This is a genomic window from Micromonospora sp. NPDC005194 (assembly GCF_040608335.1).
Lineage (GTDB): Bacteria > Actinomycetota > Actinomycetes > Mycobacteriales > Micromonosporaceae > Micromonospora.
In genome coordinates, this window is sequence record NZ_JBEXIA010000033.1 from 1 (window position 1) to 81,225 (window position 81,225).

Genomic DNA, 81,225 nt, shown 5'->3' on the forward strand with positions numbered 1-81,225 from the left:
CCGGCGGCTCCCCCCCGCGGGGGGGGGGGGCCGCCCCCCCCGCCGACGACCGGTCAGATCTTGGCGACCTGGTTGAAGTTGAGCTCCACCGGGGTCTCCCGGCCGAAGATCGACACCAGCACCTTGAGCTTCTGCTGGTCGGCGTTGATCTCGCTGATCGTGGCCGGCAGCGACGCGAACGCGCCGTCCGTGACGGTGACCGAGTCACCGACCTCGAAGTCGAGGACCTTGATCTCCGGCTTGGCCTTCTTCTGCTCGGTCTCGACGGCCGGCGCCAGCCACTTCAGCACCTCGTCGAGGGAGAGCGGCGCCGGCCGGTCGGCCCGGTCGGTCGCGCCCACGAAACCGGTCACGCCCGGGGTGTTGCGGACACACGAGTAGGACTCGGCGGTCAACTCCATCCGGACGAGGATGTAGCCCGGGAAGACCTTGGCCTGGATCTGCGAACGCTTACCGTTCTTGACCTCGATCTCTTCCCGGGTCGGCACCTCGACCTGGTAGATGAAGTCCTCCATGTCGAGGCTCGTGATCCGGGTCTCGAGGTTGGTCTTCACCTTGTTCTCGTAACCGGCGTACGAGTGCACCACGTACCAGTCACCCGGGGCGTAGCGCAGCTTCTGCCGCAGCTCGGCGACCGGGTCGTACTCCTCGTCCGGCGCAGGCTCGGTGGTGGGGAACTCCGGCTCGCTGGCGGCCTCAACCGACTCGTCACCAGCCGCCGTCGCGACCGTGGACTGCTCGTCCACCGGTCCGGCGGTCTCGTCGTACTCAGGCACGCTCGCTCACTTCCGTCACTATCGGCTGGAGACAGCCGGTCAGTCCGAGTTGCCGAAGACGAACAACACGACCTTGGCGAAGCCGTAGTCCAGCACGCCCACGATCGTCAGCATCACCGCGACGAACGTGACCACCACGGCGGTGTACGTCAGCAACTCCTTGCGGGTCGGCCAGATGACCTTACGCAGTTCGGCAACGACCTCGCGGAAAAACCGGGCGATGCGGCCGAACACGCCCACCCGACCGGTTTCCGACCGCGTGGTCGGCCGGCTGTCCGCCGATTCAGCCCGGGCGCGGGACCGCGTCGCGGTGCCTCCCCGGGAGACCGGCTCGTCCGCGCCGGAGGCGTCGTCGTCGGCTACGTCGTCGACGATCTCGTCGTCCAGACGATCGTCGCCGGCGTCCTCGCCGCGCCGCTTGTTGTCGGCCACTTCGCCCTCCGTCGCGGAATCTCGGGTCGCACGCCGGGCGGCGTGCGCGGCGCTGGTCACGCCGGCCGGGCCAAACCGTCCCGCGACGGGCCGCGGCCGGTGGATCAACCGGGGGCCCCGAATGCCTCGGAACCACCCCGCCGATGCCACCACCACGGGCCGGACGCCGCCTTGTCGGCGGCGCGACCCACGGGAACGGTCAGGCCTGAGGCGCAGGGGTGACAGGACTTGAACCTGCAGCCTGCGGTTTTGGAGACCGCTGCTCTGCCAATTGAGCTACACCCCTGTGCGGCAACACTCGCCCCACGCGGTCACAGACGACCGTGCAGGGGTCACTTGCCCCACGGCGGACCAGTGTACGGGTAGGCACCCGACTTTCCCAACCGGTCTCCCCGCCACGCGTGGCGGACCCGATTCAGCGCGCGGTCCGGATGGTCGCCCGGGCCTGTGAGAGCACCTTCTCCCCCAGGCAGGTCGCGGTCACATCGAGCCGGGTGAGGCCGTCCTCGGTCACCTCACGGACCCGCGCGGTCACCTCGATCTCGGTCCCCTGGTCGTCGTCCGGGACCACCACCGGCCGGGTGAACCGCACCCCGTACTCGACCACCGCGTCGGGCGCCCCGGCCCACTCGGCGACCGCCCGACCGACCAGGGCCATCGTGAACATGCCGTGCGCGATCACCCCGGGAAGCCCCACCTTCGTGGCGACCCGGTCGCTCCAGTGGATCGGGTTGAAGTCACCCGAGGCGCCGGCGTAGCGGACCAGGTCCGCCCGGGTCACCCGGAACGTCTTGGCTGGCAGCTCCATCTCAGCCCTCCCCGCGGATCACGTACCGGGCCCAGACGGCGACCACCGGTTCCCCGGCGACGGTGCTCACGTCGGTGCGGGTGGTCAGGAAGCCGTGCCCGCCCCGGCTGCTGACGTCCTCGATGGTGTTGGTGCAGACCAGCTCGTCGCCCGCGACCACCGGCCGGGTGTACGCGAACCGCTGATCGCCGTGCACCAGCCGGCTGTAGTCCACACCCAGGGCCGGGTCCTCGATGATCTGGCGGCTCGCCGCCATGGTGACGATCACCGGGAAGGTCGGCGGGGCGACCACGTCCGGGTGGCCCAGCGCCTGCGCCGCCACCGGGTCGTGGTGAGCCGCGTCGGTGGCGCCGATGGCCGTGGCGAACTCACGGATCTTTTCTCGGCCCACCTGGTAGGGGGCGGTCGGCGGATACGTCCGTCCGACGAAGGAAGGGTCCAGAGACATGCCGCGAACCTACACGGGAAGCACAATCGCCGATCTGGTCGGCAGGCAGCGGCTGAGCCGCGCCGTACCGGTCAGATCGGCGATTGGAAAGGCTTCGGCAATGGCCGGCGTGTGCCGGCCAGAGATCAGCGGGTCTCGCGGTGAACCGTGTGCCGGCCGTCGCGCGGGCAGAACTTCTTCAGCTCGATGCGGTCGGGGTCGTTCCGGCGGTTCTTGCGCGTGATGTAGTTGCGCTCCTTGCACTCCACACACGCCAAAGTGATCTTCGGCCGGACATCGGTAGCCTTCGCCACGGCGGAGTGCCTTCCTCGCTAACGGAAACAACTACGACGCGTCAGCCTAGACGCTGACTGCGCGGACATGCAAAGTGGGCGCCAGTGGCGCCCATCTCCACGACCACCGGGAACGAGCCCGGAAGACGAGAGTAGCGGTGGCCGGACTTGAACCGGCGACACAGCGATTATGAGCCGCTTGCTCTGCCATCTGAGCTACACCGCCGCGGTGGGTCCAGCTGAACCCTCGAGCCCCCTTACGGAATCGAACCGTAGACCTTCTCCTTACCATGGAGACGCTCTGCCGACTGAGCTAAGGGGGCCTGCGCGATCTCCCCGTGGGGCGCGCAGAAGTAAGAGTACACGGCCCGGCTCGACAGGTGAAATCGGATCCCCGGTGATCGTCTACGCCCAGCTCAGGGAACGACACGCAGCCGCGGAAGCTCCCCGCCGGAGATCGTTTCGGGGTCGACCTGAGCGCCGAACCAGGCCGCCAACCGTTCGTACGGCAGCGGTCGACTGAACAGGAAGCCCTGGCCGATCTCGCACCCGATGTCCTGAAGGAGCTCCAGGGTCAGCTCACTCTCCACACCCTCGGCGACCACGGCCAGGCCGAACTGCTGGGAGAGCGTCACCACCGCGTTGACGATCGCCAGGTCCCCCGGATCGGTCGCCATGCCCTGCACGAAGGACCGGTCCACCTTCACCTCGTGCACCGGCAGCCGGCGCAGGTGGGCGAGCGAGGAGTCACCGGTGCCGAAGTCGTCCACCGACAGCCGGACGCCGAGATCGCGGAGCCTGCGCAGCGTCGGGATCGGCCGGTCCGTGCCGTCCAGGACCCCCGACTCGGTGATCTCCAGGGTGAGGCGCTGCGCCGGCACGCCGTACTCGGTCAACAGCTCCTGCACCCGGTCCGGGAAGTGCTGGTCGGTGAGCGTACGGGCGGCGAGGTTCACCGCGATGGGCAGCGGCTGGTTGGCCTCGGCCCAGTCCCGGCTGCGCCGCAGACCCTCGCGGAGCACCACCTCGGTGAGCCGACTCAACTGGCCGGTGTGCGCGGCAACCGCCACGAAGTCCTCGGGAGCGACGGTGCCGTGCGTCGGGTGCTCCCACCGGGCCAGACACTCGACACCGAGCAGACGCCGGTCCCGCAAGGTCACCTTGGGCTGGAAGTAGACCTCCAGCTCGTTCTGGTCCAACGCCTGACGCAGGTCACCGGCGAGACCCAGCCGGCGCAACGACCGGGATTCCAGGCCCGGGTTGAACAACTGCACGCTGCCGGGCACCGATTTGGCGGCGTTCGCCGCCAGATCGACGCGGAGCAGCAGGGTCGCGGCATCGCTGCCATGATCCGGGTGTACGACGACCCCGACGGCGGTGTTCACGTCCAGGGTGAGCGCGTCGAAGACCATCTCGTCGCGGATCTGGTCGCGCAGCTGTTCGGCCAACTCCAGCGCGGCGTCGGCGTTCTCCAGACGCAGGGTCACCAGGAACTCGTCCCCACCGACGCGACCCACCAGGGCCGACGACGGCGCGCTGGCCCGCAGCCGGTTGGCGACCTCGACGAGCACCTTGTCCCCGGCGGCGTGGCCGAGGGACTCGTTGACCTGGCGCAATCCGTCGACGTCGAAGAGCAGCAACGCCACCACCTCACCCGGCGCGCCAACCTTGACCGACTCGTCCAGCGCTGCGGTGATGCGCCGCCGGTTGGGCAGCCGCGTCAGGGTGTCGTGGTAGGCGTCGTGCCGCAGGCGGTCGACAAGTCGCGAATTTTCGAGCGCCACAGAGGCGTGGGCGGCCACCGTCTCGAATACCGAGATATCGCGTTGGGTGAAGTACAGCGGGTCGGCGAGCCGGTTGGTGACCTCGAGTGTCCCAATCACCACACCACCTGAGCGGAGCGGAACGACCACTGTGTCCTTGACGCCCCGCTCGGCGAGGCTGGCCCTGAACTCGGGATCACTTGTCACGCCACGGCCGACAGTCACCGGGCGAGCGGTCTCCAACACCTTCTCCCGCAACGCCGACGGAGTCAGGGACAGATCCAGCAGGCCAGAATCCTCGACTCGCGCGGTGAGCAGAATCTCGGGGTGACGGCCCTGTGCGGGCAGCCAGAGGGTGGCGTACTCGGCCTGCATCAGCGCACGCACCCGGCCGAGCAGGGCGTCGACGAGGGTGCCGTCCTGGCCGCTGGCCGCGACCGCCATGCTCAGCTCGTACATGTCGGTGAGCGTGCGGTGCTGGCGAAAGAACTGGGTGTACGAGCGGTAGACCAGAGCGAGCCCGGCCGCCAGCGCCGCCAGGGGCACCAACGACCACCAGGACGCCTTGATCAGGATCAGGACGACCAGACCGGCGGCGACGTTGATGCCTGCGGTCAGGAGCAGTGACGGCGCCGCGCGGAGGGCTTCCCGGCCGGCCTGCCAGCCCTGCAACAGGGTGTGCACCGACATGACGGCGGTGAGACTCACCAGGAACACCACGCTGATCGCGCAGCAGAGACTCACCCACGTCGTCGGGCCGACACCCGACCTCGGCGGCAACGCCTGGAGGACGAGAGTGGCGAGCGACGTCCCGGCGGCGGCCCGCGCCACGTTGAACCACACCTTGGGCGCCGTGATCCGGTGTCGCAGTTGGGTGACCAGGGACGCGAGCGTGTAGATGACGACGACCGTCAGCGGCGGCAGGAAGTAGAGCGCCAAGACGAGCGGCAACTCGGTAAGCGTCATGGCCACCGACTGCCGGCGGGCGACCAGCACCAGCAGCGGCAGACCCGCGGCGATCATCGCCGCGAGAAGGAGCGCTGCCCAGTGCCAGTCGCCGAACGGCCGGTCGGAGACCAGACCGGTGAGGGTTGCGCAGGCGACAGCCAGAAGGATCAGCGGAGCGGTGATGATCCAGGCGTCTTCCGACGACCTGCGCCTCGACTGGTCCCGCGCGATCATTCCGCTCCCTGGCGGTGTGGCGTGTCCCTTGACAAGCGGTGGCCCGTCGGACAGGGGTCGTCAGACCCAGACGACGTCCGTGAGGTGCAAATCGGCGGGTACACCGTGGTTGGCGATGACCATGGTGGCGACGGCGGCAAGGATGAGGAGCGAGCCATACAGCCGGCCCAACCTACGACCAGACATAAGATTGCTCCTGTCGGAAGGTCTCGTGGGGTAGTGGAGGTTCCACGATCGTGCCACAGCACGGGCAACCAGAGAAGTGGTGGCCGCCCGACTGGCACCACCGTCTGTTACTTCCCGCCGTTCGGCCCACCGCCCTCGTCGCACTGGGCCAGATCACGAGCTTGCGAGACAGTTCACCGCTGCGCGCAGTGCTGAAAACGACCTTCAACGCAATCCGGGTCCACCTATAAGCACTCGACACATCCGGTTCGAACGTTACGCTCAGTAACATCGGCCTGTGCGACCCGAACGCGCGCCTTAAGTCCGGCCATCGACCACCATACCGGCTCCGCGCCATCTCGCCAGTACCTCGTCGGGTTCATTTCACATGGACGACGCCTCCTGCCGCCGCTCGACCATGAACAGCATAGATGCAGTTCACCTGGGCAATCCCATCGACCCTCAAAGATGCAAGTTGCGTGCGCCATCAGGCGTACGGGCGCTCAAGCCGGCGTCGCGGTGTCCTACCGCAGCAGTCTGAACGGGGCCCACATTTCGGCCTCCGGCACCTCGTGGGCCGTGAAGTACCCGCCTTGTTCCAGTGGGCCCAGGATGGAGAGGCCCCTCGACGTAGCTGCGTGGCGGGACCCGTCGCCATGGCGATGGGGAGCACGTCCGGCAGTTGGGCCCAACCCTGTGGCAGCCGAGCAGGAGCAGAGCCTCCTTTGGGGCACCCCGGGTGCTCTACCCGGAGATGCACCTTGGGCATGGTGAGCCAACCAATGTGCTGGCCCGGGCAACCCCAACCCCAGCAGCCCGAGCCGGTTCGTCAGCAACATCGCAGCCACGACGCCGGTCGGCGGCGAGGCACCAGGAGGGTGACACGAGCCCTGTGCAGAGCCGGTCGTGCACATCAAGAGACAACGGCCTTCGGTTGCAGGCCGATCCGGGCCGGCATCCGTCAGGAAATCGCCTCCGGTTCCCGGAGCACGAGCATCCGCAGCAGACCTCACAGCGACATGATCAACATACCCACAACCAGTCGGTAACGGCTGGACGCGGCCGGACAAACGACAACGGCCCCCGATCAGCATCTCTGCTGGTCAGGGGCCGTGTCTGCACCTGGTGGCGGGTAGAGGATTCGAACCTCTGTAGCTTTCGCGACGGATTTACAGGGCGTCCGTGATCTTGCACCGGTCAGCGCCTCTAACCTGCTCCTTCTCACCGCCGCAGCGACCCCGACCGATCAGCCGCCCACCATGTGCCCACGCCCACAGCAACGGCGCCAGGACGACGCCCGGTGTCAGGCTGCTCTCCAGTCGTCGGTCGCGCAGCCGACCTCGAAGCTCCACCAGCCCTCCGCCTCGCCCCGTTGCAGGCTCGCCTTGATCGCGGGGAGATCTGCGCTCGCCGGCAGGGTGAAAGCAACAAGAGGGAGTTCCTTGCTGAACGTCTCGCCGCCGATGCCGAAGGGCGCCAGGCGGTCGTAGACAGCTTGGGCGCTTGGTCCGAGGGGGCCACGGGGGTTCGGCAGGACCCTTACCGTGCAGTTGCCCGACGCCTCGACCCGCCCGGTTGTCCAGCGAAGTCCGTCCGGACTCACGGTGAAGCGCACCAGGTCACCCTCGGCAACGCCGTCTTGAAGGAACGGAGCGTTGCAAATGCGAGCCGTGTCCGGGCCCGCAGCGACAGCCCACAGGCCCTCGGTGTCGTAGGGAAGCCACCCTTCCCGCGGCACGAACTTGAACCAGATCTTGATGAAGTGGTCTCCGGCAGGTGGGTCGCGGTCCGGTGCGGGTGAAAACATGCCGGCATCATTCCCTGTCAGGGCGAGTGCTCCCACCGAAGACCACCGCCGGACGACCTCGGTCGGGAAAACGCCGGGCACATCCGCTCGGCGGGCCGGTATCTCGGAGACAGCGCCGGCTCGGCAGCGGACCATGTACCGATGCACAGCGAGGATGCTCTGACCCGCCTCCAGGACGCCGCCGTCTTCTGGAGCGTCGGTTCTGGCACCGCGGCCCAGGTGATCGAAGCCGCCTGCGACTGCCTCACTGCGGGTATAGACAGCCCCACTCTCCGGATCCTCGCCGGCATCTCGCCGGTAAAGGGCGAGGAAAATGACGAACTGCGGCGTTGGCTCGAAGGCGCACTGTCGGAACTTTCTCTGACTTACTACGGCGAGGGAGGCCGAGAGAGCGAGGAGGAAGCCCTCCGAGTCATGGCCCGGCGACTGCTCGCACAGACCATCACGCCTCGCGATCTCACCTCTTGGGCATACCGATTCATCTCCTACGACGGCACTCCCCTGGCAGCCGAGCTGATCGCCTTGGACAACGCCTACGACCTCGTAGACGCGGTTCACGACTGGCAACGGCACACCAGCACCGAAACCAAGAAGATCGACGCGGACGTCGTCGGCGAAGCTGGGCGCCTTCTCGGCGACGCGACGACCGCCGATAAGGACTGAAGCGCGGGCGCTCATCCGAGCGCATCGCCGATCTTGTCGTTCATGGTGTCGTCTCCGCCGTCGATGCAGTTGGCGTAGACCCGGAGCAGGACCGCGACCCCGTGGCCCAGGCGCCGGGCGACCTCGGTCGGCGGGACGCCGGCATTCAGCCAGAGCGAGGCCGCCGCGTGCCGCAGGTCGTAGGGCCGGCGCACGAGCGGCGAGGCCACCTGCGATTCGGTCAGCGCCTTCTCGCGGGAGAGCTTCCACCACCGGTCATAGACCGACTCAGAGAGCGGCCCACCGTGCAGGCCCCGGAAGAACCGACCATCCGGGCCATCCCGTGGTTGTCGACGTGCGTGCACAGCAGCTCGACGAGCCGGGGCGGGATCGGAACCGTACGAGTCTCGGCCCTCCCCCGGTGCTTGAGTCCGCGCCGCTCGTGGGAGCCGCCATCGTCGGTCCAGTGCGACCCGGCGCGCGGCGAGGTGCCGGCGAGCACCAGGCGGCCCCAGCGATGTTCGATCTTCTCGTGCTCGCAGGACCGGGAAGGCTTGACCGCAGCCAGGTCGTCGAAGTCGGCCCCGCAGTCGGCGCACCGGCCGGCAAGGTCGCAGTCCTCCCGCCGTAAGTCAGCGGCTTCCGATGGACGCATCCCCGCGTAGTAGAGACAGCCGAAGAACGCAGTGACCTTGTCGGCGCGTTTGCCGAGAGATTTCACCGCCTCCAGCAGCGTGGCGACCTGGGCCGGGTTCGCCACCACCCGCCGGTCGATGGACTGTGCTACCTCGGGGGCGGTCCACTGGACCCGGTCGACCGGGTTGGAGTCGATCAGCTCCAGCTCGACCGCGTACCCGAGGACGTTGTAGAAGGTGGCCCGCTTCCGCTGGACGGTGGAGGCAGCCGCGGGCTTGCCGTCGAGGCGTACGCAGAGGCTGTCGAGGACTCGACGGACCATTGCGGGTGAGTCCAGTTCGACGACCGGGAGGGACGCCGTTTCCAACCAGGCCAGCGCCGCTGCGTGTTCGGGCGGGATCTCGTCGGACCAGCGGCGCGGGTTGAGGCCGTAGAGGTACAGCGCCTCACGGAGCAGGGCGTCAGTCGGTCGGCCCCGCTTGGCCGGGCGGGTCAGGGTCACCGTGATCGAGGTCAACGCCTCGACGATCGAGCGCCGGGTCTTGGCCGCCGCGCGAGGCCACTTCATTTCGACGTACGCGCGGCTGTGTGCGTACCAGGTGGTGGGGTTCTTGGTTCTGGCCTCGGAGACCGGGCGGCCGGTGGCCCGGTCGAAGGGCTCCCCCGCGTTGGCCGCCTGGACCAGCTCGGCGCGGAACGAGTGCGCCAGCGCCTTGGTACGGAACATGTCCTCGAAGCGCTGGCCGCTCACCGCCCAGCGGACCCGCCACGGCCGAGCCTTCCGGTCGACGCGCTTACCGATCTCCCAGATCTGGACCTCGTAGCTCTTCACGCGGCGTCCTGCTCCAGGTCACCGAGCCACCGACCGAGCGCCGACCGGCGGACCCGAAGCTGCCCGTTCGGGAGCTTGATCACGCGTGGTCCCTTGCCGGTCTGCCGCCAGTAGAACCAAGTCGAGCGCGGTACGCGCAGCTCGGCGAGCACTTCCGGCACGGTCAACAACTCCTCGTTCACTGCGTCTCCTCCCCGTCGTGCTGTGCGCTGTGCTGAGTTGCCGAAAGATCTGGGGACCCCTGCGCGGCCCGGTCTTTGGCGGCGAGCAGTTCGGATCGCCAGCGGGCGCGTTCGCTGATCGACCGCATGAGCCGGTGGGTCATCGGGCCGACGTCAGGGTCGTCGGGTCGGGCGAGTTCCCAGGCGTGCCGAACCCGTTCGGTGGTTGCGCCCTGGTCGTCGACGAGCTGCGTGCCGTCGGTGGTGACGCCGAGCAGTGCCCGGACCCAGGCCCGCGCGTCGTGCTTGTGGTCGGCGAGGGTCTTGCCGGACCAGTCGCGGGAGATGAGGATTCGCCGGCCGCCGATGCCGAGGGTGTCGCGTTGGTGGACCTTGCCCTTGCAGCGGCCGGGCTTGAGCTTGGCGTGTGCCTTCTTGGGCTGGACGCCGTACAGCAGCCAGTTGGCGCACCGGTCGGTGCAGGGCGTGAGCTGGAGTTGCTGCCAGAGCCGGTCGAGGTGCTTGCGTTGCCGGTCGGTGGTTGCCTTGTGGCAGTCGCCCGTGTGCTTGGTGATGTACTTCGTGACGTACCGGATGGTCCGTTCGGCGTCCTCGGTGCCGGGCATGACGCCGCGGGCGTCGACCTGGGCGCCGAAGCGAACGACGTGCACCGGGTCCGCGTCCCGGTCGTCGTCGATGGCGTCGAGGGCTTCCGTCCAGGTGGTCAGCGGCTCGCGGGTGTCCGGGTCAACCCATGCCGCCGCCTGCTCGTCCCAGATCGGGCGCCGGTCGAGGGTGTAGCGCTGGGCGTCGACCGAGGGCCACCACACCTGGTGATAGGTGGCCGCCGCCACGGTGCGGAGCACGTCGCGAGGGATGGTGCCCCGGATGGCGAAGTGCGCGTGTGGGGCGAGGCGGCGTTGCGGCTCGACGCAGCCGGCGTACTGGACGTTCCAGCCCTCGCAGCGTCGGAGGTTCTGCCAAAACCGCTCGAGCAGTCGGGGGAAGTGCACGGCGTCCCAGGCGGCGCGGCGGTAGTCGTACCTGGCCGGGTTGACCGGAGTGCCGTCGGGGCGGACCGGGCCGTACGAGTCGAGGGTGAGCGTGAGCCACATCGACGGTTGGTAGGTGGAGCCGTCCGGGGCGGTGTAGGTCTTGCCGACGGTGCGGCGCTCAACTTTGCGCCGGGGCAGTTCGGGGGCGTCCTGGCGCCGCTTGGTGGAGCGCTTGCGCCGTGGGCCGGGCTCGTCGTCTTGGTCGTCGTCGGTGGCGTGGGGTGGTCCGACGCGCCCGCGCAGGCCCTCAGCGGCGATGGCTTCCTCAACCTCGCGGATCGCCTCGTCGAGGTCGGTCACCTGGTCCCACTGCGCGCCGCGTACGGCCTCGTCGCGGGAGAACTCCAGGTGCGCGCGGAACAGGATCAGGGACTTCTGCGCCTCGGCGGCGGGTTCCGGGCCGGGTAGCGGTTCGTCGTCGCGGTGCCAGCCCTCGCGGATCTGGGCTTGCCGTAGCCGGCGGTTCTTCTTGGCGCAGGGCGGGCACTTGTCCTCGCGGGTCGCGCCGCAGGGCAGGTCGATGACCTCGGTCAGGCCGGTGTCGAGGTCGGTGCGGCGCATGGCGAGCGGACGGACGCAGACTCCGTACTCGATGGCGATGTCCTTGAGCACGTCGATCGAGCGGGGCAGCGCCATGCGGGCCGCCCGCGACCCCGGCCGAGGAGCAACCGGGGCCGGGGCGGGTTCGAGGCCGGGCAGGGTCGGAGCCGTCATCGGCCCACCCCCACCGCGAGTCGAATGCGGTAGTCCCGGGTGCCGACCCGCCGGTACTGTCCGGGCTCACCAAGAATCCGAACGGCGAGGTCGACATGAACAGCGATGACGGTACGACGGTGCTGTGGCGCCCAACCGGGCCGAAAGAGCTGGATCTCGTCCGCGAGTCCGGATGGCGGGCGTGGCCGCCGCGCCTGCCGGATCAGCCGATCTTCTACCCGGTCCTGAACGAGGACTACGCGGTGATGATCGCCCGGGACTGGAACGTGCCCGCGTCCGGCGTCGGCTACGTCACCCGCTTCCGGGTGGAGTCGGAGTTCCTGAGCCGGTACCCGGTTCGCCAGGCCGGCGGTAAGACCATTCTGGAGCTGTGGGTGCCCGCCGAGGAGCTGGACGAGTTCAACACTCACATCGTTGGGCTGATTGAGGTGGTGCACGAGTTTCGGTAGGCGCCGGCCGGCGGCGAGGGCGGCCGTCATCGGATGATCCCGACGACCTGGGGCCGGCCGGACTGGACGACAGCGACCCGAGGCAGCACCGCGGCTGATGCCGGCGGCATCACCGGAGCGGGCGGCGCGGGTTCGGCCGGCTGCGGCTCGTCGTACCAATCGTCCTGCGGCTGATCGGGCTCCGATGCCGGCGGGGTGGCAGGTTCGCTGGATAGGACGACCTTGACCAGGGCGAGGAAGGCCAGCGATGGCACCGCCGCGACGATCCAGCCCCAGACGGATGGTTCGGCTTCGGTGACCTGGGCGGCGAGGGAGAGCAGCGCGAACGCGATCAGGAGGACGCCGACCAGGCCGACGGGTCGGCCATCTTGGCGACGGGCGCGGATCTCCAGGCCGAGGTAAATGGCCATCAGCTCGACCGCTACGGCGTTGGCCCAGCCGATCCAGTCGGGCTGGCCGTGGGCGACGGTCAGGTCGTGAACGTGGGTGAAGGCGGCGGCACCGGCCATGATCCCGATGGCGAGCAGGATCAGCACCCGGATGCCCGACTCGGCGCGGTGGCGGATCATTCGAAGTCGCCTTCTGGGATGCGAATGGTCACGGTGATGCGGATGCGCTGCCCGTCGAGGTCACTGCGGCGGCGGACCATGTACGCCAGGCCGTGCAGGGCGGCGGCGAGCCGGAGCGGGGAGCCGTTCAGGTCGATGTGCAGCGGCTTGAGGCGGTGGGTGCCGAGGAAGAAGCTCTTGAGGGACATCGGTTACCTCCGGGCCGGGGCGACGCGGGTACGGATGTGCTCGGGTGGCTCGCCGAGGGAAGCCACCGCTTCGGAGAGGCAGCGCCATAGCGCCCACGCCTCGTCGGGAGTCAGGTACATGCGGCGCCGACCGCCGCCCACGGCGAGATAGACCGGGTACGGGTCGGGCCGGGCGGGATCGACGCGCACCGACACAGCCGTACTGGTGGCACCGTCGGTGCCGGGAGCACGCAGCCGGTAGAAGGTCGGGGCGGTCACCGCGGCTCACCCCCATCGGTGTCCCGGTCGAGGAAGTTCAGCAGCGAGTCGGGCAGCAGTGGTCCGCGACGCTGCCGGGGCAGAGGCGGGCGGGCCGGTTCGGTGGCGGTTTCCCGGCCGACCTGGGCGAGGATGTCCGCCGCGTCGGCCGGGGCCGGGTACTCGGCGGCCAGCTCTCGAATGTGGCCGTCGGAGATGTAGGAGAAGCGGACCCGGGCCGGCTCCGGGGTGCCGTCGAGGATCACGTAGCCGACGCCCTTGGCCCAGCGCGGCATCTGGTCGGCGAGGGCACCCCGGTTGCGGGCACCGTCACCCAACACGAGATCGACCTGAGCCGCCTCGGTCAGGCCGAGCGCGATCCGTGTCGGGAACAGATCCCGGAACGGCAGCACCTCCTTGCGGGGGTCCTGCAACGCGGCCACCACCAGGACACCGACCCCGGCGCCCTGAGACAGCAGCAACCCGAGCGAGCCAGCGATGCGCCTACGCAGGTCGACATCCTGGAGGTACGCGGTCAGTGCCGCCATCTCGTCGATGACGACCACGACCAGGGGGTCAGCCAGGGTCGGAGTATGCACCCGCACCGCGCCGGCAAGCCGGGTCTGCCGTTCGCGCATCACCGTCACGGCCTCGTCGAGCAGGTCGGCCATGGCCTCGAATGACTTGCAGGCGAACCGGGCGAACAGCGGCCGCCCCATGGCGAATTCCATGCCGCCCTTGGGGTCGATCACCCAGAGCCGGACCAGCCCGGAGGAGATCCCGCCGGCCAGGACGCGGACCAGCGACCACAGCACCGAGCCCTTCCCGGAGCGGGTGGCGCCGCCGATCAGCACGTGGGTGGCGAGCAGGTGCAGGCACCAGTGCCGCAGGTCTTCCCGTCGAGCCAGCGGCAGCGCGGTGAAGTCGGGCACCGACGGGACGTCGAACGGGTCGACCAGAGTGCGCAGCGCATCGGTACGGACCACCACCAGGTAGACCACCGACGGGCGGTCCCGGAACCGCAGCCGGTCCACCGCGCCGAGGACCAGCGCCCAGTAGCCCGACCGGGTCGGCGGCTCATCGGGGCGCTCGGAGTAGACCCGGGCGTGCCGCCGGCCGAAGGCGTACGCCAGGTTCGCCGTTGCCTTTTGGAACTCCTCCGGTGTCTGGCCGCGGACCATGCGGATGGTCAGCACGTCGAGCGCCTGGTCCGAGCGGACCCGCAGCAGCTCCGGCAGGACCGTGCGATGGTCATACACCTTGGCCAGCCCGCAGAGGGTCATCGCTTCACGCCAGGCCCTCCGGTAGACGAAGAGCTGCCGGAATCGACCGAGGATCGGGCCGGCGCACCAGGTCCACCAGGACGATTCGTGCCGCCACCGCCACAGCGCCGAGACGGCAGCGGCCAGGACTACGGGCACGATCACGCCGGAGCGGCCGAACTCGCGGTAGAGGCTCACCCCGGCCACGACCAGGCCGACAGCGACCGGGTGGCGAAGGCACCACCACAGGCCCCGCCACATCCACCGCAGCACTAGGCCGACCGCGATCAGCCAAACCGGCAGCTCCAGCCGGCGCGGCCGGATCACCATCAGATCCCCGGCGGTGGTCATCACAACCTCGCCGCGCGGCCGGCGCATCATCGGGCACCCGCCACTGTGGGCCGCCGCAGGACGGCAGGCATACGCTTGGACATGTCACTACCTCTCTCGACAGAGCAGGGGAAAGAGACAGAGGGCGGGGCTGCCGTCCGCCAAGACCTGACAGCCCCGCCCCCACCAAATGCGGCTACTGCGCCGCCTTCGTCGCCACGCCCGCCGGGGCGCGCATCCCGGTCGCCCGCAGCGAGTACGCCATCCGGTTGTTATTGGTCACGTACGGCGTGGCCGTCATGCCCTCGAACTCCACCGCCTCGAACGGGGCACCCGTCGGCGGCACCGGCTGGTAGTCGGCCGAGATCTTCACCGTCGTCTCCCGGGACCGCTTCCCCAGCTCCGGATCCAGGTCCATCACCCGGACCTGCCACACCCGCTGGCCGGTCAGCTTGTCCTTCGCCGGGCTACGCCGGCCGGTCTTCTCGTCGTAGTCCTCGACCTCGCCCAGGGACTCGGGCACCAACGCGCACCCCGCCGGGAACACGTCCTCACACCGCACCGCGAACCTCGTACCGCCGCGCAGAGCCATCGCTCAACCTCCAACTTGTTAACTTGTCTGCCAAGCTAGCCTTCAAGGTAGACGGCACTTGGCAGACAAGTCAACAACCTTGCCCGAGGCAAGCTGAGAGCTTTGCTGTCGCCGGAGCCGCAGCCATCTGCGCAAGCCGTTAGGCCTGGCGTGGTAGTGGAAGCGAAGCCCCTAGGGAAGCCTGCAAACATGTTTGCAAACCAGCACTGCAGCTGATCCACCCGTGCCGGCGTTCGTATCGGCGGTTCCTACTGCAGATGCCGGAGCGATGTAGCTACAACACGGATGACGTTGTAAGGTGTAGCAGCACTTCTAAATTACTTAGATTAGAAGTTGAGAAGCGTTGAACGTTCAACGCGTTGACACTCAACTGCAGACGTGTTGGTCAAGATTCGACGATCCTGCACCAACACAGGAAACGGACCCCCACCCGTGCCCCGGACAGAGCGAAGGGTGGAGGCCCGTAGGAGGGTCGGCTCGCCTAATTGGCGGGCCGACCAGCCCCCCCGCCTCTGAGCCAATCCATGATCAACCACGTCAAGGTAGGTGCGATGAGCTTGAAGTACCAGCTCAAACGCTCTATCTCAGGCCGAGGATGCCAGGCACGACTCTTCGGGGCTCTGACTCTCAGCTTCCGCGACTCCGAGCCCTTTTTGGCGTTGGCCATACTTCACCTTCCTTATGCGGGCATGAGTGCGCCGCCCTCAACACTGGTGGTTGAAGGCGGGTCACCGGTTGTGCGCGCACGGTCGGTTGAGTTTGACCTCGCCGAGATCATAGGCACATCGCTAGGGCCAATTGCAAGCGGAGTCTGACGGATTCCGATGGACCGAAAACAATTGCAGGCATTCGCACAATAAGGACCGCGTCCTTGCTTGACCTCGATTGCGATTCAATGTAGCGCCTCCACGGTCGAGCAGTCAGTGACGCAGGAAGCGTCAAAGCTGACCCGCTGGGTATGAGCGCAGCCATGACGCACAAGCAGGCGGGTCAGGCTGTCGATCAAGAGCACTCGCGTCCGGCGGGTGTGGACGACAAGACGGTCGAGGCTCTGGGTGAGTTGAGCAAGGCTCTCGAGACGATCCACCGGGTACGAGGCCACCTGTACTCGGCGCACCAACTAGTGGGCGGGGCAGATCTCACCCTTGACCAAGTGGTGAAGCTGCTCCGCGAGGCCGGGCACGACGAGCTGGCTGACCGGGTCGAGCACGAGCTGTTGGGGCGCAACGTGCTGCCCGGTCGGTGGACGTTCCAGATCGTGGAGGAGTTCGACGACGGCTACTACGCCGCGTTCCAGGAGATCGAGCGGGAGGCGCGGGAGAAGCTGGCCGGCGGCCGGCGGCACATTTTCGAGGCGGAGATGAAGGAGCGGCGGCGTACCCACGGGATGCCGGGGCACGAGGCTACGCCGTAGCGCTGCCGCCGAAGCCGTTCGGGATCATCGAGGCCAGGGCGTTGGCTCGGGCCTCGATGATCCTCATTCGTCCCCGGTACTCGGCCGGTTCCCGATGCGCGGCCTGGCTGGTGACCTGGCCGGGCCACTTACGGTAGAGAAGGCCGTACTCCCGGGTGAAGTAGCCCGGGGTGACCGCATTGGCGGCGAGCAGGAGGCCGGTGTCCTCGGAGGCGGGCAGGGCCATCCAGCCGCCCAGGGCGAAGACGAGATCTCGCCGCAGGCACAGGGTCGCCGGGTGCACCGATGCGCGGTAGTCGTTGGCCTTCCAGAACGACAGGACCGAACCGCGGTCGATGACGCCGCCAGCCGGGTCCTTATCCCATCCGGCGGTCGACCCGTCGGGCAGCAGGTCGAGTACCCGCGAGGTGGTCCAGCCGATCTGCGGGTGCGCGTCGAACGCGGCGATGTCGCGGGCGAGCGCGCCGGGGGTCAACTGGTCGTCGGCGTCCAGGACCTTGATGAGTTGACCGGAGACTCGGGAAAGAGCGAGGGTACGGGCAACACCAGGCCCACCGGGACGGCCGGTGCCCAGACTGATCCGGGGATCGTCAGGCAGCGCGTCGACCAGGGCGCCGGTCTGCCCGTCCTCCTGGACCAGCCACTCCCAGTCCCAGCCGGCCAGCATCTCCTGCTTGGCCAACGACTCGTAGGCGCCAGCCAGGTGCTCGATGCTGGGCGCGTGGACCGGGGTGATGACCGAGACGAGCTGCGTCAAGTTTTCCACCGCTGGAGTTTGTGGGAGTAGACAAGCTCGGTGCGGTCGCCGGGCATCACCACGTCGGCGACCTCGACGACACGACCGGTGGTGTCGGTCGAGGTCTTCCGCACGGTGAGCACGGAGACCCCAGGGTCGATGTCTAGCAGTTCGGCCTCATCGGGCGACGGCGGGCGAGCGCGAATCTCGTCGTCGATCCGGTCCAACTCGATGCCGAGCGTGTAGAGCTGGTGCTGCGTGCCGCCCGGCCACGGCTCCTTGCCAGCATCAAGCAGGTCGGGGTTCGCGGCCACCAGGTCGTACGGCAGGTAGGAGTACGACACGGTCAACGGGGCGTTCTCGTGCCGCGAGGACGTCCAGTAGACCCGGCGCAGCAGCGACGTACCCGGCTCGACCTGTAGGGCCGCCGCCATCTCCGCATCCGCCTCGACCCGGGAGTATTCGGCGTGGAACTTCAGGTCGTCGACGGTCAGGCCGGTGTCGTGCTCGGTGGCGCCAGTCTTCAGCCGCTCGTCCTCGTCGAGCAGGACGCGATCCTTCTCCCACTGGTACCGCTCGGTGTTGCGACGGCGTACCCGTTGGCGGGGTGCCCGCACGTAGGTGCCGCGACCCTGCTCCGCGCGGACCAGGCCCCATTCCCGGAGCTGCCGGATGGCGTTGCGGACGCTCGTGCGCGACAGGCCCGAGGTGTCGGCCAACTCGGTCTCGCTGGGCATCAGGGTGCCGGGGGCTAGCTCACCGCTCACGATCTTCGCCCGCAACTCCTCCGCGAGTTGCAGGTAGCGAGGGCGCCAGTCCCGGCCTTGCACACCGGTCACCGTACCCCCTAGACGTTCCAACGTCTGCCAGGTGGTCCCGCCGGCGGGCCGCTCAGGAACCGGCGGTACGGCTACCGCTGCTCGCGGCGGCCGCGCGGGGGGCAGGCCAGGAGTACGAGGAACGGCTGAGCTACGACGGGTGTTGGCGTTCACTGCGTGTCTCCGGCCCGCTCGCCGCCATCTGCCGGTGTCAGCATCTCCAGCTGGGCGTAGACCAGCTCGTCAATGAGCCGGTCTACCTGCGCGGGCGACAGGAGTACGGTCTGCGTCGCGCCGTATCGGGTCGCGTCGAGCTTCACGGCCAGGTCCCGGCGGGCGAACCGGTCGACGACCAGTTGGACGGTGACCCAGCCGGTCCGCTCCCGTCCGATGGTGGTGAGAAGCCCACGGTGCATGGGATCGTTCGGTCCACAGCCTCGACACCAGACCGGGCACACGACCGGGGCGATCGACGGCTGCGGCGAGCCCTCTGGGATGTCAGCACCCTTACTCATCGCCGGTCCCCTGTTGCCCGGTGGCCTGTGCAAGCGATCCGCGAAGTTGCTCGACCAGTTGGGCTGCCTGCGGCACGGACAGCTCGGCCCAGGCGTTCCCGGCCCGGCACGACACGTGGACACCGATCATGGGACCGCCCAAAGCCTCACTGCTAATGAGGTACGTGACGACGAGCCCGCCCGCTCTACTGTCGCCGGCCCGCTGGATTGGGCCGCGATGACGGCGGGCCATATGCGTCATCACCGGCGGTACTAGGTAGCCGCAGCGATCCGGGGCACACAGTCCGGGTGGCTGGTGACGGCAGGCGGCTTGTTCGTACGACTCATCGCGGCCACCTCCCGCCGTTGCCTCGGTAAAGCTGGGCTCCTGTCATCAAGGGCGCGTACCGGAGCGCAGGCAGTTCGCGGGTGACACCCCTCGACCACCGCAGCGAGGAGGTCGTGGGAGCCGCGAGGGGACTCGACGGGACGTTGCCGCTGGCATACCGGGCAGATGCGCGCCTCCGAGACCACCAGAACGAGAACCAACGGTGTCGACGATGGCAGCCGGACATCGCACCTCCACAGGTAGACGGGGACCGGTGGCCAGCCACGGGGGAATGCGGCCGGCCACCGGCCCGGATGAAGGCACGGCGCACCCTCCGACGCCGGACGGGTCGGGTATCGCCGAGCCAACTTGTACGCGCGACTTACCGCAACCGGTCCGACAGGACGCCGCGCATCAGGTGCGACCAAGGCTGGCGCGTGACCACCCCTGACACGAGTCGTCAGCCCAGCCGCACGTCAGGAAACGTATCTACAAGTGGACGAGTTGTCTAGTCGTCGAAACGGGTCACTCGGTTGACACTTGGTAAGACAAGTGCCAGGTACGGTGAGCAGGTGCCCACCCCGCACTACGGACTACCCCGCTACCGCGTCATCGCCGAGGAGCTACGCGGGCGCATCCGAAGTAGAGCTATCGACCAACTTATGCCTACAGAGACAGTACTAATGCAGGAGTTCAGCGCGAGCAGAGGGACCGTTAGGCAGGCATTGGCAGTGCTTCGCGAAGAGGGATTAATAGCAACCGCTCCCGGCCGCGGAAGCTACGTGCGTGAGGCGCACAACGAGTCCCACGTTCGAAAACGTGAGGATGAAGTCTTCGCACCTTCCGACTTAGCCGAGCTTTTCGGGCTACCGCAGGGTGCGCGCTTGCGCGTGAACGAAACCATCGTTCTAAGGGCTGGGGCGGCCCATACCGTTACCCGGGTCTATCGGAGGCTTAGCGACCAGGGACCTTGCTGAACGCTCCCGCCTTGACGCTCGACATGGTTTGCGCCGTAGCGAGGATCGATGAGGCGGGTTAGAATAGCCGCCTCCCCCATGAGGACCGAGGTGAAACAAGGCTATGGCAGGCGAGCCCTTGCGTCGCGTCGAACGTGTCGTTACCAACTACGACTTAACCTGGTTGTTGGATCTACACAAAAACGAGCAGCTCAACCTTGATCCGTCGTATCAGCGAAAGAGTGTGTGGACACCTAAAGACCGCCGATTCTTTATGGATACGGTCTTTCGGAACTACCCCTCGCCGGCACTGTTCCTGCATAAGACTATTGACGACGAGACCGGCCGTACGACTTACCATGTCGTGGACGGTAAGCAGAGAATCAGCACCATTCTACTATTCGTTCAAGATAAGTTCGGCCTGTCGGAGGATTTCGGTGACGAGCGCTTAAATGGGAAGAGATGGCGAGATCTGAAGGATCCAGCGATCAGGCGCCTCTTATGGAACTACCGGGTCACTGTCGAAGAGTTGGACGAAGCCAGCATCTTAGACATCAACGATGTCTTCTCTCGGCTGAATAAGAATGCTAGCAAACTGACGCCCCAAGAACTCCGTCATGCTCGGTTTGACGGCTGGCTTATAAACTTCCTCGAAGTAGAGGTGTCGACTCCCTTCTGGACGAGGGCGAAGGTCCGAACTCGGGCCAAGGAAAGGCGCATGTCAGACGTTCAGAACCTTTCCGAGCTGGCCGCCGTGACTATCCGCGGGGACATCGGCGGGTTCAGCCAGGATGACTTGGATCAACTCTACGCCCAGTACGATGCGCCCGAAAACGAGGAAACGGAGTTCGACACGGAACGTTTCGAAGGTGAGTTTGCAAGAGTTCGAGACCTGCTAGAGGCTCTCGAGAATCACTCGGCCATCATCTCAACCTCAGCTCAACCCTTCTACAATCTCTACACCCTTTGGGCGGCACTGCATCGAAATCCGATCACGATGGAGCAGGTGCCAGACTTCGCACACCGATATCGCGATTTTATGGCATCGGTGCGAGCGTCTGAGGTGGAAGAGGCCTTACCTGACTCTTCACTCCTCGACGAGTCACCAGCGGACAACCATGTAGCGCGGTACAAGTCAGGAACCATCGGAGCTACGACTGAGGCACCAAAGCGTAGGGATCGCCAGACAGCCCTCGAAGCTGCCCTTTTTCCCCGAGTCTGAGCGCCTCCGATGAAGATCGATCAACACATCAGAGATGCCTATCGTAGACAGCGCGTGGTAGCCAGCCGCTTGAAAAACGAGGTCGACAAAGACATCGGCAGCCGCAAACAACCGACTTGGCATTACGAAAGCCGCATTAAGACCGAGCAGAGCTTCGCACTTAAGGTCGAGTGCGGTCGGCCTGGAAACCCCAACGCCCTAGAGGATTTCTTTGGGTGCGTCGTCGTAGTGCCGAATTACCTTACGATCGCCGATGCAGTAGAGATGATTCATTCTCTATATGGGAGCCCTCTGTACACTCGCCCTGCATCCCGTGATTCAACGACGAAAGGTCCGTCTGAATTCCGCTATGACGATCTACGCCTGTATTTGGAGTATCGAGATCAAGGATACGGGCCTCCAACCGGCATTGCGGGCACGTTATTCGAGGTTCAGGTAAGAACCTTCCTTCAGCATGCATGGACCATTGCAACGCACGACGTAATCTACAAGTCCGATGACGTGAGTTGGCGGCGGGAAAGAGTCGCCTACCAGGCGAAGGCCGCCTTAGAGCAAGCTGAGGTAACCATCGCTAGTATGGCGGATCTGGAGCGGAGCCCAGCACTCCCAGGCGATCACAAGGACTTCCGGAATACGAACGCAGTGATCTCCCTCCTGAAAGAGCATTGGAGTCCCGAGCAGCTACCTACCGATGTTCGCCGGCTTGCAACCGGCATACTTGAGCTACTTAAGAAGCTCAATCTCGGCAGCGAGGAGGCGTTCCGCGCACTTCTCGAGGCGGGGAGAGAAACATACGGCGGGCTACATAACCTCGACTGGTCGCCCTACCGCGCCGTGGTTCAGTACCTGGCCGAGCAACATAAGACCGATTTTAGAAGATACGTCTCTAAGCGCGGCAGAGATCCGATCTTCCTCTATGGCCCAGTACTGGAGGTGCTAGGGCTAGATGTCGAAGGGGCAGCGCGGGCCCTCGTTCTTCCCACTCAAACGACTCCTACCTCCGCAGCCGACTCAGGGCAGCCTGCTCACGCAGAGATCCCCGACTGACTCCTGATACGGCCCAGAGAAACGCACGCTATAACGCCGCAGGCGAATAGGCCTACTTGGCTGCGCGCCACGCATTCCCACCGCCTCGCCACCCGGATTGCCTGCCCCCTGAAGTAGGGCCTTCCAGAACAACTAGGACTGCGGTCATCGTGAGGGCCGTCCTCAACGGCTCGCTCACTCGTAGTCGGAGCTGATCTCGTACCAGGCAAGCTCTCGCGTCGGTTCATCTAGATACCAGGCGAAGGTCCCCGCGGCGAGGTCCTTGAGACGTTTCCGCGCGACGTCATCGTTACGTGAAACAAACGCCGACAGGAACCGACAATCCGCAACAGGTATCCGCTGCTGCGCTGCCCATGCCAGTAGCGCAGCTTTACGATCCCCCGTCACTGGGCCGTCCGATGCAACCGCCTCAACGATCCAGAATGTTGGAGGTTCGCAGCCGATATCGACTATCACCGCATCTGGCAACAAGGTTCTTTGATCGATCGTTAGGCCAAGGCCGGCAAGCATTGCAGCATCAGCCAGGAGGATCTTCGTGCCCGGTTCGGAGATGGTAAGAACCACCGGATCGGAGAGACGAGCAGGCATCCAGCTTTCCACAACGCCTTGCAAGATCAATGAAGACTCTCCCGGCGCGAGTTCTCGCGTCTTCCCGTCAGGCAGGTGGACGACAACAACATGGTCGCGCCGCTCACGAACCTGCGCTGTGAGGATGCGGAGTCGGGCGCCGGGCCCCATATGAGCCTCCCGCCACTCCTCGATTGCGTTGACTAGGTCGTCGCCCTCTAAATCGGGCGAGAAGAGATCCGCGAAGGATGACGTGAGGGCCCACCGGCCGGTGCTTGCCGTCGTGGCGACGCTTGGGTTAGCGCGAATCGCGCCGTGATCCATCCAGTAAGGGAAGGTCTCGTCACGGAGTGTCTCGCGAGAGTTGTCGGCATACCAAGGCTGCGGATCCACTCCCCATAAACCCAACACTCCAAGAACCGCTTTCCTGCCACGTTTGGCCGCAGTTCGCCAGGCCTCACGCTGGTCATCTTCCTGACGCAGGTATGCCCCGTCATTCATCCACAGGCAGGTTGTCGGGCGAGCAAGATACATACCTTGCTCGAAGGGCGCACCGTCTTCGATGACCGCATCAACGTAGATCATCGAAGCGACTGCAGTAGCCGCTAGCGGATTCGCAAGAACAGAATCGAACGCCGCTCTTGGGAAGATCATTTGTAAGCGTGCCTGGCACTCGCTACGGGCCAGAAGGGGCCTGAAGGTCACCGCTAATCACCGGCCGGTACGCTGCTGCAACAAGTCGCTCCAGTTCAACATCGGTAGCTTCCTCCCATTGGTGGAGCTGTGGACGACCGGGAAGCGGCAATGACTCCAACTCGTAGGCGCTCACCGCAACCGACCCGGAGAGGCACCGCATCACACGATCGAGTGTCGGGGTGGAGAGAACCCGGGCCAAGGTCCGCCTACTTATCAATGGGTCATCGACATTGGGCCGGAGCACATTAACGTGATTCTCAACGACCACGCAACCACCGTAACGATCCAGATCCTCTCGACCCAGGCTGACCAGAACCAACCGCCGAGCCTGCTCTGGGGCCGTGGTTCGTTGTACCAGAATCGCTGGTTGCTTCAGGAGCAGGACTGCTTCATCCGTCGGCTCCGTTAGCGACAAGTAGCGAAGGGAATCACGGACCCCGTCTTGATGAAGCTTGCCTCCATCGATATCCGCTGCCCATATGACGTGCGCTCGACCACTTCCGGGCACTGGTCCAAGGCTATGCTTCCGACGATTCCAGACAAGCGGGCCCGTTGAAGCCTTCCAACCTGCGGCCCCCAAACTTAAGGGCATGTCGATAGCTGCCGCCGCAACAGGCGCATCGTCCGACCTTCGAGGAAGCAACCAAGGCCCTTCCCCCCGCGGAGCCTTTACCCTCGCTACCGGGCTTACGCGCCCATTGATGCTGAACAGCGCGGTATGGCGTGGCTTTCGACGCGTGAAGACGGCTAAACAGGTCTCTTGGAGGACCCCCGCGAAAACGTCCCCACGCTCTACGACGAATGCCGCCTCTCGAAGTGGTGCTTTACTGGAGAACGCGGCGCGGAGGTTGCGAAAGTACAGGCCTGACGTGAATGACGTTGGCACTAGCGCCGCAAGGACCCCCACATCATCCAGCGCATCAAGTGCTGCCGCCATGAACAGACCGTAGAGATTTGCGTGTCCGTACAAGACGTGCGCGAACCTTGCCCGGTCCTCTGGCGTGAGTTTCACTCTGCCGTAGGGCGGGTTCATGATGAGTGCACGTACCGGCTGCCCAGACAGGCTTAGCCCGTCACCGACGCGGGCAAGGCTCGGAAGCGGTCGGCGGCGACGGGGCGGTATCGCAGCGAGCAGCGGAAGCATCTCGGCAGCTAACACGACGTTGGCCAACCACACGGCTGCGGGATCGGTATCGATGCCCTCAATGACGTTGGGGACTCCCGCCATTGCGATCTGAGGGTCTGAGCGATTCAGAGCTGCAAGGTGCTCTCTCAGCGGCGGCAAGAGCAAGGCACCAGCGCCGCATGCGGGATCGCGAACTAACCCTGGAAGAGGTCGTGCTGGCACCCGGTGCCCTAGGGCACGTCGAGTCATATCCCAGAGGTTCGTCGCTAGGGCTGGCGGGGTGTAGTGGCGGCCATGTCGGGCGCGAACCCCCGATGAGAGCGCAGCAACGTACGCGCTACCAAGCCCCTCAGGCGAGAGTGACGGCGTCACACAGGCATCAGGCTCAACTAACTGGAGTGAGGGCGGGGAGGGCAAGTCGAGTGCGTAATCGATTGACTGCCACGGCTCGTGCAAACCGACGGCCGCGACCCGAGTTCTCCACCAGCCGGGCACCGCAGCCAGGACTTGCAGTGCTGCAAGTGGCAGGTCAGCGGCCGGATCGGGCCCCCCAACCTCATCCCGGGATCCGCGAGGGCCAAGGTCTCTGGCCATCAGCCCGAGCGTCACGGCCCTCCTCCCACAAGCACTGGCGCGAGCCTACCCGCCGGAGGCACGCAGGGAAAGATCACATACTGCATCATCCCCGCGCCGAGCGTTGCACAGGGGGCGTCATTCAGCCCGCAAACACGCACAGGCACCGAGCAGCAGAGGCCCGTTCAGCCTGGTGGCGAGGGGATGGCAATGGTCCTCGCCCAGGTTGTCGTCCGACACAGCAACATTCAGCGGGGAGGGCATGAACGGCCCAAGCCCCGGTAGCGGAATGTGATCCGACAGCCGAACTACTGCCGATTTGCTCTGTTCTGGATCAAGGCGCCGCGCTCCGCGCGGCGCGGGCGGTGAGCCGGCCGGCGGCAAGCCGCCCCGGCCGCCTCCGGCGCCGGGGCGGAGAGCCACCGACGGCCGCCGGACCGCCGCCCCCCGAACTCCACTGATCCAGGCGCAGCACGACCACGGCTAGGCGGGCACGGAAGCCGGCTGGTCGACCTGATCGAGGGCCAGGGCTTCCGACTGCCGCGCCAGTCCAACCCCGGGACTGGCTTGCCCCTGGCCTACCTCCGCAGCCAGGTAGGCCCACGGCAGCCTCAACCGGTCGCTCCAGGCGCGGTGCGCACCGGGCCGGAACTCCCCGGAGCACGAGCGTTCGCAGCCCCCAGAGGAGCCCTGAGAGGCAAGATCGACCTGCCCACCATCTGCCCACAACTAGTCGTCAACGGCTGGACTCAGCCGGACTTGGCTAGATCAACGACAAAGACCCCTGATCAGCATCTCTGCTGGTCAGGGGCCGTGTCTGCACCTGGTGGCGGGTAGAGGATTCGAACCTCTGTAGCTTTCGCGACGGATTTACAGTCCGCTCCCATTGGCCGCTCGGGCAACCCGCCAGGGCACCCCACCGCGTCGTAACGCGGCGGCGGAAGCAAGGATAGCGGCTCGCCCCGGGACCGACGCAACCGGGTACGGTCAGAGGGTCGTGCCGCTGGTCGGCGGCCGACGGCACGCCCAGACCGCCGGACAGCAGGAGCAGAAGCATGCCAGCGAACCCGTCATTCGACATCGTGAGCAAGGTCGACCGCCAGGAGGTCGACAACGCCCTTCGCCAGGCGGAGAAGGAGCTCGCGACGCGGTTCGACTTCCGCGGCACGGGCGCGGAGATCTCCTGGTCGGGCGAGGAGGCGATCGGCCTCCAGGCGGAGACCGAGGAGCGCGTCCGGGCCGCGCTGGACGTGTTCAAGGAGAAGCTGGTCAAGCGGAACATCTCGCTGAAGTCGCTGGACGCCGGTGAGGCACGCCCGTCCGGCAAGGTGTTCAAGATCGACTGCAAGGTGATCCAGGGCATCGAGACGGACAAGGCCAAGGCGATCAGCAAGAAGATCCGCGACGAGGGCCCCAAGGGCGTTCAGGCGCAGATCCAGGGCGACCAGTTGCGCGTCACCGGCAAGAAGCGGGACGACCTGCAGGCGGTCATCTCGCTGCTCAAGGGCGAGGACTTCGGCGTCGCCCTCCAGTTCACCAACTACCGCTAGCGGCACGAGCAGCCGGGCCGGCACCCGCAGGCGTGGAGTGCCGGCGCCACGGTTGCCGAGCGGTTCACCCCACGCTGTACCAGTGCGTGGTCTCGCCCGGGATGGGCGTCAGCCGCACCCGTGCGCCGCCCGGGTCGTCGAACATGCGCACCCCGTCTCCGAGCAGCACCGGAGCGAAGAAGATCAGGATCTCGTCGAGCAGGCCAGCCCGGACGCACTGCCGGGCGATGTCGGCGCCGAGGACGTTCACGTATGTGTCGCCGGCCGCCGCCTTGGCCTGCTCGACAGCGCTGTGCAGGTCGCCGACGAACGTGATGCCGTCCGGGGGCTCGGCCGGCGGCTGGTGGGTCAGCACGAACACCGGTCCGTGGTACCGGCCGCCGAACGCGCCTTCCTTCTCGGTCCCTCGGTTGGGGTCGTCGCCGCCGAAGGTGCGGTTGCCGGCCAGGATCGCGCCGACGTTGGCCAGGACGCGGTCCGCGGTCGGGTTGTCGATCGTGAGGTGTTCGGTCAGCCAGGACATATCCCCGTCGGGGCCTGCGATGTAGCCGTCGAGCGACGCGGTCGCGGAGTAGAGCAGCTTGGCCATGGTTCCCCCCTCGTCGATGCCCATTCTGATGGACGCCGCACGGCGGCAGAAGCCATCGGGGGCACGTCCACTGAGGTCGACTCGGGTTTCTGGATGTCGGGGCGTCCTCGTCAACGGGACACCGCGACTTGCAGGAACCCGAGTCGATCAAGGCGCGGGGCCTGGCCGGACCGAGCCGGCCGGTGAGGGATCAGACGGGGACGGGCTCTTCGGCGCGTACCGCCGAGGCTTCTGCCCGGGCGATGGGCCCGGCGGGCAGCGCGGCGACCGCGGCCCCGACGGCCACCGCCACCCCGGCGAAGACGAAGGCCCACGGCACGCCCCCGGCGTGATCCACGATCAGGCCGGCCACCGAGCCGCCGGCGGCGCTCGCCGCCACGGCCACCGTGACCACCCAGGTGTACGCCTCGTTCAGCATGCCGGCCGGGGCGATCCGGCCGACCAGGGTGTTCTCCAGGGTCAGCGCCGGCGCGATGGTGGCCCCACCGACGATCAGCGCCACGCCCAGCGCCAGTGGCGTGGGCATCACCGCGAACACCACGAAGGTGCCGGCCAGCGCGGCGAGCAGCAGGGCGAACTGGCGGGTCATGTTCGGCGCGGGCCGACGGACGCCGAACCAGAAGCCGCCGATCGCGCTGCCGACTCCCCAGACCGCCAGCAACAGCCCGGCCAGGCTCTCCGGATCGTCGGTGGTGGCGTTGCCGGCGTACGCCGGAACGATCACACCGGCGGCGCCGAAGGCGATGCCCAGCCCGGCCACGCAGACCAGCAGGGCCGGGAAGCCGCCGACCCGCAGCGGGCCGAGCCCACGGGCGTGGTGTTCGCGCGGGTGCGGACGCCATCCGCGCATCACGCGACCGAGGGCGACGGCGGTGGTGCCCACCAGGGTGACGACCGCTGCCCCGATGAGCGCGGCGGCCGCGTCGGCGACCAGCACGAAGCCGGCCACGAGCAGCGGGCCGAGCACGAACACGATCTCGAACAGTGAGGTCTCCGCGGCCAGGGCGGTGTTGCGCAGGGTGTACCGGCCGGAGGCGGGGCTGGTCAGCTCGTTCCAGGCGCCGCGGATGGCGGCGGTGAGCGGCGGGTACGTCGCACCGGCGACGCCGGCCGTCAGGTAGATGGCGGCGAGGGCGTCGTCGCCCGAACGGCTGGCCAGCAGCAGTCCGATGAGCGCCAGCGGGTGGGCCACGGCGGTGACGAGCAGCACCGGGCTCGGGCCGACCCGGTCGGCGATCCGCCCGGCCACCGGGCTGAGCGCGGCGCCGGCGACGGCGTAGATGCCGCCGGCAACGGCGGCCAGCGCGTACCGGCCGGTCACCTGCTCGACCACCAGCAGTAGCGCCAGCGGCGTCATGCCGATTCCGAGTCGCCCGATGATGCCGGTGACCAGCAGGATCGGCGCACCGGGGATCCGCCAGACACCCAGGTACTGACGCAGCGCGGCCACCGTGAACCTCCGAGCATGTAATGAGCGTGAGCGGTTATGACCCTAACGCCGCCGGTCGGGCGGGCAGTACCGGATATCGGCCCCGACACAGCACTCCGCCCGCACCCGAGGCGAGCGGGTGCGGGCGGAGTGCAGAAAAGATCAGCGCTGGAACTGCACGGGCCCGGAGTTGGCGGCCATCCGCTCCAGCCGGGCGACCCGGTCCTCCATCTTGGGGTGGGTGGAGAAGAGCGCGGCCACCGCGCCACCGGAGAACGGGTTGGCGATCATCAGGTGGGCGGTGCTGGTGAGCGTGCCCTGGGCGGGCAGCGGGCGTTGCCGGGCCACGGCGTCGATCTTGCGCAGGGCGCTGGCCAGGGCCAGCGGGTCCCGGCTCAGCTCGGCGCCCGACTGGTCGGCCTGGAACTCACGGCTGCGGCTGATCGCCAACTGGATCACCGTGGCCGCGATCGGGCCGAGGATCAGGGTCAGCAGCAGGACTGCCGGGTTGGGCGAATCCTCGTCGTCCCCACCGCCCAGCGGGATGAACCAGGCGATGTTGGCCAGGAAGGTGATGATGCCGGCCAGACCGGCCGCCACGCTGGAGATCAGGATGTCCCGGTTGTAGACGTGGGACAGCTCGTGCCCGATCACACCCCGCAGCTCCCGGTAATCCAGGATCTCGGTGATGCCCTGGGTCACGCAGACCGCCGCGTGCTGCGGGTTACGCCCGGTGGCGAACGCGTTGGGCTGAGCGGTCGGGCTGACGTACAGGCGCGGCATGGGCTGCCGGGCTTCGGTCGCGAGTTCGCGCACCATCCGGTACAGCTCGGGGAACTGCGCCTCGCTGACCGGTTGCGCCCGCATCGAGCGCAGCGCGAGCTTGTCGGAGTAGAAGTAGGAAATGCCGTTCATGACCAGTGAGATGAGGACGGCGATGACCAGGCCGCCACTGCCGCCGAACCAGTAGCCCACCGCGAGGATCAGGGCGGTGAGCAGACCGAGCAGCGCGGCGGTCTTCAGACGGTTGTGGTGCACGATCTCTCCTTCGGTGCACGGATCGCCGGGATCCGCTGACCGGTTCAACAACCCGGTACCCGTCAACCATCCGTCTCAACGCTGAGAACTCACTGAGATTGGAGTCGCAGGTCAGCGGGCGGCCAGATCCAGCACCAGCTGCGGGGCGAAGCCCAGCACCACGGCGGCCACCGTGGCCACCGCCAGCACCGCCGCCACCACACCCCCCAGCGGTACGGCCGGCGCCGCGGCACCCGATGTCGCCGTCGGCGCCCACAGCGCGGCCGTGACCCGCAGGTAGTACGCCAATCCGATCACCGCGTTCAGCGCCACCACCAACGCCAGCCAGGCCGCGCCGCCGTCCAGCAGCGACCGGACCACCGTCACCTTCGCGAACAGCCCGGCCAGGCCCGGCGGCAGCCCGGCCAGACCCACAAGCGCGAGACCGAGCGCCGCGCCCCGCCACGGGTGCCGGCGGGCCGCCCCGCGCAGGTCGTCAAGCGTGCCGCCGTCCGCACCCACCGGGCGCAGCGCGGTCACCCCGGCGAACGCAGCTAGCTCCAACACCACGAAGAAGACGGCGTACGCCACCGCGGCGGCGTACGCGGCGGACCGCGCCTCGCCCGTGCGGCCGGCGGCCAGCGCCAACGCACCCAGCGGGGCCAGGATGTAGCCGGCCTGCGCCACCGAGGACCAGGCGAGCAGCCGGACGGTACGCCGCTGGCGCAGCGCCACCAGGTTGCCGACGGTCATCGTGAGCACCGCCAGCAGGGCGAGCACCGGGCCGGTCTGGTCCGCCGGCAGCGCCCGCTGCACCACGGCCAGCAACGCGACGAGGCCACCCAGCTTCGACGCCGTCGACAGGTAGGCGGCCACCGGCAGCGGAGCGCCGTCGTAGGTGGCCGGCGCCCAGGCGTGGAACGGCACCGCCGCCACCTTGAAGGCCAGCCCGAGCAGCAGCAGCGCCACGGCGGCGGTGGTCAGCGGCAGGTCGCGCAGCTCCGACCGCTCGGCCAGCAGGGCACCGAGCCGGTCCAGGTGCAGCGACCCGGTCACCGCGTACAGCAGCGCGGCGCCGAGCAGGGTGATCGTGGTGGCCACCACGCTCACGACGAAGAACGTCACCGCCGCCTCGGCGCTGGCCAGGCTGCCCCGGCGCAGGCCGACCAGCACGTACAGCGGCAGGGTCAGCGTCTCCAGGGCCACGATCAGGGTGATCAGGTCGCCGGCCGCGCCGAGCACCACACCGCCGGTCATCGAGCAGGCGAGCAGGAAGGCGTACTCCCCCACCGGTGACCGCCCGGCCCGCAGCGCCGGCACCGACAGCCCGAGCACAGCCAGGGTGAGCAGCGCCACCACCGCGGCGACCAGGGCCGCCCGCCCGCCGAAGACCCAGGAGCAGTCGGCGCCGACGCAGAACGTCCGCCGCTCGCCGCCCGCACCGACCACGGCGGCGCCGACGGCGGTGCCGAGCGCGCCGAGCGCGGCCACCGCGACCGTGGCCCGAGGCCGCGCCAGGACAAGATCGATGATCAGCACGAGTACGGCGGTGCCGGCCGCCAGGTACGCCGGCAGCAACGCCACGCTGTCCACGCTCTGCACGGCGCTCATCCGGGCCTGCCTTCGTTCGCGTCCACCCGCTGCGCCGCGCTCATCGGGAGACCACCCCGATCAGGGCGTCGACGGGCGCCTCGGCGACGCCGAGGACCAGCGCCGGGACCAGGCCGATGGCCAGCGCGAGCAGCACCAGCGGCGCCCACGCGGTCAGCTCCGCGCCGGCCAGACCGGAGCCGACCCGGCCCACCGCGGGGCTCGGCCGGCCGTGGGTGACCTGGCGCAACAACCGCAGGAAGTACGCGGCCGTGAGCGCGCCACCGACCGCCGCCAGCACCCCGAGGGTGATCCACAGCGGGCCGCCCACCTGGATCGCCGCGACCACCGCGAACGCCTCCCCCCAGAAGCCGGCCAGCCCGGGCAGGCCGAGCGACGCGATCGCCGCGAACGCCAGCAGACCCGCCAGCCGGGGCGCGGTCTCCCGCAGCCCGGACAACTCGGCGAGCGCACCCGTGCCGGTACGGTCCTTCACGGCGCCCGCGAGGAAGAACAGCAGGCCGGTGATCACGCCGTGCGCGACGTTGCCGATCAGGGCCGCCTGGATGCCGGTGGCGGTCAGCGTGGCGACGCCCAGGAGGACGAAGCCCATGTGCCCCACGCTGGAGTACGCGATGAGCCGCTTCACCTCAGCCTGGGCCAGGCAGACCAGCGAACCGACCAGGATCGCGGCGACCGCCAGCACGCCGAGCACCGGCGCGGCCCAGCGGGCGCCCTCGGGCGCCACCCCGACCGCCACTCGGATCAGCCCGTACGTGCCCATCTTGAGCAGCACGCCCGCCAGCACGACGCTGCCCACCGTCGGGGCCTGCGTGTGCGCGTCGGGCAGCCAGGAGTGCAGCGGCCAGAGTGGACTCTTCACCGCGAACGCGAGCGCGAGCAACGTGAACGCGGCCAACTGGGTGCCCCGGGACAGCCCGCCCCCACCGGTCAACGCGACCACGTCGGCGGTGCCCGCCGCGGCGACCACGACGTACACGCCGACCAGCAGCAGCACCGACCCGAAGAGGGTGTAGAGCGCGAACTTGCGGGCCGCCCGCCGCCGGTCCGCGCCACCCCAGCCGGCGATGATCGCGTACATCGGCAGCAGGACGACCTCGAAGAAAAGGAAGAACAGCACCAGGTCCAGGGCGAGGAACGTGCCGAGGATGCCCACCTCGACCACCAGCAGCAGGGCCACCAACGCCCGGCCGCTGCCGCCGTCCGGCACCCGCCACACCGTGTACGCGCAGCAGAGCAGGGTGAGCAGCGCGGTCAGCACCACCAGCGGCCAGGAGATGCCGTCGACGCCGAGGTGGAAGCGCAGATCCAGGCCGGGCACCCAGGGCAGGTCCACCTGGTGCCAGGGGCGCACCGCAGGCGTACCGGCCGACCAGGCGAACCACCCCCGCCCACCGAACACCAGCGGTACGGCGGCCAGCAGGGTCAGCGCCGCCGCGACCGTCCCGACGATCCGTGCGGCCCGGTCCCGTGGAGTCGCCGCCACCGCGACCGCGCCCACTGCCGGCACCACCAGCACGGCGACAAGCAGAACCTGCCCAAGCGTCATCGGATCGCCTCTGTTCGCGACTGCGGGGCTCGCAAACCCGGCTCACTCCTCGCGCTCACCGGATCGCTCCCAGCATGGCGGCGGCCAGGCCGATCAGCAGGGCGCCGGCCAGCACACCAGCGGCGGCCCGGGGCAGCGCCGCCCGGTGCAGCGCGGCGAGCCCGGCGCCCAGGCCGGAGGCAGCCCGGCCGCTGCCCTCGACGGCCCCGTCGACCACCACCTCGTCGCCGCTGCGCGCGAGGCGGGCCAGCGCCCGGACGGGGCGTACGACAAGGGCGTGCTGGACGTCGTCGAGCCGGAACGCGCGGGCGAAGACCGGCCGCAGCGGACCCAGCGCGGTCGCCGGGTCGGCGGCCCGGTCCCGCTGCCAGCGCACCCACACCAACCCCGCGCCGACCGCCAGCAGAGCCAGCGGCAGCAGCAGCGCCGGCCCGACGTGGACCAGGCCGTCCTCCGCACCGGCGACCGGCACGGTGGCGAACCGCAGCCGGTCGGCGAACGCGCCCACGAACCCGGCCAGGCCGAGCAGCGCGGCCGGCACGGCCAACAGCAGTACCGGCCACCGCAGCACCGCCGGAGGATCGTGCGGCGCGACCAGCGGCAGCCGGGGCTCGCCGAAGAAGGCCCGCAGCAGCAGCCGGCCCGCGTACCAGGCGGTGATCGCCACACCGAGCAACCCGGCCAGCCAGACCAGCCAACCCACCCACGACGGCGCCGGCCCGGTGCCCTCCAGCGCGGCCGACTCGGCGACCGTCAACACGCCGTCCTTGCTCCAGAAGCCGGCCAGCGGCGGCACACCGGCGAGGGCCCCGAGGCCGATCACGGTGCACCAGAACGTCACCGGCATGCTGCGGCGCAGACCACCCATCTCCGACATCAGCGTGGTGCCCACGGCGTGGATCACCGCGCCGGCGGCGAGGAACAGCAGCGCCTTGAACGCGGCGTGGGTGAGCAGGTGGAACAGCGCCGCCGACGGTGAGCCGACGGCCAGCGCGCCGGTCATGTAGCCGAGCTGGGACACGGTCGACCAGGCCAGCACCCGCTTGATGTCGTCCTGGGCGGTGGCGGCGAGCGCCCCGAGCAGCAGGGTGATCGCGCCGAGCACCCCGAGCACGGTCAACGTGACCGGAGCGGCCGTGAACAGCGGGTAGAGGCGGGTCACCGCGTACACCCCGGCGGCCACCATCGTCGCGGCGTGGATCAGCGCGGAGATCGGCGTCGGGCCGGCCATCGCGTCCGGCAGCCAGGTGTGCAGCGGGAACTGCGCGCTCTTGCCGGCCACCCCGGCCAGCAGCAACAGGCCGGCGGCGGTCAGCGTCACGCCGGAGTGGTCGTGCGCGAGCACGTCGGCGATCCGGAAGCTGCCCGTCGACACGCCGAGCAGCACGATGCCGAGCAGGAAGCCGACATCACCGACCCGGGTCACCAGGAACGCCTTCATCGCGGCGGCCGGTGCGCCCGCGAGCCGGCGGTCGTGGGCGATGAGCAGGTACGAGCAGAGGCCCATCACCTCCCAGCCGACCAGCAGCATGATCAGATCGCCGGAGACCACCACCAGCAGCATCGCACCGGTGAAGAGGCTGATCTGGGCGGCGTACGGCGGGTAGCGGTGGTCGACGTCGACGTCGTCGTGGGGGCCGCGCCGCAGATAGCCGATCGAGTAGACCTGCACGGCCAGGGCCACCGCGGTGACCGCGACGGCGACCAGCGCGGCGGCGCCGTCCAGGCGTACGCCGAGGGTCACCCTCAGCCCGCCGATGTCGACCCAGGTCGTCGACGTCTGGGTCGGACCGTCGACCGCCACCAGCAGGGCGACGGCCAACGCCAGCGCGCCGACCGCGCCGGCCACGCCGATCGTCACGGCGGCCGTCCGGGCCCGGTCACCCCCGGCCGCTCCGCCCGGGTGACGCGGGGCCGGCGGCAGCAGCAGACCGAGCAGGCCGGCGACCAGCGGTACGGCGGGCAGCACCGCCCCGAGCAGCCCGGTCACCGACCCGCCTCCGCGTTCTGGCCGACGGCCCGCGCGGGCACCGGCGGCTCGGTCAACGCCACGTCATCAACCGCCACGGTGGCCCGCAGGCGATAGAGCTGAAGGACGATCGCCAGCCCCACCCCGATCTCCGCGGCGGCGAGCACGATGACGAACAGCGCGAAGACCTGACCGGAGTGCGGCAGCGCCGCGCGGACGGTGGTGTCCGCTGTGACGAGGACGAGGTTCACCGCGTTGAGCATCAACTCGACCGCCATCAGCACCAGCACGGCGTTGCGTCGGCGCAGCACGCCGTACACGCCGAGGCCGAACAGCAACGCGGCGGTGACGTACGGGATGACGGGCCTCACCGGCGCCCCCCGGAGGCCATGCTCCTCGCCGGCGCCTCGGCGTCGTCGCGCCGGCCGATGTCGGGCCGGGACAGCACCACCGCGCCCACCAGGGCGGACAGCAGCAGGACGGAGAGCACCTCGAACGGCAGCACCCAGGAGGTGAAGATCTGCTCGCCCAGCCGCTCGGCCGTGCCCGCGCCGGGCATCGTGACGGTGCTCCAGCGGTACGCGTCGACCAGCAGGACGCTCAGCCCCAGGCCGGCGCCGCCGCCGATCAGCGCGGCGGGCCAGCCGGGCCGGTCCAGATCGTCGGAGGCCCCGATCGGGGCCCGCGTCAGCATCACCGCGAACAACAGCAGCACCACCACCGCGCCCACATAGATCAGCACCTGCACCCAGGCGACCAGCTCGGCGCCGAGCACCAGATAGTCGCCGGCCAACGCGCCCAGGCAGACCACCAGGTAGAGCCCGGCCCGGACCAGGTGCTTCGTGGTCACCACCAGCACGCCGGCGCCCACCGCGACCGCGCCCAGGGCGAGCAGCAGCAGATCCGCGCCGGTCACCGGGCCGCCCTTCCGCCGGGTCGGGCCGCGCCTGGCCGCGTCACAACGCGGCCCGTCACGACGTGTGCCGTCAGGACCTGTGCCGTCACGACGCGGGCGGTCACGACGCGGGACCCGGGTCGGCGTCGGGACGTACCGCCGGTGGGACCGAACGCGCGGCCTTGCGGGCCGCCGCGGTCTCCTCCTTGGCCGGCTCGCCGTTCGGGTCGTGCGCCGGCGGCGGTGGAACCGTGGCCATCCACTGACCGAGGTGGTCCTTGTCGTGCAGCAGGTCCTTGATGTCGTACTCGGCGTACTCGAACTCCGGAGACCAGTAGAGCGCGTCGAACGGGCAGACCTCGATGCAGATGCCGCAGTACATGCAGAGCGAGAAGTCGATGTCGAACTTGTCCAGCACGTTGCGCTGGCGGGGGCGGGCGGCGCCGGGCACCGCCACCTCCTCCTTGTGGGAGTCGATGTAGATGCACCAGTCCGGGCACTCGCGGGCGCAGAGCATGCAGACCGTGCAGTTCTCCTCCGACAGCGCGATCACTCCGCGCGAGCGCGGCGGCAGCTCGGGGGCGACGTCCGGGTACTGCTGCGTGGTCGAGCGGCTGGTCATCGTCTTGAGGGTGACCGCCAGCCCCTTGACCAGGCCCGCGCCGGGCAGGCCGCGCTCGGTGGCGCCGCCCGCCGGGTCGCCGTGCTCGCTGGGGTCGGTCATGTGGACCATCCTGCCCTGTGGCCCCGGCGCGCGCGACCACCACCCACAGGTCCACGGCGGTACGGTCGTCGCGGGGCGAACGACGCACCGGAAAGGACCCGCTCATGACCGCCGCGCTGCAGAGCGACTACCCGCCCGAGAGCGGATGGACGACTGACGATCTGGATGCGCTGCCCGAGGACGGCCGCCGCCGGGAACTGCTCGATGGAATGCTGCTGATGTCCCCCTCCCCCACCCGCACCCACCAGACCATCGCCGGCAGACTGATGGCCGCGCTCGACGAGGACTGCCCCGACGGCTACGACGTGACGCAGGCGGTCGAGGTGCGGATCAACCGCACCCGATCGTTCATCCCCGACGTGCTGATCACCACGGCCGCCGCGGCGGCGCGCGAGCCGTCGAGGTACGAGCCGCACGAGGTGGTCGTCGCCATCGAGATCGTCTCGCCGAACACCCGCTCGATCGACCGGGTGCTGAAGCCGGCGCTGTACGCCCAGGCCGACATCCCCTTCTACTGGCGGATCGAGACCGAGGGTGGCGGGTTGGAGGTCGTGACCTACCGGATCGACGCCGTGAACGAGGTCTACACCGAGACCGGGCGGTGGACGAAGTTCGTCGACACCGGCGAGCCCTTCCCGATCAACCTGTCGATCAGCCGGATCACGCCCCGGGTCCGCTGACGACGGTCGGCGGGAGCATCTCGACGCCGAGCTGTTGGAGGAGCTGGAACAGTTCGTTGCAGCTCCACACCTCGACGATCCGGCCGGCCGTGTCGAAGCGCAGGAACGTCGCCCCGGAGTAGCTGACCACCTGGCCGGTCGGCGGCACCGGCCCGAACTGCCCCAGCTGGGTGCCGGCCGCCCGCCAGTGCACAGCCACCCGCTCACCGGCGGCGACCACGTCGACGATCTTGTAACGCAGGTCCGGGAAGGCCGCTCGGCGCTCGCGGTGCCAGGCCAGCGTCGCCTCCGGCCCGGTGCCGCCCAGCCCGGGGCACTCCTCGGCGATCAACTCGTGGGCCGACTCCTCCCGGCGGGCGTTCCACACGTCGGCGATGAAGCGCCGGGCCGCCACCTCCACATCCGTCATGCCGGCAGGGTAGCCGGCCAGCTACCGGTGAGCGGGGGCCACAGGTGTTTGGCTCGCCCTTTGCTCTGCTTCAACGGACGCAACACTCTCGGCCATCGAATGTTGCCGTGAGTGAAGCAGAGCAAAGGGCGTGGGGGTGGTGGGGCCGTCCGCGGGCGAAGCTCGGCGTCTGGCCCGCAGGCCAGGTTCGCCGCGCCGCCCCGGCCCGCCGCGAATCGGCGAAGATGGGGTGGAGACGGCAACCGGACCGGGAGGTAGGAGCGACGTGGCGGAGACAGGCGGGAAGTACGTCGAGCCGGGTGGCGAGTTCACCCGGGACCAGCGGTACATCGCCACCCGGATCACCGCGGACGGGCGGGACGGCTACCCGGTCGAGCCGGGCCGGTACCGGCTGGTGGTCAGCCGAGCCTGCCCGTGGGCCAACCGCCTGATCATCGTGCGACGGCTGCTCGGCCTGGAGGACGCCATCTCGATGGCGGTGGCCGGCCCGACCCACGACGCTCGGAGCTGGACCTTCGACCTCGACCCGGGTGGGCGGGACCCGGTGCTCGGCATCGAGCGCCTCCAGGAGGCGTTCTTTGCGCGCTTCCCCGACTACGAGCGCGGCATCACCGTGCCGGCGATGGTGGACGTGCCGACCGGGCAGGTGGTGACCAACCACTACGCGCAGATGAGCCTGGACCTGTCCACCGAGTGGAGGGCGTACCACCGAGAGGGCGCCCCTCAGCTCTACCCCGAGCACCTGCGGGAGCAGATCGACGAGGTCAACAGTGTGGTGTTCCGCGACGTCAACAACGGCGTCTACCGGTGCGGCTTCGCGGGCAGCCAGGAGGCGTACGACAAGGCGTACCACCGCCTGTTCGACCGGCTGGACTGGTTGACCGAGCGGCTGACCGACCAGCGGTACCTGGTGGGCGACACCATCACCGAGGCCGACGTACGGCTGTTCACCACGCTGGTCCGCTTCGACCCGGTCTACCACGGCCACTTCAAGTGCAACCGGCAGAAGCTGAGCGAGATGCCGGTGCTGTGGGCGTACGCCCGGGACCTGTTCCAGACCCCCGGGTTCGGCGACACCATCGACTTCGACCACATCAAGCGGCACTACTACCAGGTGCACCGCGACATCAACCCGACCGGAATCGTGCCGCTCGGCCCCGACCTGTCCAACTGGGTCACCCCGCACGGCCGGGAAGCTCTGGGTGGCCGCCCCTTCGGCGACGGCACCCCACCCCCGCCCCCGGCCGAGCCCGTAGACCCGGCCCACACCCCGCTGCGCTGACCCACACCCCTCCCGGCGGGGGCGGGAGGGGGCGGGGTTAGAGGGCGACGCGGACCGCTGCGGTGAGGACCAACTGCGCCAGGGAGGCGGGCACGAGGACCAGCCAGCAGAGGCGTTGCAGCTGGTCCTCGCGCAGCCGGGGGTAGGACACCCGCAGCCAGATGATCACGAAGGCCACGGCGAAGACCTTGAGCAGGGTCCACAGCCAGCCCAGGTGCTCGTCGGCGAACGGGCCCTGCCAGCCACCGAGGAACAGCACCGTGGTCAGCGCGGCGATCACCACGATGCCGACGTACTCGGCGAGCAGGAAGAACGCGAACCGCAGCCCCGTGTACTCAGTCATGTAACCGAAGACCAGCTCCGAGTCGGCCACCGGCATGTCGAATGGCGGCCGGCGGATCTCGGCCAGCCCGGCGACGAAGAAGATGATCATCGCGGGCGCCTGCCAGAGCAGCCACCACGGCTGCCACGCCTCGACGATGCCGGACAGGCTCAGCGTGCCGGCCGCCATCGCCACCGAGGCGGCGGCCAGCACCAGCGGCAGCTCGTAGCCGAGCAACTGGGCGGCCCCGCGCAGCCCGCCGAGCAGGCTGTACTTGTTGGCCGACGCCCACGCCGACATGAGCACCGCCACCACCCCGACGCCGACCACGGCCAGCACGAAGAACAGGCCGATGTCCAACGGTTGCCCGACCAGGTCGTTCGGGCCGAGCGGAATGACCAGCAGCACCAGCAGGTACGGCACCAGGGCCACCGCAGGCGCCAGCCGGAACACCGCCCGGTCCGCCTCGCGCGGGGTGATGTCCTCCTTCTGCACGAACTTGACGCCGTCCGCCAGGAGTTGCGCCCAACCGTGGAAGCCACCCGCGTACATCGGGCCGAGGCGGCCCTGCATGTGCGCCATCACCTTGTGCTCGGCCTGGCCGACGAGCAGCGGCAGGGTGAGGAACGCGACGAGCACGCCGCCCACCCGGAGCACCAGCTCCACCCAGAGCGGCATCAGGCCGTACCCCCGTCGTGGTCGGTCCGGTCGTCACGGCCCGGCGGGTCCGCGACCGCCTCGCCGCCCGACGCGGCCGGACCCGCGCCGGACACCGGCTGATCGGCCGGGCCTGCGCCGGACACCGGCTGGTCGGACGGGCCTGCGCCGGGCGCGGGCTGGTCGGCCGGTGCCGGGTCGTCGGCGGGGCCGGCGGCCCGGGGAGTACGCGCCGGACGGGTCCCCGGCGCCGGCCGTGCGGGTCGCTCGCCAGCTGGTCGGGCCGGGGTGCCGCCGCGTGGACCCTCCCCCACGCCACCCGCGCCGGCCGGAGTCGGCGTCGTTCCCCACTCGCCCGGAGCGGGCACGCCCGGCGGGCGGATCGGTCGACGGCCACCGCCGGCCTCCGACTCGCCCGGCTCCTTCGCGCCCGGCCAGGGCTTCGCCACGCGGGAGGCGAGCACGAACTCCTTGCGCAGCGGGTGGCCCTCGAACTCCGGGGGCAGCAGCAGCGGTCGCAGCTCCCCGTGGCCGTCGAAGTCGATGCCGAACATCTCGTGGGTCTCCCGCTCGTGCCAGGCGGCACCCGGGTAGACGTCGACCACCGAGGCCACCGAGGGCGCGTCGCGGGGCACCCGGGTACGCAGCAGCACGCCGTGTCGCAACCGCGTCGACCAGAGGTGCGCCACCACGTCGAAGCCCTCGGCCAACTCGTCGACGGCGGAGAGCCAGTCGAAGAAGTCGCAGGCCAGCTCGCTGTCGTCGCGGGCCGCGCGGACGGCGGCCGACCAACTCGTCGGGGGTACGTCGACGGTGGCCCGGGCGAACCGCTGCCCGCCGGAGACCGACGGGGTCGCCTCGACCGGCGCGAGCAGCGCGACCAGCCGAGCGCCGACCTCTTCCTCAGTCATGCCGCTGATCCTAGGGCGTCGGCCGGGTGCCGACCCGGCCCGCGGTCCACGACCGATCCCCGGTGATCTGCCCGCTTTACCGGGCAGCGGGCCAGTCGGCGGGGAAAGATGAGGGCGTGCGCGCTGTCACTGTGAAACCCGGGGTCGCCAACTCGCTGAGCCTCGCCGAGGATCAGCCGGAGCCGGCGCCCGAGGAAGGCGCGGTCCTGGTCGAGGCACTGGCCGTGGGAATCTGCGGCACCGACCACGAGATCATCGCCGGGGAGTACGGCGAGGCGCCGCCGGGCGCGGACCGCCTGGTCATCGGGCACGAGTCGCTGGGCCGGGTGCTGGAGGACCCGAGCGGCGCCCTGCAACCCGGCGACCTGGTGGCCGGCATCGTCCGGCATCCCGACCCGGTGCCCTGTCCCAACTGCGCGGTCGGCGAGTGGGACATGTGCCGCAACGGTCAGTTCACCGAGCACGGCATCAAGGCGCTACCCGGGTTCGCCCGGGACCGCTGGCGGATCGAGCCCCAGTTCGCGGTCAAGCTGGATCCGGCGCTGGCCCAGGTCGGCGTGCTGTTGGAGCCGACCAGCGTGGTGGCCAAGGCGTGGGACCACATCGAGCGGATCGGCCACCGGGCCGAGTGGCAGCCGCACACGGTCCTGGTGACCGGCGCCGGGCCGATCGGGCTGCTGGCCGCGCTGCTCGGCACCCAGCGCGGGCTCACCGTCCACGTTTTGGACCGGGCCACCGACGGCCCCAAGCCGGAACTGGTCGCCGGGCTCGGCGCCACCTACCACGCGGTGCCGGTCAACGACCTGCCCTTCGAGCCGGACGTGGTGATCGAGTGCACCGGCGCGCCCACGGTCGTCCTCGACGTCATGTGCAAGGCGGCGCCGACCGGCATCGTCTGCCTGGCCGGGGTGTCCAGCGGCGGCCGGAGCATCGACTTCGACGCCGGGGCCCTCAACCGGGCGCTGGTGCTGGAGAACAACGTGGTGTTCGGCTCGGTGAACGCCAACCGGCGACACTGGACCATGGCCGCACAGGCACTCACCCGCGCCGACCAGGTCTGGCTCTCCTCACTGATCACCAGACGGGTCCCGGTGAACAGGTACGCCGACGCGTACACCTCCGGGCCGGACGACATCAAGGTGGTGCTGGAGTTCGCCTCCTGACCGGCGGCCCGGCGACGTCAGATGCCGGGTAGCCGGCCGTTGCGGAACAGGTCCACGAAGAGCTGGTGATCCTGGCGGGCACGCACCCCGTACGCGTGCGCGAAGTCCACCAGGTGGGTGACGAAGCCCGACTCGTCGGTGTCCACGGCGGCGACGATCGCCTCCTCGGTGGAGTAGTCCACCAGGTCGTGACTGGACTCGTCGTCGGCGACCGAGTGCATCCGGGCCACCGCCCGGCCAAGGTCGGCAAGCACCCCGGTCAGCTCGTCCGGCTCGTTGACGTCGGACCAGTCCAGGTCGGCCGCGTACGGGGAGACCTCGGCGACGAGCTGACCGGCGCCGTCCAGCTCGGTGAAGCCCAGCCACGGGTCGGCGTGCGCCTGCAACGCCCGCTGCGACTCGGCGGTCCGGTGACCCTGGTGCTGGAAGTAGCCGCGTACCGAGTCGTCGGTCGAGTAGCGGGCCACCGCCGGGACCTGCGCCTGCTTCATGTAGATCACGACGTCGTTCTCCAGCGCCTGCGTGTGCCCCTCCAGCAGCAGGTTGTACGACGGCAGGCCGGCCGAACCGATGCCGACTCCCTTGCGCAGCACCACGTCCTTGATCCGCGTCGCCACCGGGCGCAGCCGGGCCGAGGCGGTCGGCAGAGTCCCCAGGTACTCCTCGAAGGCGGCGAGAACCCGGTCCCGGGTCTTCCCGTCGACCTCGAAGACCCCGTCTCCGATGGAGAACCGCCGCTCGTAGTTGTCGACGGTGGTCTGCTCGGCGAGCAGGTCGACCCGCGTGTTGAGGCGGGCCTGCTGGAGCACCCGACGCAGCACCCCGTCGGCGTTCTCCAGGGTGATCGAGCCGATGGCGTCGTCCCCGCCGGCGGCGATCGCCCGCAGCTCGGTCAGGTAGGAGCGGGCGAAGCCGGCCACCAGCTCACCGATCACCGTGTCGGAGAGGGCCTTGCTGTAGCCGAGCAGCGCCACGCTGGCCGCGAGCCGGCGCAGGTCCCAGGTGAACGGCCCGACGTACGCCTCGTCGAAGTCGTTGACGTTGAACACCAACTGCCCGGAGGCGTTCATGTAGGTGCCGAAGTTCTCCGCGTGCAGGTCGCCGTGGATCCACACCCGGCCGGTCCGCTCGTCGAGGAAACGGTCGTCGGCGAAGTCGCCACGCTGGTCGGCGTAGAACAGCGCGGCGCTGCCCCGGTAGAAGGCAAACGGCGACGCGGCCATCTTGCGGAACTTGCGGCGGAAGGCCGCCGGGTCGATTGCCATCGACGCGCCGAACTCCTCGGTGAGCACGTCGATGATGTGGGCGGACCGCTGGTCCACGGAATTGCTCATGAGCGCAGGTTAACCGGGCCCGACCAGCCCCCACGTCGAGCAATCGAGCGGTCCCCTCCGCACGGCGGGCCGTTCGTCAGTGTGCGGCGGGTGGGCGGACCGGCGGGGCGGTGAGGGAGTCGACGGAGCGCGGGGCGGCGGCCTCGCGGGGCGGGGCGTCCAGCGGCGCGGCGAGCAGATCCCGCTGCGGCACTCCGCCGATGCCGGACTGCTCGGCGGCGATCTTCTCCTGCAGGCGCAGGATGCCGTGCAGCAGCGCCTCTGGGCGCGGCGGGCAGCCGGGCACGTAGACGTCGACGGGGATGAGCTGGTCGACGCCCTTGGTCACCGAGTACGAGTCCCAGTAGGGGCCGCCGCAGTTGGAGCACGCGCCGAACGAGATGACGTACTTCGGCTCGGGCATCTGGTCGTAGAGCCGCTTGATGGCCGGGGCCATCTTGTCGGTCACGGTGCCGGAGACCACCATGAGATCGGCCTGCCGGGGGCCGTGGGCGAACGGAATCACACCCAGCCGGATGAAGTCGTGCCGACCCATGCTGGTGGCGATGAACTCGATCGCGCAGCAGGCCAGGCCGAAGTTGAACACCCAGAGCGAGTAGCGGCGCCCCCAGTTCAGCACGAACCGGATCGGCTCACCGAGCACTGCCGGTAGCTGCACGGACGTCCCCTCTCCTCATCCCACAGTGAATCACAGCCGCTTGTCACGGACCGGACAGGCAACCCCACCGGTTCGACCGCAACCGGCGGGCGCGGCCGAGTGTGTGACCGGTGCTGGCGAACACGCCGCCTGCGCCCACCACGGGGAGGACGAGTGCTTGTGACGAGAGAAGTACGGGTGGGCGGACCGCCCCCCGACCCGCCGGGAAGCCCCATCCCCGCGACTGCCGAACTGGCCTTCGACGACTTCTACCACGCCCACTTCCGATCGCTGGTGGTGCAGCTCACGGCGTACACCGGTGATCGTGGGCAGGCGCAGGACCTGGTTCAGGAGGCCTTCTGCCGGGCGTACACCCACTGGGGCCGGCTCGCCCGGTACGACGATCCGCTGGCCTGGGTGCGCCGGGTCGCCTGGAACCTCGGCCACAACCGCTGGCGACGGTTGCGGACCGCGCAGGCCTGGCTGCTGCGGCAACGCGAGACACACGTCGCCGAGCCGAGCCCGGACCGGGTCGCCCTCGACACCGCGCTGGCCAAGCTGCCGCCGAAGCAGCGACGGGCTGTCGTGCTGCACTACCTCGCCGACCTGACGGTCGCCGAGATCGCCGCCCAGGAACGGGTCGCCGAGGGGACCGTCAAGTCCTGGCTGCACCGGGGACGGGCGGCCCTCGCGACGCACCTGCGCGACACCAACGAGGAGGTGCGAGATGTCTGAGCAGGAGATCCTCGGCCTCGCCGACGAGTTCACCCACTACCGCCGTACCGTGCTGGCGGAGGTCGAGGTGCCCGGGCCCGCCGCCGTGCGGCGGACGGCAACCGGGCGCGGCCGTCGCCGGCTGGCCACCACCACCGCGACGGTGCTCGCGCTGTTCGGCGGGGCCGCCGTCGGGTACGCGGCGATGAGCGGCCCGGATCGCGAGCCGGGCCCGGTCGACCCCACGCCGACCATCTCCGCGTCGCCCACGCCGAGCGGCACGGCGAGCCCGACCCCCGGCCCGTCCGTCACGAGCGGCAGCCCGACCTCCACCGCCCCGAGCGGGAAGATCAGCCGGGCCCAACTGCTCGGCGCGGCGGTGACCCTGCCCGCGTGGCGAGCCGGGCGGGGATGCCCCACGTCGGGCGTCCGGCTCAGCGGTGACGACCGTGAGGGCGTCAACTGGCTGCTGGCGCTCGACCAGGGGGACGTCGACGGGGACGGCACGGTGGAGGCGGTGGCGCTGGTGCAGTGCGTGCTCGGCTCCGGCGGACCCATGCAGGTGGTCGCCTTCGACCGCGACCAGCAGGGCAAGATCGTCACACTGGGCCGGGTGGTCACGACGAGCATCGACAAGCCGCAGTGGTTGTTCGCCCTCGACGTGGTGGACGACGGCACCGTGCGGGTGCAGGTCGGCGACATCGCGCCCGGTGGTGGCTGGCCCGGTGAGTGGTCACAGCGACAGTGGCGGGGCTACCGCTTCAAGGGCGGGTCCTTCGCGCAGGTCTCCGGGCCGACGAGCTTCGGGCCGAACCCGCACGACGTCAACCTCGTGGTCAGCGCCACGAACCTCGTGCTGGCCGACGCGCCGGACGGCTCCCGGACCGGCACGATCACCGTACGCATCCGCAACGGGGGCGGCGGACCCGCCGCCTACGTGGCCCTGCGGCTCGGCCTACCGGCGGCGGTCCGCCCTGACGGGGACGGCTGGGCGGCCTGCCGCAACGACCCGGAGAAGACCCGGGATCCGCTGACCTGCGACCTGAACCAGCTCGGGGCCGGCAAGGAGGTCCGGCTCACGCTGGGCTTCCGGGTCGCCGCCGGCACCACGGTCGGCACGGGGAAGGCCGACGTGGACGGCCGCCCGATGGACGCGAGCTTCGACTTCGTGCAGGAGGTCTACGACCCGGACAACACGGTGGTGATCACCTACCGTTGAGCCGACCCGACCGGGACGGGACACGGCCGCGCTCACCGAGCGCGGCCGTGTCGGCGTGCCAACCGTCGCGTCCCTCGTGCCGACTGTCAGATTCGCGGCCGTTCGGGCCGCAACCTCGTACGCCGCACTGAAGTGTTACCGGCGCCAGGGCACCGGCCCCGGCGCCAACGGGGAGGGGCAGTGACAGCAACGATGGGAGCCCGCGCCAACGAACCACCGGCGGCGTTGACGGCCGCAGGGCTGAACGCGGCGGCGATCACCTTCGACGACTTCTACCACGCGCACTTCCGGAGCGTGACCGCCCAACTGTGCGCGTACACGGGGGATCTGGGCCACGCTCAGGATCTGGCCCAGGAGGCGTTCTGCCGGGCGCTGGCGCGCTGGGACCGCCTGGTCCGGTACGACGATCCGGTGGCCTGGGTTCGCCGGGTCGCCTGGAACCTGGCCCGCAGCCGCTGGCGTCGGCTGCGCACGGCCCGCAACCACCTTCTGCGCCAGCGGCGCACCGAGGCCGAGGTGGACGGCCCGACACCGGACCGGGTGGCCATCGACGCGGCGCTCGCGCAACTGCCCGCCAACCACCGGCGGGCCGTCATCCTGCACTACCTGGCCGACCTGTCGGTCAATCAGATCGCTCTTCAGGAAGGGGTGGCCGAGGGCACCGTCAAGTCCTGGCTGCACCGCGGCCGGGCCGCCCTTGCCGGACTGCTGGACGAGAACACCGAGGGGGTGTCCGATGTCTGATCTCGAACCGCGACTGCGCGAGCGGTTCACCGCGTACCGCACCGATGTCACCACCCGGGTCGTCGGTCCCGGTCCCGACCAGGCCCGACGCACCCTGCGTCGGCGCCGGCAGACGAGGGTGGTGGCCGTCGCCGCGGCGGCGGTCGTCCTAGTGCTGGCACCGGTCGTCGCCAACGCCGCGCTGAAAGGCGACCGCACGCCGCCGGTCCCGGCCGAGTCCGTCGACCCGACGTCCCCGCCGACGACGGCACCGCCGCCGCCCACACCGTCGGTCAGCCAGTCGCCGAATTCCACACCCACGGCCGACCCCGACGCCCCGGACGGCCGGATCAGCCGGACGCAGCTGCTCGCTGCCCGCCTGGACCTGCCGGCCTGGCCGCCGATCGTGCCGTCGACCTGCACCACGTCGAAGGTGCGGCTGGTGACAAGCTCCATCAACAACTACATTCCGCTGCTCACCGACCTGAAGGTGAGCCACGCCGACCTGGACGGGGACGGCGCCGAGGAGACTGTCGCCGCCATCTCCTGCCGGTACGGCGAGGCGTCGGCGAAGCAGGTAGTCGCCTTCGACCGGGACGACAGTGGGCGGATCGTGACGCTCGGCAGAGTCGTGCGGACCACCGACGGTGTCGAGGACATTCGCGGCCTGGAGGTCACCGCGGCCGGTGCGGTCCAGGTGCGGGTGGCCGACCTGCAACCCTGCTGCGACACCCCGTCCTACTGGCCGCAGGAACAGCTGCGCACCTACCGGTTCACGGGGGGCCGGTTCACCCAGACCGACGGTCCCACGAAGTTCGGCAAGGATCCGCGGCTCACCGACCTGCGGCTGAGCATGACCCACACGCTTGTCGACGCCCCGGGTGGCCGCAAGCTGACCACCGTCTTCACCGTGAAGAACGCGGGACCGGTCGATGCGGCACAGGTCGAGCTGCGCGGCTTCAACCTGGGTGAGCCGACGGGTGGCGACTGGTCCCGGTGCGACCCGAAGGTGGCGGCAGCAGACGACAACGACTCGTGCCTGCTGCCGGGGGTGCCGGCCGGTGAGTCGCGGCGCTACACCTTCGTGCACCTGATGCCCGACCGTTCGGGCGCCGACGCGATGACACGGGCCTTCCATGTCACGCACTTCGACGCTCAGGACCGACGGTGGCGCGATCTCAACGACAAGGACAACCGTGTGGAACTGCCCGGCGTGCTCTGAGCGGGACGTCCGGTGCCCCACCCCGATCGGGGTGGGGCACCGGCGTTCAGTCGTCCGAACCCCAGGTGGGGCGTTGCAGCAGACCGACGAACTCGACCAGCAGGCGTTCGCGCAGCGCCGGCGGGGCGGCGTCGAGCAGCGTGTTCACCAGCGCCATCCGATCCGGCAGAGGCCCCGCCGCACCTGTGTCGGCCCCGCCACCCAGGCCGAGCCCGGCGGCCAGGCCGACCACCACCTCCGGGGTCAGCGCCTCGGGGGTGAGGGCGCCAACCAGGGACGCCAACTCGGCGGGCAGCCGCACCGGGCCGGCCGCGTGGGCCGCCGCCACCGCGGCGGCGAGATCCGGGCCGAACTCCGCCACCCGGGGCGCGACCGAGGCGGTCACCGTGAGGTGCACGCTGGCCGGCAGACCGGCGTACGACAGCTGGGGCTGGGTGTGCCAACCACGCGCGGTCAGCTCGTCGACCAGGACGAACAGGTCGGGTCCATCCTCGGTGGCGGTGAAGCAGACCACTGTCGACTCCGGCTCGGCCATCAGCCGCAGACCGTCGACGGCGCGGACGGCGTCGGCCAGGCCGGCGACCGCGTCCCGGGTCACGGCGGCCAACCGCAGGTAGCCGGCGTCGCCGAGGTGCCGCAGGGTGGCGTACGCGGCGGCGATCGGCCCACCCGAGCGGGTGGACGCGATCACCGGATTGATCATGGTGTAGCCCGGCCAGTCCGCGTACGCGAAGTACTGCGGGGCGCGTCCCGCGGCGTCGCGGTGCAGCAGCACCGACACGCCCTTCGGGGCGTACGCGTACTTGTGCAGGTCGACCGAGATGGAGGTGACCCCGGGCACCGTGAAGTCGAACGCCGGCACCGGCTCGCCGAGACGACGCAGGTACGGCAGGGTCCAGCCGCCGAAGCAGGCGTCGACGTGACAGCGCACCCCGGCGTCGGCGGCCACGGCGGCGATCTCGGCCACCGGGTCCACCACCCCGTGCGCGTACGAGGGCGCGGAGCAGGCGACAAGCACCGTCTCCGGGCGGATCGCGGCGGCCATCGCGGCCGGGTCGGGGCGCAGAGTGTCCACCGAGACCGGCACCACGTCCAGCGCCACCCGCAGGTAGTGCGCCGCCTTGGCGAACGCGGCGTGGGCGCTCGCCGGCACCACGATCCGGGGTGCGGTGATCTCCGGGTGGGCGTCCCGGGCCGCCTTGACGGCGAGGATCAGCGATTCGGTGCCGCCGCTGGTGACGCTGCCGACCACGTCGGGTGCGGTCGTGCCCGGCCCGCCGCCGAGCACCCGGCCGGCAGCGCCGACGAGCGCGTTCTCCATGGCCAGCAGGGACGGGAACGCGGTCGGGTCGAGCCCGTTGACGTGCGCGCTCTCCCGGTGCGCGGCGGTGGCGAGGTCGTCGAGCCCTGGCACCGCCGGGTCGTACACGTACGCGAACAGCCGCCCGCCGTGGGTGGGCCGGTCGCCCGCGCGCAGCCGTCGAACCTCCGCCAGCGCGACGTCCGCGGCCACCCCGTCGCGGGACAGCGCCCCCGCCCCGACCGTGTTCTCGTCGATCATGGAATCGTCGTGCCCTTCTCGATGCGGCCCACCGCCGTGGTGTGCTGGCCCCGCGTGGAGGCCAGGACGGCGGGGGTCAGGGTGTAGCGGCGCAGGAGCAGGACCGGCGGGCCCAGCAGCAGGGCCGGGATGATCGTGAAGCCGAGGAGAACGCCCAGTCGCGCCGTGTCGGACTGGGCGGCAGCCGTGCCGGTGTCGGAGGAGACGTAGCCGGAGAGCTGGAGCACCAGCCCGTACATGCCCGGGCCGAGGGCCAGGCCGAGGGTCTCCCCGGCGGTCCACAGGCCGGTGAAGACGCCCGCCTGCCGGCGGCCGGTCCGCGCCGTGTCGTACGCGATGCAGTCCGGGAGCATGGCCAGCGCGAACACCTGCTGCCCGGCGTACCCGACGCCGATGACCGCGACCACCAGGTAGACGACGACCGGGGGCAGCAGCGGGGCGGCGACCAGGGCGAGCGCCCCGGCGGCGAGGATCAGCCCGGCGGCGACCAGCGCGGACCGCTTGCCCAACCGGGCGCCGACGCGGGACCAGAGCGGCATCACCAGCAGCGCCGGCCCGACGAAGCAGGCGAAGAGGAGGGTCGGCCCACTCTGCTCGTCGCGCAGGATCTGCCCGGCGAAGTAGTTGACCCCGGCGAGGATGGTCGCCACGCCGGCGGACTGCACCACGAAGCAGACCAGCAGCGCCCGGAACGGCCGGTTGGCGGCCGCCACGGCGAGCTGGGCGCGCAGTGTCGGCTCGCTGGCGCCTACCACGCCACCGGGCGCGGACCGGGTGCCGAGGAACGCGCCGAGGGCGCCGATGACGATGAGCGCCGCCACGAACAGGCCCATCCAGCGGTGCCCGGGCACGCCGTCGCCGCCGGCCCTCACGACCAGCGGGGCCACCGCGCCGGAGACCAGGATGGTCAGCGCCAGCACGGCGATCCGCCAGGTCATCAGCCGGGTGCGCTCGGCGTAGTCGTCGGTCATCTCGGCGGGCATCGCCACGTACGGCACCTGGAAGAAGGCGAACGCGGTCGCCGTGGCGAGGAAGGCGAGCGCCACGTACGCCGCGGCGGCCGGCCCGTTGCCGAACGGCGCGGCGAAGATGGCCGCGAAGAGCACGGCGAGCGCGAGACCGGCGACGAGCAGGTACGGCCGGCGTGCGCCCCAGCGCGACCGGGTGCGGTCGGAAATCCGCCCGGCGACCGGGTTGACCAGCACGTCCCATGCCTTGGGCAGCAGGACCAGCAGGGCGGCGAGCCCGGCGGCCACGCCGAGCGTGTCGGTCAGGTACGGCAGCAGCAGCAGACCGGGCACCGTGCCGAACGCGCCGGTGGCCAGCGAGCCGAGCGCGTACCCGGCGTGTACCGGGCGGGGCAGCCGACCGGCGGCGGGCAGGCTGGCCGCATCCGGGCCGGCGGCGGGCAGGCTGGCGGCGCCCGGCGGCTGGTTCATGGGGCCGAATGTTACTCACGTTATGCGGCAGGTCACATCCCCTCATCCGGCGACCAACCGGCCACCGAAATGTCCACGCCCTCGCCGCGCAACGGGACCCCCTCGGCCCGCAGCCGGGCCCGCGCCTCCCGCTCGTGACCCGGTGGAAGCCGGCCACCAGCGGTCACCACCCGGTGCCAGGGCACCGAGCCGCCGTGCCGGGCCATGATGGAACCCACCAGGCGCGCGGAGGAACGGCCCGAGCGCTCGGCCAGGGCGTCGGCGACCCCGCCGTACGACATCACCCGACCCTGCGGGATCCGCTCCACCAGGTCCAGCACCGCCTCGACGTACTCGTCAGGAGTCACAATCGGCCACCATATGGGAACGCCGCCGGGCGACGCGGGCGTGACCACGCAGAATGGGCGGGTGCGCGACGCAGTCACGGCCGCCCGACGGGTCGTCGTCAAGATCGGATCCTCCTCGTTGACCACCGCCACCGGCGGCCTGGCCGACGAGCGGGTCGACGCGCTGGTCGACACCCTGGGCCGACTCGCCGCCGAGGGACGCGAGGTCGTGCTGGTCTCGTCGGGCGCGATCGCCGCCGGCCTCGCCCCGCTCGGGCTGATCCGACGTCCGCGCGACCTGGCCACCCAGCAGGCCGCCGCCAGCGTCGGCCAGGGCCTGCTGATCGGCCGGTACGCGGCCAGCTTCGCCCGGCACGGCCGCACCGTCGGGCAGGTGCTGCTCACCGTCGACGACGTGACCCGGCGGGCGCACTACCGCAACGCGTACCGCACGCTGCGCAAACTGCTCGACCTGCACGCGGTCCCGATCGTCAACGAGAACGACACGGTGGCCACCGAGGAGATCCGGTTCGGCGACAACGACCGCCTGGCCGCCCTGGTGGCCGCGCTGGTGCACGCCGACCTGCTGGTGCTCCTCTCCGACGTGGACGCGCTCTGGACGGGCGACCCGGCCCGCCCGCAGTCGACCCGAATTCCGGAGGTCCGCAGCGACGAGGACCTCGCCGGGATCACCATCGGCGGCGCCGGCCGGTCCGGGGTCGGCACCGGCGGCATGGTGACCAAGGTCGAGGCGGCCCGGATCGCCACCGGCTTCGGCATCCCCGTGGTGCTCACCTCCGCCGACCTGGCCACGTCGGCGCTGGCCGGCGAGCCCGTCGGCACGCTGTTCCATCCGCAGCGGCAGCGCCCGACGGCCCGGCTGTTCTGGCTGGCCCACGCCACCTCGCCCCGAGGGCGGCTGCACCTGGACCCGGGCGCGGTGGCCGCCGTCGTCGGGCGGCGCAAGTCGCTGCTGCCCGCCGGCATCACCGCCGTGGACGGCACGTTCACCGCCGGCGACCCGGTGGACCTGGTCGACACCGCCGGCGCCCCGGTCGCCCGTGGCCTGGTCAACTACGACGCGGTGGAACTGCCCGGGCTGCTCGGTCGCTCCACCTCCGAACTCGCCGCGGCGCTCGGCCCGGCGTACGAACGGGAGGTCGTCCACCGCGACGACCTCGTACTGCTGTAAGCCAACCGCCCAGCTGAGGAGTAGTCGATGAGTGAGCGCCAGCGAATGAATCATCAGCTCAGGGCGTCGGTGCCTCAGGACGGCACGGAGCGAAGCGGAGTGCCGGCATGAGCGTCGTCGAGCAGGCGCGACGGGCGCGGGACGCCGCCGCCGACCTGGCCGTGGCCACCCGTACGGTCAAGGACGCCGCGCTGGTGGCGATGGCCGACGCGCTGGTGGCGCGTACCCCGGAGATCCTGACCGCGAACGAGACGGACCTGGCGGCCGGCCGGGAGGCCGGGCTGAGCGCGGCCGTGCTGGACCGGCTCGCCCTCGACGGGGGCCGGGTGGCCGGCATCGCCGACGCGCTGCGCCAGATGGCCGCGCTGCCGGACCCGGTCGGCGAGGTGGTCCGCGGCTCGACGCTGCCCAACGGCCTGGAGCTGCGCCAGATCCGGGTGCCGTTCGGGGTGGTCGGCATCATCTACGAGGCACGCCCGAACGTGACCGTGGACGCCGCCGGGATCTGCCTCAAGTCCGGCAACGCGGCGCTGCTGCGCGGGTCGTCCTCGGCCGCGCACTCCAACGCCGCGCTGGTCGCGGTGCTGCGCGACGCGATCGCCGACGCCGGCCTGCCGGCCGACGCGGTGCAGCTGCTCGACGCCAGCTCCCGCGACTCGGTCAAGGAGCTGATGCGCGCCCGAGGGCTGGTCGACGTGCTCATCCCGCGTGGCGGCGCGTCGCTGATCCGCACCGTGGTCGAGGAGTCGACGGTGCCGGTGATCGAGACCGGGGTGGGCAACTGCCACGTCTACGTCGACGCCGCCGCGGACGTGGCGAAGGCCGTCGCGGTGACGCTGAACGCCAAGACGCAGCGCCTGTCCACCTGCAACACCGCCGAGTCGCTGCTGGTGCACACGGACGTCGCCGACGCGTTCCTGCCGCCGATGCTGGCCGCGTTCGCCGAGGCCGGCGTGACCGTGCACGGCTCCCCCGAGGTGACCGCCTACTCCGCCGCCGTGGTCCAGGCGACCGAGGAGGACTTCGCCACCGAGTACCTGTCGGCCGACATCTCGGTCGCGGTGGTCGACTCGCTGGACGCGGCGGTCGCGCACATCCGCCGCTTCGGCACCGGGCACACCGAGGCGATCCTCACCGACTCGGCGAGCGCGGCCCGCGACTTCGTCGCCCGTGTCGACGCGGCGGCGGTCATGGTGAACGCCTCGACCCGGTTCACCGACGGGGGCGAGTTCGGCTTCGGGGCGGAGATCGGCATCTCGACGCAGAAGCTGCACGCCCGGGGCCCGATGGGCCTGCCCGAGCTGACCAGCACCAAGTACGTCGTCACCGGGGACGGGCACCTGCGCTAGGGCCGATGTCAGCCCGGCTGCGCGGCGGCTCCGGCCGCCGCCGGTCGGGCGGCCCGGATCGCGGACAGCGTGGCGTGCACGTCGAACTGGTGACCGTCGTCGCTCTCCCAACCCCCGTCGCTGCGCTGGGTCTCGGCGAGCCGCCGCAGGGCCCGCACCATGATCCAGTCGTGCAGGTCGATGCCGACCCGGCGCAGCGTGGCCCCCAGCCAGGCCACGTCGCCCGGCGACATCGTGGGCATCCGTTCGGCGAGCACCACCTGGATCCGCGCCGACTCCTGGAACATCTCCTGACGGTGCAGCACGGCGGCGCTCAGCCAGCCCGCCGCGAGGAACGACGGCCAACTGCCGTCCGGGCGCAACCGCGCGACGATCGACTGGGCCGCCGCCTGCACCACACCGGCGTACGCCCCGCCGACCCGGTGATCGAGCGGACCCGAGGCGCGGGCGTCCAGGCCGGCGACGGTCAGCCAGAAGCCGGCGTTGGCGGTGAGGAAGAGTTTGGCCTCCGGATCGCCGGGGCGGGCCCACTCCGGGGCCGAGCCGGTCAGCGAGAGGTCCTCGTCCCAGCCGCCGTCGGCCTGCTGCCGGGACGCCAACCAGTCCAGTGCCCGGCGGGCGGCGGGACGGCCCAGCGCGCCCAGGTCGTCCAGCTCGGCGAGGCGGAAGCAGGTGGCGTCGACCGAGGCGACCTCGCCACCCCAGCTCGCCGGCCAGCCGCCGTCCGACGACTGGCCGATCTCGGCCGTCTCCAACAGCTCCGGCGGCACCGGCGTGCCGTTGCGCAGCCAGGAGAGGCGGGCGCGTTCCACCGCGTCCCCATGCGCCACGACGAACCCGATCGCGGCTTCCAAGTCGACCACGGCGGTGACGCTACCTGCGCAGACACGATCCCGCCTCGGGGAATCGGCCAGCTGGAAATGGCTGCGTCGCTCCGGCCGGAGCGCCGTACGGAGGCACTTGCGTCGATTTACCGCCGTCGGCCGCGGTGTGTAGAACCACGCCGGGGCGGCGCCGCGTGGCGTCGCCCCGGCGGCCGGTCAGTACGCGGGCAGTGCCGGGTCGATCTGCTTGATCCAGGAGAGCACGCCGCCCTGCACGTGCACGGCGTCGCGGAACCCGGCCGCCTTGAGCGCGGCGAGCGCCTCCGCCGAGCGGACGCCGGACTTGCAGTGCAGCACGATCTGCTTGTCCTGCGGGAGCTTCGCCAGCGCCTCGCCGGAGATGATGTCGCCCTTGGGGATGAGGGTGGAGCCGGGGATCCGCACGATCTCGTACTCGGCCGGCTCCCGCACGTCGACGAGGAAGATGTCCTTGCCGGCGTCCTGCCACTCCTTCAGCTCCAGGGCGGTGATGGTCGAGTCGAGCGTCGCCTCCTGGGCCTCCTCGGAGACCGCGCCGCAGAAGTCCTCGTAGTCTTCCAGCAGGTCGGTGACGGTCGGGTTCTCGCCGCAGAGCACGCAGTTCGGGTCCTTCCGAACCTTGATCTTGCGATACTCCATCTCCAGGGCGTCGTAGACCATCAGGCGGCCGACCAGCGGCTCACCGATGCCGGTGAGCAGCTTGATGGCCTCGTTCACCTGGATCGAGCCGATCGACGCGCAGAGCACGCCGAGCACGCCTCCCTCGGCGCAGGACGGGACCATGCCGGGCGGCGGCGGCTCCGGGTAGAGGCACCGGTAGCAGGGGCCGTGCTCAGCCCAGAACACCGACGCCTGGCCGTCGAAGCGGTAGATCGAGCCCCAGACGTACGGCTTGCCGAGCAGCACCGCCGCGTCGTTGACCATGTACCGGGTGGCGAAGTTGTCGGTGCCGTCGACGATCAGGTCGTACTGGGCGAAGATCTCGCGGACGTTCTCGCGGTCCAACGCGGTGTTGTGGATCTCCACGTTGACCAGCGGGTTGATCTCGCGGATCGACGCGGCGGCGGACTCGGCCTTGGAACGGCCGACGTCGGACACGCCGTGGATGACCTGGCGCTGGAGGTTCGACTCGTCGACGGTGTCGAAGTCGATGATGCCGAGGGTGCCGACCCCCGCCGCGGCGAGGTAGAGCAGGGCGGGCGACCCGAGGCCACCGGCGCCGACACAGAGCACCCGGGCGTTCTTCAGCCGCTTCTGCCCGGCCACCCCGACGTCCGGGATGATCAGGTGGCGCGAGTAGCGGCGGATTTCGTCAACGGTCAGCTCGGCGGCGGGCTCGACGAGCGGGGGCAACGACACGGTGGACTCCCCGGGATCGGCGGTGTGAACCGCGCCATTGTTGCTCGCCCGGGCCACTCTCGGCCATGAGGGAGGACACGTGGCCCGCGATGCGGGAGGGGAATAACCGGCGGCCGGTCGCTCAGGGGACGATGTCGCCGCCGTAGCGACGGCCGTCGAGGTACGGCCAGGCGTTGGCCAGGCAGCCCTGCAACCCGTACGTCTGCTGCTGCATCACCGGTGCGGGCTCCCCCGGGCCGGGGCATGCCTCGTGCTGCTCGCCGAACTCGTGGCCGACCTCGTGGTTGATGACGTAGGTGCGGTACGTCTCCAGCGGGGCCCCGTAGTCGGGCACCGCCTCCTGCCAGCGCGCCAGGTTGATGATAACCTGGCCGGGCAGCCGGCAGGAGGTGTAGCGCTCGGTGGTCAACCCGCCCTCGGCGCACATCCGCTCGGACGTGACCGGGGTGGCGAGGTAGACGGTGAAGTCGGCGGCGTCGACGTCGGCCACCCGCTGCACCCGCAGCTCACCGGAGGCGATCCAGCTGCGCGGGTCGGCCAGCACCTCGTCCACCCGCGCGGCGAACGCGTCGGCGTCCTGACCGCTGCCCCGTTCGACCACGACCCGGTAGCGGCGCAGCGGTCCGTCCGTACCGTGCACGGATGTTCCCCCGTCGGCGACGGTGAAGCGTCCCGCGCCGACCGACGGGTAGCCGCTGGGCACCGGGTGGGCCTCCCCGCCGCCCAGGCCCATTCCGCCCTGGGTCGGGGTGGGCGGTACGTCGGCCGTCGGTTCGTCGCCCCGCGTCGCGGTCACGCCGACTGCGGTGGCGGTGGCGGCCACGAGCAGGCCGAGCAACAGGCTGCGGCGTCGGCGGCGGCGCATCCGCAGGACCGTGGGACGCGCATCCTCGTACGCGGACCGGTCGGGCGGCTCGGGCGGGCCGTAAGGGGACGACGGCGTCATGACGTCCAGCCTGCCAGATTATTCGGGCAATTCTCCGCTTTTAGCTTCTATTGCCGCAATACCCCTCATGGGGCCGGTTGTCTCAGAGAGCCGGCCCGGCGTAACGCCGACCGTCGACGTACGGCCACGGGTTGACCCGACACTCGTCGAGAAAGAGGGTCTGCTGCATCATCACCGGCGCCGGACGCCCCGCGCCCGGGCAGCGCTCGTGCCGGTGCCCGAGCTGGTGACCCACCTCGTGGTTGACCACGTACGTCCGGTAGACCGCCAGCGGCACGCCCGCCGACACGTAGTGCGGCACCGACAACCGCCACCGATCCAGATTGATGATCACCTGGCCGGGCGCGCGGCAGGAGGTGTACGGCCGCCCGCCGATCCGGATGTCCACGCCACCCTCGGCGCACATCCGGCCCGCCGTACGGGCGGTCGCCAGGTAGACGGTGAAGTCCCGGGGAGCGTCCCCCGGGACCTGCTGCAACCGCAGCCGGCCGCTGTCGACCCAACTGCCCGGCCCGGCGAGCGCCACCTGGACGGCCTGCGCGAACGCGGCGATGTCCTCGTTGCTGCCCGACTCGACCGCCACCCGGTAGCGGCGCAGCTCACCCGCCCGGCCCAGCACCGGGCCGGCGTGGTCGTCGTGGCTGAACCGGCCGGAACCCTCGGTCGGCACCGCACCGGGCAACCGCAGCACCGGCGACGGGCTCGGCGACGCGGCGGTGGCGGTGGCGGTGGCGGTCGGCGACAGATCCGCCGACGGCGGCAGCGGCCCGGCCGCCGACGGCGGCAGCGGCCCGGCCACCAGCGGCGGCCCGATCTCGTCGGCAGTCAGCCGATCCGGTGGCACCCCCGGACCCTCGGCGATCACGGTCACCGCCGCGCCGACAGCCAGCACCACCGCCACCAGCTGGGCGATCAGTGCGAGGCGACGGCGGCGGCGAGCGGACCTGAACATCCCGGTCAGCCTGCCAGATCGGACGGCCGAGCGGCCTCCTCCGTTTCGGCGAGCAGGCCGACCACCGCCCGGGCGACCAGCCGGGGAACCTCCAGCTGCGCCACGTGACCGACACCGCCGAGCATCAGCAGGCGGCTGTCCGGGATGACCCGGGCGGTCTGGGGCGCGACGCGAACGTCGACCAGCCGGTCCTGCCGGCCGCCCACCACAAGCGTCGGCGCGCGCACCGCCCCGGCGAGCCGCCACAGCGAGCCCGGCCCCGGCAGATACGCCCGCAGGAAGCTGGAGACCAGCCCCCGGAACGTCCGGACGTACGCGGCCGCGTAGTGCTCCGCCTCGTACCGGACCCGGATCTCCTCCAACGCCTCGGCCCGGCGCTGCGCACAGATGCGGCTGAGGTCGGCGACGCACGCCTCCAACACCTGCTGGGCCATCACCTCGGGCGCGAGTTGGGTGAGCCGCCGGGCGACCAGCCGTTCACCGCGCGGAATGGCCAGCACCGGCAGCATCCTGCCCTGCAACGACCGCCGGAAGTCCAGAAACGGCAGCGCCGGAGAGATCAGGGTGAGGGTGCGGACCAGGTCGGGCCGCAGCCCCGCCACCTGCACCGAGACCGCGCCACCCAGCGAGTTGCCGAACAGGTGCACCGGCCCTCGACCGGAGTGCTCGATCCACCGGATCACCAGGTCGGCGAAGGCCGGGATCGTGTAGCGCGGGCCCGGCTCGCTGCGGCCGAACCCGGGCAGGTCGATGGCCTGGCCGTCCAGCCGGTCGGCGAGCAGGCCGGCCAGGTCGGTCCAGTTCTGCGACGAGCCGCCCAGCCCGTGCACGTACAGCGCCGGCTCCGCGTCGACGGTCGTCGCCGGAGTGTCCCGCACATAGGTGACGACGCCGTCGAGGCGGACCTCCCGGCCCGGCCACGGCGGCGGCACACCGACCTCGGGGAGGAGGTGGTCCGGCCAGAGGGAGGCGCGCTTCATCCTCCCAGTCTGCCTCGGACCACTCAGGACAGCAGCGCCTCCAGCCGACGATTGACCGCCGCCAGCGTCGCCCGGACCACCGCCTGTCGCGGATCGCCGGCCACCAGGGCCGAGCCGGCGAGCTGCTCGACCCAGCCCTCGCAGACCAGCAGCACCACCACCGTGGCCACCTCGCAGTTGCCGAACGGCACCACCGCCGCGTGCTCGACGAAGCAGCGGCCACGCTCGGCGTTCTCGGCGCCGCGCAGCAACTCGTCCACGGCGGCGGCTGCGGCCACCGCGCAGAGGCGCAGCACGTAACCGTCGACCGCCGGCCCGGTCGCGTACCCGGCCGCGTTGTCGTCGCCGGCCAGCAGCCGCACCTCCACGTTGGCGTCCAGACCGAAGGTGCTGACCTGCACGTGGTCGATGACCACACGCGGCCCCGGCACGCCGCCGGTGTCCAGAGGCCGAGAGGGCGCCGACTCCGTCGTGGTCACCTGACCGCCGGAGTACGACGTACCGACCGTCGCCGGGCTGCCGGTGGCTCCGCCAGTGGGCGCGGCCGAGACCGAGCCGGGTTCCTCGACGGTGGCGCGGCCCCGGTGCGGGGCGCCCGCCCGCCGTCGACGCGCGGCGTCCGGCCCGGCCCACTGCTCCGGGCCCGCCGGCGTGGCCTCGACCCGACCGCCCGACGACCGAGCGATCGAGGGCGCCTCGGCGGTACGCGGTTCCGCGCCGGTGTCGCGCGGCTCGGCAGGCCGCGCCTCGACAGATCGCGGTTCGACGGGACGCGTCTCGGCAGCTCGTCGCTCGGCGGGGCGCGGGTCGGCGGATCGCGGCTCGGCAGCGCGACGGCGGACCGGCGGGGCTGGCGTGGTGGGCAGGCCGGGCACGTTCTGCGGGGCAGCGGCCAGCCCCATCCGTTCCTGGAGCAGCCGGGCCACCTGTCGACTCACCTCGGCCGGATCGGCACCGTCGGCCAGGTCCAGCCGGAGGCTGTGCGCGCCGGCCGGCGTACGGCGCAGGGCGGCGTCCCGAACGCCGGCCACCTCCCGTACCGCGTCCAGGATGGCGTTGACGTCGAACCCCTCGGGACGCTCCCGCAACGGAGCGGGCTCGTCGTCGCGGCGCAGGTGGGTGGCGATGCGCGCGAGTTCTGGGGTTTCGGCGGGTGGCTCCACGGCTGGCGGCTCCGGCACAACGGGCACGTCCGGTTCCGCGGGGACGCGCTGCGGCAGCACCGCCGACGTGTCGGGCCGTCGCCCGCCGTCGGCGGGCTCGACCGGCGACGCCGGGTCGGGGGCGGATCGGCGAGCCGCGTAGGGAGGGGAGGACGCGGGTGACGGCCGGTCGTGACGCCCGGGGCCGCTGGCGGCGGAGGCCGGACCGGCACTGGCCGAGGGAAGCGGGGCACCGGCGAGGGAGGGACCGGCCGCCGTCGGGGCGGCAGCAGTCGGCTCGGCGGGCGACGGCTCGGGCGGCTCGGGAGTCGCTGGTCGGAGCCGGAACGGTCCGGTCGGCCGGACCGGGCCGGTCGACTCACCCGCGTCGCTCGCCCGGGGAGAGGTCGCCGGCCGGGTAGCCGGCCAGGAGGGACGCTCGGCCGGAGCTGCCGGGATGCGGCCCTCGGACCAGTCGGGTCGCTCGGCCGCCACGGGTGTCGGCGATCCACCGGCCCACGAGGGCCGCTCGGCCACCGGACGGACGGGTGTCGCCGGTGGCGGCGCATCGGTCAACGTCGGCGGTGGGCCGGCGGGCGCCGGCGGCGGATCGACCGGCGCGGGCGGATCGACAGGTGCCGGGCCTGCCCAGGACGGGCGCGTACTCGCCGAAGTGCCGCCGGGCGTCGGATCGCCAGCCCAGGACGGGCGCGACGGCGGGACGCTGGTCGGCGTCGGGTCGGGGCCACCAGCCCAGGAGGGGCGGGGCGGCGGCGGGAGGGCCGATGCCGGGCCGGCCCAGGACGGGCGCGACGGCGGGGCGCTGGCCGGCGTCGGGTCCGAGCCGCCAGCCCAGGAGGGATGGTCAGCGGCCGGCGGGCCACTGGTCGGCTCGGCGCGAGCGGCACCGCCCGACGCAGACCCTCCGGCCCACGACGGACGCTCAACGGCCGGCGGACCACTCGTGGGGGCAGACCCCCCAGCCCAGGAGGGGCGCTCAACGGCCGGCGGACCGCTGGTGGGTGCGGGGCCGCCGGCCCGGGAGGGGCGCTCAACAGCCGGCGGGCCGCTGGTCGGGGTGGGGGCGCCGGCCCAGGAGGGGCGCTCGGCGGCGGGCGGCGCAGTGCGTGGGGGAACGGGCGGGCCGCTGGTCGGGGTGGGGTCCGTGCCGCCCGCGCGAGGCGACGGGTCGGCCGCCGCGCTGACCGGGGCCGGCGCGGCCCAGGACGGGCGGGCCGCGGGGAGCCCGCCGGTCGGCTCGGGCGTCGGCCCACCGGCCCAGGAGGGCCGCTCGGCCGGCTCGGGCCGGGAGACTTCCGGAGGCACGCTGGTCGGAATCGCGGCCGGACGTTCACCGGCCCAGGACGGGCGCGTGGGCGTGCCGCGGTCGGCGTCCGCCCCGGCCTGGGGGGCGTCCCGGGTGACGTCGTACGCGCGGGGCGGCTCGGCAGGCACCGGCTCGTACGGACGGGTCGGCTCGGCGCGCACCGGCTCGTACGGCAGGTGGGGCTCGGCGACCCAGCCCGGCGTGGACTCGTCCCGCGCCGGTCGGCCGGCCGGCTCGCCGTCCTGGCGGGACCAGGGCGGCGCCCACCCACTGCCCCAGCTCGGGCGGTTCCAATTGGGCCCGGACCAGTCCGGCTCGATGGAAGGAGACTCACCCGCTCGGTGCGTGTCTCCGGTGGGGCGCTCCGGCTCGGGGTCGTCGCCGCGCCCGGTGGCACGCCCCGACTCGGCCGACGCCTCGGCTGCGGGCGGGACCTGCCAACCGCGGGAAACGGCCGGTTGATCGTCGACGGCCGGCCGTTCGCCGGTGGGCGCGCGGAGACCGGGCGGAACCTCGAAACCCGAGGCCGCCGTGCCGACGGGCGGCACCTGGATGGCGGCCGGCGCCGTGCTGGGCAGACCGGGGTCGGCCCAGCGGACGCTGCGCGGCGCGGCAGGGTCGGTGGTGGAGTGCCGGGGTGGGCCGGTGTCGGCCTCCCCCGGCTCCGCGGCCGGCGCGGGACGCTGGGCGGGCACCACCAGCCGACCCCCGCCCACGTCGGGCCGGTCCTCGGCGGTCCGCCCGGGCGGCGCGCTCACCGGCGTCTGGCGGCCCGACGAGGCCCCACCGTTGAGGTGCGCGACGCCGTTGATCTCCGCATCGCCGTGGCGGACGCCGTTGATCTCGCTGTCGCCGCTGCTCTCGCTGTCGCTGTCGATCTCGGCCTCGTCGTGGTGGACACCGTTGGTGTGGTGGCCGTTGACCCGGGCCGGCCGCTCGGAGTCACCGGTCAGCCCGGGCAGAGGCGCGGGCAGGTCGCCGTGCCTGGTGGAGGAGGCGCGCCAACCGGACGCGGGGGGTCGCTGCCACGGTGGTGCCTGCTCCCCGGCCGCCTCGCGCTCGACAGACGGGGACCACCCGCCCGTCGAGGGCGCCCACCCGCTGCCGGAGCGGCCCGGGTCGTCGTGCTGACCCGTTCCGTCACCGTGCTCTCCCGGGGTGGCGGCTCCGGGTTGCCCTGTTTCACTCACCGCGCGCTCCTTGGTCGCCCTCGCTGAGGCTACCGTGTGGGGAGAGTGGCGATAAGTTACAGCGGCGGGCCATTTCCACGACGCGGTCGAGGGCCGCCCCGGTCTGGGGGGAAAATGCCGGCCCGTACGGAGAACTCGGAGGATCCCATGACCGCTGTGGGGAACGGCGCACAGACTGCTGGCAGGCCCACCCGCCTGCCCCGCTCCGCGCGCCGTAAGCAGCTGCTCGCGGCGGCGCAGGAGGTATTCGTCGCGCAGGGCTACCACGCCGCGGCGATGGACGACATCGCCGAGCGGGCCGGGGTTTCCAAGCCGGTGCTCTACCAACACTTCCCGGGAAAGATGGACCTCTACCTGGCCCTGCTAGACACGCACTGTGACGCCATCGTCGCTCAGGTGCACGAGGCGATGCGCGGCACCAGCGACAACAAGGAGCGGGTCAGCGCGTCGGTGCGCGCGTACTTCGACTTCGTCGATCACGAGAGCGAGGCGTTCCGCCTCGTCTTCGAGTCGGACCTGCGCAACGACCCGGCGGTGCGGCAGCGGGTGGAGCGGGTCGAGCAGGGCTGCATCGCGGCGATCACCGACACGATCATCTCGGACACCGGCGTGAGCCGGTCGCACGCCGAGTTGCTCGCCTCCGGGCTGGTCGGCGCGGCGGAGACCGCCGCGCAGTTCTGGCTGGCCGGTGGCCGGCAGGTGCCGAAGGCGGAGGCCGAGGCTCTGGTGGCGGCGTTGTCCTGGCGGGGCATCGCGAGCTTCCCGCTGCAAGGTGAGTCAGCCTGACCGCCGACCCCGTGATCGGATAGCCTTCGCAGGGCGGTTATCGCCCCAGTTGAGGAGGCACAGTGGAGGTCAAGATCGGCGTGCAGTACGCGCCGCGCGAGCTGGTTCTGGACAGCGCGCAGTCGCCGGCCGAGATCGAGCAAATCGTGACCGACGCCTTCGCCGGCAACGGCGGCACGCTCTCCCTGACCGACGAGAAGGGCCGGCGGGTCATCGTTCCGGTCGAGAAGGTCGCCTACGTCGAGATCGCCGAGGCGTCCCCCCGAGCGGTCGGTTTCACCGTTCGCTGACCGGTCCGGCCGTCGCGGCAGGTAGGCGTTTCCAGGCCACCTGCCGCGGGCCGGTTCCGCGCCCGACGGGTGGCGGTCAGTTGTTCAGTCCGGCGACCGCCATTCGCGCGGTGTGTGCGGCGGTGAGCCTCCCGAACAGCCCCGGCACGTCGACCCGGTCGCCCCGCGCGATCAGCACGGTGAGTGCGGCCCGTTCGGCGGCGACGCGGCCGGCCTGGGACAACGCCTCGCCGACCAGCCGCCGGGCCCACATGGAGAGCCGACCGGCCACCCGGGGATCGGCGGCGACGGCCAGCCGGATCTCGGCGACGGCGAACTCCGCGTACCGGGAGTCGTGCAACACGTCCAGCACCAGCGCCCGGTCGGGCTCGTCCAGCGCGTCGGCGATCTCCCGGATGAAGTCGTCGGTGATCGCGTCGCCCACGAACGCCTTGGTGACCACCTCCGCCCAGTCCCGCGGCTCGGTGGAGTCGTGGTACGCCTGCAACGGCTGCACGTACGGCGTCATCGCCTCCTCCGGCGGCACACCCAGCGCGGTGAGCCGGTCGGCGAGCCGGCGGTAGTTGCCGATCTCGGCCGCGGCCATCTGGTTCAACGCGGCACGTCGGTGCAGGTCGGGGGCGAGTCGCGCGTCACCGGCCATGCGTTCGAAGGCGAGCAGCTCACCGAAGGCGACCAGGCCCAGCAGGTCGGCGACGGCGGGACCGGGGGTGGTCGGCGCGGACACGAGCGCAGGCTACCGTGCGGGACGGGCGCCGGGTGGCCCGTGCGGGGCACGGACGAGCGCCCGAGGAAGTGTGGCGCAGGTCACATTCGATGCCCCCGCGTGCCGGCTGGCCGACCGGGAATCGGGACGTGAGCTTGCCTGTTCAGGTAGCATAGAGCAGTTGCCGTGGGCGCCGATCTGATCGAAAGCTCAGCCCGCGGCGCGCGTGCGGCCCGGTCCGGCTCGGCACTCTGCCGCCGACCGTGTGGCCCGCGTCATACCGAACGCGCCCTGAGGACGAGACGGGGCGCACCCACGAGAGGGCACCCCCACATCCACATGAGCGAGCTGACTCAAGATCTGATGGACGGCCAGGAACTGGCCCCCACCGCCCCGGTTCGACCCGAGGCTCCCACCTTCGCCGCCCTCGGCGCCCGCGAGGAGACCGTCGAGGCGCTGGCCGCGGCCGGCATCACCCGCGCGTTCGCCATCCAGGAGTACGCGATCCCGATCGCGCTGCGCGGCGTCGACCTGATCGGCCAGGCGCCCACCGGCACCGGCAAGACCCTCGGCTTCGGCGTACCGCTGCTGGAGCGGGTCTTCGCGCCGAGCGAGGGCAGCGACGGCGTCCCCCAGGCGCTGGTCGTCGTCCCCACCCGTGAGCTGGGCATCCAGGTCGCCAAGGATCTGGCCGCCGCCGGCCGGACGCGCGGCGTCCGGGTGCTGCCGATCTACGGCGGCGTGGCGTACGAGCCCCAGATCGACGCGCTGCGCAAGGGCGTCGAGATTCTGGTCGGCACCCCGGGCCGACTGATGGACCTGCAGAAGCAGAAGCACCTCCGACTGGACCGGGTGCACGCGCTCGTCCTCGACGAGGCCGACCGGATGCTCGACCTGGGCTTCCTCGACGACGTCGAGAAGATCCTAGCGATGCTTCCGGAGGACCGGCAGACGATGCTGTTCTCGGCGACCATGCCGGACCCGATCGTCACCCTGTCCCGGCGTTTCCTGCGCCAGCCGATGACGATCCACGCCGGGCACACCGCCGAGACCGGGCCGTCGCCGCAGACCCAGCAGCTGGTCTACCGCACCCACTCGATGAACAAGGTCGAGGTGGTGGCGCGCATCCTCCAGGCCGAGGGGCGCGGGCTGACCATGATCTTCACCCGCACCAAGCGGGCCGCCGACCGGGTCGCCGAGGATCTCGACTTCCGCGGGTTCGCGGTCGCCGCGGTGCACGGTGACCTCGGTCAGGGCGCCCGTGAGCGGGCGCTGCGGGCGTTCCGCGCCGGCAAGATCGACATCCTGGTCGCCACCGACGTGGCGGCCCGTGGGCTCGACGTCACCGGCGTCACCCACGTGATCAACTACGACTGCCCGGAAGACCAGGACACCTACACCCACCGGATCGGTCGTACCGGCCGGGCCGGGGCGACCGGCGTCGCGGTGACCTTCGTCGACTGGGACGACATGCCGCGCTGGCGGATCATCGACAAGACCCTCGGTCTGGAGATGCCGGAGCCGCCGGAGACGTACCACACGTCGCCGCACCTCTACACCGACCTGCACATCTCCACCGAGGTCAGCGGCACCCTGCCCACTGCCGAGCGCACCCGGGCCGGGCTGTCCGCCGAGATCGAAGAGGATCTGGGCGGGACGACCCGCTCCCGCCGGGGCGACAGCGGCGGTCGGGGCCCTCGACGCGGTGAGAGCCGCGGCGACGGCCGGGGTGAGCGCCGTGGCCGTGGCGACGGCCGCCGGGACCGCACCGACGCCGGCACGCCGGCCGCCGAGGCACCCACGGACGCCGCCGGCGACGACGCCAGCCGCACCCCGCGCCGCCGGCGTCGCCGCCGCGCTGGCGAGACGGTCGCGGGCGAGCCGACCGCGGTGATCTCGGCCGACGCGGCACCTGCCGAGCCGGCCTCCGCCGCCGCCGAGGGCGAGGCGTCGAAGCCGCGCCGCCGCCGGCGCAGCCGTGGTGGCGGTTCCGGCGCGGGTACGCCGGCCGAGGCGACCGCGGACTGACGCAGCGAGATTCACCCGACATCCCCCGCACCGCCTCAGCGCGGTACGGGGGATGTCGCCTTCCCACCCCACCTGCCGAAAATGGAACGATGCCGGAACCACTGGATGCCGCCCTGACCGAGGTTCGTGCACTGCTGCTCGACCCCGCGCTGACCCGGGCGGTCGCCGCCGGGCGCCGCCGCGGACACCGACCCACGGTCGTGCGGGCCGAGCTGCGTCCGGTGACGCTCAAGGCCGGCCCGCGGTTGCAGATCGCCACCTCCGACGGCGCGCGCCCACACACCCGCAACGTCGCCCCCGGTCCTGAGGCCGCCGTGGCGGTCGACGAACTCCTGGCCGAGCCTTTCGGCAACTGGCACGTGGAGACGGCCGACGCGACCCTCCAACTGCGGGTGACCAAGTCCGGTGAGGCGCAGGTGCACCGGGCCGCGACGACCCGACCGGCGGCGACGCCGAGTGGTAACGACCGAGCCAAGGAATACCTGCTCGATCCGGGCGACCCGATCTTCGCGGAGATCGGCGGCTCGGCGGCCAAGCGCCGCCAGGTCGACGCGTTCCTGCGCGCTCTGGCCGCGACCCTGCCCGCCGATCTGACCGGCCCGCTGCGGGTGGTCGACCTGGGCTGCGGCAACGCCTACCTGACCTTCGCCGCGTACCGCTACCTCGCCAGTCGCGGGCTCGACGTCGAGCTGATCGGCGTGGACGTCCGGGAGGACCAGCGGCGGCGCAACACCGAGTTGGCGCAGCGACTGGGCTGGGCCGACAAGGTCAGCTTCGTCGCGGGCACGATCGCCGAGGCCGTTGTCGACCCCGCCCCGGATCTGGTGCTGGCGCTGCACGCCTGCGACACCGCCACCGACGAGGCGCTGGCCCGCGCGGTGCGCTGGGAGGCCCGCTGGGTGCTCGCCGCGCCGTGCTGTCACCACGACCTGGCCAAGCAGCTACGCGCCCAGCCCACCCCGGCGCCGTACGAGCTGTTGACCCGGCAGGGCATCCTGCGCGAACGCTTCGCCGACGTGCTCACCGATGCGCTGCGCGCGGGGCTGCTGCGGGTGCACGGGTACCGGGCCGAGGTGGTGGAGTTCGTCGACTCCCAGCACACGCCCCGCAACCTGCTGATCCGAGCCCGCCGTAGCGGCACCGCCGACCCCCGACAGGCGGAGTACCGCGAACTCGTCGACCAGTGGCGGGTCACACCCCGGCTGGAGACCCTGCTCGCCGCCGACGAGCCGCCCGCCGTCTAGGAGCCCAACCGCTGGCCGGCGGTACGCGGTCACCGCCGGCCGGCCTCGGCCGTCGCCGTGGACTCGGTTTCAGCGTCGGCGGTCGCCGTTGTTGCCCCGGTCCCGGACGCCGGAGCGGTCGAAGACCGACACCCGGTCCCCGCCGTGGCGCAGGGTCGGGTGGTCGTCCTCACCGGCGCTGCTCGGGAAGGGCACCACCTTTCCCGAGCTCTCGGCATTGCCGGCGGCCGTGAACGCGTTCCAGGAGATGTCGACGAGCAGCTTCTTCGTCTCGGCGTGCCGGATGGCCGCGTTGCGTTGCAGCGCCACCCGGGCGCCCAGCACCACTGCGACCAGCGTGGTGGTGATCGCGCCGGTGGCGGCCAGCACGTGGGCGCCGGTCGCCGTGCTGGTGCGCAGCACCAGGACCAGCAACCAGATCCAGAACCCGGCGGCGAAGACGCCGGCCTTGGCGACGAAGAAGAGGCTCACCGCACCGGGCTGGTACGGCAGCGGACGGCTCGATTCGGCCATGGTGCTCCTCGGCGGTGGTCCGGGCGATCGGCGGCACGCGCGCGTGCGCCGTGCCGGGACGGGCACCGAGCTTAGTGGAAGAACGACGATGATCGCTGGGTGCCGGTACGAATACTGCCCGAGTTGGAGTCTCATCGGTGGGACAGTTTGTGCGGTCAGTCAGTGGTTTCCGGTTCCCGGCGTACTACGCTCGGGAGGCACATCTTCCCAGTGCTCGGCCGGGGGGAAAGACATACCGGAATGGGTTCCGCAGACGTGTCACCGCAGATGGCGTTCGCCCGCTTCGTCCGGCGCGCCATCGACGACGCTCGCAACGAGCGCGGATGGACCGTGACTGATCTTGCCTCGCACACGGGCGTGGGCCGTTCCACAGTGTTCCGCTGGCTCGCCGGTGACTGGCAGGATTACCCCGAGTTGGCCAAGGTACGCGGCTTCTGCGCCGCGCTGGATCTGCCGGTGGCTGCCGCGTTCCGGGCGCTCGGGCTGCCCGACGCGGGCTCGGTGCCCCGGCGCCGCAGCGATGACGGCCCGGTCGAGGCCGACGTCCGGGCCATCCTCGACCGCCTGGCCGATCCCACCGTCCCAGCCGAGGAAAAGCACCACATCCGCGACCTCCTCCGCTACCTGGCCCGCCGCCCCACCCGCCGAGCCGGCTAACCCCCCACCCCCACCCCCCACCTCCCACCCCCTCCGCGCGTCGATCATGAAGTTATTGCCGCGACACACCGACGCGAGTGGCAATAACTTCATGATCAACGGGGGGCCCCGGGGGGCGGGCGGGAGGCCGGGGGTCAGGGGACCGTCAGGGTGAACTCGGCGGTGTGGACCTTGTTGGCTACCTGGAAGTCGAGGTAGAGGCGATAGCGGCCCGGGCCCGGGGTGGTCAGCCAGAACTTCACCTGGCCGTCGGCCAGCTCCGGTTCGGGGTGCACGTGCAGGTAGCCCAGGTCGCCCTCGCGCAGCGCCACCAGGTGGCCGTACGCCCCGAGGTAGCGCTCCAGCACCGCGTCACCGTCCGCGCCGTCGATCCGGAAGGTCAGCGGCACCGTGACACCGGCCTGCGGGCTGCCCTGGTAGGCGACGCTGAACCCGTCCACCGTCGTCGAGGTCGCCGGGCCGGGCAGGGCACGCGGCTCGTACGTGCCCGGCACGACCAGGTCCACCCCGAGGGTCAACGCGCTCTGGCCGCCGTTGTCGGCGACCACCGTGAAGTCGGCGTACGCCCGCCAGACGCCGGGCTGCGCGAGGGTCACCGGCACCGTCCAGGTGCCGTCCGCCGCCATGGTCGGGTGCAGATGCTGGTAGCCCGTCAGGTCCCGACGGACCACGATGAGGTGCATCGGCTTGTCGTGCACGACGGCGAACCGGGTGACCGGGCGGCGTTGCACGTCGCGTACCTGAAAACGGAACTGCCCGGGGCGGCCGGCCGGAAACTCGGTGGCCAGGGGGACGAGCGTGTATCCGGCCGAGCTGACCGACAGACCGCCGGGGTCGGCGGCAGCGCCCTGGTCGGCGCCCGTCACGGACCCGTGGTCGTGGGCCCCGGTGCCCGGCGGGTGGGTGTGGTCGGCGGTCAGTGCCGCAGCGCTGCTGCCGCCGGTGGTGGTGGTGCCGTTCATGCGACCGAGGCCGAACCCGAGCAGCACGGCGAGCACCAGCCCGCCGACCACCAGCGCCAGCCGGACCGTGCTCCGGTCCGGCACGGTGGCGGCCTGCTCAGGCACCGCCAGCGTCCAGCACGTAGCCGGCCTCGTCGACGGCCGCCCGCACCGACTCGTCGGGCAGCGGGCTGTCGCTGGTCACCGTCGCGGTGCCGGAGGCCAGGTCGACCTGGACCTGCCGCACACCGGGCAGCGCCGACAGCTCGTCGGTGACCGCACGCACGCAGTGCGCGCAGGTCATGCCGGTCACGGCGTACGCGCGGGTGACGGGCTGCTGATCGGTCATGCGGCCACCGTACCGCCGCGCCCGGCCAGCCCTGACCGACGCCGGGGCGGCGTGGCGACCGTCGCAATCCGCGCGGCCCGGGAACTTTCCGCCCCGCAGCCGCCCACCGACCTCCGCGATCGCGAACGGCGGCTCAGCCGGCCACGGCCAGAGCGAGCGGGAGCACGTCGGGAGCACCGGCCCGCCGCAGCGCGCGGGTCACCATCGTCATCGTCCAACCCGAGTCGACCAGGTCGTCGACGAGCAGCACCGGCCCCTCCAGCGCGGCCAGCGCGTCGGCCAGGTCGGCCGGCACGGTGAAGGCGTCGTGCAGCGCGCGTACCCGCTGGGCGCTGTTGCCGCGCGGCCCGCCGGGGCCGTCCGGGCCGGTCGGGGTGACCGCGCCGAGCAGCGGCAGCCGGCCCACGGCGGCGATCCGCTCGGCCAGCGAGCCGACCAGCCGGGGCCGCCGGCGGGAGCCCACCGCGACCACGCCGACCGGGCGGCGGGGCCACGGATCGTCGCCGTGCGCCCACGCCTTCAGCACCTCGACCACCGCGCCGGCGACGTCGTCGGGCACCGGCACGTCGGGCGCCTCCGGGCCCACCAGCTCCCGCAGCCGGCCACCCCAGCCCAGGTCGGAGAGGCGCCCGACCGCACGGCCGGGCAGCGCCTGCTCCGCGGGGGCGATCCGGCCCTTCAGGGGTACGCCCACCGCGTCCAGCCCGGTCGGCCAGAGCTTCTTCGGGGCGATCTCCACGCCGGGGCGACCGAGGAAGGTCTGCGCGGCGGCGAGCGCTGCCGTCGACACGTCGGCGGCGAAGAGCGGGTCGGCGCACCTGTCGCACCGGCCGCAGTCGGTCGCGGCGGTGTCGTCGAGGCGTTCGCGTAGATACCGCATCCGGCAGTCGGACGTCGACGCGTACTCCCGCATGGCCTGTTGCTCGACGGTGCGCGCCTCGGCGACGCGGCGCAACCGGGCCTCGTCGTAGACCCAGGGCTCGCCGGTGGCGAGCCAGCCACCGCGCACCCGGCGGACCGCGCCGTCCACGTCGAGCACCTTGAGCATCAGCTCCAGGCGGGCCCGGCGCAGGTCGACGAGGGGTTCGAGGGCCTGGGTGGAGAGCGGACGGTCGGTGTGCAGGGCGGCCAGCACGGCGCGGACCTGCTGCTCCGGCGGGAACGCCAGCGAGGCGAAGTAGCGCCAGATCGCGGCGTCCTCGACACCGGGCAGCAGCAGCACCTCGGCGTGCTCGACGGCGCGGCCGGCCCGGCCGACCTGCTGGTAGTACGCGATCGGCGAGGGTGGTGCGCCGAGGTGGACGACGAAGCCCAGGTCGGGCTTGTCGAAGCCCATGCCGAGCGCGCTGGTCGCGACCAGCGCCTTGATCTTGTTGTCGAGCAGGTCCTGCTCGGCGGCCCGCCGGTCGGCGTCGTCGGTCTGCCCCGAGTACGAGGCGACCGGATAGCCCCGCGACCGCAGGAACTCGGCCGTCTCCCCCGCTGCCGCGACGGTCAGCGTGTAGACGATGCCGGACCCGGGCAGCTCGTCCAGGTGGTCGGCGAGCCAGGCCAGCCGGTGCGCCGGGCTGGGCAGGTCGAGGACGCCGAGGCGCAGCGACTCGCGGTCCAGCGTGCCGCGCAGGACGAGCGCGTCGCCCAACTGCTCGGCCACGTCCTGGGTGACCCGGGCGTTGGCGGTGGCGGTGGTGGCCAGCACGGGCGTGCGCTCGGGCAGGTTGGCGAGGAACGTGCGCAGCCGCCGGTAGTCCGGTCGGAAGTCGTGCCCCCAGTCGGAGACGCAGTGCGCCTCGTCGACCACCAGCAGCCCGGTGGTCGCGGCCAGCTTCGGCAGCACGCCGTCGCGGAAGTCCGGGTTGTTGAGCCGCTCCGGGCTGATCAGCAGCACGTCCACCGCGCCGGCCTGGATCTCGGCGGTGATCTCGTCCCACTCGTCGAGGTTCGCCGAGTTGATCGTGCGAGCCCGGATGCCGGCCCGCGCGGCGGCCTCCACCTGGTTGCGCATGAGCGCCAGCAGCGGCGACACGATGACGGTGGGGCCGGCCTGGTCGGTCTGCCCGCTGTCGCGCAGCAGGGCGGTGGCCACGAAGTAGACGGCTGATTTGCCCCAACCGGTGCGCTGCACGCAGAGCACCCGTCGCCGGTCGACGACCAACGCCTCGATGGCCCGCCACTGATCCTCGCGCAGTCGGGCGTGCTCACCGGCCAGCCGGCGCAGCACCGCCTCGGCCCGCTCCCGTACCGCCGCCCGTTCGTCGCCCATCCGGCATTTCTACCAGCTGGGGCGGACATCCCCTCCGGCCTGTTGCGGCGGAGAGCTGGTCTGCTGGGGCGGAGGGCTGGTCTGCTGCGGGTGGGCGGCGGTCTGCTGCGGGAGCACGGTCGTCGGGCCCGGCGTCGGGGCAAGGAAGACGAGGTGGTCGCGGAGGGAGTCGGTGAGCAGCAGCGGGAGCAGACAGCGAGCGGCCAGGTCCTCCATCGAACCGAACGGGCCACGCAGCCAGCGGTCCACCACCACCTGCCGGGCCTGCTCGGCGGTGATCCCGGGCAGCTCGGCGATCGTCGTCTCGGGGACCGCGTTGACGTCCACCAGGCCCCCGTCGTCGAAGGTACGGGGCAGGTCGGGCCGGCCGATGCGCAACTCATGCCGCGCCGCCGGGTAGTGGTACAGCAGGTAGCGGGCCTGCTCACGGCGGACCCGGCGCTCGTCGGCGACCGCCCCGGCCGGCGCCGCGCCCCGGCCGGTGATCGCTGACCAGATCGCACCGTTGAGCAGGAGCGTGTGCAGGACGCCGAGCAGCCAGGTGAGCAGCCAGGTGATGATCGCGACGACGTCGACGGCGGTCACGTCGTCCGAGTCACCGGAGCCGACCACGCCGATGAACGCGACCATCACCGACAGGTAGCCGAGGGCGGCGAGCCCGTGTCGCCAGCTCCGGCGCCACACCGCGTAGACCAGCACCACCAGCCACGTGAGCAGGCCGAAGGAGAGCACCCCGATCAGCGCGGCGACGATCGCCGTGCTGACGCTGACCCACCGCCGCGCCCGCCGGGGTGGGGTGCCGCGCACCGGGTACTCGTCCCGCGGCATCGGCGGGAACGCGGCCGGCGGCGGGAACACGGCCGGCGGCGGGAACACGGCCGGCGGCGGAGCGGGCGGCGGAACGGCGGAGACCGGGTCGGCTGGGTGGCCTGGCTCGGCTGCCCGCTCCTGGGCCGGCACCACCGCGACGGATCCCGCGGTCGCGGGCAGGGGTGACTCCGGCTCGTTCGCCGGCTTTTCCACCACCAGTGTCGGGTCGGCGCGCAGTATCCGCCCGTGCAGCACGCGGAGAGCCTCACCCGGCTCGATGCCGTACTCCTCGCGGAGCAGGTCCGCGAATTCCCGGTACGCGGCGAGTGCCTCCGCCTGCCGCCCACTGCGGTAGAGCGCCAGCATGAGCTGGTGCCGTAGCCGTTCCCGAACCGGGAACTCGGCCACCAGCTCCACCAGCTCCCCGGCCATCTCGCGGTGCCGCCCGAGGTCCACCATCAGCTCGGCCCGGGTCTCCAGCGCCACGGCCCGCAGCTCCACCAACCGCTGCCGGGCCGCCTCGAAGACCGGCCCGGTGAAGCCGGCGAACGGTTCCCCCTGCCACAGGGCCAGGGCTGCGGCCAGCTCGGTCACCGCGTCGGTGGCACGGCCCTCCGCGCGGCGTTGTCGGGCGCGGTGCACCCCCCGCTCGAAGCGGACCGCGTCCACCGCCTCGGGGCTGACCCGGAGCAGGTAGCCGGCGTCGGTGAGGCTGAGCACCTGTCCCGGCGTACGCGGCGACCGGTCCGGTTCCAGCACCCGGCGCAGCCCGGCCACGTACTTCTGCACCACGTTCGGGCCGTTGGCGGGCGGGTCCTCCGGCCAGACCGCCTCGACGATCTGCCCGGTGGAGACCGAGCGGCCGGCGGAGAGCAGCAGTACGGCGAGCACCGCGCGCTGCTTGCCGGGACCGAGGTCGATCTCCCGGTCGGCGTACCAGGCCCGCTGAGGCCCGAGGATCTCGAAACGCAGCTGTCCTGACATGCGAGTTTCCGCTCCTGACACCCCCGCGAGCGCCGGACGGCAGTGCCCGGCAGCCGGACGGCAGCATATCGGCAGCCGAACCGCCGTGCCGGCCGGCAGCATCGTCGTCGGCAGAAGCCAGGCAGCGAGAAAGAGAAGTGCGATGACACAGGCAACGGGCACCGCCGGCACCATCCGACGGACGGTCGGTACGGCCGCCGCCGTGCTGGCCGCGACCACCCTGCTCGCGGGTTGCGGGTCGAAGAGCGAACCGGCCGCGGCGCCACAGAGCAGCCCGTCCGCCAGCCCGAGCGTCAGTCCGAAGGAGGCGCTCCTCGACGCCGTCCCGGACGGCACCGAGGGGGCGTTCCGGTTGAGCGGCAAGGACGCGTCGAGCACCGTCGACGGCCGGGTCGACCCGGCGGCGAAGGGACTCGAACTCAACATGGTCATGCCGCCGGACTCCGACGGCATCGCGTTGAAGATGTCGTTCCTGGTGATCGAGGAGCAGTACTGGGTGAAGGTGAAGCTCAGCGGCCGTCCCGGCCTGCCGAAGTTCCCCGACAAGTGGATGAAGCTGGACCGCGCGAAGCTGACCGACGCCGAGAGCGTCCCGTCCTACGACGGTGTGGACCAGGGCAACGCCGGTCCGCTGATCCAGGCGGCCACCTCGGTCGAGGAGAAGAGCCCCGGTCAGTACGTCGGGTTCATCGACGTGAGCGAGCCGGAGGCGTCGAAGGCGCTGGAGGAGGGCGAGGCGGCGGCCCTCGGGGAGGCCGCCAAGAAGGTGCCGTTCACCGCGGTGGTCGGCGCGGACAAGCACCTGGCCTCGCTGACGTTGAAGATGCCGGCCGCCGGCAAGGCGAAGGCGTACGACTACGTCGTGAAGTACGCCGACTACGGCAGCGCGCCGAAGATCAGCGTGCCGACCGGCGCCGCCGCCACGAAGGCGCCGGCGATGGCGTACGAGTTGTTGAACGGCTGATCCACGACGCAGAGGGCGGCGGCCACACGGGGGGCCGCCGCCCTGTCGTCGTCCGCGGACGGTGGCGTGCTCAGTGCGCTGCGGGTCGGCGTGGCGTGCTCAGCGGCCGAGGACCGAGCCGCCGTGCCCCTCGGCCATCCACAGAACCCCGTCGATCATGAAGTTATCGCCATCCGCGACGGCGTGTCGTGGCAATAACTTCATGATCGACAGAGGGGTCAGCGTGGGGGGCGGAGGGATCTGGTCAGGTGGGCCAGGCGGGGGGCGAGGCTTGTGATGCCTCCGGGGAAGAAGTAGACGGCCAGGATGAAGACCGTGCCCAGGACGAACAGGGGCTGGCTCAGCGGGTGACTGAGGACGGCCGGCAGGTTGTCGACCGCGTCGCTCGTGCCGAACGCGGTGAGCCGGTGGTCCAGGTACATGTAGAGGACCCCACCGAGCACCGGCCCCCACCGGGTGCCCGGCCCGCCGAGCACCACCATGACCAGCAGCGACAGGGTCAGCTCGGACGAGGTGATGTGCGGCGACGCGCCGCCGACGATCAGGACGTAGACCACCCCGCCCGTCGACGCCAGCCCGCCGGCCAGGGTGAACGCCACCAGCTTGTAGCGGTACGGGTCCAGCCCGAGCACGCCGATCCGCCGCTCGTCGTCACGCAGCCCGGCGAGCACCCGACCGGTCGGCGACCCGCTCACCCGGTGCACCACGAACACCACAAGCGTCAGGTACGCGAGCGCCAACCAGTACAGGTTGACCGTGTTGGTCACCCCGACCAGCCCGGCGGGCAGCCCGGACACGTCCAGCGGCAGACCCTCCTCGCCGCCGGTGAGCCCGCCGAAGTCCCGGGCCACCAGGATCGCGCCGACCTGGGCGAAGGCGAGGGTGACCATGGCGAAGGCGATGCCCACGGTCCGCAGCGCCACCGCGCCGAGCAGCGCCGCGAGGATGGTTCCCCCGGTGATGGTCAGCAGCGCCGCCTGCCACAGCGGCAGGCCGGCCCGGGTGACCAGGATGTCGGTGCCGTAGACACCGGCGGCGAAGTACAGCGCGTGCCCGAAGGAGAGCATCCCGGTCCGGCCGAAGAGCAGGTCGTACCCGGCCGCCAGCCCGCCGAAGATCAGGCAGATGGCGAGCAGTTGCAGGGTGCCGGGTGAGTTGACCGGCCCCTCGAAGATCCCCGGCAGGGAGATCGTCGAGTACGGCAGGATCGCCAGCACGGCCAGCGCGACCAGCGGCAGGAACGGGCGGACCCGGTGCCACCGCCCCCGCTGCGGGGTCAACTCGTCGGGCACCTGCGCGGGAGGCGCATCGATCACCGTCATGCCGTTGCCACCTTTCCGGCGATGCCCTGCGGGCGCAGCAGCAGCACCACGGCCAGCAGGCCGACCACGCAGATGTCGCCCAGCCCGGACGTGCCGTAGTAGTTGACGAACTGCTGCACCAGCCCGACCACGACCGCCGCGTACGCGGAGCCGACCACCGAGCCCATCCCGCCGATCACCACCACGATGAACGCGAAGATCAGCAGCGAGCCGCCCTGCCCGGGCGAGACGGTGCCGAAGTAGACCCCGCCGAGCGCACCGGCGAGCGCGGCGGCCGCCCCACCGATCGCGAAGACCAGGGTGAACGCCTTGCGGACGTCGATGCCCAACGCGGTCACCATCTCCCGGTTCTCCACCCCGGCCCGGATCACCAGGCCGTAGCGGGTCCACCGCAGGAACGCCAGGATCGCGCCGAGCACCAGCACCGCCGCGACGATCAGCAGCAGGCCACCGTTGGGCACCTGCGCGCCGAGGATCCCGGTCACCTGCCGGGTCCAGTCCGGCCGGGGAAACGGCCGGGCGTCCGCACCCCAGGTGGCCTGGAGCAACGCCACCCCGGCCAGCGACAGCCCGACGGTGACCAGCACCTGCTCGATGGTGCGGGAGTACAGCGGGCGGATCAGCACCAGCTCGACCAGGATCGCCACCAGCGTGCCGGCGGCCACCCCGAAGGCGACCGCGAACACGAAGCCGAACCCGTCGCCGCCGGCACCGGGCAGATTGCCCGCCGCCCACCAGGTGCCGTACGCGCCGACGCCGAGGAACAGTCCGTGCGCGAAGTTGAGCACGTCGGCCAGGCCGAAGACGAGGGACAGGCCGGACGCGACGAGGAAGTACAGCGCCGCCAGGCCCAGCCCGGTCAACGTCAAGAGGATCACGGTGCCCATCAGTGGTTCACCTCCGCCGAGCCCACACCCAGCAGCGACTTGGTCAGCGCCGTCTCCAACAGCAGCTCCCGGGCGTCGCCGGTCCAGGCCACCTTTCCAGCGGCCAGCACCACCGCGTCGCGGGCCAGCCGGCGTACGACCGCCAGGTTCTGCTCGACGAGCAGCACCGGCACCGACTCCGCGACCCGTTCCAACACCTCGGCCACCTCGGTCACCACCTTCGGCGCCAACCCCTTGGTCGGCTCGTCGACCAGCAGCAGCCGGTTGTCGTTGAGCAGCACCCGCCCGATCGCGAGCATCTGCTGCTGCCCGCCCGAGAGCGAACCGGCCCGTTGGCGTCCGCGCCGGTCCAGCTCCGGAAAGAGCGCGAAGACCTTGTCGTACGCCGGGGTGGTGCCGCGCCGCTCGGCGAGCCGCAGGTTCTCCGCGACGGTGAGGCCGGCGAAGACGCAGCGGTCCTCGGGCACGTAGCCGAGACCGCCGCGGACCAGCCGGTGCGTGGGGCGGGCCAGCAGACTCTGCGCTCCCATCCGGATGGTGCCGCGGACCTCGCCGGCGGGCAGGGTGAGGCCGACGATCGCGCGCAGCGTGGTGGTCTTGCCGACCCCGTTGCGGCCGAGCAGGACGGTCACCCCGGTCGGGGCGACAGTGAAGGACACCCCCTGGAGGATGTGCAGCCCGGAGATCCGGACCGACAGGTCCTCCACGCTGAGGATCGGTTCCATCAGAGGGACTCCCCCAGGTAGGCCTCTTGCACGGTGGGGTTCGCCATCACCGTCTCCGGGGTGTCGCAGGCGAGCAGCGCGCCGTGGTGCATGACGGCGATCCGGTCGGCCAGTTCGAGGATCACGTCCATGTGGTGTTCGACCATCAGCACCGCCCGACCGCTGTCCCCGGTCAACGACTTGATGACGGCGACCAGCTCGGGCACGTCCTCGGCGCTGACGCCGGCCATCGGCTCGTCGAGCAGCATCACCCGCGGCTCACCTGCCAGCAGCAGAGCGATCTCCAGCTTGCGCTTCTCGCCGTGTGCCAGGGTGCCGGCCATCGCCGTACCCCGGTGGGCGAGGCCGACCCGGTCGAGCGCCGCGTCGGCGGCGGCGGCGACCTCCCGGTCGGCCGCCGCCCGCCGCCACAGCGCCATCGAGCCCCCGCGGTGCGCCTGCACGGCGAGCCGGACGTTCTCCCGCACGCTGAGCGAGCCGAAGACCGACGACGCCTGGAAGGTACGGCCCAGACCGAGGCGGGCCCGCCGGTGCGGCGCAAGCCCACCGATGTCCTGCCCGTCCAGGGTGATCCGACCCTCCGTGGCCCGGCGCAGGCCGGTGATCAGGTTGAACAGTGAGGTCTTGCCGGCGCCGTTCGGCCCGATCACGCCCAGGAACTCCCCGGGCGCCAGGTCGAGGTAGACGCTGTCGACGATGGCGACCTCACCGATCCGCCAGGTCAGACCGCGGGTGGCGAGCATGAATCAGCCCTTCATCGCCACGGCCGGCGGCGCGGTCTCGTCACCGGTGAGGCTCTTCTGCGCGGTCGCCGTGAAGGCGGTGCCGCTGCCGGTCAGCTTGGCCTGGAACATCGGCTGGAGCAGCGCGTGGTCGGCGGCCCGGATGGTCATCTTGCCCTTGACCCCGTCGAAGCTCCAGCCCTCCAGCGCGGTGACCATCTTGTCGACGTCGTCGCCGCCCTCCTGCACCGCGCGGACCACCATCTGGGCGGCGGCGAAGCCGTCCGGGTGGAACAGGTCGATGGTGTTCACCTTGGCCTTGAGCGCCTTGCTGGCCTCGGTGTCGGACGCACCGTCGAAGTAGTGCGACAGGAAGGAGATCTTCGCGCCGGCCGCCCCGAACGTCGGCCAGGAGGCCCGGATGTCCAGGCCGGTGACGACCGTGGTGGAGGAAAGCACACCCTGCTGGTCGAGCGTCTGCCACATCGCCGGGGCGGTCGTGCCGGCCCAGGCCACGAAGAGCAGGTCCGGCTTGGCGGCCTTGATCTGGCTGGCGAACGGCGTGAACTCGGTGGCACTGGCCGGCGCCCGGACGCTGCTCACGGTGGCGCCGGCACTACCGATGACCGCCTTGACGGCCGCCTCGTTGGCGTCGCCGAACGCGCCGTCCTGGGCGAAGACCACGACCTTCTTGCCGGCCGGGTCGCCGATGAACGACTTGGCGGTCACCACGTCCTGGTAGGACTGCCGGCCGGAGCGGAACGTGTACTTGTTCGCCCCGGTCACCGCGTCGGTAGCGGCCGGGCCGGAGATGAAGAGAACCTTGTTCTGCGCCGCGATCGGCGCGACCTGGAGCGCCACACCGGACGCGGTCGAGCCGGCAATGATCTTCGTACCCTTGCCGATCAGGTCCTTCGCGGCGGAGACCGCCTTGGCCGGGTCACCGGCGTCGTCGACCTCGGTCAGCTCGATCTTCCGGTCACCCACCTTGCCGGTGCCCTTGGTGGCGAAGTCCAACCCCGCCTTGAACCCCTCGACGTACTGCTTTCCGTAGCTGGCCAGGGCTCCCGACTGGGAGTACACCAGGCCAACCTTGACCGGGGCGGCGCTGTCGCCGCCGCCGGTGGCGGTGTCCTGCGGGCTACCACAGGCCGTTGCGGCGAGCGCCGCAGCCATCATCGTGGCGGCGGAGAGGAACGCCCGCCGCGTGTGCCGGACCGTCATCGCGACTCCAGGTGAGGACAGGATGCTGTGTTGTCGGCTCACGCTAGAAGTGACGTCACCCACGAGCTATGTGGCGGAAACACACAAGTAACAGGAAGGGGGTGGCCGGGGGTTACAGCGGACCGCACTACCATCCTCGACCCGGACCCCCCGATGGCCCGAAGCGCCACGGATGGATCGACAGGTGTGTCGCCCCGAGCCATCCGGGCTCAGCCGCACGGCCCGTCGTGGTCCGCCGGGCGCGGGCACCGCCGACGACCGGCCAGCAGGTGGTCACAGAAAACCCGATGTCGTACGCACTGAGCGTCCTCCTCCGACACCGTCGTCTCCGCCCGGTCCACGTCGGCGAGGAAACCCAGCGCTCGCGTGATCGCCCGAGCGAACCGCAGCGCCCCCGGCAGATCAGCGGCCACGACCGGCAGATGCACCACGAAGCGCTCCCTCGCACTACTCACGACCACCACCCTCGACTCGTCGACCTGGAGGGCGGCCCGGTGTGCGGGTAGGGGACGCCCACCGGACCGCCCGGCCCCACGCCCGCAGCCTTCGACGGCGGCGGTACGAACGCGGAGCCAACCAGTGGCCCAAACTCCGAGGTTTGCCGAACCAACCGGAGCCGGACATCCAGCAACCTACCCCAAATACTTGTGTAGGTCGACGGTTCGCGGCGGCGACATTGCAGCTTGTTGCAGATATTGGTGTAGGCCGGCATGATCGAGGAGCCGAACCAACCGGAGTCCTCACCATGCCCACAGCAGAAGCGCCCTATCGGCGCATCGCCAACGAGATCGCCGCGAAGATCAAGAGCGGCGAGCTGAAGCCGGGCGACAAGCTGCCCTCCACTCGGGAACTCGCCGAGAGCTACGCCGTCCACATGAACACCGCGTCGCGGGCGCTCTCACTGCTGCACGACCGTGAGCTGATTACCGGCCAGCCGGGGCGTGGCACCTACGTCGCCGAGCATCCCGGACGCTGACGCCCCGCCACCGTCCCCGCGCCCCCCGCGCCTCCTCGTCGTCGGCGCTCGCCACTTCCACAGTCGCCGACCGCCGTCAAAGGCGGGTCGAGCACGAGAAGATCCGCACAACTTCCCCGTTGTTGCTGCGTCCGCCAGCCCTGATGCAGCAACGTCCCCGTTGTTGCTGCATCAGGCCGCTTAGCCCTCGCAAGATCGTGCTCGATCGTTGATGTCAACGCTGTTGCGTTTGGCGATCGGGACTTGAGTCAAGGGCTTTGGAGACGCGAACGGGACTTCTGATAGATCAGCTTGTGTCGAGCAAG

76 protein-coding genes, 4 tRNA genes and 3 pseudogenes are annotated in these 81,225 nt (G+C 70.9%); 23 read left to right on the plus strand and 60 right to left on the minus strand.

Translation table 11 applies throughout. The features are described 5' to 3' along the window. Positions 1-53: 53 nt before the first annotated feature. From nusG to ABZU53_RS24320, 10 genes are all read right to left on the minus strand, one after another. On the minus strand, positions 54-776 hold the full coding sequence (gene nusG / locus ABZU53_RS24275; protein WP_354854322.1) for a transcription termination/antitermination protein NusG: 723 nt from the start codon (positions 774-776) through the stop codon (positions 54-56). Positions 777-815: 39 nt separating this feature from the next. Further along, the gene (gene secE, locus ABZU53_RS24280) at positions 816-1,208 is read right to left on the minus strand and encodes a preprotein translocase subunit SecE (protein WP_234583446.1); all 393 of its coding nucleotides are present in this window, start codon (positions 1,206-1,208) and stop codon (positions 816-818) included. 213 nt (positions 1,209-1,421) lie between these two features. Beyond that, positions 1,422-1,494 (minus strand) — tRNA-Trp (locus ABZU53_RS24285). A 129-nt stretch (positions 1,495-1,623) separates the two neighbouring features. After that, positions 1,624-2,016, minus strand: coding sequence for a MaoC family dehydratase (locus ABZU53_RS24290; RefSeq protein WP_355067655.1), 393 nt, complete (start codon positions 2,014-2,016; stop codon positions 1,624-1,626). A 1-nt stretch (position 2,017) separates the two neighbouring features. Continuing rightward, positions 2,018-2,464: a MaoC family dehydratase N-terminal domain-containing protein gene (locus ABZU53_RS24295; RefSeq protein ID WP_355067657.1), complete on the minus strand. Its 447-nt coding sequence runs from the start codon at positions 2,462-2,464 to the stop codon at positions 2,018-2,020. A gap of 125 nt (positions 2,465-2,589) precedes the next feature. Continuing rightward, entirely contained in the window at positions 2,590-2,757 is a 168-nt protein-coding gene (gene rpmG / locus ABZU53_RS24300; RefSeq protein ID WP_007073056.1) for a 50S ribosomal protein L33, read from the minus strand. A gap of 132 nt (positions 2,758-2,889) precedes the next feature. Continuing rightward, positions 2,890-2,962 (minus strand) — tRNA-Met (locus tag ABZU53_RS24305). A gap of 24 nt (positions 2,963-2,986) precedes the next feature. Then, a tRNA-Thr gene (locus ABZU53_RS24310) sits at positions 2,987-3,059 on the minus strand. Positions 3,060-3,152: 93 nt separating this feature from the next. Beyond that, on the minus strand, positions 3,153-5,681 hold the full coding sequence (locus ABZU53_RS24315; RefSeq protein WP_354854328.1) for a bifunctional diguanylate cyclase/phosphodiesterase: 2,529 nt from the start codon (positions 5,679-5,681) through the stop codon (positions 3,153-3,155). A gap of 1,468 nt (positions 5,682-7,149) precedes the next feature. Next, complete coding sequence (locus tag ABZU53_RS24320; RefSeq protein ID WP_355067659.1) at positions 7,150-7,653, minus strand: DUF4265 domain-containing protein; 504 nt, start codon at positions 7,651-7,653, stop codon at positions 7,150-7,152. 141 nt (positions 7,654-7,794) lie between these two features. On the opposite strand from ABZU53_RS24320, the gene ABZU53_RS24325 reads away from it, so the two are divergent. Further along, a complete protein-coding gene (locus ABZU53_RS24325) occupies positions 7,795-8,316 on the plus strand; it encodes a hypothetical protein (RefSeq protein ID WP_355067661.1) in 522 nt (173 codons plus the stop codon). 11 nt (positions 8,317-8,327) lie between these two features. Here ABZU53_RS24325 and ABZU53_RS24330 read toward each other — a convergent pair whose 3' ends face one another. From ABZU53_RS24330 to ABZU53_RS24345, 4 genes are read right to left on the minus strand one after another with little or no spacing between them, the layout of a single operon-like run. Next, entirely contained in the window at positions 8,328-8,525 is a 198-nt protein-coding gene (locus tag ABZU53_RS24330) for a hypothetical protein (protein ID WP_355067663.1), read from the minus strand. An 11-nt stretch (positions 8,526-8,536) separates the two neighbouring features. Then, entirely contained in the window at positions 8,537-9,763 is a 1,227-nt protein-coding gene (locus tag ABZU53_RS24335; protein ID WP_355067665.1) for a site-specific integrase, read from the minus strand. Further along, positions 9,760-9,945 carry a helix-turn-helix domain-containing protein gene (locus ABZU53_RS24340; protein WP_030329852.1) on the minus strand — a complete coding sequence of 62 codons (186 nt, stop codon included), beginning with the start codon at positions 9,943-9,945 and terminating at the stop codon, positions 9,760-9,762. The genes ABZU53_RS24335 and ABZU53_RS24340 overlap by 4 nt, the downstream gene beginning before the upstream one ends. Then, a complete protein-coding gene (locus ABZU53_RS24345) occupies positions 9,942-11,693 on the minus strand; it encodes a replication initiator (RefSeq protein WP_355067667.1) in 1,752 nt (583 codons plus the stop codon). The genes ABZU53_RS24340 and ABZU53_RS24345 overlap by 4 nt, the downstream gene beginning before the upstream one ends. Before the next feature lie 95 nt (positions 11,694-11,788). On the opposite strand from ABZU53_RS24345, the gene ABZU53_RS24350 reads away from it, so the two are divergent. After that, positions 11,789-12,142: a hypothetical protein gene (locus ABZU53_RS24350; protein WP_355067668.1), complete on the plus strand. Its 354-nt coding sequence runs from the start codon at positions 11,789-11,791 to the stop codon at positions 12,140-12,142. Between the two features lie 26 nt (positions 12,143-12,168). Here the strand turns inward: ABZU53_RS24350 and ABZU53_RS24355 are convergent, their stop codons facing one another. The 5 genes from ABZU53_RS24355 to ABZU53_RS24375 form a co-directional block, all read right to left on the minus strand. Further along, a complete protein-coding gene (locus ABZU53_RS24355; RefSeq protein WP_355067670.1) occupies positions 12,169-12,711 on the minus strand; it encodes a DUF2637 domain-containing protein in 543 nt (180 codons plus the stop codon). After that, on the minus strand, positions 12,708-12,899 hold the full coding sequence (locus ABZU53_RS24360) for a hypothetical protein (protein ID WP_355067672.1): 192 nt from the start codon (positions 12,897-12,899) through the stop codon (positions 12,708-12,710). Before ABZU53_RS24360 ends, ABZU53_RS24355 begins: the two co-directional genes overlap by 4 nt. A gap of 3 nt (positions 12,900-12,902) precedes the next feature. Beyond that, on the minus strand, positions 12,903-13,157 hold the full coding sequence (locus ABZU53_RS24365) for a hypothetical protein (protein ID WP_355067674.1): 255 nt from the start codon (positions 13,155-13,157) through the stop codon (positions 12,903-12,905). Then, positions 13,154-14,749, minus strand: a complete 1,596-nt coding sequence (locus ABZU53_RS24370) for an FtsK/SpoIIIE domain-containing protein (protein WP_355067675.1) — start codon at positions 14,747-14,749, stop codon at positions 13,154-13,156. The genes ABZU53_RS24365 and ABZU53_RS24370 overlap by 4 nt, the downstream gene beginning before the upstream one ends. Positions 14,750-14,924: 175 nt before the next feature. Then, positions 14,925-15,320, minus strand: a complete 396-nt coding sequence (locus ABZU53_RS24375; RefSeq protein WP_355067677.1) for a transcriptional regulator — start codon at positions 15,318-15,320, stop codon at positions 14,925-14,927. Between the two features lie 970 nt (positions 15,321-16,290). Here ABZU53_RS24375 and ABZU53_RS24380 point away from each other — a divergent pair. Then, a complete protein-coding gene (locus ABZU53_RS24380) occupies positions 16,291-16,734 on the plus strand; it encodes a hypothetical protein (RefSeq protein ID WP_355067679.1) in 444 nt (147 codons plus the stop codon). Here ABZU53_RS24380 and ABZU53_RS24385 read toward each other — a convergent pair. The 3 genes from ABZU53_RS24385 to ABZU53_RS24395 all read right to left on the minus strand — a co-directional run bounded on the left by ABZU53_RS24385 (position 16,724) and on the right by ABZU53_RS24395 (position 18,704). Continuing rightward, positions 16,724-17,500 (minus strand): glycosyltransferase, encoded by a 777-nt coding sequence (locus ABZU53_RS24385; RefSeq protein WP_355067681.1) that lies wholly within the window; start codon positions 17,498-17,500, stop codon positions 16,724-16,726. The two genes, ABZU53_RS24380 and ABZU53_RS24385, sit on opposite strands and share 11 nt — an antisense overlap. Next, positions 17,488-18,309, minus strand: coding sequence for a GntR family transcriptional regulator (locus ABZU53_RS24390; RefSeq protein WP_282305345.1), 822 nt, complete (start codon positions 18,307-18,309; stop codon positions 17,488-17,490). The genes ABZU53_RS24385 and ABZU53_RS24390 overlap by 13 nt, the downstream gene beginning before the upstream one ends. 149 nt (positions 18,310-18,458) lie before the next feature. Further along, complete coding sequence (locus tag ABZU53_RS24395; protein ID WP_355067683.1) at positions 18,459-18,704, minus strand: precorrin-4 C11-methyltransferase; 246 nt, start codon at positions 18,702-18,704, stop codon at positions 18,459-18,461. 978 nt (positions 18,705-19,682) lie between these two features. On the opposite strand from ABZU53_RS24395, the gene ABZU53_RS24400 reads away from it, so the two are divergent. The 3 genes from ABZU53_RS24400 (at position 19,683) to ABZU53_RS24410 (ending at position 22,335) form a co-directional block, all read left to right on the plus strand. After that, entirely contained in the window at positions 19,683-20,087 is a 405-nt protein-coding gene (locus ABZU53_RS24400; RefSeq protein ID WP_355067685.1) for a GntR family transcriptional regulator, read from the plus strand. Between the two features lie 103 nt (positions 20,088-20,190). Then, positions 20,191-21,288 carry a DUF262 domain-containing protein gene (locus tag ABZU53_RS24405; RefSeq protein ID WP_355067686.1) on the plus strand — a complete coding sequence of 366 codons (1,098 nt, stop codon included), beginning with the start codon at positions 20,191-20,193 and terminating at the stop codon, positions 21,286-21,288. 9 nt (positions 21,289-21,297) lie between these two features. Next, on the plus strand, positions 21,298-22,335 hold the full coding sequence (locus ABZU53_RS24410; RefSeq protein ID WP_355067688.1) for a hypothetical protein: 1,038 nt from the start codon (positions 21,298-21,300) through the stop codon (positions 22,333-22,335). A 174-nt stretch (positions 22,336-22,509) separates the two neighbouring features. Here the strand turns inward: ABZU53_RS24410 and ABZU53_RS24415 are convergent, their stop codons facing one another. From ABZU53_RS24415 to ABZU53_RS24425, 3 genes are all read right to left on the minus strand, one after another. Continuing rightward, the gene (locus ABZU53_RS24415; RefSeq protein ID WP_355067690.1) at positions 22,510-23,487 is read right to left on the minus strand and encodes a BsuBI/PstI family type II restriction endonuclease; all 978 of its coding nucleotides are present in this window, start codon (positions 23,485-23,487) and stop codon (positions 22,510-22,512) included. 91 nt (positions 23,488-23,578) lie between these two features. Beyond that, positions 23,579-25,318 carry an Eco57I restriction-modification methylase domain-containing protein gene (locus tag ABZU53_RS24420; protein WP_355067741.1) on the minus strand — a complete coding sequence of 580 codons (1,740 nt, stop codon included), beginning with the start codon at positions 25,316-25,318 and terminating at the stop codon, positions 23,579-23,581. An 803-nt stretch (positions 25,319-26,121) separates the two neighbouring features. After that, positions 26,122-26,205, minus strand: a tRNA-Tyr gene (locus ABZU53_RS24425). 147 nt (positions 26,206-26,352) lie between these two features. Here ABZU53_RS24425 and ABZU53_RS24430 point away from each other — a divergent pair. After that, complete coding sequence (locus tag ABZU53_RS24430; protein ID WP_355053333.1) at positions 26,353-26,847, plus strand: YajQ family cyclic di-GMP-binding protein; 495 nt, start codon at positions 26,353-26,355, stop codon at positions 26,845-26,847. Positions 26,848-26,911: 64 nt separating this feature from the next. Here the strand turns inward: ABZU53_RS24430 and ABZU53_RS24435 are convergent, their stop codons facing one another. The 9 genes from ABZU53_RS24435 to ABZU53_RS24475 form a co-directional block, all read right to left on the minus strand. Then, positions 26,912-27,436 carry a dihydrofolate reductase family protein gene (locus tag ABZU53_RS24435; protein ID WP_355067692.1) on the minus strand — a complete coding sequence of 175 codons (525 nt, stop codon included), beginning with the start codon at positions 27,434-27,436 and terminating at the stop codon, positions 26,912-26,914. 190 nt (positions 27,437-27,626) lie between these two features. Beyond that, complete coding sequence (locus ABZU53_RS24440) at positions 27,627-28,886, minus strand: MFS transporter (protein WP_355067694.1); 1,260 nt, start codon at positions 28,884-28,886, stop codon at positions 27,627-27,629. Positions 28,887-29,027: 141 nt separating this feature from the next. After that, positions 29,028-29,903 carry a zinc metalloprotease HtpX gene (gene htpX / locus ABZU53_RS24445; RefSeq protein ID WP_354854345.1) on the minus strand — a complete coding sequence of 292 codons (876 nt, stop codon included), beginning with the start codon at positions 29,901-29,903 and terminating at the stop codon, positions 29,028-29,030. A gap of 111 nt (positions 29,904-30,014) precedes the next feature. Next, positions 30,015-31,493, minus strand: coding sequence for a proton-conducting transporter membrane subunit (locus tag ABZU53_RS24450; RefSeq protein ID WP_355067696.1), 1,479 nt, complete (start codon positions 31,491-31,493; stop codon positions 30,015-30,017). Positions 31,494-31,533: 40 nt separating this feature from the next. Further along, positions 31,534-33,042, minus strand: coding sequence for an NADH-quinone oxidoreductase subunit M (locus ABZU53_RS24455; RefSeq protein ID WP_355067698.1), 1,509 nt, complete (start codon positions 33,040-33,042; stop codon positions 31,534-31,536). A 55-nt stretch (positions 33,043-33,097) separates the two neighbouring features. Next, positions 33,098-35,032, minus strand: a complete 1,935-nt coding sequence (locus ABZU53_RS24460) for an NADH-quinone oxidoreductase subunit L (RefSeq protein WP_355067700.1) — start codon at positions 35,030-35,032, stop codon at positions 33,098-33,100. Further along, positions 35,029-35,382, minus strand: a complete 354-nt coding sequence (nuoK, locus tag ABZU53_RS24465; RefSeq protein ID WP_355067702.1) for an NADH-quinone oxidoreductase subunit NuoK — start codon at positions 35,380-35,382, stop codon at positions 35,029-35,031. Before nuoK ends, ABZU53_RS24460 begins: the two co-directional genes overlap by 4 nt. Beyond that, the gene (locus ABZU53_RS24470; RefSeq protein WP_354854354.1) at positions 35,379-35,927 is read right to left on the minus strand and encodes an NADH-quinone oxidoreductase subunit J; all 549 of its coding nucleotides are present in this window, start codon (positions 35,925-35,927) and stop codon (positions 35,379-35,381) included. Before ABZU53_RS24470 ends, nuoK begins: the two co-directional genes overlap by 4 nt. A 100-nt stretch (positions 35,928-36,027) precedes the next feature. Next, positions 36,028-36,639, minus strand: coding sequence for an NADH-quinone oxidoreductase subunit I (locus tag ABZU53_RS24475; RefSeq protein WP_354854356.1), 612 nt, complete (start codon positions 36,637-36,639; stop codon positions 36,028-36,030). A 95-nt stretch (positions 36,640-36,734) separates the two neighbouring features. On the opposite strand from ABZU53_RS24475, the gene ABZU53_RS24480 reads away from it, so the two are divergent. Further along, positions 36,735-37,310, plus strand: coding sequence for a Uma2 family endonuclease (locus ABZU53_RS24480; RefSeq protein WP_355067703.1), 576 nt, complete (start codon positions 36,735-36,737; stop codon positions 37,308-37,310). Here ABZU53_RS24480 and ABZU53_RS24485 read toward each other — a convergent pair. Then, a complete protein-coding gene (locus tag ABZU53_RS24485; RefSeq protein WP_355067705.1) occupies positions 37,291-37,719 on the minus strand; it encodes an ester cyclase in 429 nt (142 codons plus the stop codon). The two genes, ABZU53_RS24480 and ABZU53_RS24485, sit on opposite strands and share 20 nt — an antisense overlap. A gap of 229 nt (positions 37,720-37,948) precedes the next feature. Here ABZU53_RS24485 and ABZU53_RS24490 point away from each other — a divergent pair, with 229 nt between their 5' ends. Beyond that, positions 37,949-39,001, plus strand: a complete 1,053-nt coding sequence (locus ABZU53_RS24490; protein ID WP_354854361.1) for a glutathione S-transferase C-terminal domain-containing protein — start codon at positions 37,949-37,951, stop codon at positions 38,999-39,001. A gap of 37 nt (positions 39,002-39,038) precedes the next feature. On the opposite strand, the gene ABZU53_RS24495 is transcribed toward ABZU53_RS24490, so the two are convergent. Then, positions 39,039-40,001, minus strand: coding sequence for a complex I subunit 1 family protein (locus ABZU53_RS24495; protein WP_355067707.1), 963 nt, complete (start codon positions 39,999-40,001; stop codon positions 39,039-39,041). A gap of 323 nt (positions 40,002-40,324) precedes the next feature. Next, positions 40,325-40,891 (minus strand): annotated as a pseudogene (locus ABZU53_RS24500) (NADH-quinone oxidoreductase subunit C); the annotation flags it as partial. Positions 40,892-41,007: 116 nt separating this feature from the next. On the opposite strand from ABZU53_RS24500, the gene ABZU53_RS24505 reads away from it, so the two are divergent. Beyond that, positions 41,008-42,054, plus strand: a complete 1,047-nt coding sequence (locus ABZU53_RS24505; protein WP_355067709.1) for a glucose 1-dehydrogenase — start codon at positions 41,008-41,010, stop codon at positions 42,052-42,054. Between the two features lie 17 nt (positions 42,055-42,071). On the opposite strand, the gene ABZU53_RS24510 is transcribed toward ABZU53_RS24505, so the two are convergent. Beyond that, positions 42,072-43,388, minus strand: coding sequence for a DUF2252 domain-containing protein (locus tag ABZU53_RS24510; protein ID WP_354854367.1), 1,317 nt, complete (start codon positions 43,386-43,388; stop codon positions 42,072-42,074). 76 nt (positions 43,389-43,464) lie between these two features. Further along, on the minus strand, positions 43,465-44,046 hold the full coding sequence (locus ABZU53_RS24515; protein ID WP_354854368.1) for an NADH-quinone oxidoreductase subunit B family protein: 582 nt from the start codon (positions 44,044-44,046) through the stop codon (positions 43,465-43,467). Positions 44,047-44,223: 177 nt separating this feature from the next. On the opposite strand from ABZU53_RS24515, the gene ABZU53_RS24520 reads away from it, so the two are divergent. The 4 genes from ABZU53_RS24520 (at position 44,224) to ABZU53_RS24535 (ending at position 47,903) form a co-directional block, all read left to right on the plus strand. Further along, entirely contained in the window at positions 44,224-44,760 is a 537-nt protein-coding gene (locus ABZU53_RS24520) for a SigE family RNA polymerase sigma factor (protein WP_354854369.1), read from the plus strand. Then, the gene (locus ABZU53_RS24525; RefSeq protein ID WP_355067710.1) at positions 44,753-45,958 is read left to right on the plus strand and encodes a hypothetical protein; all 1,206 of its coding nucleotides are present in this window, start codon (positions 44,753-44,755) and stop codon (positions 45,956-45,958) included. Before ABZU53_RS24520 ends, ABZU53_RS24525 begins: the two co-directional genes overlap by 8 nt. Positions 45,959-46,138: 180 nt before the next feature. After that, the gene (locus tag ABZU53_RS24530; RefSeq protein WP_354854373.1) at positions 46,139-46,702 is read left to right on the plus strand and encodes a SigE family RNA polymerase sigma factor; all 564 of its coding nucleotides are present in this window, start codon (positions 46,139-46,141) and stop codon (positions 46,700-46,702) included. Further along, positions 46,695-47,903 carry a hypothetical protein gene (locus tag ABZU53_RS24535; protein ID WP_355067712.1) on the plus strand — a complete coding sequence of 403 codons (1,209 nt, stop codon included), beginning with the start codon at positions 46,695-46,697 and terminating at the stop codon, positions 47,901-47,903. Before ABZU53_RS24530 ends, ABZU53_RS24535 begins: the two co-directional genes overlap by 8 nt. A gap of 46 nt (positions 47,904-47,949) precedes the next feature. Here ABZU53_RS24535 and ABZU53_RS24540 read toward each other — a convergent pair whose 3' ends face one another. From ABZU53_RS24540 to ABZU53_RS24550, 3 genes are read right to left on the minus strand one after another with little or no spacing between them, the layout of a single operon-like run. Beyond that, on the minus strand, positions 47,950-49,464 hold the full coding sequence (locus tag ABZU53_RS24540) for an aminotransferase class V-fold PLP-dependent enzyme (RefSeq protein WP_355067714.1): 1,515 nt from the start codon (positions 49,462-49,464) through the stop codon (positions 47,950-47,952). Beyond that, positions 49,461-50,903: an MFS transporter gene (locus tag ABZU53_RS24545; RefSeq protein ID WP_355067716.1), complete on the minus strand. Its 1,443-nt coding sequence runs from the start codon at positions 50,901-50,903 to the stop codon at positions 49,461-49,463. Before ABZU53_RS24545 ends, ABZU53_RS24540 begins: the two co-directional genes overlap by 4 nt. A 32-nt stretch (positions 50,904-50,935) precedes the next feature. After that, positions 50,936-51,250 carry an MGMT family protein gene (locus tag ABZU53_RS24550; RefSeq protein ID WP_354854381.1) on the minus strand — a complete coding sequence of 105 codons (315 nt, stop codon included), beginning with the start codon at positions 51,248-51,250 and terminating at the stop codon, positions 50,936-50,938. Between the two features lie 13 nt (positions 51,251-51,263). Here ABZU53_RS24550 and proB point away from each other — a divergent pair, with 13 nt between their 5' ends. Then, entirely contained in the window at positions 51,264-52,421 is a 1,158-nt protein-coding gene (gene proB / locus ABZU53_RS24555; RefSeq protein ID WP_354854383.1) for a glutamate 5-kinase, read from the plus strand. 107 nt (positions 52,422-52,528) lie between these two features. Further along, positions 52,529-53,770 carry a glutamate-5-semialdehyde dehydrogenase gene (locus ABZU53_RS24560; protein ID WP_355067718.1) on the plus strand — a complete coding sequence of 414 codons (1,242 nt, stop codon included), beginning with the start codon at positions 52,529-52,531 and terminating at the stop codon, positions 53,768-53,770. Between the two features lie 8 nt (positions 53,771-53,778). Here ABZU53_RS24560 and ABZU53_RS24565 read toward each other — a convergent pair whose 3' ends face one another. From ABZU53_RS24565 to ABZU53_RS24590, 6 genes and pseudogenes are all read right to left on the minus strand, one after another. Then, entirely contained in the window at positions 53,779-54,684 is a 906-nt protein-coding gene (locus ABZU53_RS24565; protein WP_355067743.1) for a prenyltransferase/squalene oxidase repeat-containing protein, read from the minus strand. A gap of 126 nt (positions 54,685-54,810) precedes the next feature. After that, positions 54,811-56,059 (minus strand): annotated as a pseudogene (gene moeZ / locus ABZU53_RS24570) (adenylyltransferase/sulfurtransferase MoeZ). Positions 56,060-56,113: 54 nt separating this feature from the next. Then, positions 56,114-56,938 (minus strand): DUF3152 domain-containing protein, encoded by an 825-nt coding sequence (locus ABZU53_RS24575; protein ID WP_355067719.1) that lies wholly within the window; start codon positions 56,936-56,938, stop codon positions 56,114-56,116. Between the two features lie 82 nt (positions 56,939-57,020). Next, the gene (locus tag ABZU53_RS24580; protein ID WP_355067721.1) at positions 57,021-57,890 is read right to left on the minus strand and encodes a DUF3152 domain-containing protein; all 870 of its coding nucleotides are present in this window, start codon (positions 57,888-57,890) and stop codon (positions 57,021-57,023) included. A 5-nt stretch (positions 57,891-57,895) separates the two neighbouring features. Further along, on the minus strand, positions 57,896-58,870 hold the full coding sequence (locus ABZU53_RS24585) for an alpha/beta hydrolase (RefSeq protein ID WP_355067723.1): 975 nt from the start codon (positions 58,868-58,870) through the stop codon (positions 57,896-57,898). Between the two features lie 23 nt (positions 58,871-58,893). Next, positions 58,894-60,234 (minus strand): annotated as a pseudogene (locus tag ABZU53_RS24590) (hypothetical protein); the annotation flags it as partial. A gap of 2,442 nt (positions 60,235-62,676) precedes the next feature. On the opposite strand from ABZU53_RS24590, the gene ABZU53_RS24595 reads away from it, so the two are divergent. Together ABZU53_RS24595 and ABZU53_RS24600 are read left to right on the plus strand one after the other, a co-directional pair. Continuing rightward, positions 62,677-63,315, plus strand: a complete 639-nt coding sequence (locus ABZU53_RS24595) for a TetR/AcrR family transcriptional regulator (RefSeq protein WP_039909051.1) — start codon at positions 62,677-62,679, stop codon at positions 63,313-63,315. A gap of 62 nt (positions 63,316-63,377) precedes the next feature. Further along, entirely contained in the window at positions 63,378-63,605 is a 228-nt protein-coding gene (locus tag ABZU53_RS24600; RefSeq protein WP_030329796.1) for a DUF3107 domain-containing protein, read from the plus strand. A gap of 76 nt (positions 63,606-63,681) precedes the next feature. On the opposite strand, the gene ABZU53_RS24605 is transcribed toward ABZU53_RS24600, so the two are convergent. Next, entirely contained in the window at positions 63,682-64,332 is a 651-nt protein-coding gene (locus ABZU53_RS24605; RefSeq protein ID WP_355067725.1) for a ferritin-like fold-containing protein, read from the minus strand. 318 nt (positions 64,333-64,650) lie between these two features. On the opposite strand from ABZU53_RS24605, the gene ABZU53_RS24610 reads away from it, so the two are divergent. Next, positions 64,651-66,339 carry a DEAD/DEAH box helicase gene (locus ABZU53_RS24610; RefSeq protein WP_355067727.1) on the plus strand — a complete coding sequence of 563 codons (1,689 nt, stop codon included), beginning with the start codon at positions 64,651-64,653 and terminating at the stop codon, positions 66,337-66,339. An 89-nt stretch (positions 66,340-66,428) separates the two neighbouring features. After that, complete coding sequence (locus ABZU53_RS24615) at positions 66,429-67,583, plus strand: SAM-dependent methyltransferase (protein WP_354854396.1); 1,155 nt, start codon at positions 66,429-66,431, stop codon at positions 67,581-67,583. 69 nt (positions 67,584-67,652) lie between these two features. On the opposite strand, the gene ABZU53_RS24620 is transcribed toward ABZU53_RS24615, so the two are convergent. After that, positions 67,653-68,096 carry a hypothetical protein gene (locus ABZU53_RS24620; RefSeq protein ID WP_355067729.1) on the minus strand — a complete coding sequence of 148 codons (444 nt, stop codon included), beginning with the start codon at positions 68,094-68,096 and terminating at the stop codon, positions 67,653-67,655. A gap of 240 nt (positions 68,097-68,336) precedes the next feature. On the opposite strand from ABZU53_RS24620, the gene ABZU53_RS24625 reads away from it, so the two are divergent. Next, positions 68,337-68,753 carry a helix-turn-helix transcriptional regulator gene (locus ABZU53_RS24625; protein ID WP_354854403.1) on the plus strand — a complete coding sequence of 139 codons (417 nt, stop codon included), beginning with the start codon at positions 68,337-68,339 and terminating at the stop codon, positions 68,751-68,753. A gap of 134 nt (positions 68,754-68,887) precedes the next feature. Here the strand turns inward: ABZU53_RS24625 and ABZU53_RS24630 are convergent, their stop codons facing one another. From ABZU53_RS24630 to ABZU53_RS24645, 4 genes are all read right to left on the minus strand, one after another. Next, a complete protein-coding gene (locus tag ABZU53_RS24630) occupies positions 68,888-69,820 on the minus strand; it encodes a hypothetical protein (protein WP_355067731.1) in 933 nt (310 codons plus the stop codon). After that, positions 69,813-70,043, minus strand: coding sequence for a heavy metal-associated domain-containing protein (locus tag ABZU53_RS24635; RefSeq protein ID WP_354854407.1), 231 nt, complete (start codon positions 70,041-70,043; stop codon positions 69,813-69,815). The genes ABZU53_RS24630 and ABZU53_RS24635 overlap by 8 nt, the downstream gene beginning before the upstream one ends. Positions 70,044-70,176: 133 nt before the next feature. After that, entirely contained in the window at positions 70,177-72,306 is a 2,130-nt protein-coding gene (locus tag ABZU53_RS24640; RefSeq protein ID WP_355067733.1) for a DEAD/DEAH box helicase, read from the minus strand. Between the two features lie 9 nt (positions 72,307-72,315). Then, entirely contained in the window at positions 72,316-74,100 is a 1,785-nt protein-coding gene (locus ABZU53_RS24645; protein ID WP_355067734.1) for a BTAD domain-containing putative transcriptional regulator, read from the minus strand. Positions 74,101-74,242: 142 nt separating this feature from the next. Between ABZU53_RS24645 and ABZU53_RS24650 the strand changes: the two genes are divergently transcribed. Next, positions 74,243-75,064, plus strand: a complete 822-nt coding sequence (locus ABZU53_RS24650; protein ID WP_355067736.1) for a hypothetical protein — start codon at positions 74,243-74,245, stop codon at positions 75,062-75,064. 218 nt (positions 75,065-75,282) lie between these two features. On the opposite strand, the gene ABZU53_RS24655 is transcribed toward ABZU53_RS24650, so the two are convergent. From ABZU53_RS24655 to ABZU53_RS24680, 6 genes are all read right to left on the minus strand, one after another. Continuing rightward, positions 75,283-76,386, minus strand: a complete 1,104-nt coding sequence (locus ABZU53_RS24655) for a branched-chain amino acid ABC transporter permease (protein ID WP_355067738.1) — start codon at positions 76,384-76,386, stop codon at positions 75,283-75,285. Beyond that, positions 76,383-77,273 carry a branched-chain amino acid ABC transporter permease gene (locus ABZU53_RS24660; RefSeq protein WP_354854416.1) on the minus strand — a complete coding sequence of 297 codons (891 nt, stop codon included), beginning with the start codon at positions 77,271-77,273 and terminating at the stop codon, positions 76,383-76,385. The genes ABZU53_RS24655 and ABZU53_RS24660 overlap by 4 nt, the downstream gene beginning before the upstream one ends. Beyond that, complete coding sequence (locus ABZU53_RS24665) at positions 77,273-77,998, minus strand: ABC transporter ATP-binding protein (RefSeq protein ID WP_355067739.1); 726 nt, start codon at positions 77,996-77,998, stop codon at positions 77,273-77,275. The genes ABZU53_RS24660 and ABZU53_RS24665 overlap by 1 nt, the downstream gene beginning before the upstream one ends. After that, positions 77,998-78,741: an ABC transporter ATP-binding protein gene (locus ABZU53_RS24670; protein WP_354854420.1), complete on the minus strand. Its 744-nt coding sequence runs from the start codon at positions 78,739-78,741 to the stop codon at positions 77,998-78,000. The genes ABZU53_RS24665 and ABZU53_RS24670 overlap by 1 nt, the downstream gene beginning before the upstream one ends. 3 nt (positions 78,742-78,744) lie before the next feature. Next, complete coding sequence (locus ABZU53_RS24675; RefSeq protein ID WP_266246453.1) at positions 78,745-79,944, minus strand: substrate-binding domain-containing protein; 1,200 nt, start codon at positions 79,942-79,944, stop codon at positions 78,745-78,747. A gap of 209 nt (positions 79,945-80,153) precedes the next feature. After that, positions 80,154-80,399, minus strand: a complete 246-nt coding sequence (locus ABZU53_RS24680) for a hypothetical protein (protein ID WP_354854422.1) — start codon at positions 80,397-80,399, stop codon at positions 80,154-80,156. 290 nt (positions 80,400-80,689) lie between these two features. On the opposite strand from ABZU53_RS24680, the gene ABZU53_RS24685 reads away from it, so the two are divergent. Then, positions 80,690-80,920 carry a winged helix-turn-helix domain-containing protein gene (locus ABZU53_RS24685; protein ID WP_139586398.1) on the plus strand — a complete coding sequence of 77 codons (231 nt, stop codon included), beginning with the start codon at positions 80,690-80,692 and terminating at the stop codon, positions 80,918-80,920. The last annotated feature ends 305 nt before the right edge of the window (positions 80,921-81,225 follow it).

Bases quoted from the DNA above. Each gene is read 5' to 3' on its own strand.
- ABZU53_RS24290 (WP_355067655.1), bottom strand. From the start codon at position 2,016: ATGGAGCTGCCAGCCAAGACGTTCCGGGTGACCCGGGCGGACCTGGTC.
- ABZU53_RS24295 (WP_355067657.1), bottom strand. From the start codon at position 2,464: ATGTCTCTGGACCCTTCCTTCGTCGGACGGACGTATCCGCCGACCGCC.
- ABZU53_RS24315 (WP_354854328.1), bottom strand. From the start codon at position 5,681: ATGATCGCGCGGGACCAGTCGAGGCGCAGGTCGTCGGAAGACGCCTGG.
- ABZU53_RS24320 (WP_355067659.1), bottom strand. From the start codon at position 7,653: ATGTTTTCACCCGCACCGGACCGCGACCCACCTGCCGGAGACCACTTC.
- ABZU53_RS24325 (WP_355067661.1), top strand. From the start codon at position 7,795: ATGCACAGCGAGGATGCTCTGACCCGCCTCCAGGACGCCGCCGTCTTC.
- ABZU53_RS24345 (WP_355067667.1), bottom strand. From the start codon at position 11,693: ATGACGGCTCCGACCCTGCCCGGCCTCGAACCCGCCCCGGCCCCGGTT.
- ABZU53_RS24350 (WP_355067668.1), top strand. From the start codon at position 11,789: ATGAACAGCGATGACGGTACGACGGTGCTGTGGCGCCCAACCGGGCCG.
- ABZU53_RS24355 (WP_355067670.1), bottom strand. From the start codon at position 12,711: ATGATCCGCCACCGCGCCGAGTCGGGCATCCGGGTGCTGATCCTGCTC.
- ABZU53_RS24360 (WP_355067672.1), bottom strand. From the start codon at position 12,899: ATGTCCCTCAAGAGCTTCTTCCTCGGCACCCACCGCCTCAAGCCGCTG.
- ABZU53_RS24370 (WP_355067675.1), bottom strand. From the start codon at position 14,749: ATGACCACCGCCGGGGATCTGATGGTGATCCGGCCGCGCCGGCTGGAG.
- ABZU53_RS24375 (WP_355067677.1), bottom strand. From the start codon at position 15,320: ATGGCTCTGCGCGGCGGTACGAGGTTCGCGGTGCGGTGTGAGGACGTG.
- ABZU53_RS24380 (WP_355067679.1), top strand. From the start codon at position 16,291: ATGACGCACAAGCAGGCGGGTCAGGCTGTCGATCAAGAGCACTCGCGT.
- ABZU53_RS24395 (WP_355067683.1), bottom strand. From the start codon at position 18,704: ATGCACCGTGGGCTTCTCACCACCATCGGACGGGAGCGGACCGGCTGG.
- ABZU53_RS24405 (WP_355067686.1), top strand. From the start codon at position 20,191: ATGGCAGGCGAGCCCTTGCGTCGCGTCGAACGTGTCGTTACCAACTAC.
- ABZU53_RS24410 (WP_355067688.1), top strand. From the start codon at position 21,298: ATGAAGATCGATCAACACATCAGAGATGCCTATCGTAGACAGCGCGTG.
- ABZU53_RS24415 (WP_355067690.1), bottom strand. From the start codon at position 23,487: ATGATCTACGTTGATGCGGTCATCGAAGACGGTGCGCCCTTCGAGCAA.
- ABZU53_RS24420 (WP_355067741.1), bottom strand. From the start codon at position 25,318: ATGGCCAGAGACCTTGGCCCTCGCGGATCCCGGGATGAGGTTGGGGGG.
- ABZU53_RS24430 (WP_355053333.1), top strand. From the start codon at position 26,353: ATGCCAGCGAACCCGTCATTCGACATCGTGAGCAAGGTCGACCGCCAG.
- ABZU53_RS24435 (WP_355067692.1), bottom strand. From the start codon at position 27,436: ATGGCCAAGCTGCTCTACTCCGCGACCGCGTCGCTCGACGGCTACATC.
- ABZU53_RS24450 (WP_355067696.1), bottom strand. From the start codon at position 31,493: ATGAGCGCCGTGCAGAGCGTGGACAGCGTGGCGTTGCTGCCGGCGTAC.
- ABZU53_RS24455 (WP_355067698.1), bottom strand. From the start codon at position 33,042: ATGACGCTTGGGCAGGTTCTGCTTGTCGCCGTGCTGGTGGTGCCGGCA.
- ABZU53_RS24475 (WP_354854356.1), bottom strand. From the start codon at position 36,639: ATGGTCCACATGACCGACCCCAGCGAGCACGGCGACCCGGCGGGCGGC.
- ABZU53_RS24480 (WP_355067703.1), top strand. From the start codon at position 36,735: ATGACCGCCGCGCTGCAGAGCGACTACCCGCCCGAGAGCGGATGGACG.
- ABZU53_RS24485 (WP_355067705.1), bottom strand. From the start codon at position 37,719: ATGACGGATGTGGAGGTGGCGGCCCGGCGCTTCATCGCCGACGTGTGG.
- ABZU53_RS24495 (WP_355067707.1), bottom strand. From the start codon at position 40,001: ATGCCGCTCTGGGTGGAGCTGGTGCTCCGGGTGGGCGGCGTGCTCGTC.
- ABZU53_RS24510 (WP_354854367.1), bottom strand. From the start codon at position 43,388: ATGAGCAATTCCGTGGACCAGCGGTCCGCCCACATCATCGACGTGCTC.
- ABZU53_RS24525 (WP_355067710.1), top strand. From the start codon at position 44,753: ATGTCTGAGCAGGAGATCCTCGGCCTCGCCGACGAGTTCACCCACTAC.
- ABZU53_RS24535 (WP_355067712.1), top strand. From the start codon at position 46,695: ATGTCTGATCTCGAACCGCGACTGCGCGAGCGGTTCACCGCGTACCGC.
- ABZU53_RS24540 (WP_355067714.1), bottom strand. From the start codon at position 49,464: ATGATCGACGAGAACACGGTCGGGGCGGGGGCGCTGTCCCGCGACGGG.
- ABZU53_RS24545 (WP_355067716.1), bottom strand. From the start codon at position 50,903: ATGAACCAGCCGCCGGGCGCCGCCAGCCTGCCCGCCGCCGGCCCGGAT.
- proB (WP_354854383.1), top strand. From the start codon at position 51,264: ATGGGAACGCCGCCGGGCGACGCGGGCGTGACCACGCAGAATGGGCGG.
- ABZU53_RS24560 (WP_355067718.1), top strand. From the start codon at position 52,529: ATGAGCGTCGTCGAGCAGGCGCGACGGGCGCGGGACGCCGCCGCCGAC.
- ABZU53_RS24575 (WP_355067719.1), bottom strand. From the start codon at position 56,938: ATGACGCCGTCGTCCCCTTACGGCCCGCCCGAGCCGCCCGACCGGTCC.
- ABZU53_RS24580 (WP_355067721.1), bottom strand. From the start codon at position 57,890: ATGTTCAGGTCCGCTCGCCGCCGCCGTCGCCTCGCACTGATCGCCCAG.
- ABZU53_RS24585 (WP_355067723.1), bottom strand. From the start codon at position 58,870: ATGAAGCGCGCCTCCCTCTGGCCGGACCACCTCCTCCCCGAGGTCGGT.
- ABZU53_RS24595 (WP_039909051.1), top strand. From the start codon at position 62,677: ATGACCGCTGTGGGGAACGGCGCACAGACTGCTGGCAGGCCCACCCGC.
- ABZU53_RS24610 (WP_355067727.1), top strand. From the start codon at position 64,651: ATGAGCGAGCTGACTCAAGATCTGATGGACGGCCAGGAACTGGCCCCC.
- ABZU53_RS24615 (WP_354854396.1), top strand. From the start codon at position 66,429: ATGCCGGAACCACTGGATGCCGCCCTGACCGAGGTTCGTGCACTGCTG.
- ABZU53_RS24620 (WP_355067729.1), bottom strand. From the start codon at position 68,096: ATGGCCGAATCGAGCCGTCCGCTGCCGTACCAGCCCGGTGCGGTGAGC.
- ABZU53_RS24625 (WP_354854403.1), top strand. From the start codon at position 68,337: ATGGGTTCCGCAGACGTGTCACCGCAGATGGCGTTCGCCCGCTTCGTC.
- ABZU53_RS24635 (WP_354854407.1), bottom strand. From the start codon at position 70,043: ATGACCGATCAGCAGCCCGTCACCCGCGCGTACGCCGTGACCGGCATG.
- ABZU53_RS24640 (WP_355067733.1), bottom strand. From the start codon at position 72,306: ATGGGCGACGAACGGGCGGCGGTACGGGAGCGGGCCGAGGCGGTGCTG.
- ABZU53_RS24645 (WP_355067734.1), bottom strand. From the start codon at position 74,100: ATGTCAGGACAGCTGCGTTTCGAGATCCTCGGGCCTCAGCGGGCCTGG.
- ABZU53_RS24650 (WP_355067736.1), top strand. From the start codon at position 74,243: ATGACACAGGCAACGGGCACCGCCGGCACCATCCGACGGACGGTCGGT.
- ABZU53_RS24655 (WP_355067738.1), bottom strand. From the start codon at position 76,386: ATGACGGTGATCGATGCGCCTCCCGCGCAGGTGCCCGACGAGTTGACC.
- ABZU53_RS24660 (WP_354854416.1), bottom strand. From the start codon at position 77,273: ATGGGCACCGTGATCCTCTTGACGTTGACCGGGCTGGGCCTGGCGGCG.
- ABZU53_RS24665 (WP_355067739.1), bottom strand. From the start codon at position 77,998: ATGGAACCGATCCTCAGCGTGGAGGACCTGTCGGTCCGGATCTCCGGG.
- ABZU53_RS24670 (WP_354854420.1), bottom strand. From the start codon at position 78,741: ATGCTCGCCACCCGCGGTCTGACCTGGCGGATCGGTGAGGTCGCCATC.
- ABZU53_RS24675 (WP_266246453.1), bottom strand. From the start codon at position 79,944: ATGACGGTCCGGCACACGCGGCGGGCGTTCCTCTCCGCCGCCACGATG.
- ABZU53_RS24685 (WP_139586398.1), top strand. From the start codon at position 80,690: ATGCCCACAGCAGAAGCGCCCTATCGGCGCATCGCCAACGAGATCGCC.